This is a genomic window from Aeromonas sp. Y318-3 (assembly GCF_027706185.1).
Lineage (GTDB): Bacteria > Pseudomonadota > Gammaproteobacteria > Enterobacterales > Aeromonadaceae > Aeromonas > Aeromonas veronii.
The window spans coordinates 24,499-139,841 of the sequence record NZ_JAPDCN010000002.1 but is presented as its reverse complement, the minus strand read 5'-3'; the positions used below and the strand labels follow the sequence as shown (position 1 = coordinate 139,841).

Annotated in this window: 97 protein-coding genes and 1 pseudogene (1 of these 98 running past the window's edge); 27 read left to right on the top strand and 71 right to left on the bottom strand. The window is 55.3% G+C overall.

The features are described 5' to 3' along the window. Window positions 1-689: the 5' portion of a C4-dicarboxylate transporter DcuC gene (dcuC, locus tag OKB77_RS03175; RefSeq protein ID WP_201951695.1), read on the bottom strand. Its footprint begins 688 nt before the window's first position; only the first 689 of its 1,377 coding nucleotides appear in the window; its start codon is at window positions 687-689; its stop codon lies off the left edge, out of view. Window positions 690-974: 285 nt separating this feature from the next. On the opposite strand from dcuC, the gene OKB77_RS03170 reads away from it, so the two are divergent. After that, window positions 975-1,289, top strand: a complete 315-nt coding sequence (locus tag OKB77_RS03170; protein WP_005337929.1) for a hypothetical protein — start codon at window positions 975-977, stop codon at window positions 1,287-1,289. A 973-nt stretch (window positions 1,290-2,262) separates the two neighbouring features. On the opposite strand, the gene OKB77_RS03165 is transcribed toward OKB77_RS03170, so the two are convergent. The 5 genes from OKB77_RS03165 to OKB77_RS03145 all read right to left on the bottom strand — a co-directional run bounded on the left by OKB77_RS03165 (window position 2,263) and on the right by OKB77_RS03145 (window position 6,484). Further along, the gene (locus tag OKB77_RS03165) at window positions 2,263-2,565 is read right to left on the bottom strand and encodes a DUF4156 domain-containing protein (RefSeq protein ID WP_270816912.1); all 303 of its coding nucleotides are present in this window, start codon (window positions 2,563-2,565) and stop codon (window positions 2,263-2,265) included. An 82-nt stretch (window positions 2,566-2,647) separates the two neighbouring features. Continuing rightward, window positions 2,648-3,190: a recombinase family protein gene (locus OKB77_RS03160; RefSeq protein WP_010674055.1), complete on the bottom strand. Its 543-nt coding sequence runs from the start codon at window positions 3,188-3,190 to the stop codon at window positions 2,648-2,650. 112 nt (window positions 3,191-3,302) lie between these two features. Next, window positions 3,303-3,440: a hypothetical protein gene (locus OKB77_RS03155; protein WP_010674054.1), complete on the bottom strand. Its 138-nt coding sequence runs from the start codon at window positions 3,438-3,440 to the stop codon at window positions 3,303-3,305. 378 nt (window positions 3,441-3,818) lie between these two features. Then, complete coding sequence (locus OKB77_RS03150; protein ID WP_201951700.1) at window positions 3,819-4,751, bottom strand: hypothetical protein; 933 nt, start codon at window positions 4,749-4,751, stop codon at window positions 3,819-3,821. 26 nt (window positions 4,752-4,777) lie between these two features. Then, window positions 4,778-6,484, bottom strand: a complete 1,707-nt coding sequence (locus tag OKB77_RS03145) for a recombinase family protein (protein WP_201951703.1) — start codon at window positions 6,482-6,484, stop codon at window positions 4,778-4,780. Between the two features lie 240 nt (window positions 6,485-6,724). Between OKB77_RS03145 and OKB77_RS03140 the strand changes: the two genes are divergently transcribed. From OKB77_RS03140 to OKB77_RS03110, 7 genes are all read left to right on the top strand, one after another. Continuing rightward, complete coding sequence (locus OKB77_RS03140) at window positions 6,725-7,099, top strand: ArsC family reductase (protein ID WP_158113204.1); 375 nt, start codon at window positions 6,725-6,727, stop codon at window positions 7,097-7,099. Between the two features lie 19 nt (window positions 7,100-7,118). Then, complete coding sequence (gene dapE, locus OKB77_RS03135) at window positions 7,119-8,246, top strand: succinyl-diaminopimelate desuccinylase (RefSeq protein ID WP_158113203.1); 1,128 nt, start codon at window positions 7,119-7,121, stop codon at window positions 8,244-8,246. Next, the gene (locus OKB77_RS03130) at window positions 8,243-8,932 is read left to right on the top strand and encodes a M15 family metallopeptidase (protein WP_158113202.1); all 690 of its coding nucleotides are present in this window, start codon (window positions 8,243-8,245) and stop codon (window positions 8,930-8,932) included. The genes dapE and OKB77_RS03130 overlap by 4 nt, the downstream gene beginning before the upstream one ends. After that, window positions 8,929-9,075 carry a hypothetical protein gene (locus OKB77_RS03125; RefSeq protein WP_005337933.1) on the top strand — a complete coding sequence of 49 codons (147 nt, stop codon included), beginning with the start codon at window positions 8,929-8,931 and terminating at the stop codon, window positions 9,073-9,075. The genes OKB77_RS03130 and OKB77_RS03125 overlap by 4 nt, the downstream gene beginning before the upstream one ends. Window positions 9,076-9,354: 279 nt before the next feature. Further along, window positions 9,355-11,082, top strand: coding sequence for a potassium/proton antiporter (locus OKB77_RS03120; protein ID WP_201951705.1), 1,728 nt, complete (start codon window positions 9,355-9,357; stop codon window positions 11,080-11,082). Window positions 11,083-11,125: 43 nt separating this feature from the next. After that, window positions 11,126-12,229 carry a beta-N-acetylglucosaminidase domain-containing protein gene (locus tag OKB77_RS03115; protein ID WP_042053967.1) on the top strand — a complete coding sequence of 368 codons (1,104 nt, stop codon included), beginning with the start codon at window positions 11,126-11,128 and terminating at the stop codon, window positions 12,227-12,229. 30 nt (window positions 12,230-12,259) lie between these two features. Next, window positions 12,260-13,468 carry a cation:proton antiporter gene (locus OKB77_RS03110; RefSeq protein ID WP_201951708.1) on the top strand — a complete coding sequence of 403 codons (1,209 nt, stop codon included), beginning with the start codon at window positions 12,260-12,262 and terminating at the stop codon, window positions 13,466-13,468. A 73-nt stretch (window positions 13,469-13,541) separates the two neighbouring features. Here the strand turns inward: OKB77_RS03110 and OKB77_RS03105 are convergent, their stop codons facing one another. After that, window positions 13,542-14,174 carry a LysE family translocator gene (locus tag OKB77_RS03105; protein ID WP_201951711.1) on the bottom strand — a complete coding sequence of 211 codons (633 nt, stop codon included), beginning with the start codon at window positions 14,172-14,174 and terminating at the stop codon, window positions 13,542-13,544. Between the two features lie 232 nt (window positions 14,175-14,406). Between OKB77_RS03105 and OKB77_RS03100 the strand changes: the two genes are divergently transcribed. The 3 genes from OKB77_RS03100 to OKB77_RS03090 all read left to right on the top strand — a co-directional run bounded on the left by OKB77_RS03100 (window position 14,407) and on the right by OKB77_RS03090 (window position 17,028). Then, complete coding sequence (locus tag OKB77_RS03100; RefSeq protein WP_201951713.1) at window positions 14,407-16,029, top strand: methyl-accepting chemotaxis protein; 1,623 nt, start codon at window positions 14,407-14,409, stop codon at window positions 16,027-16,029. A 175-nt stretch (window positions 16,030-16,204) separates the two neighbouring features. Beyond that, entirely contained in the window at window positions 16,205-16,735 is a 531-nt protein-coding gene (locus OKB77_RS03095; RefSeq protein WP_005350438.1) for a DUF1523 family protein, read from the top strand. Beyond that, window positions 16,732-17,028 carry a winged helix-turn-helix domain-containing protein gene (locus OKB77_RS03090; RefSeq protein WP_005344341.1) on the top strand — a complete coding sequence of 99 codons (297 nt, stop codon included), beginning with the start codon at window positions 16,732-16,734 and terminating at the stop codon, window positions 17,026-17,028. The genes OKB77_RS03095 and OKB77_RS03090 overlap by 4 nt, the downstream gene beginning before the upstream one ends. Before the next feature lie 101 nt (window positions 17,029-17,129). Here the strand turns inward: OKB77_RS03090 and OKB77_RS03085 are convergent, their stop codons facing one another. Together OKB77_RS03085 and rihA are read right to left on the bottom strand one after the other, a co-directional pair. Beyond that, entirely contained in the window at window positions 17,130-17,597 is a 468-nt protein-coding gene (locus OKB77_RS03085) for a hypothetical protein (protein ID WP_005337958.1), read from the bottom strand. 33 nt (window positions 17,598-17,630) lie between these two features. Then, on the bottom strand, window positions 17,631-18,566 hold the full coding sequence (gene rihA / locus OKB77_RS03080) for a pyrimidine-specific ribonucleoside hydrolase RihA (RefSeq protein WP_201951716.1): 936 nt from the start codon (window positions 18,564-18,566) through the stop codon (window positions 17,631-17,633). 222 nt (window positions 18,567-18,788) lie between these two features. Between rihA and OKB77_RS03075 the strand changes: the two genes are divergently transcribed. After that, window positions 18,789-19,517 carry an RluA family pseudouridine synthase gene (locus tag OKB77_RS03075; protein ID WP_201951719.1) on the top strand — a complete coding sequence of 243 codons (729 nt, stop codon included), beginning with the start codon at window positions 18,789-18,791 and terminating at the stop codon, window positions 19,515-19,517. A 154-nt stretch (window positions 19,518-19,671) separates the two neighbouring features. Here OKB77_RS03075 and udp read toward each other — a convergent pair whose 3' ends face one another. Continuing rightward, entirely contained in the window at window positions 19,672-20,427 is a 756-nt protein-coding gene (gene udp, locus OKB77_RS03070; RefSeq protein ID WP_005337975.1) for a uridine phosphorylase, read from the bottom strand. 382 nt (window positions 20,428-20,809) lie between these two features. On the opposite strand from udp, the gene yiaY reads away from it, so the two are divergent. Then, window positions 20,810-21,961, top strand: coding sequence for an L-threonine dehydrogenase (yiaY, locus tag OKB77_RS03065; protein ID WP_100654129.1), 1,152 nt, complete (start codon window positions 20,810-20,812; stop codon window positions 21,959-21,961). Window positions 21,962-22,010: 49 nt separating this feature from the next. Here the strand turns inward: yiaY and OKB77_RS03060 are convergent, their stop codons facing one another. From OKB77_RS03060 to OKB77_RS03000, 13 genes are read right to left on the bottom strand one after another with little or no spacing between them, the layout of a single operon-like run. Continuing rightward, the gene (locus OKB77_RS03060) at window positions 22,011-23,393 is read right to left on the bottom strand and encodes a vWA domain-containing protein (protein WP_201951722.1); all 1,383 of its coding nucleotides are present in this window, start codon (window positions 23,391-23,393) and stop codon (window positions 22,011-22,013) included. Then, window positions 23,393-23,884, bottom strand: a complete 492-nt coding sequence (locus OKB77_RS03055) for a pilus assembly protein FlpK (protein ID WP_184232358.1) — start codon at window positions 23,882-23,884, stop codon at window positions 23,393-23,395. Before OKB77_RS03055 ends, OKB77_RS03060 begins: the two co-directional genes overlap by 1 nt. Continuing rightward, the gene (locus OKB77_RS03050; protein WP_216948294.1) at window positions 23,881-24,354 is read right to left on the bottom strand and encodes a TadE/TadG family type IV pilus assembly protein; all 474 of its coding nucleotides are present in this window, start codon (window positions 24,352-24,354) and stop codon (window positions 23,881-23,883) included. The genes OKB77_RS03055 and OKB77_RS03050 overlap by 4 nt, the downstream gene beginning before the upstream one ends. After that, window positions 24,351-25,109, bottom strand: coding sequence for a tetratricopeptide repeat protein (locus OKB77_RS03045; protein WP_201951726.1), 759 nt, complete (start codon window positions 25,107-25,109; stop codon window positions 24,351-24,353). The genes OKB77_RS03050 and OKB77_RS03045 overlap by 4 nt, the downstream gene beginning before the upstream one ends. 19 nt (window positions 25,110-25,128) lie before the next feature. After that, complete coding sequence (locus tag OKB77_RS03040; RefSeq protein ID WP_201951728.1) at window positions 25,129-26,013, bottom strand: type II secretion system F family protein; 885 nt, start codon at window positions 26,011-26,013, stop codon at window positions 25,129-25,131. 3 nt (window positions 26,014-26,016) lie between these two features. Then, on the bottom strand, window positions 26,017-26,901 hold the full coding sequence (locus OKB77_RS03035; protein ID WP_201951737.1) for a type II secretion system F family protein: 885 nt from the start codon (window positions 26,899-26,901) through the stop codon (window positions 26,017-26,019). After that, the gene (locus tag OKB77_RS03030; protein ID WP_201951739.1) at window positions 26,898-28,211 is read right to left on the bottom strand and encodes a CpaF family protein; all 1,314 of its coding nucleotides are present in this window, start codon (window positions 28,209-28,211) and stop codon (window positions 26,898-26,900) included. The genes OKB77_RS03035 and OKB77_RS03030 overlap by 4 nt, the downstream gene beginning before the upstream one ends. Beyond that, a complete protein-coding gene (locus OKB77_RS03025; RefSeq protein WP_201951741.1) occupies window positions 28,211-29,344 on the bottom strand; it encodes an AAA family ATPase in 1,134 nt (377 codons plus the stop codon). Before OKB77_RS03025 ends, OKB77_RS03030 begins: the two co-directional genes overlap by 1 nt. Before the next feature lie 3 nt (window positions 29,345-29,347). Then, window positions 29,348-29,896 carry a pilus assembly protein FlpD gene (locus tag OKB77_RS03020; protein WP_201951744.1) on the bottom strand — a complete coding sequence of 183 codons (549 nt, stop codon included), beginning with the start codon at window positions 29,894-29,896 and terminating at the stop codon, window positions 29,348-29,350. Between the two features lie 11 nt (window positions 29,897-29,907). After that, complete coding sequence (locus OKB77_RS03015) at window positions 29,908-31,305, bottom strand: type II and III secretion system protein family protein (RefSeq protein WP_201952291.1); 1,398 nt, start codon at window positions 31,303-31,305, stop codon at window positions 29,908-29,910. A 19-nt stretch (window positions 31,306-31,324) separates the two neighbouring features. Beyond that, a complete protein-coding gene (gene cpaB, locus OKB77_RS03010; RefSeq protein WP_201951747.1) occupies window positions 31,325-32,215 on the bottom strand; it encodes a Flp pilus assembly protein CpaB in 891 nt (296 codons plus the stop codon). Window positions 32,216-32,224: 9 nt separating this feature from the next. After that, window positions 32,225-32,638, bottom strand: a complete 414-nt coding sequence (locus OKB77_RS03005; RefSeq protein WP_180342881.1) for a prepilin peptidase — start codon at window positions 32,636-32,638, stop codon at window positions 32,225-32,227. Further along, window positions 32,638-32,841 (bottom strand): Flp family type IVb pilin, encoded by a 204-nt coding sequence (locus tag OKB77_RS03000; protein ID WP_139406266.1) that lies wholly within the window; start codon window positions 32,839-32,841, stop codon window positions 32,638-32,640. The genes OKB77_RS03005 and OKB77_RS03000 overlap by 1 nt, the downstream gene beginning before the upstream one ends. A 557-nt stretch (window positions 32,842-33,398) precedes the next feature. On the opposite strand from OKB77_RS03000, the gene OKB77_RS02995 reads away from it, so the two are divergent. From OKB77_RS02995 to OKB77_RS02980, 4 genes are all read left to right on the top strand, one after another. Continuing rightward, window positions 33,399-36,068: a DUF1566 domain-containing protein gene (locus OKB77_RS02995; protein WP_234922454.1), complete on the top strand. Its 2,670-nt coding sequence runs from the start codon at window positions 33,399-33,401 to the stop codon at window positions 36,066-36,068. A gap of 1 nt (window position 36,069) precedes the next feature. Further along, window positions 36,070-36,753 (top strand): DUF1566 domain-containing protein, encoded by a 684-nt coding sequence (locus tag OKB77_RS02990; protein ID WP_201951754.1) that lies wholly within the window; start codon window positions 36,070-36,072, stop codon window positions 36,751-36,753. 125 nt (window positions 36,754-36,878) lie between these two features. Further along, entirely contained in the window at window positions 36,879-37,217 is a 339-nt protein-coding gene (bamE, locus tag OKB77_RS02985; protein WP_005337980.1) for an outer membrane protein assembly factor BamE, read from the top strand. Window positions 37,218-37,388: 171 nt separating this feature from the next. Continuing rightward, complete coding sequence (locus OKB77_RS02980; RefSeq protein WP_201951759.1) at window positions 37,389-38,018, top strand: NAD(P)H-binding protein; 630 nt, start codon at window positions 37,389-37,391, stop codon at window positions 38,016-38,018. A gap of 146 nt (window positions 38,019-38,164) precedes the next feature. Here OKB77_RS02980 and OKB77_RS02975 read toward each other — a convergent pair whose 3' ends face one another. Continuing rightward, window positions 38,165-39,859, bottom strand: a complete 1,695-nt coding sequence (locus tag OKB77_RS02975) for a pyridoxal phosphate-dependent decarboxylase family protein (RefSeq protein ID WP_201951763.1) — start codon at window positions 39,857-39,859, stop codon at window positions 38,165-38,167. Between the two features lie 223 nt (window positions 39,860-40,082). Further along, on the bottom strand, window positions 40,083-41,099 hold the full coding sequence (locus OKB77_RS02970; RefSeq protein ID WP_201951766.1) for a lipoate--protein ligase A: 1,017 nt from the start codon (window positions 41,097-41,099) through the stop codon (window positions 40,083-40,085). Between the two features lie 430 nt (window positions 41,100-41,529). Between OKB77_RS02970 and OKB77_RS02965 the strand changes: the two genes are divergently transcribed. Beyond that, window positions 41,530-43,992, top strand: coding sequence for a diguanylate cyclase domain-containing protein (locus tag OKB77_RS02965; protein ID WP_201951781.1), 2,463 nt, complete (start codon window positions 41,530-41,532; stop codon window positions 43,990-43,992). A gap of 51 nt (window positions 43,993-44,043) precedes the next feature. Here the strand turns inward: OKB77_RS02965 and OKB77_RS02960 are convergent, their stop codons facing one another. From OKB77_RS02960 to OKB77_RS02920, 9 genes are read right to left on the bottom strand one after another with little or no spacing between them, the layout of a single operon-like run. Further along, on the bottom strand, window positions 44,044-45,243 hold the full coding sequence (locus OKB77_RS02960) for an ABC transporter permease (protein WP_201951784.1): 1,200 nt from the start codon (window positions 45,241-45,243) through the stop codon (window positions 44,044-44,046). Beyond that, on the bottom strand, window positions 45,243-46,457 hold the full coding sequence (locus OKB77_RS02955) for an ABC transporter permease (protein WP_069527918.1): 1,215 nt from the start codon (window positions 46,455-46,457) through the stop codon (window positions 45,243-45,245). The genes OKB77_RS02960 and OKB77_RS02955 overlap by 1 nt, the downstream gene beginning before the upstream one ends. Next, on the bottom strand, window positions 46,458-47,147 hold the full coding sequence (locus tag OKB77_RS02950; RefSeq protein ID WP_069554752.1) for an ABC transporter ATP-binding protein: 690 nt from the start codon (window positions 47,145-47,147) through the stop codon (window positions 46,458-46,460). It abuts the gene before it with no gap. Next, on the bottom strand, window positions 47,140-48,279 hold the full coding sequence (locus OKB77_RS02945; protein ID WP_201951787.1) for an efflux RND transporter periplasmic adaptor subunit: 1,140 nt from the start codon (window positions 48,277-48,279) through the stop codon (window positions 47,140-47,142). The genes OKB77_RS02950 and OKB77_RS02945 overlap by 8 nt, the downstream gene beginning before the upstream one ends. A gap of 27 nt (window positions 48,280-48,306) precedes the next feature. Beyond that, window positions 48,307-51,471 (bottom strand): efflux RND transporter permease subunit, encoded by a 3,165-nt coding sequence (locus OKB77_RS02940; RefSeq protein ID WP_201951791.1) that lies wholly within the window; start codon window positions 51,469-51,471, stop codon window positions 48,307-48,309. Continuing rightward, the gene (locus OKB77_RS02935; protein WP_201952293.1) at window positions 51,464-52,504 is read right to left on the bottom strand and encodes an efflux RND transporter periplasmic adaptor subunit; all 1,041 of its coding nucleotides are present in this window, start codon (window positions 52,502-52,504) and stop codon (window positions 51,464-51,466) included. Before OKB77_RS02935 ends, OKB77_RS02940 begins: the two co-directional genes overlap by 8 nt. Before the next feature lie 41 nt (window positions 52,505-52,545). Then, a complete protein-coding gene (locus OKB77_RS02930) occupies window positions 52,546-53,016 on the bottom strand; it encodes a YeeE/YedE family protein (RefSeq protein WP_201951794.1) in 471 nt (156 codons plus the stop codon). A gap of 13 nt (window positions 53,017-53,029) precedes the next feature. Then, window positions 53,030-53,443, bottom strand: a complete 414-nt coding sequence (locus OKB77_RS02925; protein ID WP_201951797.1) for a YeeE/YedE family protein — start codon at window positions 53,441-53,443, stop codon at window positions 53,030-53,032. Next, window positions 53,443-53,757 (bottom strand): ArsR/SmtB family transcription factor, encoded by a 315-nt coding sequence (locus OKB77_RS02920; RefSeq protein ID WP_005338008.1) that lies wholly within the window; start codon window positions 53,755-53,757, stop codon window positions 53,443-53,445. Before OKB77_RS02920 ends, OKB77_RS02925 begins: the two co-directional genes overlap by 1 nt. 88 nt (window positions 53,758-53,845) lie before the next feature. On the opposite strand from OKB77_RS02920, the gene OKB77_RS02915 reads away from it, so the two are divergent. The 3 genes from OKB77_RS02915 (at window position 53,846) to OKB77_RS02905 (ending at window position 55,742) form a co-directional block, all read left to right on the top strand. Next, a complete protein-coding gene (locus OKB77_RS02915) occupies window positions 53,846-54,031 on the top strand; it encodes a YgaP family membrane protein (protein ID WP_033136592.1) in 186 nt (61 codons plus the stop codon). Window positions 54,032-54,391: 360 nt separating this feature from the next. Then, window positions 54,392-54,796 (top strand): hypothetical protein, encoded by a 405-nt coding sequence (locus OKB77_RS02910; RefSeq protein ID WP_005359258.1) that lies wholly within the window; start codon window positions 54,392-54,394, stop codon window positions 54,794-54,796. A gap of 217 nt (window positions 54,797-55,013) precedes the next feature. Next, entirely contained in the window at window positions 55,014-55,742 is a 729-nt protein-coding gene (locus tag OKB77_RS02905; RefSeq protein WP_064338374.1) for an MgtC/SapB family protein, read from the top strand. Window positions 55,743-55,833: 91 nt separating this feature from the next. Here OKB77_RS02905 and OKB77_RS02900 read toward each other — a convergent pair whose 3' ends face one another. From OKB77_RS02900 to grpE, 8 genes are all read right to left on the bottom strand, one after another. Continuing rightward, complete coding sequence (locus OKB77_RS02900) at window positions 55,834-56,844, bottom strand: substrate-binding domain-containing protein (RefSeq protein ID WP_100646367.1); 1,011 nt, start codon at window positions 56,842-56,844, stop codon at window positions 55,834-55,836. A gap of 27 nt (window positions 56,845-56,871) precedes the next feature. Continuing rightward, entirely contained in the window at window positions 56,872-58,287 is a 1,416-nt protein-coding gene (locus OKB77_RS02895; protein ID WP_201951800.1) for a glycoside hydrolase family 32 protein, read from the bottom strand. Next, complete coding sequence (locus tag OKB77_RS02890) at window positions 58,287-59,651, bottom strand: sucrose-specific PTS transporter subunit IIBC (protein WP_201951802.1); 1,365 nt, start codon at window positions 59,649-59,651, stop codon at window positions 58,287-58,289. The genes OKB77_RS02895 and OKB77_RS02890 overlap by 1 nt, the downstream gene beginning before the upstream one ends. An 83-nt stretch (window positions 59,652-59,734) precedes the next feature. Continuing rightward, on the bottom strand, window positions 59,735-60,691 hold the full coding sequence (locus tag OKB77_RS02885; RefSeq protein WP_201951804.1) for an aminoimidazole riboside kinase: 957 nt from the start codon (window positions 60,689-60,691) through the stop codon (window positions 59,735-59,737). 115 nt (window positions 60,692-60,806) lie between these two features. Further along, the gene (locus OKB77_RS02880; RefSeq protein ID WP_270816874.1) at window positions 60,807-62,312 is read right to left on the bottom strand and encodes a carbohydrate porin; all 1,506 of its coding nucleotides are present in this window, start codon (window positions 62,310-62,312) and stop codon (window positions 60,807-60,809) included. Window positions 62,313-62,576: 264 nt separating this feature from the next. Continuing rightward, window positions 62,577-63,719 (bottom strand): molecular chaperone DnaJ, encoded by a 1,143-nt coding sequence (dnaJ, locus tag OKB77_RS02875; protein WP_005338032.1) that lies wholly within the window; start codon window positions 63,717-63,719, stop codon window positions 62,577-62,579. 101 nt (window positions 63,720-63,820) lie between these two features. Further along, window positions 63,821-65,749: a molecular chaperone DnaK gene (gene dnaK / locus OKB77_RS02870; protein WP_042053028.1), complete on the bottom strand. Its 1,929-nt coding sequence runs from the start codon at window positions 65,747-65,749 to the stop codon at window positions 63,821-63,823. 298 nt (window positions 65,750-66,047) lie between these two features. Then, entirely contained in the window at window positions 66,048-66,623 is a 576-nt protein-coding gene (gene grpE / locus OKB77_RS02865) for a nucleotide exchange factor GrpE (RefSeq protein WP_005338036.1), read from the bottom strand. A gap of 291 nt (window positions 66,624-66,914) precedes the next feature. Between grpE and nadK the strand changes: the two genes are divergently transcribed. The 6 genes from nadK (at window position 66,915) to OKB77_RS02835 (ending at window position 75,723) form a co-directional block, all read left to right on the top strand. After that, window positions 66,915-67,799, top strand: a complete 885-nt coding sequence (gene nadK / locus OKB77_RS02860) for an NAD(+) kinase (protein WP_005338038.1) — start codon at window positions 66,915-66,917, stop codon at window positions 67,797-67,799. A gap of 252 nt (window positions 67,800-68,051) precedes the next feature. Beyond that, complete coding sequence (gene recN / locus OKB77_RS02855; protein ID WP_139435974.1) at window positions 68,052-69,716, top strand: DNA repair protein RecN; 1,665 nt, start codon at window positions 68,052-68,054, stop codon at window positions 69,714-69,716. Window positions 69,717-70,051: 335 nt separating this feature from the next. Next, window positions 70,052-70,942, top strand: a complete 891-nt coding sequence (locus tag OKB77_RS02850; RefSeq protein WP_040065992.1) for a manganese-dependent inorganic pyrophosphatase — start codon at window positions 70,052-70,054, stop codon at window positions 70,940-70,942. A 250-nt stretch (window positions 70,943-71,192) separates the two neighbouring features. Then, entirely contained in the window at window positions 71,193-72,356 is a 1,164-nt protein-coding gene (macA, locus tag OKB77_RS02845) for a macrolide transporter subunit MacA (protein ID WP_043818653.1), read from the top strand. Then, entirely contained in the window at window positions 72,353-74,356 is a 2,004-nt protein-coding gene (locus OKB77_RS02840; RefSeq protein ID WP_201951808.1) for a MacB family efflux pump subunit, read from the top strand. The genes macA and OKB77_RS02840 overlap by 4 nt, the downstream gene beginning before the upstream one ends. A 2-nt stretch (window positions 74,357-74,358) precedes the next feature. Continuing rightward, window positions 74,359-75,723 (top strand): efflux transporter outer membrane subunit, encoded by a 1,365-nt coding sequence (locus tag OKB77_RS02835; RefSeq protein ID WP_201951811.1) that lies wholly within the window; start codon window positions 74,359-74,361, stop codon window positions 75,721-75,723. Window positions 75,724-76,257: 534 nt separating this feature from the next. Here the strand turns inward: OKB77_RS02835 and OKB77_RS02830 are convergent. The 29 genes and pseudogenes from OKB77_RS02830 to OKB77_RS02690 form a co-directional block, all read right to left on the bottom strand. Continuing rightward, a complete protein-coding gene (locus OKB77_RS02830; protein WP_005344269.1) occupies window positions 76,258-76,668 on the bottom strand; it encodes an H-NS family histone-like protein in 411 nt (136 codons plus the stop codon). 557 nt (window positions 76,669-77,225) lie between these two features. Next, window positions 77,226-78,881, bottom strand: coding sequence for a PglL family O-oligosaccharyltransferase (locus OKB77_RS02825; protein WP_270804087.1), 1,656 nt, complete (start codon window positions 78,879-78,881; stop codon window positions 77,226-77,228). A 178-nt stretch (window positions 78,882-79,059) separates the two neighbouring features. Next, complete coding sequence (locus OKB77_RS02820; protein ID WP_201951813.1) at window positions 79,060-81,171, bottom strand: YjbH domain-containing protein; 2,112 nt, start codon at window positions 81,169-81,171, stop codon at window positions 79,060-79,062. Next, window positions 81,171-81,917, bottom strand: a complete 747-nt coding sequence (locus OKB77_RS02815; protein ID WP_201951820.1) for a capsule biosynthesis GfcC family protein — start codon at window positions 81,915-81,917, stop codon at window positions 81,171-81,173. The genes OKB77_RS02820 and OKB77_RS02815 overlap by 1 nt, the downstream gene beginning before the upstream one ends. Beyond that, window positions 81,914-82,558, bottom strand: coding sequence for a YjbF family lipoprotein (locus tag OKB77_RS02810; protein WP_201951823.1), 645 nt, complete (start codon window positions 82,556-82,558; stop codon window positions 81,914-81,916). Before OKB77_RS02810 ends, OKB77_RS02815 begins: the two co-directional genes overlap by 4 nt. Window positions 82,559-82,615: 57 nt before the next feature. Continuing rightward, window positions 82,616-82,876 carry a hypothetical protein gene (locus OKB77_RS02805; protein ID WP_201951826.1) on the bottom strand — a complete coding sequence of 87 codons (261 nt, stop codon included), beginning with the start codon at window positions 82,874-82,876 and terminating at the stop codon, window positions 82,616-82,618. Window positions 82,877-83,156: 280 nt separating this feature from the next. After that, a complete protein-coding gene (locus tag OKB77_RS02800) occupies window positions 83,157-85,331 on the bottom strand; it encodes a polysaccharide biosynthesis tyrosine autokinase (RefSeq protein WP_201951829.1) in 2,175 nt (724 codons plus the stop codon). A 62-nt stretch (window positions 85,332-85,393) separates the two neighbouring features. Continuing rightward, a complete protein-coding gene (locus OKB77_RS02795) occupies window positions 85,394-85,822 on the bottom strand; it encodes an arsenate reductase/protein-tyrosine-phosphatase family protein (RefSeq protein ID WP_201951842.1) in 429 nt (142 codons plus the stop codon). Window positions 85,823-86,057: 235 nt separating this feature from the next. Next, window positions 86,058-87,173 carry a polysaccharide export protein gene (locus tag OKB77_RS02790; RefSeq protein WP_270804085.1) on the bottom strand — a complete coding sequence of 372 codons (1,116 nt, stop codon included), beginning with the start codon at window positions 87,171-87,173 and terminating at the stop codon, window positions 86,058-86,060. Window positions 87,174-87,465: 292 nt separating this feature from the next. Then, window positions 87,466-88,197 carry a glycosyltransferase family 2 protein gene (locus OKB77_RS02785; protein WP_201951848.1) on the bottom strand — a complete coding sequence of 244 codons (732 nt, stop codon included), beginning with the start codon at window positions 88,195-88,197 and terminating at the stop codon, window positions 87,466-87,468. A 122-nt stretch (window positions 88,198-88,319) separates the two neighbouring features. Next, entirely contained in the window at window positions 88,320-89,123 is an 804-nt protein-coding gene (locus OKB77_RS02780) for a glycosyltransferase family 2 protein (protein ID WP_108588313.1), read from the bottom strand. 38 nt (window positions 89,124-89,161) lie between these two features. Beyond that, complete coding sequence (locus tag OKB77_RS02775; protein WP_201951851.1) at window positions 89,162-89,887, bottom strand: glycosyltransferase family 2 protein; 726 nt, start codon at window positions 89,885-89,887, stop codon at window positions 89,162-89,164. Between the two features lie 79 nt (window positions 89,888-89,966). Next, window positions 89,967-90,740, bottom strand: coding sequence for a hypothetical protein (locus OKB77_RS02770; protein WP_146181127.1), 774 nt, complete (start codon window positions 90,738-90,740; stop codon window positions 89,967-89,969). 531 nt (window positions 90,741-91,271) lie between these two features. Next, a pseudogene (locus tag OKB77_RS02765) lies at window positions 91,272-92,174 on the bottom strand (IS481 family transposase). A 214-nt stretch (window positions 92,175-92,388) separates the two neighbouring features. Beyond that, window positions 92,389-93,372 (bottom strand): glycosyltransferase family 2 protein, encoded by a 984-nt coding sequence (locus OKB77_RS02760; RefSeq protein WP_201951854.1) that lies wholly within the window; start codon window positions 93,370-93,372, stop codon window positions 92,389-92,391. Window positions 93,373-93,386: 14 nt separating this feature from the next. Continuing rightward, on the bottom strand, window positions 93,387-94,922 hold the full coding sequence (locus tag OKB77_RS02755; protein ID WP_201951857.1) for an MATE family efflux transporter: 1,536 nt from the start codon (window positions 94,920-94,922) through the stop codon (window positions 93,387-93,389). Between the two features lie 213 nt (window positions 94,923-95,135). Then, window positions 95,136-96,263, bottom strand: a complete 1,128-nt coding sequence (locus OKB77_RS02750) for a polysaccharide pyruvyl transferase family protein (RefSeq protein WP_201951860.1) — start codon at window positions 96,261-96,263, stop codon at window positions 95,136-95,138. A gap of 125 nt (window positions 96,264-96,388) precedes the next feature. Continuing rightward, on the bottom strand, window positions 96,389-97,411 hold the full coding sequence (locus OKB77_RS02745; protein ID WP_234922455.1) for an exopolysaccharide biosynthesis polyprenyl glycosylphosphotransferase: 1,023 nt from the start codon (window positions 97,409-97,411) through the stop codon (window positions 96,389-96,391). Between the two features lie 769 nt (window positions 97,412-98,180). After that, window positions 98,181-100,166 carry a nucleoside-diphosphate sugar epimerase/dehydratase gene (locus OKB77_RS02740; protein WP_201951863.1) on the bottom strand — a complete coding sequence of 662 codons (1,986 nt, stop codon included), beginning with the start codon at window positions 100,164-100,166 and terminating at the stop codon, window positions 98,181-98,183. Then, window positions 100,163-101,188 (bottom strand): MraY family glycosyltransferase, encoded by a 1,026-nt coding sequence (locus OKB77_RS02735; RefSeq protein WP_201951865.1) that lies wholly within the window; start codon window positions 101,186-101,188, stop codon window positions 100,163-100,165. The genes OKB77_RS02740 and OKB77_RS02735 overlap by 4 nt, the downstream gene beginning before the upstream one ends. Continuing rightward, complete coding sequence (locus OKB77_RS02730) at window positions 101,188-102,144, bottom strand: UDP-glucose 4-epimerase family protein (RefSeq protein ID WP_201951868.1); 957 nt, start codon at window positions 102,142-102,144, stop codon at window positions 101,188-101,190. The genes OKB77_RS02735 and OKB77_RS02730 overlap by 1 nt, the downstream gene beginning before the upstream one ends. After that, window positions 102,144-102,953: a glycosyltransferase family 2 protein gene (locus OKB77_RS02725; RefSeq protein WP_201951871.1), complete on the bottom strand. Its 810-nt coding sequence runs from the start codon at window positions 102,951-102,953 to the stop codon at window positions 102,144-102,146. Before OKB77_RS02725 ends, OKB77_RS02730 begins: the two co-directional genes overlap by 1 nt. After that, window positions 102,950-103,555 (bottom strand): adenylyl-sulfate kinase, encoded by a 606-nt coding sequence (gene cysC / locus OKB77_RS02720; RefSeq protein ID WP_201951874.1) that lies wholly within the window; start codon window positions 103,553-103,555, stop codon window positions 102,950-102,952. Before cysC ends, OKB77_RS02725 begins: the two co-directional genes overlap by 4 nt. A 12-nt stretch (window positions 103,556-103,567) precedes the next feature. Further along, window positions 103,568-105,304, bottom strand: coding sequence for an SLC13 family permease (locus OKB77_RS02715; protein ID WP_201951877.1), 1,737 nt, complete (start codon window positions 105,302-105,304; stop codon window positions 103,568-103,570). Then, window positions 105,304-106,710, bottom strand: a complete 1,407-nt coding sequence (gene cysN, locus OKB77_RS02710; protein WP_201951880.1) for a sulfate adenylyltransferase subunit CysN — start codon at window positions 106,708-106,710, stop codon at window positions 105,304-105,306. The genes OKB77_RS02715 and cysN overlap by 1 nt, the downstream gene beginning before the upstream one ends. A gap of 1 nt (window position 106,711) precedes the next feature. Next, window positions 106,712-107,605: a sulfate adenylyltransferase subunit CysD gene (gene cysD, locus OKB77_RS02705; protein ID WP_201951884.1), complete on the bottom strand. Its 894-nt coding sequence runs from the start codon at window positions 107,603-107,605 to the stop codon at window positions 106,712-106,714. Window positions 107,606-107,766: 161 nt separating this feature from the next. Beyond that, on the bottom strand, window positions 107,767-108,747 hold the full coding sequence (locus tag OKB77_RS02700; RefSeq protein WP_201951887.1) for an NAD-dependent epimerase/dehydratase family protein: 981 nt from the start codon (window positions 108,745-108,747) through the stop codon (window positions 107,767-107,769). Window positions 108,748-108,770: 23 nt separating this feature from the next. Then, window positions 108,771-110,996, bottom strand: coding sequence for a glycosyltransferase (locus OKB77_RS02695; RefSeq protein WP_201951890.1), 2,226 nt, complete (start codon window positions 110,994-110,996; stop codon window positions 108,771-108,773). 2 nt (window positions 110,997-110,998) lie between these two features. After that, the coding region (locus tag OKB77_RS02690) for a glycosyltransferase (protein ID WP_270816862.1) at window positions 110,999-115,343 on the bottom strand (4,345 nt) is incomplete at its 5' end.

Sequence of the window (115,343 nt, the reverse complement as noted above, 5' to 3'; positions counted from 1 at the left end):
CGATGGAGCGCAGGATCCCAGCCATCCTTGCGATCGCAGTGACGCTGCCAGAAGAAGTGCAGCACCATGGTCACCAGCAGCATGGGGGCCACCAGCCAGATCTGGTAGTCAACGAAATAGCTGGTCGGATCCATGCGGGATTGGCCGGCGGAGAAGATGGCGTTGGTCTGGGTCGGGCCAATTTCAAACGCCTGTGAGGTGGCGATGACACCACAGGCGGAGGCCGGGCTGATGCCGAGGTTGCGCATCACCGGATACATGGTGACCATCAACAGCAGGCCAAGGCCGGTGGCGGAGGTGACGAACAGAGAGACGAATACCGCCACCAGATAACAGATGGAGAGCATCAGGTAGCTGGACTGGATGCCTGCCACCGGTTTGACCGCCACTCGCACCAGCGCCTGGGAGGCCCCGATATGGGACATGTAAGTGGCAAAACCCGCCACCGCCATGATGGTGAGGCCGAGGCCCGCCGCGCGGTAGGAGAAGATCCCCTTGAACACTTCGAACAGGTCGAACAGGGCGAAGCCGGTGCTCTTGTCTGCGGGGAGAATGGGGTGCAGCCCCAGCCAGTAGGCCACTGCAAAAATGGCCATGCCCGCCAGCGCCAACACCGCCTGCGGGTTGTAATCCTTGATAATGCCGTAGACCACGGCGACCAGAACGAGCAAGACGAATAAAAGTTCCAATATTCACTCCTGATAAATTTATCGAAGAGCGAAATCTAGTGATCTGACCACTGTTTGCCTTTGATCCCTATCAATAAAGGTGCCGTCACCGTGATTCATTAGCATAATATGTCGGCCATGTAACAATTTTTCGTTATTTCAACTGCCGAAAAACCTTTATCACCCCATATCCGGGAATTGTGTGACGCGACTCCCCTCTTTTTTGCGTTGGATCAACATCTGACGGCGCCGAACTGGCGAAGATGCGCTTCGACACATAGCGACCATTTCGCGCCGGAGAGAGTTATGACAAGCCAAGCCACCGCAGGTGCTTCGACCTGCGACTACAAGCTGTGGGACATCCTCGTCGAGTCTGCAAAGGAACGCACTACCATTCGTTACTCCAAACTGGCCAAGCAGGCCGGGCTGGAGCAGTGCCAGGATGAACTGCGCACCCTGCTGCAACGCATCCGCATGTACTGCACCGAAAATAACCTGCCGATCCTCTCCGCCATCGTGGTGGACGACGTGGGCAAATACACTGGCCTCTCTTCCAGCCTGCCTGATGCACCCTGGGAACGGGCCCGGGTCTTTGACCATGAGTGGACCACCCTGCACTGATTGAGGTGCTCGATGATGCCGACCAAAACGCGCCCGCTGGCGCGTTTTGGCTATCTGGCGTTTGCCCCCTTCTCTTTTTCTCCTGCAATAGCGGCTCTTCTCCCGCAATAACGGGCCCATCGGGCACGCCCACCGTACTGCTTCTGATCTTGAACTCAAAAGCGCCGTTCAGGTGTGACCAGTTCCGGTAAAACCCGCGAGCCGGACCATCGGCGTTGCCATGGGATTGCCACAATGCCAGAATCGGGCCCTTGCACTGCGTTGATTCGGATTTTCGGGACGCGGCCCACGGCCAGCGCCCACAAGAGAAGGACTCCCCATGGCCATCACCCTCTATGGCATCAAGAACTGCGAGCTGTTTTTATTGAATAGACCACAAAAAAGCCCAAGGAATGCTTGGGCTTCGAACCATCGATGTCATCACCAATTAATAACAAACAGATCTCATTGAGAAGGCATAACTTAACGTTTTGTCAACTGCACCACTAGTTTGTACCGCATGTGATTCAAGCAACTACGCAGGTAGTGCTATCAGGGCACCCTATTTTCAACGTAGCATCAGACTGCTTTTCTATATGATGCTTGCTTAGGGTACTACTCGCACTTGATGCCCATAAGTCTAAAGTCCCAAGTCCATATCTTTGGGTACTCATTCGAGTGAGAAACGTAGTATTGGGTCTTATCATCCAGCTCCCTCACTGCGAAAATCTCTGTCTTTTGGCCTTCCTTAGAACTTTCATTACTCCATGTCGCCATACATTTTTTGCCTTCAGAGAGGGACTTTTGTACAGAACTTCCCTCTTCAGAAATCGCAGCAATAGCATTAGAAGTAAGAAAAACACCACACAGAACACATACAATCCCTGATAACTTCACTGTATGAACACTCCCTTATCGATAGATGGCAATGAAAAGATGCGATCAATCAAGATCACATCTCCTCATATCCGAGGTTGCTAGCACCAATACTGGATCAGTTGCACGAATATGCATTCATCGTAACAGTTGCCGAATTACCATTTGCGGTAACGTCAGTACCTGTAATGACAACAGCATTAGCTCCTAGCTTGATAGCCTCATTTGCAGCATTCTGTCTTGCCAATGCAACGTTCTTATCTACCGTCAAGCTGAAAATCTCAGTTCCTGATACTACATCAATGAGCTTGCAGCTCTCTGCCGCTTTAGCATCAATAACTTTTACTGGCAATGATGCTGATGAACTTGATGAACATGCAGTCATTAATGATACTGAAAATAGAATTGCAATTTTCTTCATTTCAAAATCCATTCTCTGAATCGTGGTTGATATACACCCAGTTAATGAGGGGGTACTCGGTACAAAATCATGCCCAAGCAACTCAAGGTTGACAAGCAATTCTATGGACACTCGACACGCTGATACCCAGCCGCTTTGCCACTGATGCCTTAGCGATGCCCTGCGATAGAAGATGCAGCACCTCATCCCGCTTCTCCATCGCTGTCGGCTTCCGGCCCTTGTAGACCCCTTTGGCCTTAGCCAAGGCGATTCCTTCCGCCTGACGCTCCAGCATGATTTCCCGCTCGAACGTGGCGATGGCCCCGATCATGGTCAGCATTAGCTTACCTGTCGGAGTGGCCGTGTCGATGCCCAGATTCTGGATCTGTAATGTTACCCCTTTGGCGTGTAACTGGTCTGTGATCTCCAGCAAGTGCCGGGTGTTCCGGGCCAGACGATCCAATTTGGTCACTTTTAGCACGTCTCCAGAGCGGGCGAATTCGAGCATTGCCTGTAGTTGCGGCCTATCCGTCTTGCTACCGCTGACCTTCTCCTGAAAAACTTTTTCACACTCCGCCAGAGCTGTCAGTTGCTGCTCCAGCGATTGCCCCGTGGTCGAGACACGGGCATACCCGATGATTGCCATGATGGCCTCCCAATAGGCTCAAGACCCTGCAAGAAAAACGTGTCAAAACTCGAAAACCAACCCGTGTGACAGGGGTTGCCGAGGGGCTTCCGGTCTGTCACACGGGCATGGTCTATTGAGCGTCCGGCTCTTTCGGCGGGGGCGGTGGTGTCTGCATCGAGTTGACGGCCTCTTTGATGAGGACGCCCAAGGCTGCCAGCAGTGCCGCCTCCAACGCTTTCAGTAACGGGTTTCCTTGCTGCTCATTCATACGCCTTCTCCTTGCTGGATGGCTCCCGACAAGGGGCCAGATGTGATGTATTCCATGGGGTTCTCCTATGGTGTAGATCTCCATCTCGCTTATACCGGCGTAGGGTCTGAATGTTGCCTGCTCGCTTTCCTTGTGCTGGTGGGGTTCGGGATTGTTTTTTCAGGGCCGCCAACGGGGCGAGATCGTTGCTATCTTCTTGATTTGTCTCCTTCGGGTGGCTTGTAGGCTCCCCCTCGGTGCAGTAAATAGATAAGAGTCTGAGTAACTAAACGGGTATCTATATCGGGCTGGAACAGCTGGAACACCAGACACATGCCGCCGAAAAGCCCATGAACACGCTGCTGGATGTGTCGATGAGACTCAAATCGACCAGATACATCACCCCGAAATGTGTCGATTGGCAGTCACTCGCGGCGGGGTCAGACGGTAATACGACAACTTGTCGCTATGCCCATCTATCAATCGCCAATCGAGCCGAGCAGCAATCTTCTTCAAATCGCGTTTGGGCTGAGAGGAGTAACGCAGATACCCGGTAGAATCGCAGGTATAAGCACTCTGTGAGGACTCCCGCGTGATATAGATATGCCCCTCCTCCTGTCGCCATTTCATCACTTCCAGCAGTTCTTGCAGGTACTCTTCCACGCTTAGGATGCGTCCCTGAGTACGACAGATGGTGGCCCACAACTCTTGCTCCTCGTGCCGAATTCTGAGCGGTCTGAGGCCCGTCTGCTGCTCAATGTAGGCATCACGCTGTTGGTCTGCTTGGCGGTTCGCTGGCTCCAGATGATAAGCTTCGTCAAACTCCAGCAAGTACGTTTCCTGCCGGATCGGTACGTCAAAATAATTTCCGTCCGGGTCGAACCACTGCAAATCGACTCGGAAATCTATTCGGTAAGGGCCGCAAGAAAACTGCGGGATCACTTCGATTCGCAAACCCGGCTGCTGTTCTTCAAACCAAGCAAGCAGCGAAACTAGGTACTCTGTGTAAAATGCTGCCTCATAGCGGCTCTGACCTTCCTCTCGTGGTAATGATTGTCCGGTCAACCGCTCGATCTCCGCTATCAACGCTGCGTTCAGGTGAGAGCTGGGGCCATAGGTCAACACAGCCAAGGCTTGTAAGGGAGTCCACATTCCCAATCCATTATCCGGTTCGGGAACCTCCGGCAGGTCGAGTCCTTGAACCTGCCGGATGTTGTTGATTGCCCGCCTGACGTACTGACTGTACCGCCCATTGAAACCAGGTATTTGTGACAGCAATGATCTGGGGTCGATAATCCCTCGGGCAGGTTGGCCAATGAAAATTGCTGTCATGTTCAATAGCACCTCATCACAGCTTTTTACTTGGAATATTCCGAGCTCAAATCTTCGAAATCTGGATCTGTACCATCATCATTCTTCTGGAGATTTCGAATGTAATCGTCCATCTCCTGTTGCATAACTGAAGGGTCAACACCATAAGGAGCTTCAGTTTGAGTCTTTCTTACTAGGTAGCTAGACCCGTCATAAATCGAACTCCCCGCCAACTTGTCTTCAAAGATCTGCGTCAATACGCGACCACCATCAATATCCATATACTCAGCCCACAGATAGCCGCCATCAAAGCGGAATCGAATTTCCTTCAACGCTGTTTTCAGCTGGCCGTTGAATCGTTGGCGTTGCTCCGTACTGCGAAGGTCTTCAGGATCTACGAAGTATTTGAGCGTTTTCACTGATAGCTCCCGGCTCATAAGGTCACTTTCAGCTCGTTGAATTTGCTTTTCTAAGGCTTGCGTCTTCTTCTTGCATTGCTCGAACAAGACTCGATAATCCGCATCATTATCGTTATCCAGCACAAGTTGAGCTGCCTTCTTTCTCTTCTGGGTCTCAACCTCTAGCTGAACTCGTAATTCGGCTAGCGTGGTTCTAAGAGCGATTGTTTTATCCTCCCCCTCAACCCGTTGCTTCATTACCCTGTTCAGCAAGAACACTGCTTGCAAAAGTTGTGGTTCAACCTTGCCGTAAAGCATGTTCGGTAATTTGCACCCAGCGGTGTTTTGCTTGGGACAAACCAGATAGTTTCTTGGGCTCCCTGCTCGCCCTTTGTTTTGATAACGTAATGACTCACCACACTGACAGCGAAGTACACCACTGAAGAGATTGTTAAAGGTTCCCTTGCGATAGGAACCACTATGCTTGTTTCTCTTGCTGATAAGGTGTTGCACCTCTTCAAACAAGGCTGGGGAGACTATCGTGGGGTAGTACCCCAAGATTGGCTCATCAGCAGGCACCCGATGGCCGTTCTCAATGACATGTGGCTGGAAAACACCGATCACCGCTTGACTCTTGATGACCGCTTGAATACCTGCCGGACGCCAGTCAGCCTCTTTGCCGAATGTTTTGTAGCCTTTGTCTAGGAATACCTTAGCAATCTGCTCATAGCCACAGCCTGACTTCGCCATTTCAAACATCTCGTTCACAATAGCTACTCGTTCGGAGATAGGGACGATCTGCTCCCCATCCCTAGTGAGCCATGAAGGTAGACGGGAGTTAGCTATCACTTTGTTGTTCTTTCTTGCCTGCTCACGGCCATTTGACCATGCTGCACGGCTCCGACGGCTTTTCATCTCTGACTCATCATTAGCACGAGCCATGTAGACGATTGAGACTATCAGCTTGGTGAAGTCCACCTGACCTCTACGAAAGACCTGCTTATCAGAGAGGGTTACAATGACGATCCCCGCCCTCACAATAGCTAGGAACTGTTCAAGGGCCTCTTCGACTGCTTGTCTGCTCAGACGGTCTACTGACTCAACCAGCAGGTATGACCCCTGTTCAATCTCACCGTGCTTCACAGCATCAACGAAGCGACCTAACGCCCCTTCAGACATGTTGGCACCACGAAATGCACTCGTGCCGAAATCATCAATCGTCTTGTCATCAAGCTGGAGATTGTGCTCAGCACAGTAATCCATAGCCTGCTGAAGCTGGCGGCGATAACTATCTCCTTGCGCCTGCTTGGGGGTACTGAATCGAATATAGGAATAGGCTTTCACGGGGCGACTCATGGCAACTCCTTTGCTATTGGCTCACATTGGAAGCAAGTGAGCACGGCTGAAAATTAAGATGGGATGAGCCTATCAGTTGGTCGGCACTTTACACAATATGCAATCAAAGTTATTTTTACCGAAACCACCACATTGCAGAAGAACAGCCCACCGTCAGACGACCAGCCCAAGGTAGCCACATTTCCCTGCATAGTGATCGCCTGTATGCTATGGCCCATTGAACGGAACACGGTGAACTCCATGGAAAACAAGACCGAATGCAAAGTTGTGCTCTACGGCATTTCCCCCAAAAACTGCGACACCATCAAGAAAGCCCGCAAGTGGCTGGATGAGGCCGGTATCGACTACCGCTTTCACGACCACCGCACCGACGGCCTGAACCCGGACGATCTGGACAGCTGGCTGGCAAAACTCGGCTGGGAAGCCCTGCTCAACAGCCGCGGCACCACCTTCCGCGCCCTGCCGGATGAGGCCAAACAGGGGCTCGACACCACCAAGGCGCGCGCCCTGCTGCTGGAACATCCGGCCATGATCAAGCGCCCGCTGCTCGACCGTGACGGCGAACTGACCCTGGGTTTCAAGGCTGATCACTACCAATCCCTCTTCTCCCGTTAAGGACAACTAAGGACAACTGATGTCGGATGTCATCGCACTGGCCAAGGATCTGATCCGCCGCCCCTCCGTTACCCCCCTCGATGAAGGGTGCCAGACCATGATGGCGGAGCGCCTCGCCAGGATCGGGTTTGTCATCGAGCCCATGGTGTTTGAGGACACCACCAACCTCTGGGCCCGCCGCGGCAGCGAGGGGCCACTGTTCTGCTTCGCCGGCCACACCGACGTGGTGCCCGCCGGGCCGCTGGAGAAATGGCACACCCCGCCGTTCGAGCCGACCATCAAGGATGGCGTGCTCTACGGGCGCGGCGCCGCCGACATGAAAGGCTCGCTGGCTTCCATGGTGGTGGCGGTCGAGCGCTTCGTGGCCGAGCATCCGGATCACACCGGGTCCATCGCCTTTCTCATCACCTCCGATGAAGAGGGGCCCTTTATCAATGGCACCACCCGGGTGATCGACACCCTGGAGGCCCGCAACGAGAAGATCCGCTGGTGCATCGTCGGCGAGCCCTCCTCCACCGACGTGGTGGGGGATGTGGTGAAAAACGGCCGCCGCGGCTCCATCACCGGCGATCTGCTGGTGCGCGGGGTGCAGGGCCATGTCGCCTATCCCCATCTGGCGGACAACCCCATTCACAAAGCCGCGCCAGCGCTGGCGGAACTCGCCGCCACCGTGTGGGATGAGGGCAACGCCTACTTCCCCCCCACCAGCTTCCAGATCGCCAATATCTCGGCCGGCACCGGCGCCTCCAACGTCATTCCGGGTGAGCTGCAGGTCCAGTTCAACTTCCGCTTCAGTACCGAACTGACCGACATGGATATCCGTGAGCGGGTCGAAGCGCTGCTGGATAAACATGGCCTCGATTATCAGCTGAGCTGGACCCTCTCCGGCCAGCCGTTCCTCACCGACACAGGCGCGCTGCTCGATGCGGCTGTGGCGGCCATCGAGGCGGTGAACGGTCAGCGACCGGCCCTGCTCACCACCGGCGGCACCTCCGACGGGCGCTTTATCGCCCCTACCGGCGCCGAGGTGATTGAGCTTGGCCCCGTCAACGCCACTATTCACAAGGTGAACGAGTGCGTGAAGGCGGACGATCTGGATCTGCTGGCCGACATGTACCAAGGGGTGCTCGAGAGATTGCTGGCATGACGCAGGAACAACTGCTGGGGCTCGACGAGAGCCACCTTATTCTGGTGGGGCGCGGCCCTCATCGTCTGACCGCCGCCACCGCGGCGGCCTTCAACGACATGCAGGTGGCGGCCGCCTATGAGGGGTTCAACCTGCAGGCGGCCTCCAGCTGGCGCAGCTTCGAGCGCCAGCTCGCCATCTGGAATGGCAAGTGGCGCGGCGAACGGCCACTGCTCGATGCCAACAGCCAGCCCATCGATGCCCTGCAACTGGGCGAGGTGGAGCGGCTGCACGCCATCCTGCGCTGGAGCGCCCTGCCCGGCACCAGCCGCCACCACTGGGGGACCGATCTCGACATCTACGACCCGGACTGTTTGCCTGCCGATACCAAACTGGCACTGGAGCCGTGGGAGTATGAAGCCGGGGGCTGGTTTGCAGATCTCAGCGAGTGGCTCAGCGACCATATGAGCGACTTCGGCTTCTTCCTCCCTTATGCCAAGCCGGTCGGGGCACAGAGCGGGGTCGCCTACGAGCCCTGGCATATCAGCTTCTCGCTGGAGTCCGATGAGCAGCGGCTCGATCCCGCAGCACTGGCGCTTTGCCTGCAACAGGCGGATATTGAAGGCAAGTCGACCATATTGGCCAATCTTGATGAAATTTTGGCCCGTTATGTCACCACCTGTCCTGACGAAAGGAAAATCCCATGAATCTCTGGCTGTGGATAGGGTTGCCGCTGCTGTTCCTGCTCGGGCTGTTTCTCAATGCCATCAAAGACATGAAACGGCTGGAGAAGCAGTTGCCCAACTACAAGGACAAGATCCGCGAAGTGAAGGATGACGAGGACGACTGAATCCCGCCCCATCCCGTGGGGAGCGCCCTTGTGCTCCCCTCTCCCTCTGCTGTGCCGTTTCGCTTTTCCCCGCCCTCTCCTCCCTGCGCATCCTTAAATCGACGCTCCTTTGACTCCGCTTTCGTTAACCCCGTCACTGTCAGAATATGGCGCGGCCATGCTGAAAAAAGGGATGAAAAATGTAAGAAAGTGCAAATTGATGCACAAATAAGCCACACAAGGGGGGCCTAACTGCATATAATGTGCCTACTTTGCACATTACCAGGAAGGAGTTCGCCCTTGGATGCCGCTACCATCAACAGTTTCTTTTTTGTCGCTGCCCTGTTGGTGGGAGCCAGCGTACTGTTGAGCGCCCTCTCTTCCCGCCTCGGTATTCCCATTCTGGTTATCTTCCTCGCCGTCGGCATGCTGGCGGGTGAGGATGGCCCAGGTGGCATCCACTTCGCTGACTACTCCATCGCCTATCTGGTGGGCAACCTGGCGCTTGCCATCATTCTGCTCGACGGCGGCATGCGCACCCGGGTCTCCTCGTTCCGGGTGGCGCTCTGGCCTGCCTTGTCGCTGGCGACGGTCGGGGTGGCTATCACCACCGGCCTGACGGGGCTCGCCGCTGCCTGGCTGTTTGACCTCAACCTGATGCAGGGGATGCTGATCGGCGCCATCGTCGGCTCCACCGATGCGGCGGCGGTCTTCTCCCTGCTTGGCGGGCGCAGCCTCAACGAGCGGGTGAGCGCGACGCTGGAGATAGAGTCAGGCAGCAACGACCCCATGGCGGTGTTTCTCACCGTCACCCTGATCGAGGTGCTCGCCACCGCCCAGCAAGGGCTGGATGGGGGCTTCCTGCTGCTGCAACTGGTCAAGCAGTTCGGTCTTGGCGCCGGGATCGGCCTTGGCGGCGGCTGGCTGCTGTGGCGCCTCATCAACACAGCCCGTCTGGCGCCGGGGCTCTATCCGCTGCTCACCGTCAGCGGTGGCCTGCTGATCTTCGCCCTCACCACTGCGGTCGGTGGCAGCGGCATTCTCGCCATCTATCTCACCGGTCTGTTGCTCGGCAACCTCGCCCTGCGCAGTCGCAGCACCACATTGTCGGTGCTGGATGGCCTGACCTGGCTCAGCCAGATCGGCATGTTTCTGGTGCTGGGGCTGCTCGCCTCCCCCCACAAGCTGCTGCCCATCGCCCTGCCCGCGCTGGCGCTGGCGATGTGGATGATCCTGTTTGCCCGCCCGGTGTCGGTCTGGATCGGGCTGCTGCCGTTCAAGAACTTCGCCCCCCGCGAGCGCTGGTTTATCTCCTGGGTTGGCCTGCGCGGCGCCGTGCCCATCATTCTGGCGGTCTTCCCCATGATGGCGGGACTGCCCAACGCCCAGCTCTACTTCAACGTCGCCTTCTTCGTGGTGCTGGTTTCGCTGATTTTGCAGGGCAGCTCGCTGCCGCTGGCATCAAAACTGGCGCGGGTGGAGGTACCGGCACCGCCGTCGCCCATCAACCGCTCCGGGCTCGAGATCGATCTCGACAGCCAGTGGGAGACCTTCGTCTACCAGCTGGGGGAGGAGAAGTGGTGCATCGGCTCGCCACTGCGGGATCTGCAGATGCCCGCCGGCACCCGGATCTGCGCCCTGTTTCGTGGCCGCGAGCTGCTCCACCCCTCGGGCAGTACCTGTCTGCAGGCGGACGATATCCTTTGCGTCATCGGTCACGAACGTGACCTCCCCGCCCTCGGCCAGCTGTTCAGTCAAGCGCCGGAGCAAGATCTCGGCCCCCGCTTCTTCGGTGACTTCCTGCTGGAAGCGACGGCACGGCTGGTGGATCTCGCCCCTCTCTATGGGCTGGATGTGAGCGAGATGGCGGATCAGACACTGGGCGATTTTATTGCCAACCAGTTGGGCGATAATCTGGTGGTCGGTGACCACATCGAATGGCAGGGCCTGATCTGGACCGTGGCCGAAATGGACGAGAGCGTACCAAGCAAGATCGGGGTGCGCTTTCAGGAAGAGGACCCGGTCTGACCGACCGTCCCGTATCAAGTCCCCAGCAAGAAGGGAGAGAGTTATGCCATATCAAAGTTTGCTGTCCGGCCCCCTGCCCCCCGCTGCCAATCTGGGGGTCATTGAAGGCTTTTTTGGCAAGGGATGGAGCTGGCAGGCCCGCGCCCGCTACGCCCAGTGGCTGCCACGCCACGGTTACGGTTTCTATATCTATGCACCAAAAGAGGATGGCTATCTCCGCAAGCATTGGGCCCTCCCCTGGCCCGAGCAGCAACTGGCCGATCTCGCCGAGCTGGCGCGCCAGTGCCGCGCCAACGGGCTCGCCTTCGGGGTGGGCTTGAGCCCCATGGGGGCTCATCACGACTACGATCGCAAACGCTCGGCGCTGCTTGAGAAAGTGCGCCTCATCGACGAGATGCTCCAGCCCGATATTCTGGCGGTGCTGTTTGACGATATGAAGGGGGATACCCCGGACCTGGCCCGTCACCAGCTCACCATCGCCCACGATATCGCGGCCCACAGCAAGGCAAGCCGCCTCATCTTCTGCCCCAGCTACTACTCGACCGATCCGGTGCTGGAGAAGGTGTTTGGCGCCATGCCTCCCCGCTATCTGGAGGAGCTTGGCGAGCAGCTCGATCGCCGTTTCGAGATCTTCTGGACCGGCCCCAAGGTCTGCTCCAGCGAATATCCGGCCAGTCACCTCAAGCAGGTGAACGAACTGCTCGGCCGCAAGCCCTTCCTGTGGGACAACTACCCGGTTAACGATGGCAGCAAGGCGAGCAGCTACCTGCACCTGCGCGCCTTCGAGAACCGCCCCGCCGAGCTGGCGGAGCTGGTCTCTGGCCACGCGGTCAACCCGATGAAACAGGCGGCGCTGTCGGCCCTGCCCCTCGCTACCCTGCCGATGAGCTACCGACTCGGCAAGCAGTACGACCCCGACAAGGCGCTGCATGCCGCCCTCAACGCCACCTGCGGCCCGCAGATCTCGGCGATGATCGAGGCCGACCTGCCGCTGTTTCAGGATCTGGGGCTGGCACAGCTCACCTCCGAGCAGATTGCCGCTCTCAAGGCGCGCTATCTGCCGTTTCGCGACCAATCCTGCGTCGACGAAATCGTGCGCTGGCTGGACGGGGAGTATGTGTTCGATCCCGACTGCCTGACCGATTAAACCGCCCCTGCGGGGCAGAAAGGAGGTTGTATGGATGCACACCTGCTTTACCAGAATCTGGCGGTGATCGCCGCCTTCTTGCTGATCTACAGCCTGATCGCGGGGCGCTTCGAGTCAAAACTGGTCAACGGCCCCCTGCTCTTTCTGCTGACCGGCTGGTTGCTGGGGCCGGGAGGGCTTGAGCTGCTCTCCCTCTCTATCGACAGCGCCGGCATCAAGCTGCTGGCCGAGCTGACGCTGGTTATCGTGCTGTTCAACGATGCCGCCAACACCAACTGGCAGGTGCTGCTGGCCAACCGCCAGCTGCCCATCCGCCTGCTGCTGATTGGCCTGCCCCTCACCCTGCTTTGTGGCGCCCTGTTTGGCCACTGGATTTTCCCCGACCTACCACTGCTGGAGATGGCGATCCTCTCCACCATTCTTGCCCCCACCGATGCGGCGCTCGGCAAGGCGGTGGTCAGTAACCCCGCGGTGCCTGCACCGGTGCGTGAAGGGCTCAATCAGGAGAGCGGCCTCAACGACGGCATCTGCGTACCTGTGCTGCTCCTGCTGCTGGCCCTTATCGCCCCCACAGAGCAGCACGCAGGCACCGCCACCCTGGCTATCACCCTGATGCTGGAGGAGATCGGCATTGGCCTGCTGGTCGCCTTCGTGCTGACCAGTCTCACCATCCGGCTGCTGAAGATCTCCTATCTCAATGGCTGGCAACTGCCACTCTGGCGTCAGCTCACCATGCCGGGGCTGGCCCTGCTCTGCTTTGCGCTGGCCCAGACGCTGGGTGGCAGCGGCTTTATCGCCGCCTTTGTCGGTGGCCTCTTTATCGGCCACCGCCTCGGCGAGCACAAGCACGCCTATATGGACAGCTGCGAAGGCTACGGCGACCTGCTCTCCGTGGTGATCTGGATGGTGTTTGGCGCGACCCTTATGCCCATTCTGCCGGAGCTGCTGCACTGGCAATACTGGCTCTATGCCATTGCCAGCCTCACCCTGCTGCGGATAGTGCCGGTTTGGCTGAGCCTCATCGGCACCGGCCTCAAGCCCGAGCTCAAGCTCTTTATCGGCTGGTTCGGGCCGCGGGGCCTTGCCAGCATCGTCTTTGCGGTGATGGTGCTGCAAAACGAGCCCTCCCTGATTGGCCAGCGCCCCATCATCGCCACCGTGCTCTGCACTATCATATTGAGCGTCATCCTGCACGGCCTCACCGCCAACCCCTGGGTCGAGCGTTTCAAGCCTCGCTGAGCCACCCGGCGCCCATAAAAAATGCCACCGATCGGTGGCATTTTTCTTTTGTGGCGAGAGTCACTGACAGCTCTTACCCGAGCGCCAGCCAGACTCCCACCCCCAGCATCAGAGTACCGGCGATGCGGTTCATCAGGGTGATGTTGCCGCTCTTGGCGAGGAAGTGGCGCAGAGTGCGGCCACCGCTGGCGTAGAGCAACAGGCAGGAGAACTCGATGACCAGGATCAGCGCCACCAGCGCGCTGATCTGCGGCGCCATCGGCTTGTCGGCAGAGATAAAGGGGGGCAGTAGAGAGATCATGAAGGCCCACCCCTTGGGGTTGGCGATGGCGGTGACAAAGCCCTGCAGCGCCAGCCCCATGGCACTGGTCTGTTGACCGGCCGAGAGATCCGCCGGAATGGCCATCTTCCCCTTGGCCTGCCACATCTGGATGCCAAGCCACACCAGATAGGCGCCCCCCACATATTTGAAGGCGGCGAAGATCCCCGGGTAGTTGAGCATGATGGCTGCCACCCCGATCACCGACAGCACCGAGACCAGCCCGACCCCGATCAGCTCCCCCCACATCATATGCAGGGTACAGCGCACCCCCAGGCTCATCCCCAGGGTCATCGACAGGGTCATGCACATGCCCGGGGTCACCGAAACAAAGAAAAAGGTCGGGATAAACAGAGCCAGAATGGCCGGATCGATCCAGCTGGACACAACACACCTCCATATGACGAGAGCGGGAAATCACGAAAACGGGACAGGATTGACACAACCCAGCCAGTTGTACCACATATTCAGGGGATAAAGCGCTCAATCATGCCTAAATGGCTCCTTTCTCACAAGAAAAAACGTTTTCCTCAGCATATTTCAGCAATAAAAGCCTGTGACAGCTCCTGACGTGCATGTGTAAGATGTCGGCTCCTCCAATTTCGGATTAGAGCCATTTATGTCATTGAATAATCTATCAATACGTGTCCAGGTCTTGATACCTTTGCTGCTGGCCAGCCTGCTGATGATGGTGATGATCGCCATCAGCAAACAGGGTCTGGATGAAGCCATCAATGACATAGATGAGACGACCCAGAGCGTGGTCCAGCAGAAGGACGATATTGCCAAACTGATCCACGCCACCTACCGGCTGCGCACCAGCGCCATCTATGGCCTCTACGATGCCAAGCTATTTGCTGCACTGCCCGCAAACCTCAACAGCGCCGAGCAGGAGATCAACGCCATCCTCGGCCGTCTGGTGCTCCCCGGTGCCGAGCAGGATAACCGTCAGGTCGCTGCCGCCCTGCAGGCCTACCTCAGCCATACCCGCAGCAACATGCTGCCGCTGCTGGCGCAAAAACATCAGGGTGGCGGCGATCCGGTCGCCTACGAGGCGGCTCGCCTCCATTTCCGCGAGCTGGGTGAACAGCTGATCAAGCAGATCGACAGCATGTCCGCCCACATCAACCAGCTGATCCAGCAAGAGCTGGCCGAAGAGCAGGCCCACTACGACACCACCCTGCTGCGTACCCTGCTGCTCACCGCCGGTACCCTGCTGGCGGCGCTGATCTGCGGCTGGGTCCTCTCCGGGCGCATCGTCAGCCCCATCGGTCAGTTGCAAGAGGTGATGCACGCCGTGGCGCAAGGGCGCTTCAACGTGCGCGCCAAAGCGGAGGGCAACAACGAGCTGACCCGTCTGGCCAAAGATATCAATCTCACTCTGGGGCAACTTGGTAGCACCATCGAGAGCCTGACCGGGATCAGCAACAGCGTCGCCTCCGCCGCCACCGAGCTGGCCGCCGTGATGACCCAGTCCGAGGCCAATGCAAAGCAGCAGCACAGCGAGATCGAACAGGTCGCCTCCGCCGTGACCGAACTCTCCAGTACCGCTGACAACGTCAACCACAACGCCGCCGTCGCCGACGAGCTGGCGCGGGATGCCAATGGCCGGGTCGAGCAGGGGCTCGCCCTCTTTACCGAAAGCATCGCCGCCAACAGCCGGATGGCGGGCAGTCTGGAAGATGCCGCCGCCATCGTGGCCCAGCTCAAATCCCAGTCCGAGCAGATCGGCAAGGTAATTGAAGTGATTCAGGGGATCTCCGAGCAGACCAACCTGCTGGCGCTCAATGCCGCCATCGAAGCGGCCCGTGCCGGTGAAACGGGTCGTGGTTTTGCGGTGGTGGCCGACGAGGTGAGAATGCTGGCGGCCCGTACCCAGGACTCCACCAAGGAGATCCAGGCCATCATCGAGCGGCTGCAGAGCCAGTCCCAATCCGCCAACAACGGCGTGCAGGAGACTCTGGAGATCCTCAGCCATAACCAGCGCTTGTCCGCTCAGGTGCAGGACCTGCTGAGCGGCATTACCGGTGCCGTGCGCCAGATTAACGACGCCAACGCCCAGGTCGCCACCGCCGCCGAGGAGCAGTCCTGCGTCACCGCCGACATCAACCGCAACATCACCAATATTCACGAGATCGTGAGCCAGAGCTCTGCCGGCATCAGCCAGAGCGCCAGTGCCAGCAACGAACTCTCACAGCTCGCCGAGCAGCAACGCAAACAGCTGGCCCAATTCCAGCTGTAAGCGCACAAAGTGAACCAGACAAAAAGGCCCGCAAGGGCCTTTCTTGTTGATGGAGCAATGGCTTTGTCTCTGTTTTAAACGCCATTTTTTGGCTTGTGGCGCCATAAGGGGCTGGGCTGCCCTGTCAAATATCGGTATGGTAGAGGCACGTTACTCCCCCTCACGTGAGCACACCATGAGCCTGAGATTCAAGAAACCCGCTTTTATCGCACTGGGGCTCATCGCCCTCATTTCCGCCGCCTGGCTCGACTACTACCTGCCGGAGCACACCATCGCTACCATCACCGGGGTCGAGGTGAAGCGCACCGACAAGGATGGCCCCATCAGCCAGAAAAACCCGGCTGACGGCCCCACCACAGACGTCTATTACATCTACACCGAGCGCCCCGGCGAGAAGATCCGGGTGTTTCGCAATGAAGATACCGAGTGGGGCTGGCCCTTCTACTTCAAGTTCAACGCCGCCGACGTCCAAGCCAAGGCCAAGTCGATGGAGTTCGAGAAACGCCTGGCCATCATCACCTCCTACGGCTGGCGCGTGAACATGTTCTCCATGTTCCCCAACGTCACCAAGATCGAGAGCACAGAGCCTGACGCCTCCACCTGGAGCTTCTTCCGCTGGTTCTGGTTCGGCCTCTGGGCCCTAGTTATGGGCAAGGCAGCCATTGCGACCTGGCGCTACTTCGATCGTCTTGAGGACGAGCTATGAGCGAGCCGAGCAAGACCCGCACCAGCTTCTACCGGCGGCTCTACGTGGCCTGGCTGATCAGCCAGGGCACGGATACGGTGCCCGCCATCATGGAGGCAACCGGCATGCCGCGCCGCACCGCGCAAGATACCCTGAGCGCGCTGGCCGAACTCGATATCAGCTGCGCCTTCGAGCAGACCGAGGGGGCTCGCCACCTGCAGGGACACTACCGCATCAGCGACTGGGGGCCCATCAATCCGGCGTGGATCAAGGCCCAGCTGCCTCTTATCAAGGAGACGCTGAGCTATCCCTGATCCGAGAACCGCTCTGCAATCACACTCTGCTTTAAATTAAAGAGGGGCCAGCCGACAAGGCTGGCCCCTCTTTTTTCAGGCCAATAGCGTGACAGGTGACCCTACTCGGGCATGGCCGAATCCTCAAGTTCTCCGTCAGACTCGCCGCGGGTGCAGTCGATGATGGATCGCTTGGGGTTGTTGGGATCGCGCAGCAGCAGGGGCGCCAACCCCTCGTCATGCTTCTGCTCGTCGCCAAACTCGCTGCCGTAGGCGTTGTGGGTCAGCCGGCGGGCGTTGGCGATGGGAGTATCGACAAAGAGGGCGTGCACTTCGAAGCTGGAGGCTGGCACGATAAAACCGACCACCGGCAAGCCGTGCAGCTCCTCGTGCACCTTGTACCAGGCAAAGCCGTCGCTCACCTTGTAGGGGGTGTAGTTGGCCAATTGTAGATTGGCGGGCCTGCCCGTCTCATCCACATAGAGATCGGTAAATTCACAGGTCGCCAGCCCCTGCCACATCCGCTCGAATGGCGTCGCACAGCCTGTCAGTTGCAACCCGGCCAGCAGCACCAAGCCTCTCTTCCACATTCCCCGCCCCTTCTTGCAAAAATGAACCGGCGCTCAGTCAAACGCCCGCAGCCGCGTCACCAGCAGATCGATAAAGCCCGGACGATCCAGCCCCAACAATACCAGCGCATTGGCTGGCTTGCCGGTCAGACCATAACGATCCACCACCGTCATCCCCACGGTATGCTCCCCTCTGGTCTCGATATCGACCCGGCACTCGACCCCATGGAACAGCTCCGGAGCCAGCAACCAGGCAATGGTACAGGGGTCGTGGAGCGGTGCACCAGCAAATCCCCACTTGGGATCCCGGTGGTAGATCATGAAAAAGTCGAGCAGCCCGGCCACACACTGGGCCACCGGATTGGTGATGGCGCGTACCCGCTCGATATCCTCGTCCATCACCTGCGCCTCATGGGTCACATCGAGGCCGCACATGGTGATGGGGATGCCCGACTTAAAGACCATATCGGCTGCTTCCGGGTCCACATAAATATTGAATTCCGCCGCCGGCGTCCAGTTGCCGGCCCCTGCGGCGCCCCCCATCAATACGATGCAGGCAATCTTGGATTTGAGCTCGGGGTGAGCTGCCAGCAGCAGGGCGATATTGGTGAGCGGGCCGGTCGGCACCAGAGTCACGGGCTCCGGGCTCTCGCGCAGACATCTGGCCATCAGCTCGATCCCCGTCATCCCCTGCGGCGCAAAGGCGGGATCCGGCAGCTTGGGACCATCGAGGCCCGATTCGCCGTGAACGTTGTCGGCGATGATCAGCTCGCGGGCCAGCGGTTTCGGTGCCCCGGCCGCCACCGGAATATCGTCACGCCCCAGCAGGGTGAGGATGCGCAGGGCATTGTTGAGGGTCTTGTCCGGCGTCTGGTTGCCCGCGCTGGTGGTGACCGCCAGCACGTCAAGTTCAGGGCTGGCCAGCGCCAGAATGAGGGCGATGGCGTCGTCGTGGCCGGGATCACAATCGAGAATAACGGGCAGTGCCATGGGATGAGTCCTTACAACATAACAGGGAGCCATACCTTAACAAGCAAGCCTCGGATGAACTCGGGAGGGGGTCACAAAACGGGGCCTTGTTGCTGACCTGGGCGGTTTGCACAGCACACCGCCCCGCTCAACACGGCTCACTATCAAAAGTTTGCATGGCGTCATGCCGTTCATTTGCCGAGGCAGCGCACCGCCCATTCGCCCGGCCGCGCCGGTTCGGGTATGATCGTCCCCCGTTTCCAGCCCGTGTGCCCTATGTCTGTTATCGTCGACACCTTTATCGCCCCGCCCTGCAGTGCCGCCATCGAGATCCTGTTCGAGGATGAACACCTGCTGCTCATCAACAAGCCGAGCGGCCTACTGAGCCTGTCTGGCAAGAATCCGCAGAACCTCGACTCTGTGCATTATCGACTGGTGCAGGATTACCCCGGCTGCACCCTGGTGCACCGCCTCGATTTTGGTACCTCAGGTCTCATGGTGGTGGCCAGAAACAAGACCATCAATGCCCTGCTCTGCCAGCAGTTCAGCCAGCGGGCGGTGAGCAAGGCCTACAGCGCCCTGCTGTGTGGCCATCTGGTTGACAGCGAAGGGCTTATCGACGCCCCCATCGCCAAGGATCCGTCGATTTTCCCGCTGATGAAGATCTGCGCCGTCAGTGGCAAACCCGCTCGCTCCCGCTATCAGGTGATTGAGCGGCTGGCGCAGCAGATACAGGGGCAGACCGTGCCACTGACCCGGGTACGACTGGTGCCGGAGACCGGCCGCACCCATCAGCTGCGCATCCACAATCAGTTGCTAGGTCATCCCATCCTAGGTTGCGATCTCTATGGTGGCCTGCTTCCCCCCGGCTGCGAACAGGCGCCGCGGCTGATGCTGCACGCCAGCGAGCTGGATTTTGCTCATCCGGTGAGCGGCGAGCCGATGCAGATCCGCTGTGCCGCGCCTTTTTAGGAGCAATCAGTAGAGGCCGTCAGTAGATGGCAATAGACGCGAGTGCGGCGGGAATAGAGAAAGGCGTGACGCGAGAAGAAAAGGGACACACGGCGGATAAAGATAGGGGCCGTGCTTTCGCAACGGCCCCCACCCCCCACTCTTTGTGGTGCTATCAGATCAGCTTGCGGGCAGCGCCCAGTACGATCTTGATGGCATCAGATTCGGTCTTCGCCATGGTCTCGGCGTTCGGGATCTCTTGCTGGGTACGGTTGACGATAACGCCAGCCACCATACCGGCACGCAGGCCCTGGCTGGAGCACATGGTCAGCAGGGTTGCAGATTCCATCTCATAGTTCAGCACGCCCATGGCTTGCCACTCTTTCATGGAACCCTGGAAACGGCTCACTACGCGGCCGGATACGGTGTCGTAACGCTCCTGACCCGGGTAGAAGGTGTCAGAGGAGGCAGTCACACCGATGTGCAGCTTGGAGCCCATCTCTTTGGCGGTGTTCACCAGCGCTGTGGTGCAGTCGAAGTCGGCAACAGCCGGGAACTCCATCGGTGCGAAGTGCAGGCTGGCACCGTCGAGGCGCACGGAACCGGTGGTCACGATCACGTCACCCACATTCAGGTGCGGCTGGATGGCGCCGGTAGTGCCGATACGCAGGAAGGTGCGGATGCCCAGCTGGGCCAGCTCTTCTACCGCGATGGAGGTGGACGGGCCACCGATACCGGTAGAGCAGATGATCACGGCCTTGCCGTCCATCTCGCCGCGCCAGGTAGTGAATTCACGATGGCTGGCCAGGTGCACCGGGTTGTCCAACAGCTCTGCGATACGCTTCACGCGCTCGGGGTCACCGGGGACGATCGCCAGGGTGGCGCCTTGCAGATCCGCTTTCTTCAAACCCAAGTGAAATACATCAGACATAGTGGACTCCTGGTTGCCCCCTGCCAGCATGGTCAGGGCACAAGTTAAGATGATTCTTTATGATACTTTCAAGCCTTTACCCCCCTCTTCGGGGAGGCGCCAACTATGGTCGAAAGCGCTTTCCAATTCCTTGAAGCGCCTCACACTTCCACGCATTGACAGTGACAAACATTGCGCAAAACGTTTGCTAACTCAATGAAATAATTGACAAACGTTTTTCTGCAAATCGAGTCAGATGCGGGAAAGTCAAGTCTGGTTCAACGCTTAATTAACGACTCGTGATCGACCCCGTAAAGTTGTAAACAAGATGCTTTTGTATCCCTTTCTAGATGGTAGCCTAGCGCTCAACTACCACTTAATGGCTAACTATAGGAAGTCCATCATGGCTACATTCAAGTTCTATATTCCCGCTATCAACCTGATGGGTGCCGGCTGTCTGCAAGAGGCTGCCGCCGATATCAAGGGTTACGGCTATCGCAAGGCGCTGATCGTCACCGACAAGATCCTCAACCAGATCGGCGTGGTAACCAAGCTCACCACCCTGTTGGCTGAACATGGCATTGAAAGCGCTGTTTTCGATGAGACCAAACCCAACCCCACTACCAGCAACGTCGAAGCGGGTCTGGCGATGATCAAGGCCAACGGCTGTGATTGCGTCATCTCGCTGGGTGGCGGCTCGCCCCACGACTGCGCCAAGGGCATCGCGCTGGTGGCCGCCAACGGTGGCAGCATCAAGGATTACGAAGGGGTGGATCGCTCCGCCAAGCCACAGTTGCCGCTTATCGCCATCAACACCACCGCCGGTACCGCTTCCGAGATGACCCGCTTCTGCATCATCACCGACGAAGCGCGCCACGTGAAAATGGCCATCATCGACAAGCACGTTACCCCGCTGATGTCGGTCAACGATCCCGAGCTGATGCTGGCCAAGCCAGCCGGTCTCACCGCCGCCACCGGCATGGATGCCCTGACCCACGCCATCGAAGCCTATGTCTCCACCATCGCCACCCCGGTGACCGATGCCAGCGCCGTGATGGCCATCGAGCTGATTGCCAAGCACCTGCGCACCGCCGTTCACCATGGCGATGACCTGCATGCCCGCGAGCAGATGGCCTATGCCCAGTTCCTGGCCGGCATGGCCTTCAACAACGCAAGCCTGGGCTATGTGCACGCCATGGCCCACCAGCTGGGCGGTTTCTATGACCTGCCCCACGGTGTCTGCAACGCCGTGCTGCTGCCCCACGTTCAGGCGTTCAACGCCCAGGTGAGCGCGGCTCGTCTGAAGGATGTCGCCCGCTACATGGGGGTGGATGTGAGCGCCATGAACGACGAGCAGGGCGCCGCCGCTGCCATTGCCGCCATCAAGCAGCTGGCGCTGGATGTGAAGATCCCGGCCGGTCTGGAGCAACTCGGCGTCAAGGCCGATGACTTCGATACCCTGGCCAGCAACGCCCTGAAAGATGCCTGCGGCTTCACCAACCCGAAACAGGCGAGCCACGAAGAGATCGTCGCCATCTTCCGCGCGGCGATGTGACCCTGTTAACACCTTGAATAGCGAGGGGCCGATCAGGCCCCTCTTTGCATTATTTCGTCAACACGACATCGTTGATGGAGCTCGCCAACCGGGTCAGCACAGTACGAATATTGCTTTTGGTTGCTTTGAAGGCCAGGGAGCGATCACTGGCACACTGGGCCACGAAACGGGTATCCCCTTCGAACGCCACCGTATAGATCTGGATCCCCTTGCGTTTCATCTCCCGGCATAACAGCAACTGCTTGCGATCCCGCAATGCCGCTTCGGTCATGTGTTCCCCATCGGAAAACAGCACCATGATCTTGCGGTTATCCTGTAACCCATATCGGCGCGGCAAAGCTGCCGCCCCCTGCCGCCAGCGTCCCTGCCACTCTGGTGAAAGCAGCCGCCAACCCCACATCACCCCCTCTGCCGTGTTGGTATTGAATGCGGCATAGAGGGTATCAAGCGCCTGACGATAGTCGGCACGGGTCGCAAGATGAGGCTGGATCGGACTGACCCCGCAATCCGGATCATCGAAAATACCGAGCTTGTCACGGCGGTTTTCCAGATAGCGATCCAGCGGATTTTCTTTTGGCGCAAAGGCCAGCAAGGGCGTCCCATCGCCATAACGGGCAATGGGGGGAGGCTTGGTGCTGTAAAAAAGATGGGGCCTCAGTTCATCCCGCGGGGCCTGCTCCAGTTTACGGATCCAGCCGGGCGTGACCTCTGCCACCCGATCGATGCCATCAACATGTTCCGGCAATCTGGCACAGAATGCCTTGCGTTGACGCCCAGGCACCTCCCGCGACAACAGATTGAGCCAACCACGCTCCTCTGCAAGCGTCCGTAACCCGAAGGGAATTTCGATGCTTTCGGGATGAAACAGCTCGGGATGATCGCCGATATTGACCAGCCCGGTGGCGGGAATGATGCTGACCACCCGATCCTCATTGCGCCGCTCGCGACCAAACAACACCTCGCCAAACTCGACAAGGCCCTGCTTGATCGCCTTCATGGGTGCACCTGACATGGAATCGGAAATATCCAGCACCAGCGCGACTTCGATCCGGCTTCGTGCACTGCTGGCACGCGCAGCCGCCGCAATCGGCATCCCCTCCTCCTCTTCATCTATCGCCGAGAGATCCATCAGAGCGGGCACTTTTCCCTGCAAGATCACCTGCGCCCCCTGCTCTCCCTGGTTCAGGCGGGGAGTAGCCACCTGCAGGTTACGCCCGCTCAGATTGGCCTGCATCAGCGCCTGGGCATCTTGCAAGGCTGTGTCGCTATCTGCCGCAGAGTAGATGACTGCATCGGCAGCGGCGCTGAGCAGACTCTGGCCGTTGTAACCGCGCACCAGCTCGATGGCGACCCCGGTCAGCGCCAATACCCCGACCAGCATCAATGCGAATGCCGGAGATAAGCCGCCACGCTGTTCAGACAATAGTGGCATCAGTGAACCTCCTGAATAAAGTGGGTGGTCAACGCACGATCGCCCCACAGGCGGCGAAACATGCCCCCCCCGTCCACATCCGGGCGATAGCAGAGGGTCACCCGCATCAAGGTGCCAACCCGCAGCGGCGGCCAATTGCCCTGCCCGGCACAGCCACTTCCCTGCAACAGCGGCAACAGTTCACCACTGGCGCTGTTGTACTGCTCTATGGTCAACGCCGCTTGCCCACCATGCAGAGCCGCCAGTTGCTGCTGCACAAATCCTTGATAAAACGCCAGCTGGGAAACTGCCGCCGCATCCTGCGTGACCCCTTGCTGGGTCACTATCTGCGTCACGTTATAGGCCACATTGTGCAACCGCTGTTCAAGGCGCAGCAGTTGCAATGCCTCGTTGCCAAAACTGAGCAGGGCCAACAGCGCGGGGATAAACAACATCGCCTCGATGCTGATGCTCCCTCTGTTTTGTGCGGGTCGAGAGATGGTTCTGCTCATCCTGCACCACCTGCCGGCAACCGGTCAGTCAGCAACAACAAGGTGCTCTGATAACCCAGCTGGCGATCGGCCACCAGCCAGCTCGGGGTCAGCAGCAAACGGGGGCGAAGTCTGGCAGTCACCTCCAGCACGGGATCGGCAGGCGCACGGATGTCACTGCCCGGATCCAGCCCTCCCTCTTGTTGTCCCAACATGGCTGCAAGTGACACATGATGCCTGACAGTCACCTCCACCCCGGCCAATTCACCGTGCCCTTGCTTGAGTAACCGCTCCCGAATAGCGCCAGCCAAGGGGATCCGCCCGGCGGCCGACTCGGCCTGCAGCTCCCGCAATGCAGCGCGCAGGCCATACTCCAGGGTGCTGTATTGCAGCTGTATCCGCAGCACATCCACCACCAGCAACAACAACGCCAGCAGCAGTGGCAAGATGATCACCAGTTCGATGCTGGCCACGCCACGCTGATGATTCACACAGACTGCCCTTTGAGTTGCGCCTTGAGCAGCCGGATATCGTGTTCCAGCTGGCTGGCACTGAGAAAGCGCGACAGGATGAGGCGAGCCTGAGGTTCATTGCCCTCGGCCAGCAGCAGCAGGGCGTAGTTCATCTCCACCTGGGGTGGCAGGCTCTGATAATGCAGCAGCGGCTCGAAGGCCTGACGAGCTGCGACCCGGTTACCCTCCATCAACCAGCCCAATGCCAGATTGCCGCGATAGTCAGGCTCATCCGGAGCAGCGGCGACCGCCGCCTCAAACAGCGCTCGCCCTTTGGCGAACGCCCCCTGCCGCAGACTGGCTACCCCCAGCCCGTTGCTGAGCCGGGCCCGTGCCAACGGTGTCAGCTCCGGCAAAGCGAGTCCTTGACGATAAGCGGTTGCGGCCTCCTCCGTGCGCCCATCATCGAGCAGGAACTTGCCCAGATAATTGGCCGCCTCCGGTGCCTGCTTGCCAGCGCGGTCGAGCAGCTGTTGCAGGCCATCGCGTGCGGCCTGCTTTTTATCTTGCTGATAACGGGTTCGCGCCAGCATCAGCTGCGCCTCTTCCAGCGAGGCATCACTGCTCAAGAGCGCCAGATAGAGGCGTTCAGCCTTCTCATACTGGGCAGAATCAAAAGCGGCCTTGGCCACCGCCATGCCATTGCTCTGACTCTGCGCCGATGCATCACCATGGCTGCTGCATCCCGCCAGCAGAAGCAGCGAGATAAAAATGAGGTAATAGCTTGATTTCATATCCGATTCCATCACCTGCTCAACGCAGGCTGTTGATCAACAAATTGAGGGTGGGGGCAATGATCAGCACCAGCATGGGCAACATGATGAGCGCCATCTGGATGAGGGTGATCTTGCCCGGCAGGGAGCCTGCCTGCTCCTCCAGTGCCAGTCGTCGCATCTGGCGCGCCTCCTGACTGATGGTGCGCATGGTCTCGGCCAATGGCGACCCGTACTGCTGAGCCATTTGCAAGGTGTTGGCGAGACGATCCAGCTCGGGCAAGCCGGTCCGCCAGGCAAGCCGTGCCAGACAGCTGGCCTGATCGCCGCGCATCTGGATCTCGGCATGGGTACGCAAGAATTGCCGGGCAAGCCCCGGCTCCAGCGCCTCCAGATAGTGGCCCACTCGCAGCAACGCCCGATCCAGCGCAAGCCCCGCCTCGACACTGATCACCAGCAGGTCGATGGCATCAGGCACCACCTTCTGCTGAGCCGCCTTGACCTTGCGGGCCCGCCATTGCAGCCAGCGCTCCGGCAAACCGGCCCCTACTACATAGGCCATCAGTACCCACATCAGGGTGAATCCATCGGCCGGGGCAACCAGCAGGCGCCATGTCAGCACCATGATGGCCAACCCCAGCCCCCCCAGCAGCTTGGCCCCCCGTAACCGGTCAAAACCCTGGCTGGCAAAGACCCCGGCTTGCGCCAGTAACTGCTGCAAACGTGCCTGCTCGCGGCCGCCCACCGGATAACCGCGGCCGCACCACGCCAGCCACTCACGCCCCGGCACCTTTGCCGCGGCAAGAGTGGCATAACGGCGACACTGTTGTTGCCACTGTTGCTGTTGCCGGTAACCGTACCAGCCCGTCACTGCGGCAAGCGCAAGCGATAGCAGTGCCAATGCGAATAGTTGGGTAACAGCCATGACCTACCCCTGCAGACGCGTGAGCCGGCGGATAAGCCAGAGCCCCACCGCCACGCTGAATGAGACATACCCCATCACCCACTGGCCGCTGGCCGTGGTCATCAGATAGGTAAAGTGCTCCCGCCCGGTACTGAACAGCACCAGCAGGATGATGACAGGCAGAGCGGCCAATACCTTGGCAGAGTTGCGACTCTCGGCGGTGATGGTCTGGATGCTGGCCGCCAGGGTCTGACGGGCACGCAGGGTTTCGACCAGTTGTGCCAGCACGTCGGAGAGGCGACCACCGGTCTCTTGCTGCAGGCTGAGCACTATGGTCAGAAACTGGAACTCGGCCACCGTGACCCTGCTTGCCGCCTGTCGCATCACTTGCGCCACCGGTTGCCCCACCTGCAACTCGTCGTGCATCTGGGCAAACAGCCGTGAAATCAAGCCGCGCTGCTGCCGTGCCACTTGCAGGAAAATATCGGCCAGCGGCGCCCCCACCCGCAGCGCCCGGATCATCCCGTCAATCACCTCGGGCAGGCCGGTGCGAAACTGCTCCAGCGCCCGCTGTTGCAGCTGTTGATAGAGCAGCAGACCAAGCAGCAGTGCCCCGCCAACCGCCAGCAACAACGCCAGCCAAAGCGGCATGCCATTGGCGACCAGCAAGATGCAGGCAAGTGCGGCGCCTGCCGGCCCCTGCCAGCACCAGCGAGTCAGTTGTTCCTGACCCACCATGGTCACCATCTGCTGATACCACTGGGGCAAGGGACGCGCCGCCTCCCGGGACTCCGGTTGCCCGCCATAACGCTGGCTCTGTTGCAGCCAGGCGTCACGCCGACTCTGCCACTGCCAGAGCAGCAGACAGGCCGCCCCCCAGCCAAGGCAGACGGATAACAGCACACTCATGCGCCCTCCTCCCCATCTTCATCCATACACGCCAGCAACTCGGCTAGCAGGCCCGCCTGACGGGCCTTTTCTTGTACCCCGGCCGAGAGCGGATGGGCCATGAAGCGCCCCTGCAACTTGCCATGCAGCTCGGACTCCAGCACGAAACGAAACAACGGTTGCATCCTGATCTGGCCTCCCTCCAGCGCCGTGATTTCACTGATGGCAGTGATGCGGCGTTGACCATCGCGCATTCGCTCCAGTTGCACCACCAGATCCACCGCGCTGGCGATCTGGGCCTGAATGATCTGCTCGGAGAGGCGCTCAGCCCCCATCTGCAACATGTTGGTCAGGCGCAGCAGCGCATCTTCCGGGGTGTTGGCGTGCAGGGTGCAGAGTGAACCGTCATGGCCGGTGTTCATCGCCTGCAGCATGTCGAACGCCTCGGCGCCGCGCACTTCCCCCAAGATGATCCGGTCCGGTCGCATCCGCAGCGCATTTCGCACCAGCGCCCGCACGCTCACCTCCCCCTTGCCTTCGGCACTCTCGTTGCGCGTTTCCAGCGGTACCCAGTGCGGCTGCTCAAGAGAGAGCTCGGCGGCATCTTCAATGGTGATGATCCGCTCGTCGTCGTGGATGTGCTTGCTCAGGGCGTTGAGCAGGGTGGTCTTGCCCGACCCCGTCCCCCCCGAGATCAACACGTTGAAACGACTGCGAGCAGCCAGACCGAGAAAGCGGGCCATGGCGTCCGACAAGGCCCCTTTCTCCACCAGATGAGCCAACGTCAGGCGGCTACTCGGGAATTTGCGAATGGAGATGGAGGTACCGCACAGGGCAATAGGCGGTGCAATGACGTTGACCCGGCTGCCATCGGCCAGACGGGCATCCACCATGGGGGTAGACTCATCCACCCGCCGTCCCACCGCATTGACGATCCGCTGCGCCACATTGAACACATGCTGACGGTCGCGAAAGCGCACCCCCGATAACACCAGCTTGCCGTGCCGCTCCACATAGACCTTGTCCGGACCATTGACCAGAATGTCCGACACCTCGGGATCATCGAGCAGGGGTTGCAGCGGCCCGACCCCAACCATCTCGTCCACCAGTTGCCGCCCCAGCAGGAGCAACTCCTGACGGTTGTAAGGGAGCATGCGGCGGCTCGAGAGCTGATCGAGGGCATTGGCGACCCGCTCCAACAATGCATCACGGGGCAAGGTGGCTGCCACCGAGGGCTCCACCAGCTCGTAAAACGCCTCGCGCGCCGCCTCAGACATGGTCAGCAGCGCCCCTTGTACCGACGGCTGCCGATTGCTGGCTTGTCCAAACATCAGCGCAATCCTCCCCGGCGGCGTCCCGCAGGTTGAGTGCCAACCAGCTCGGCTGCCAGCCACTTGATTGCTCGGGCCAGTTTGCTTTTTTGCTTGATAAGCGCCATACCGGCCCGCTCGGCTCGCACAAAGGCGCCGTGGTCATAAGGCAATACGGCTGCATGAGGTTGACCACAGACCCGCTCCAGCTCTGCGGCGGGCACTCGCCCCTCCTTGCCGCGGCAATGGTTGCCTACCAGCAGGTGACGTTGAGCCTGCCCCCCTTTGGGCAAGTTCCCCAGCAGTCGCAATGCCCCCAGACTGAAATCGTGCAACCAGATCACCACATCTGCCTCTTGCAGCAAGGCGCGTAACCCATGGCTGCGCAGGTCCGGCACATCGATAATGAGGGTGCTGTAGTGCTCCGCCATCACATTGACCGCGGCCACCAGCTGCTCGGCGCCGAGCACCAGCTCAGCGCCCTCGTCATAGAAAAGGAACAACCGTGACCCGAGTTGATGAGCGGTGTGGGCCAGCAGGGTGCCATCTAACCGATCGGTCGCCTGCCACCACTGCTCGCCGGGCGGGGCATAGTCGCTGCCCAGCAAAATGGGGTGACGGCTGTGATAAAGATTGAGATCCAGCAGGGCCACCTGACGGTGATGCTGCTCTGCCAGCTCCAGTGCCAGATTGGTGCAGACGGTACTGGTGCCCACGCCACCCGCGGCCCCCACGACACAGATCACTCTCCCTTTACGCAAGGAGGTCACTAGCGGCACCCCCAGCAGACGCAGCAGACCTGCACGAAGTGCATCAGGATCCAGCGGCGCCGGGTAGTAATCATCCACCCCCACCGAGATCAACCAGCGAAACAGGGCAACATCCCCCCGCTCCCCCAGCAGCACCAGCCGCATCTGGGGTGGACAACATTCGGCAAGCGCCGCCAGATCGGCCGCCAGCGTCTGCTGATTTTCCACCTCCACCAGCAGGATATCGGGCGCACCGTGAGCCAGACAGTGCGCTCTGGCCTCCGCCAGAGAACCCATCAGTTGCAGGTGCTCCACATCGCTCAATCCGGCCATCACCCGCTCGACCCCGGCACTCAAGGCAGGCTGGCGCGTCACGGCCACCAGCCGTTTGGCTTGTTCACTCATGACTTACTCCCCGGTCGTCTGCTGTTTCTTGGCCGACTTGGCCTTGCCCTGATAGAGGCGCTGGACCGCGCCGGCATCGAGGCCGCTACCACTGCCGTCATAACGGGCACCACGAGCCCAGTGCTCGCCATGGCTTTGGGCACGATATTGATTGCGCAGCACCAGACAGGCGCTGGCAGGGGCTGACGCCCCGCCTCTGGCATAACGGCAGCTATCCGGCTGCAAGGTGGCATGGAGTTGCACCTGATAGTCACCTTGCCCGGTCGGGGTGAAGATGAGCCGGGTATCGAGCGCCAGCCACTGAGCCAGCTGCTGGCGCAGCGCCTCCGGCGTTGGCGCATGGCTTGCTGGCTGCGGCCCGCTGATCTGCAGCGTGACGGTGCCCGCCTCCAGCCGATTGGCCAAGGGGGCCAGTTGCCATTGCAACTGCTGTTGCAACTGCGACGGGGCAACCCGGAATTGCAACTGATCCTTGAGAGGGGAAGCCGGAGGTGGAGTGGTACAAGCCAGTAGCGGCAACGTCATGGCCAGTAACAGCGTCTCTTTCAACATGGTCATCCTCCTCAGTAGCTGTAGCCATAGTTGCCGAACAGGCGGGTTGTCTGCGCCGCCGGCGATTGGGTTGACCCCATGTCGGTGAAGAACAGTCGCTCGAAGCGACTCGGAGCCCGATAGTGATCCAGCGGCGTCGACAAGGAGAGGGGATCGCTGGTGGGCTGCACCAGACGGGCGGTGGCGATGATCACCAGCTCGCTCTCCTGATTTTTGAAGCTGTTGCTGCCAAAGAAGGGGGCCAACCCGGGGATCTCTCCCAGGAAGGGCAGCGCTTCGTTATTCTGGTTGCGATGGCTGCGCACCAAACCTGCCAGCGCAAAGCTCTGGCCGTCAGCCAGCTCGATGGTGGTGGTGGTACGACGCGTCTCGATGCCCGGTACCACGACCCCGGCAATGGTGACGCTGTTCTCCCGGCTCAGGGTCGATACTTCCGGGGAGACCGTCAGGCTGATGCGATTGTTGTCCAGCAGGGTCGGCGTCAGCTCCAGCGAGATGCCGAACTTCTTGAACTCAATCTCGGGCCCGTTATCCCCGTTGCCAACCGGAAAGGGGAACTCACCGCCGGACATAAAGGTCGCAGCCTCTCCCGATTTGGCCGTCAGGTTGGGCTCGGCCAGTACATTGACCAGGCTGTTTTCCACCAGCGCATCGATGATGGCGTTGATGTAGACCACATCTTTCTTGCCGGTCCAGCTGCCTCGCTCCAGCGGCTTAGGGAAACGGTTACCCGGCGAGACACCCAACTGCAGATACTCACCCATCGCGCTCCAGCGCAGCCCCAGCTGTTCACTGGTAGTACGCTGCATCTCGACGATGCGCACCGATATGTTGATTTGATCCGATCCGGCCAGTCGCAGCTGGTTGATGACATTGGCGTACTGACCGCTGCCCCCACCGGCGACAGCGGCACCTTCATCTTGGTTACCCGCCGGAGGCGAAGGGGCCATCACTGTACTCTGGGCGACGGATTGCGGTTGCAGTCCCTTGGCAAAGCCTTCCACCATGCTGAGGATTTCGTGCGCCTGCAGCGGGCTGGTCACCTCTCCTGCCACTACGATGGCACCGCCCGACTCGCTAAAGGTGAGTCGACTCTGGGGGAAATGCTGACGGGCCAGCTGTTCAAGCGGTGCGAGATCAGCGGCTACGGTTACCCGATAGTGACCCAGGGTTCGGCCATCGAGGGCGGTCACCACCAGATCGGTGTTGCCCACCTTGCGGCCATAGATCAGCAACTGCTGATCAGAGGGACTGTGCACTCTGACCAGCTCCGAATTGGCCACAAAGGCATCCAGCACAGGTTCATCAAAATTGAGCAGGGTGGATTGCTCGGGAGTGAGCGTCAGGCTCTCGGCGGCTGCGGCCCAGAGCGGCAGCATGGCGAGCAATATGGCAAATGTTCGCAACATCATTTCCTTTCTGTGTTGATTAGGGTTGACGGGTTCGGTCGTTACCGTCGCCATAACTGATCTTGACCCCATGACCTGGAATGGCTCTCGGGTTCTGGCCGCGAGCGACCTGTTCAGCCCATATCAGACTCCCCTCCGGCAGCGCCATCGCAGGGCTGCCCGCCGGTGCGCTCTGTGCCGAACGCAGTACCAGAGCCAGCTCTCCCAAGCGATGTGCCAGCAACAAGCGTGCTGCCGCCCGAGGGGGCAACTCGAAGGTCACGGCGACCTGGTCGAAGTTATCCTGTGCCGCAGGATTGCCGTTGAGCGCGGCGATATCGGTCACCTGGGCATCGATGGCCAGCAGTTTGATATCGGTCAGAATGATCTCGGCCGACTGATTGCTGGTTACCTCTGCCCCTTGGGCATTGTGCTGACGCGCATGCTTGCTGGTGAGGATCACATCCACCCGGTTACCGGGCCGGACCAGGCCGTGGCTGGCCGCCTCCCTCCCCAACGCCAGGGTCACCGCTCGCATGCCCGGCGCCATCATGGCGGAGAGATAGTGACTCTGCTCGGGACGAACCAAATCATCGGCAGAGACTATCTGGCCCGCCTCCAGCGTGCGGGTCACCAGACTCCCCTTAAGGGCCTTGGTATCGGTAAAACCAAACAGAAAGAGACCCGGCAGGTTCCTCTCTTCGGCTTCGGGAAGGGCTTGCCAGCCCAGATCTTCGGGATGGATGAAAGAACCGGCCTGTACCCGATGGGCGGCAACCAGCACTTGGGCCACCCGATCCGGCGTCAACGATTCTGCTGGCGCATCCCGTGGGGATGCAGCGCTCTGCGGCGCAGGTTCAGCTGGCCACAAGGTAGCCAGCATCGCCGCCAGCACCAGCAGTGCAGCGATAAGCAAAAAGAGTTTCTTCATAAGGTGTGACTACATAAATAGAGGTGTGGTCAGAGCTGTCGCCCAGAGGATGACAACCCCATAAGGCACAGTAGTTGGATTGGGTGAAGGGCGCAGGCGGCTATGGATCAAACACACCAGGCTGAGCAGACCACCGGAGAACGCCATCAACAGCAATAATTCGGGCCATTGCTCGCCAGCCCCATAGAGGCAGACCGCCAGCAACTTACTGTCCCCGGCGCCACACCAGCCTCGGTGATAGGCAACCAGCCCCAACAGCAAGGTCAGTATGGCCAACACCAGTGACAGCGGATTGAACGGCAACAACCAGCCAACCCAGAGGGCCAGTACCAGCACCGCAAGATTGGGGATCCGCCGTTCGAACAGATCACTGACCAGACACCAGCAGACCATCAGTATGGCGAGCCATTGCCCCCACGCCATCACTTGCCAGCCGCGCCCATATTCAACCCGGCAACGATAGCGGTGAACTTCTCTTTCAACGCCGTGATGAAGATCCCGTCCGAGCCAAATATGGCCAGGATCCCGGCCGCCAACCCGGCAGCCAGGATGCCGTACTCAATGGCCGTGGCACCGCTTTCATCCTTCAGGTAGTCACGAAGGTAATCCCAAACTCGCATCGTCATTTTTTGTCCCTGTTTTTTTATGCCTGAAATTAAACAACGACAGGATGATATTGAGATCACAAACGAGAATCAATATCATTATCACCAAATGAAATAATTCGCAGAGTGAATTTGCAAATTTAACGAAGTTAACAGCAAAAGCATCTGCAATGAGTTTCATATGCGAGCTAAAAACCGGACTTGGCAGATTAATAATCTAAACAACAATAACGGAGTCGAACGTGTTCAGGACAACGAAACCACTGCTATTGCTCCTTTGCTGCGCCACATTACTGGCATGCAAGGCAGAGCTGGGCAGCCCCGAGCAGGCGGGAAATAACGCAAGCAACAGCGGAGGAAGCGGTAGCAACCAGCAACCCACCACACCGGATAGCGGAAGTGGCAACAACCCGGGCACAGCTGGAGGTACTGCCAGCGGAGGAAGCACCAGCAGTAGCAGCGGAGGGAGCTCAGGTAGCGGCTCGGGAACAACGTCACCAGACCAATCGGGCCAACCAACAACGGGGACAACACAGCCCGCCCCACCCACCTCGCTGGATCTGGCCGGCGCACTGCCGTTGACTCACGACCAGGGTGGGCAATTTGATATTCAGCTCTGTGCTGACAAGGTCTGCGTCACCCAGAGCGCTCAGGCTGATGGCAGTTTCGGCTTCAAACTGAAATTGAGCCAATGGCCACAAGACAAGGCGCTGCACCTTGTCGCCAGCCACCGTCAGAACAGCGCGCTATCCCTCAGCAGTGAATTGCCTACGCTGACACAACTGCTCAAACAGGATCAAAACGGGGATGGCATCATCACCGAGCAAGAGAGTCCTCGTCTGCACCTTTCCCCCATGCCGCTGGCATATCAGAGCATCATGGCGGCGCTGCAAAAGCAGGAGGGAAAACAGGATGTCTCTGGCCAGCTCTTCAGTGACCCTCATCTCAATCACCGTTTTGCCCGAGATCTCACCGCCTTGCTGCAGTTAACCATGAACGGCGATATGCCGAACCCGGCCCGGCAGCTCGGTGAGTTGGCAACTGCACTGGTCAACCAGCAACAGTCCAACCCGACATCCACCCTGTTTGAACACCTGACGACAGTGGCCACCAGCCAAGGCACAACATTACCTGACGACGCCGAAGCCCGGCTGAACGATGCCCTCACTGCCATGGAGAAACTGGATACCCGCACAGCGACCTACCAGCTGCTCACCACCTTCTACCCACAGCGCAAACTGACCTTGCTGGGACAATTCCCCTCTCGTCTGAGCGAAGCATCGGTATCGGTAGAGATCGGTGCCAAACCCAACCACGATGGGCTCAATGCCCACTATTTCAAACCCGAACGCCCCATTCGGCCACAACGGCTTGCGGTAATGGCCCAGAGTGGTCAGATGCAAGAGTCTCTTCCCATCAAGCAGGGCAACCAGTACAGCATCACTCTCACGCTCGCTGACCTCAACAACAGCTTCGCCAGTTGCAAACCGGGCAGCAGCGAGACCAGTGATGACCTGATGGAAGACACCCTTACCCTGGTGGTACAGGATGCCAAGAGTGAGGTGGAACTGCGCTCGGTGCTTGGCTCTTTCTGCGAGCTGGTCAAGCGCGATGAAAATCGCGATAGCATGCTCGGTGCCAACGAATATCCGCGCCTCAATGTGGGCTATACCACCACGGCGCAGTGGGCTCTGCTGCTCAAAACCACACTCAGTGCCGGCATGGGCTCTTTCCTGGACTGGCAAGCCTGGACCCTGGCTGAGCTGGATCAAAAACTCAAGGCACTACCGAGGCATCAGGTTGAGCTACTGGCAGCCATGGTTGCCCTGCAGGCCGAGGGGGAGCTCTGGCAGCAACCTGTCAACCTGATCGAGGGCACTGATTTTCGCCAGCAACTGCTGAGCTGGCTGGAGATCAACATGGCCAATGAATATTCAACCGTGTCCCGCAACAATCAGATACCGGACCTGTTCAAACTGGAAACCACCATCGCCGAAAATAGCGGGCTGGGCCCCCTGTTGAATGCCAATCCAGACAAGAACATCTCCCATATCATCAAGGCGGCGGCCGGTCTGATCCGCAACTCGGAAAGCGATGCTCTTCTCTATCCCGGAACCAGCACAGCGGGTAGCTGGCTCACCCCCTACCCCAACAGCCCCATATCCCCCGCCTGTCAGCGCGAGGTGTTGTCAGATCAAGTGATCGGCCTGGCTATTCTGGGTCAGGGCCGTGATCAGGATGGCAGCCACTGGGTCACCCTCGGCTGGCAACCCCAGGAGGGAGTGAGTCAGTATCGAATTGGCTGGGGGAAAACCCCGTTTGAACATATTGAAAACGCCGAACAGCAAAACATCAGCCAGCAGACTCGCATCACCCTCAAGGGTCTCCCTCACTATCAGGACTACCAGATAAGAGTGATGAGCGAGGGTGGCACCATCAGTGCCCCACTGACCTACCGAGCCGGGCAGTTGCATGTGGCCGATACCCGTATCACCCACAGCATGGGGCTAGATGATGGCAAGCGTGGCCGGGACCTGGATAGCCGCTGCGATCCCTTGAGTGGACAAGCGGTCAACAGCAATCTGGATGGAGTGCTCGGCGCTCGCTACATCAAGCTGGACAACCGGGGAGAACCGCTGCCACGCCAGGATCTCTCCTACAAACAGATGCCGTTTGCCTGCGTGGCCGACGCCCTGAGTGGGCTGGTGTGGGAGACCAAGGTACAACACAAGGATGGCGAATCTTCCCTGCACGATGACAAAAGCCTGTTTGCCTATGACGATATCCAGAGCAACAACGCCTTCAACGGCAGCTGCTATGACCCGCAAAGTGGTGCTCTGGCCAGTGACCGCAGCCGCTGCAACCTGAAACGCCAGATAAGCCAGGTCAACCAGAGCAAGCTATGCGGCCTCTCCAACTGGCGCGCCCCCAGCCAGCAGGAGTTCTACGGCATCATGACCCTGACCCGGGATAACCCCATTGCCCTCGACACCCGCTACTTCCCGCTCTATTCAGGTTTGCAATACACCTATGGCAAATGGCAGGAGCTGGAGGGGATCTTCTACGGCTTCTGGACCTCGGATGTGATGCCGGTCAGTCGCCCCATCGGCACCTGGGACAAAGATGACGGGGGGCCAGATGCTTACAAGGTTCGCCCGGATAAATATCTACGCGGCGGCATTGCCCGCCAGTATCAACCCCACTACGTCATGCTGGTGAGCGATGGCTTCAAGGTCACAGGAGAATAAAATGCACCACTCTCTCTTCCCCTTATTGCTTGCTGCCGTCCTGTTGCCGGCAGCAAGCCAGGCCCGTGAATGCCTGCCTGGCTATCAGGACGATGGTACCCGTTTCGTTAGCGAACTGATCGACACGGCCGAAGGCAAGCTGCAGGTGGTCAACGACAGAGCCACCGGTCTGCAGTGGCTCTACTGCCCCTACGGTCAACAAGTCAGTGGTAATGGCTCTGGCTGCGAGGGCATGCCTGAGGTGATCAACAGCAGAGCAAGCCAGAACGACAACCCATTGATGACCATCATCATGCAGGCCAACGACCGGCTTGGCTCCCCTGCACACCCTTGGCGGGCCCCAGACATCAAGGAACTGTTTACCCTCTACAACCCTCAGTGCCAACCTGCTACCTACAGCGCAGTGGGCTTTCCAGACCCTCAGCTGGCCGCAGACACTGAAGCTCTCAAACAGCGTGCGTGCGAAGCCAGATTTGATGCGCTGACCGAAGAGCAAACACAGGCTTGCAACAAGCTAGCCGAGCAAAGCAATACCTTAACCATGCTCAAGTTTATTTCTGACAGTTCCTCCGGGGATGGATACAACTACCTTGAGTTCGCACCATCACATGAAGTGTTTAATGACGGCCGTTATGGTGCACCTATGCTTAGGCTCGTCAGGCCAATCCCTAGCCACAGTGAATGATGCAGTGCAGGCCAAAGGGAGGTAACTCCCTTTGGCTATTTTTGCCTTGGCTTTTTACTTCCGCCAAGGGAGTAGGTATGATTCGGCCAGCGTAAAAAGACTTGAATGGATGATCTGAACTCGATATGCGGATGAAACACCTGATTGCCGCGGCTTTGACCGCCCTCACCCTCTCCGGTTGCAGCTTGGTCTATCGTATCGATATTCCCCAGGGCAACTATGTGGAACAAAAACAGGTCGACAAACTGCGCCAGGGGATGACCCGCGAGCAGGTCAGCTATGTACTGGGAACCCCCATGTTGCGTGACGGCTTTGACCCCAACACCTGGTACTACCTCTATGAATTCCAGCCGGGCCACGGCGACAAGGAGCGCAAAGAGCTCACCGTCACCTTCGCCAACGACAGGCTGACCACAGTGACGGGTGACTTCCCGCTGCCAGCAGCTTTCAATACCCCGCTCTGATATCCCGCAAAACCGGCCTCGCGCCGGTTTTGTTTTATCCAGCCCCGCGTAATTCATCCAACCCGACAACACTGAGTCATTTCTCCCCATTGCAGCTGCTCGCAAATTGCCTGATGCTGATGAACAGCCACCATGGCATCAACACCATCGAATGACACAGGGAGAATCCCCATGAGCCGGATCCTGATTGCCGGAGCCAGCGGCCTGATCGGTCGCGAACTGGTGCAGCAACTGCCTGCCGAACATGAACTGACCCTGCTCTGTCGCAAGCCGGGCAAGGAGGCGCACCACTGGCTGCCGGTCAATTTTGATGATCTGGCCAGCGTCACCCTCTCCCGCCCGGTCGATATCGCCTTCTGTGCCCTCGGCACCACCCGCAAGGAGGCGGGCTCTGCCGAGGCGTTTCGCCGGGTCGATCTCGACTATGTGGTCGCCTTTGCCGATCTGGCCCGCCGCCACAGTTGTCAACGGCTCATCGTGGTCTCGAGCATGGGGGCCAGTGCATCGTCCCCGGCTCTCTATCCGCGAACCAAGGGGGAGATGGAGCAGGCCCTGCTGGCCCAATCCTGGCCACGGCTCGCCATCGTACGGCCCGCTATGCTGCTCGGGGATCGCCAGCCACCGCGCCTCTCCGAGCAGATCTTTCAGACCATCTACCCGCTGTTTCGGCCACTGCTGGTGGGCAAGCTCGCCCGCTGGCGCGCCATCGAGGCCCGTCAGGTGGCCCGCGCCATGATCGCCCTCTCGAAACTGCCCGCCGGGTGCGAGATTGTCGAGAACGAGCAACTGCTGGCCCTCTGAACTAGGCCTTCCCTACTACTTACGCACAGTGCTGCAAAAACAGAGCCGCAAAAACAGCAGGGCAAGCCAACCGGCTTGCCCTTTGTTTATCTGTTGGCGAGGTTCCTAACCACCCTGGCCACTATCGGTGGTCAGGAAGAGTGCCATCAACCGCGAATATGGTCGATAAAGGCGTCGATCTGCGCGCGAGTGCAGGCAGGGTTCATAAATACCGCCTTCTCCCCGGCGATGTAGGAGTACTTGCCGCGGGCGTCATAGTCGGAGTGGGCCACCGCCTCCACCCAGTTGGTGTAGAGCCCCACCTTGCCGCGCCCCTTGAACAGGCCGCGGTGGTAATCGGTGTTGCGCTGCAAGCGCGCCTTGTAGGCAGGGTCGCTGGAGCGGGCCAGCTCGAAGGCGAACTCGGCCTCCGGATCGCTCACCCACTCGGGGTTGTAGATCTTGAAGCCGACGCTCGGCCCCTGATTCTCCTGCGCCACCAGCTTGACGTTGCCCAGCTGGCTTAACCGGAAGCGGAAGTAGTTGGCATTTTGCAGGCAGTGGGCCAACACGGTGCGATACCCCTCCACCCCCATATAGTTGAGCGCCGCATAGGCACCGAACAGACCACTCGCGCCACGAGAGCACTCGATGGTGGATTGCAGGTGGGTCTGGCCCTGAATGTCCCGCTCGAAGTAGGAGAAGTTCTCCGGGTCATTCTCCATCGCCTTGAGGTCATCCTGCTCCTTGATCATCACCAGACTGGAGGTGTAGGGCACATAGCCCCACTTCTGGAAGTCGACGGTGAAGGAGTCGGCATATTTCAGCTCGGCAAAGCGTGCCACGTTGCGCTCGATCCCCGCCAGAGTGGCGCTGTTGATGGCGAGCGGGTTGGCGGCAAAGTCGTAACCCAGGAAAAAGATCATCGACCAGCCGATGGCGGCATCGACGTGGATATGGGGCTTGACTGTCACCTCGAACTGCTCGCAGAGGCGATTGCGCAGCTCGAACACGGGTTTCACCTGATCCACCCCGAAGGTGTCGGTGGTGCCCATGGTGAGCATGATGGTCGGCACCACGTGTTTCAGGGCAAAACAGGCGGTCAGGGTGCGCTCGAGGTGGTCGAGATCGATGTCGTTGTTCTCGCCGACCTGAATGCGGATGGTCTTGTTCTCGATGTCGACCCCGAGCAGGGAGAGGTTGGTGATGTTGGAGTAATGCCCCCCCTGAGAGTTGATGATGCGGTAATCCTGATAGTGACCGAGCCCCTTGTGCTTGGCCTCCGGCAAAGTTTTGCGAATGCCGAGCAGGTAGCCGTAGAGGTTACAGAAGGTCCCCCCCTGGGTGAAGATGCCGGTGGCGCGCTCGGGATCATAGCCTGCCAGCAGCGCAATCTGGCGCACCACCTTCTTCTCCAGCTCCTCGGCCACTCCGGCATATTCGGAGTAGACCAGATTGGGGTTGGCCAAAATGCCCAGCTGGGCGCCATAGATAGCGGGATCCGCCGACATGGTGATGACATTCTCGACGCTGGAGGGGTTCTCCCAATCCTTCGACAGCGCGGCGGCAAACAGCAACTCGGCCATCGGCTCGTCCGGGGTGCGCATGGTGGCGGGCACCGGCATGGTCTCGCAGAGATCGGCCAGGCGGGCACGGCCATCAGGCCAGGCATTCAGGCGGGCATCGGGGGCCAGGCCACGGGCCCGAAATTCGTTGAGGGTGGCAAATCCGGGTTCGCGAAAAACCGGCCAGAGATCGGGATTGCGCGAGAAAAAGTTGGCTTTGACGGTGGCGATACGGGCGGAGAAATCGGGATGGACGGCATTGACGCTTTCGTCTTGCAAATAAACTAAGTCACTCATTTTTATACCATTAGTACAGCAAATGTGCGGCCGTTATACCCCTGTACCAGCGGGGCCGACAGTGACAATATCTAATGGCCTACCCTACTTTTTGTCATGTATCAGCCATCACAAGGGCTGGCAAAAAGGCGCCTTTGAGGCGCCTCTTTATATTTCGTGATCTTGCTCCCATACTGGCTGACAGAGTCCTTACTACCAGACCACCATCAGCGCAGCGTCCCCCTCAACGCAGGGATGCCAACAGCCACTCGGAAAACTCCGCCAGCTCACTCTGCTGTTGCGGAAAGGCCGCCAGCCAGGGCTGCAGGCGCGCGGAAACCGCCTCCGGTCGATAGCCGCAACCCGCCAGTTCGGCCGCCAGCAGATCAAACGGGGCCGGCTCCAGAGTATCGCTAAAGAGCTGCGCCCGGGTGATGCCCCCCTTCTCCACATCAAAGTGCAACTCCACCCCGCCCCAACTGAACCGCTCCTCCAGCAGATGGCTGAACGCCGGGGCATGGCCATAGTTCCACTCCCAGCTGCGCTGACGGGCGAAGGTCTCGGCAAAACCGGGCAGATCCGGCATCTGCACCGGGGAGATATACTCGGGCTCAACTCGCGCACCGTAATGGTGGAAGAAGGCCTCCTGCAGCGCCTTGCTCACCTGTTGATGGTTGATCCCCGGTAGCAGTTCGCACAGATTGGCCACCCGACCGCGCACCGAGGTGATCCCCTTGGCTGCCAGCTTCTTGGGGTCGGGGTTGAGGTAGTTGGCGAGCCGACCGAGATCGGCGTCCAGCAGCAGGGTGCCGTGGTGGAATCCGCGATCCAGAGTCTCCCGATAGGCCGACCCCGATACCTTGCGCTCCCCGTCCGGGGTCGCCACCAGCAGATCGTTGCGACCGGAGGCAAGCGCCTCGATCCCCAATCGCTTGAGCCCGTCCAGCACGATGGCGGTGGAGACGCTCTTGTCATACTCCGGCTTGCCCGCCATGAAGGTGAAGCAGCTGTTGCCAAGATCGTGGAACACGGCGCCACCGCCACTGCTGCGGCGCGCCAGGGTCACCCCATCCTCCTCCATGCGGCGGGTGTTGCACTCCTTCCACGGGTTCTGGGCTCGGCCAATCACCACGGTATTGGCGTTTCGCCAAAGGAACAGCACCCGTTGACGGGGATCCATCTGGCGGAAGATGCACTCCTCAACGGCCAGATTGAACAGGGGATCGTGAGAGTCGGAGACAAGCAGACGCAAGCGGGACATAAAAAGACCTTATCCGGAACTGGGGGCAGCATGATAACACTGACGGGGTACCATCACTGAGTCGTCGCACATTAACCGGTGCGCAGCAGCCGCGACACATTTGCGTCACACCTGACCGTCCCATAAAAGTATCTATTGATATAACGACACAGCTTGACGTGCAACCACGGAAAAAATGCAGTCAAGCCACAATGACAACGATAAAAACGGGAAAAAGTGGCTAGAATGCGACCACTTAGATAGGCCATATGACTCTCTTATTGGTCACATAACTTGCAAAAAAGCGGCATGTATCCATCCCGTGTGATGAACGACACAAAAATGACTTTCCAACCCCCCTATACCCCATTGCAAACGCCTTTTCTCCCCTTGCAGGTGACACAAAATTGCTTGAATCTAGCCTAGACATCGCTCCCGAGAGAAACGTTGTATGACGGAGAACGCAGCCCCCCGCCAGCCCCTCAGCTGGTTTATGCCAATGCTGGTCGGTATGGTCATCGCGACCCTGGCCTCTCCCCCCGTGCGAGCCGGCGAGCAGGTCATCGTCCAGTTGCCGTGGCAACACCAGTTCCAGTTTGCCGGTTACTACGCAGCCATCGCCAAAGGGTTTTATCGGGAGGCCGGTCTGCATGTCACCCTGCGCGAAGCGGACTCCCGCACCGATGTGGTCAGCGAGGTGATCTCGGGAAAGGCCCATTTTGGCATCAGCGGCAGTGATCTGCTGCTGGATCGGGCTGCCGGTCGTCCGGTGGTGGTGCTCGCCGCCCTGCTGCAGCACTCGCCGCTGATCCTGCTCACGCTGGATCGGCCAGATATTCGCAACCCGGCCGATCTGGCCAACAAGCGACTGATGCTGGAGCCTGGCTCCAACGAGCTGCTGACCTACCTTTCTCACCAGACCCGCAGCCGCAACTGGGTCACCCTCCCCTACAAACAGGGGATACAGGCACTGCTGGCGGGCAAGGTGGATGCCATCAGCGCCTACAGCACTACCGAGCCCTTCTATCTGCAGCAAAGAGGCATCCCCTATCGGGTCTTCAGCCCGCGCACCATCGACTTTGACTTCTACGGCGACAACCTCTTTACCTCCGAGCGGGAGCTGATCACCCGACAGGATCGGGTCTACGCCTTCCAGCAGGCCAGCCTCAAGGGGTGGCGCTATGCGATGGACCACCCTGAAGAGATGATCAACCTCATCATGGAGCAGTACCCGACCGGGGCTGGCCGTGAACAGCTGGAGTTCGAAGCTCGCGAAACCAGAGAGCTGATGCAGCCAGATCTGATCGAACCCGGCTACATGCAGCAGGAGCGCTGGCTGCAGATCGCCAAAACCTATCTGGAAGCGGGCATGCTCACGGTATTGCCCAACCTCGACCGCTTTATCTACGACCCGGCGCAGGAGAGGCTGCGCCAGCAACGGCTGCTGCTCGACAAGAGCGTGGCGGTTGCCATGCTCATCACCTTTACCCTGATGACCCTGCTCGGCATCTTCTTGCACCTCTATCTGCGGCTACGTGAGGAGGCGCGGGATCGCCAGCGGCTGACCCGTGAACTGGCCCAGAGCGAGCAACACTATCGCTTCGTGGCGGAGAACAGCGCCGATGTGATCTGGACCATGGATGCCGCCAGCTTGCGCTTTCGCTACGTCAGCCCGGCCATCACTCCTCTGAGCGGCTACGAGGCCCCCGAGCTGTTTGCCCTGCCCCTCAAACAGCTGCTGCCGGATGCCTCAAGGCAACTGCTGCGCGAGGAGATCTCTGCCACTCTGGAGGCCTGGCAGCGGGGAGAACATGACCAGACCCGCCGGGTCATTCGCACCCAGCTGCGCCACAAGGATGGCCATCTGGTGGCGACCGAGACCATCACCACCCTCCATGGCAACCACAATGCCCAGCCGGAGGCGATCCTCGGGGTCACCCGGGATATCACCGAGCGGGCAGCACGGGAGGAGATGATGCTCCGCCTCGCCTTCTACGACCCCCTCACCGGGCTGCCCAATCGCCGCTTGCTGCAGCAACGGCTCAAGGAGCTGATGGAGCAGGAGACGCCCCGTCCGCTGGCATTGATGTTTATCGATCTCGATCACTTCAAGCCGATCAACGACACCTTCGGCCATGAGACCGGGGATATTCTGCTCAATATGGTGGCCAAGCGGATGAGCCACTGCGTGCGCAAACAGGATCTGGTGGCACGGCTGGGGGGCGACGAGTTCGTTATCTTGCTGCCGGAGAGTGGCGACGAAGTGCTGGCGGTGGCCGACAAGCTGCACCAGCAGCTGCGCCATCCGTTCCAGCTGGAGGGGCAGGAGCTGCTCATCTCCAGCAGTATCGGGCTGGCGCTCTATCCCGAGCACGGGGAGGATGCCAAAACCCTGATGCACCACGCCGATCAGGCCATGTATCAGGCGAAGAATCGCGGCCGCGGCCGGGTCTGCCTCTTTACCGAAGGCCTTGATCCCGAGCAGGGCGCCCTGCTGTGGCAACCCGGCCACGAGTGCGGTCACCCGCGCATCGATGCCGAGCATCGCCAGCTCTTCGTATTGACCAACCGGCTGCTGGAGCGGATGAAAGATCAGCACGAGGATCCGGCCCCGTTTCTGGAGAGTCTGGAGAGCCTGTTCGACATGGCCCGCCACCACTTCGCCTTTGAAGAGCAGATGCTGGCGGAGATCGACTATCGGGAACTCGTCAGCCATCGTCAGGATCACCAGCGCCTGCTCAACAAGGCAGGCCAGCTGCTGCACACAGCCAAAGCGGGGACGCTGGGCAACGACGAGCTGCTCAACTTCATCATTCAGGAGCTGGTGGTCGGCCACATGAGTCAGGCGGATCGCCGCTACTTCCCCCTGTTCAGATCTGAGCGCAGCCTGTCGGTTGCAGAGGTGGTCACCTAGTCCCCCTCTGCTCAGACCCCAGCGTAACGCGCCTCTTGCGAAAGGGGCGGCCTAGTCACCGCGCAGGGCTACCACGGGGTCGAGACGCACTGCCCGCAGCGCAGGAGCGACCCCGGCCAGCAGACCAACCAGAGCGCTGCAACCGAGCGCCAGCAGCAGATAGAGAGGATGGAGGGTGAGCGGCAAGCCGGTCGCCAGCAGGGTGAGCAGCAGCTTGAGCCCGCCGAGCAGGGCCAGTCCCATGGCTCCGCCCAGCAGCGCCAGCACCACGGCTTCGAGCAGGAACAGCAATAGAATGCGCCGCCGCGGACAGCCCAGCGCCATCAGCAAACCCACCTCGGGGATCCGCTCCTGCTGGGCGATGCTCATGATGCTGAAGATGCCGACTGCCCCAATCAGCAGCGAGATGATGCCGAGCCCGCCGACCGCCAGCTTGATGATAGAGAGGATCTTGTCGAGGCTGGTCAGCATGTCCTGCTGGGAGGTGAGGGTGAAGTCCTCGGCGCCGTGGCGGGCGATCAGCACCCGCCGGATCTGGGCGGTGATATCGGCTTCCGTCTGTCCGGCGCGATAGATGACGTCGATCTCCTGCAGCCCCTCCTTGTTGAACAGCGCCTGGGCGTGAGCGGCGGGCAGATAGATCATGTCATCCAGATCAAAGCCGAGAAATTGCCCCTTGGGCGCCAGCACCCCGGCCACCCGAAAACGGCGATCACCCGCGCGCAATAGACTCCCAGGCGCATCGCCACCGGGAAACAGCTCAGCCGCCACCTTGGCCCCCAGCACCGCATAGGCACGGGGCATTGCACTGTCGTCCGCGGGCAGAAAACGCCCCTGCACCAGGGTGAGTCGCCAGCCGGAGAGCGCCGCCGAACCGGTGCCCAGAATGGCAGTGCTGCGGGTCAATCCGCGGCTGCGCACCTCCCCTTGCCCCTGCACCACAGGGAGCGCCGCCTCTACCCCGGCCAACCTGGCGAGGGCATCGGCATCCTCCAGCAGCAGGGGACGGCTGCTGGAGAGGATGCCGGGCGGGCCGCCGGCGGTCTCTGTCTTGCCCGGGGTCACGGCGATCAGCCGGGTGCCAAATTGGGAGAAGCTGTCGAGCAGATAGAGCCTGAGCCCCTCGCCGATGCCGGTGAGCAGGGTCACCGAGGCGATCCCGATTGCAATGCCGAGCGCAGACAGCAGGCTGCGGCTGCGCCCCGCCAACAAGGCGCGCCAGAGCCAGAACATCAGATCAGCTGCGCGCATCAGCCACCGCTCCATTGCCCGCTGCGCAGGCTGCTGACCGGATCTTGCCTTGCGGCCCGGGAGGCGGGCAGCCAGCTAAAAAACAGTCCAGTCAGCAGGGCCGCCGGTATGGTGCAGAAAGTAGCGAGCAGAGGGACTGCCGCCGGAAATCCGGGCCAAATCACTCCGGCGAGGCCAACCAGGGCATAGCCCAACACAGTGCCAAACAGCGCGCCACTGCCGCTCAGCAGCAGCGCCTCCCACAAAAACAGCTGGCGGATCTGGCGACTATCGGCACCCAGCGCCTTGAGCAGGCCGATCTCGCCGGTGCGCTGGCGGGTGCTGATCAGCGCCAGATTCATCATCATGATGCCGGAGACCAGCAGGCTGATGGCGCCGATGCCGGCAACTGCCAGGGTGAGGGTCGAGAGAATGGTGGAGAAGGTGGCCAGCATGGCGTCACGGCGCACCACAGTCACATCGAGCACCCCGTGGCGCGCCTGCATCAGCTGCTCCAGTCGCTTGACCAGCGGGGGCACTGCTTGTCCCGCCAGCGGCTGGATCAGCAGCCGAAACAGCCCCTCGGTGTTGAACAGCCGCATGGCGCTACCCACCGGGATCAGCGCCGCCTCGGCCATATCCATCCCCAGATTGCTGCTCTGGCTGGTGAAGACCCCCACCACCCGAAAGCGGCGATTGTCAAAACGCAGCCACTGACCGACCGGATCGGCCTGACCGAACAGCTCACGGGCCACCTTGGCCCCGAGCAGGACGGCCGGTCGATCCTCTGCGGCATCCCCTGGCAGCCAGCGGCCGGAGAGCAGTTCCAGCCCGTGGGTATCGCGTAGCCCGTTGCTGCTGCCAAGCAGCATAGTCTGGCGCAGCCGCGCCCCCTGCTTGGCCTCGGCAAAGCCCATCACCAGCGGCACCAGCCGCACGTTTGGCTGATGCTGGCCAAGGTAGTGCATGTCATCGAGTGTGATCTGCCGCAGACTGTTGCCGGTGACCGGCGGCAGCCCGCCGGTGGTCTCCTTGCGACCCGGGAACATCACCAGCAGATCCTTGCCAAGGGAGCTGAACTGGTCGGCCACATAGCGTCTCGCCCCCTCCCCCAGCGCGGTGAGCAGCAGCACCGAGGTGACGCTCAGACTCACCGCCAGGATCAAGACCAGCGCCCGTGAACGCTGGCGCAGCAGGGCCACGGCGGCAAAGCGGATCACATCGGGGCGCCGCATTCAGCCACCGCCGCTATCAATGTTGATGCGGCCATCGTTCATCAGGATCCGCCTGCCCGCCCGATCACCGAGGCGCGGGTCGTGGGTTACCACCACCAGCGTGATCCCCTGCTCCCGGTTGAGCTCCTCCAGCAGGGTAATCACCTCCTCCCCGGAGCGGGAGTCGAGATTGCCGGTGGGCTCGTCGGCCAGGATCAGCCGCGGCGCCATTGCCATGGCCCGAGCGATGGCCACCCGCTGACGCTGACCGCCGGAAAGCTCGGCAGGGCGGTGTCCGGCCCGGTTTTCCAACCCCAGCTCCCCCAGCAACTGCTGGCTGCGGCGATGGCGCTCGGCGGGGGCGATCCCGCACAGCATCAGCGGCAGCTCGACGTTTTCACGGGCGGTGAGGCGGGAGATAAGGTGAAACGACTGGAACACAAAGCCGATGCGATGGCCGCGCAGCTGGGCCAGCGCAGGTTCTGACAGGGTGGCGGTGTCCTCTCCCCCCAGCCAGTAGCGCCCCTCGTCGGGCCGATCCAGCAGCCCCAGCACATTGAGCAGAGTCGATTTGCCGGAGCCCGAGGGGCCCATCACCGCCAGATACTCCCCCTCGGCAACCCGCAGGGATACGCGATCGAGGGCGGCCACTTCGCTCCCCCCCAGAGTGAAACGACGGCTGACGGCATCAAGGCGAATGAGATCACTCATCCGTCTGCTCCGTGGCGGCGCTGAAAGGGCCCTCCCCGACAATCTGTCCGGGCTGGGCTGCCAGCCGATCACCGGCGGCGAGCCCCTCGGCCACCTCAATCCAGTTCCAGTTCTCCACGCCCCAACGGGGCACCACCCGCACCAGCTTATCCCCTTCCAGCCGCAGCACGCTGCCATCGTCGGCCCGGCTGCTGGCCGCTACCCGCAGCACATCGGTGGCGCGGGTCACCTCGACCTCAAGGTCAGCGCTGTAGCCAATAAGCAGGGGCACATCGGTGGGCAGGGCAGTGAGCGCCGCCTCCACCTCCACGGTGCGGGCCTGCTTCTCCAGCTCCTTCACATAGGGGGCGATGCGGGTCACAGTGGCGGCAAAATCGCGCCCGGGCATGGCATCGAGCAGTACCCGGGCAGACTGGCCCACCTTGAGGCGGGCGGCATCCACCTCATCGATGGGGGCAGAGACATACAGACAGCGATCGTCGATAAGATCGATAACCGGAGGCATGGCCACTCCGGGCGGTGAGGGAGTCATGTATTCGCCCAACTTGCTGTTGACCTCTGCCACCACACCGGCAAACGGCGCCAGCAGGCGGCGCTCGCTCAAGCGAGCCTCCACCTGGGCGACCTGCGCCTCGTCGACCCGCTCCTGCTGACGGGATGCGCGGCAGACATAGCGGCGGGTATCGGCCAGATTCTGGGCCTGCTCGGCGAGGGTGCGGGAGGTGAGGTTTTTGGCCAGCAAGGTGGCCAGCCGGTTAGCCTCCCGCTCGTAGTAGGCCGCCTCGCTGCAACGCTCCTCGCGCTGGGTCTTGCCAAGGGCCTGCTGGGCGCGGGCCCGGGCGAGATCGGCGTGAATATCGTCGCTCCAGAGGGTCAGCAGCAGATCTCCCCGGGCTACCCGCTCCCCGGCCTTGACGGCGATCTGCTCCACCACGCCGCCACCGGGCAGACTGAGCCCGGCCCGCTGACACGACTTGATGGTGCCAGCCCGAGTGTTGACCACGGTGACCAGCACATCCCCCCGCCCGACCTCAGCCAGCCTGATCGGCGTCGGCTGCGGTCGCCACCACCATGCTGCCGCAGCCACCGCTACCACAGCGCCACTTCCCCACCACAACCAACCTCTCTTCATCGCGCATCCTTTCGCTAGTGACTCCCGTCATGTGCGTCGGGAGAGCAGGGCATAATAGAGCAAGGGTATCACCACCAGGGTGAGCAAAGTGGAGACCAGGATCCCGAAAATCAGGCTGATAGCCAGTCCGTTGAAGATGGGATCATCGAGGATAAACAGAGCCCCGATCATCGCCGCCAGCGCCGTCAGCATGATGGGTTTGGCCCGCACCTGCGCCGCTTCGATCACCGCCTGCTCGAACGCCACCCCGGCGCTGCGCTGCTGCTCGATAAAGTCCACCAGCAGGATGCTGTTGCGTACGATGATCCCGGCCAGGGCGATCATCCCGATCATCGAGGTAGCGGTAAACTGGGCCCCCAGCAGGGCGTGGCCCGGCATCACCCCTATGATGGTGAGCGGAATGGGAGCCATGATGATGAGTGGTACCAGATAGGAGCGGAACTGGGCCACCACCAGCAGATAGATGAGGATCATCCCCACCCCGTAGGCTAGCCCCATGTCGCGGAAGGTCTCGTAGGTGATCTTCCACTCACCGTCCCACAACAGCGCCACCTCCCCCAGCTTGTCGGGCTGCTGCACGTAATACTGGGGCAGATCGATGTCGGCACCGGCGGCAAACATGCCGTAGAGCGGGCTGTCGGTATGGCCACCCATGTCGGCCACCACCATCACCATGGGCTGCATGTTCTTGTGCATGATATAGCTGGGGGCCACCTCATCACGGCGACTCACCAGCTCGGAGACCCGCACCAACTGGCCGCTCTGGCTGCGCACCTTGAGGGCCAGTACGCCCGCCAGATCCCGTTTGTCACCGGGAGCCAGTTCGATGCGGATCGGCACCGGATACTTGGCGCCGTGACCCTGCAGCCAGCTGGCATCCTGATAACCCACCCCGCCATTGAGGGTGTTAACCAGATCCCCGAGATCGACCCCGAGCAGGGCCGCCTTGCTGCGATCCACCACCAGCCGCCACTTGGGCTGCGGGTCGGTCAGATAGATATCCACATCCACCAGATCCGCCGTAGCCACAAAACGGGCCTGTACGGCGCGAGCGGCCGCTTCGCGGGCGGCCTGAGTCGGGCCATAGATCTCGGCAACGATGGGAGACCAGACCGGCGGGCCGGGCGGCACCTCAACGACTTTCAGGTTGCCCCCTGCCGCACTGGCGATGGCCTGCAGCGGCTCCCGAACCGACTGGGCAATCTGGTGGCTACTGCGATCCCGCTCATGCTTGTCCACCAGATTGACCTGAATATCCCCCACGTTGGCGCCGCTGCGGATAAAGTAGTGGCGCACCAGCCCGTTGAAATTGATGGGGGCGGCGGTGCCGGCGTAGATCTGGTAATCCTTCACCTCAGGCACTTTGGCAAGCTCTCGTCCGACCGCCAGCAGGGTGCGCTCGGTCTGCTCCAGGGTCGCCCCCTCCGGCATATCGAGCACCAGCTGAAATTCCGACTTGTTGTCAAAGGGAAGCATCTTGAGCACCACCCACTGCACCACCGGCATTGCGGTGGCGGCCCCGACCAGCAGCAACACCACCAGCCAGAGTTTGCGTCTGGCGCGCTTGGCGCCATCACCAATCAGGAAAGGAGTCATCAGCCGGTGAAAAAGACCAGCCTTGGCCTCGCCGTGGGCACCGTGCACCTCACCCTTGAGCAAATGGCTCGCCAGCCAGGGGGAGAAGACAAAGGCCACCAGCAGGGAGATGAGCATCCCCATGCTGGCATTGATGGGGATGGGGCTCATGTAGGGACCCATCAGGCCACTGACAAAGGCCATCGGCAGCAGGGCCGCGATAACGGTCAGGGTCGCCAGTATGGTCGGCCCTCCCACCTCATCCACCGCCCCCGGTATCAGATCCTTGAGCGCCCCCTTGCCCAAACCGCGATGGCGGTGGATGTTCTCCACCACCACGATAGCGTCATCCACCAGAATGCCGATGGAGAAGATCAGCGCAAACAGCGACACCCGGTTGAGGGTAAAGCCCCAGGCCCAGCTGGCAAACAGGGTCAGTGCCAGGGTGATAACGATGGCAACGCCCACCACCAGCGCCTCTCGCCAACCCATGCTCACCAGCACCAGCAGCACCACCGCCGTGGTGGCAAAAATCAGCTTGCCGATCAAGGTGTTGGATTTGGTCTCGGCGGTGACGCCGTAGTCCCGGGTCACCGTCACCTCGACCCCGGCAGGGATCAGTCGGTTCTGCAAACTTTCGACCCGCGCCTCCACCCGCTTGGCCACATCGACCGCATTCTGGCCCGGCTGCTTGCCGATGGCCAGGGTCACCGCCGGATAACTGGCCTGTCCCAGCCCCATCCAGCTGCGCTTGGTCGGGGTCTCCTGACCCAGAGAGACCTTGGCCACCTCCCCCAGATAGACCGGCTTGCCGTCGTGCAGCCCCACCACCAGCTCTCTAGCCTCCTGCTCGCTTTGCAGGAACTGCCCCACCTGTACCTTGATCTCACTGTTGTCCTGCCAGGTGGCCTGTGTCGGGCCCACCTGATTGGCGGCCGAAAGGCGCTGACTCAGCTCGCCCCAGCTGATGCCGTGGGCGCTGAGGGCCGCCGGATCCGGCATCACCCGCAACACGGCACTCTGGCTGCCCAGCGTGTAAATATCGCGGGTACCGGGAATGCGCTTGAGTTCGGTCTCCAGCTCATGGGCGACCCGGGTCAGTTCGGGGGCCCCCAGTTGCTTGCTCCCCTCTTTGCTCCATAAGGTCAGACTGACGATGGGGACATCATCGATCCCCCGGGGTTTCACCAGCGGCTGACCGACTCCGATCCCCTGTGGCAGCCAGTCACGGTGGGAGTCGAGTTGGTTGTTGAGATCGACGATGGCCTGTTCGCGGCTCACCCCCACCTTGAACACCACCACCAGCAGGGCGCCATCGGGTTGGGAGAAAGAGTAGAGGGTATCAATTCCCTTTATCTGGGAGACCACCTGCTCGGCAGGGGTGGTGACGAGAGAGGCCACTTCAGTCGGGCTGGCTCCCGGGAAGGGAATGTAGACATCGGCGAAGGTGACATCGATCTGCGGCTCCTCCTCCTTGGGGGTCACCAGCACCGCAAACAGGCCGAGCAACAGCCCCAACAGCGCCAGCAGCGGCGTGATGGCCGAGCCCTGAAACAGCGCAGCCAGCCGACCGGCAGGCCCCAGCCTCTCCTTGTTGCCGTTCAGCTCGCTACTCATGGGCCACCTCCTGCTGCTGCGCCCAGGCATCGGGAGCCAGCTTGTCACCGGCTTGCAGCCCGGCCAGGATCTCGCACTGTCCCTCGACGCAATGGCCGACCCGCACCGGCGTCAGGGCCCAACCAGCGGGCTGCAGCAGATAGACGCCATTGAACTCCCCTTGCCGCAGCAGGGCGCGATCCGGCACCTGCAACACCTGACGTTCACCCTGCTTGAGCTGCACCTTGAGCCACATGCCGGGCAATACCCCGGCGGTTTGCGGCGGCAAGTCGAGGCGCAACCTGAAGGCGTGGCTCTGGCTGTCGGCATAATTGAAGCGGGTCAGTTTGACCGGGGTAACAAGCTTGCCATCCGGCAGCAGCACCTGCACATCCGCAGGCTCACGAACGAGCGTCAGGGCGGATTGGGGCAACTCCACCTCCACCCGCAGTGTGTCGAGAGAGAAGCCGGAGAGCAGTGGGGTACCGTGGGCGACAGTCTCCCCCAGCTCTACCAGCCGTTTGGTCACCACCCCGGCGTAGGGAGCCAGAATGCGGGTATAACCGTAGGCCTCGCGGGCCTGAGTGAGAGCCGCATCGGCAGCATTCACCTCGGCGCGGGCGGCGCGATCCGTCGCCTGGGCATTGTCGAGCTGGGCGCGGGTGATCACCCCCTTGGCAATCAGCGCCTGAAAACGGGCAAGCTGGCGCTCGGCTTCCACTTGCTGAGCCTGCGCCCGCGCCAGCCGCGCCTCGGCCCCCGTGACGGCGGCAAACTGCTCTTTGCCGCTGATCTCCAGCAGCGGCTGCCCCGCCTGCACCTGATCGTTCACATCCACCAGCATGCGGGAGACCCGGCCGCTGGTCTGGGCCGCCACCGTCCCCTGATTGATGGCACTGACGGTACCATCCAGCGTCAGCCAGTCAGTCACCGCCTGCGGCGCCACTGTCAACAGGGGCTTTGGCTCCCCGTCTGCGGCAAAGGCCCGGGGGGATGTCATGGCCTGCGATGTCATCACCAATAAGGTGATCCCCAGCAACCGGATCTTTTCCATCATTACTCTCCTTCCCTGGCGTAATCTGTCACTTCACGGGATCAGGTGGTATGGGACTGGCGCACCTTATCCACTCCCCGAGCTGGCGCCTTGGTCAGCACCCTGGCCAGTCCTTTGTCAAACAGCAAGATCCCGGCCACCATGGCCGCTATAAACAACATTATCATGGGCTGCCCGCTGGAAATGAGACTCATAGCAGGCCCCGGGCAGATACCCACCAATCCCCAGCCGATGCCAAACAGCGCAGCCCCGCCGATCAGCCTGCGCTCGAGCCGAGGAGCTGGTACGGCGGCGATGGGCTCGCCCAGCACGCTCTGACGACGGGGTTTCACCAGCAAGAAGTAACCCGGCATAAAGACCAGCAGGGCCCCCCCCATCACGAAGGCGAGGCTGGGATCCCAGGCGCCAGCCAGATCGAGAAAACCGGTGACCCGGGCGGGATCCACCATGCCGGAGATGGCCATCCCCAGTCCAAACAGCAGGCCCGCGAACAAACTTGTCAGCAATTTCATGGCAATCAGCCCCTTACAGCAGATGATGAGTGATGAAGACGGTGATAAAGCCAGCCGCCATAAAGGTCAGGGTGGCGACAATGGAGCGCAGGGAGAGCCGCCCCATGCCGCAGATGCCGTGGCCGCTGGTGCAGCCATTGCCAAGACGGGTACCGATGCCAACCAGCAAACCGGCCAGCAGCACAACAGGCCAACCGGGCAAGGTGGTGAATGCGGGCATGCTGGCCCAGCCCAAGCTCAGTGCCAGCCAGGCGCCCGCCCCGAGCCCCAGCAGAAACAGTACCCGCCACGGCGCCCGGTGTTGCAACGCACCGGCCAGAATGCCGCTGATCCCGGCCACCCGGCCGTTGAACAACATCAGGATCAGGGCCGACAGCCCTGCCAGCATGCCGCCGCCCAAAGAGAGCAGCCATTGGCTTTCCATCATCAAGATTCCTTATTTTCCGAGTGACAAAAATGGGTTTGCAGCGCCCCCAGCACATCGGCAGCTGCCTCGCTCACCAGCGAGTAGTAGATCTGCTGGGAGACCTTGCGCGAACGGATAAGGCCGTAGCGCTTCAATACCGACAGTTGCTGGGAGAAGGCCGACTGGCCCAGCTGGCTGTGGGCCAGCAATTCCCCGACTCCCTTCTCCCCCTCCACCAGCTGGCAGAGCACCATCAGGCGTTCGGGATGAGCCAACGCCTTGAGCAGGGAGGCTGCGGCTGTCGCATGTCTGTTCATCTCGTCGAATTGGCTCATAAGAGTAAATTAGCAATTGCTGATATTTGTTCTATTGTATAAAACAACACTAAATTAGCAATATCTAAAGTAGATAAGGAGAAAGACCATGACAGTAGATAACGGAGTCAGAATCGTCGCGGGTTGCATGTTGCTGCTCTCGCTGATCCTTACCACCTGGGTTCATCCGGGCTTTGTCTGGTTGAGTGCCTTTGTCGGGGTCAACCTGATCCAGAGCGCGTTCACCGGTTTCTGTCCGGCCGCGATGATCCTCAAACGGATGGGATTGAAATAACCGGGTCAGCTTTTAGCGGCTTGATGCGGCAAAACGGGGCTTTCGATTATGTTTCAAGATGTTGCTGCGGGCAGCGCGGGGTTTACCCTGCCTGCCGCCTCGGCTATCATTCGAGCCTCTTATCAATAGCGGAGACCATCAGTGGGCAACTCATCAAGTGACAGTTGTAGACCGACCCTCATCGTCGGTACCAAGGTCGCGAGCTAGCCGCAGGTCTTTCTCTGCCGCATGCTCGCAACCCGCGAGAAGCGGAAATCCACTCCCCTCTTCTCCCTTTTTACACTTGACGTCTGGCAACCAGAGGCCAACCGCCACGGTCGCCATGCCTGCATAGTTTCTGCTTCCCACAAGGAGGCTGCTATGCGTTTTATCTCAATCAAACCGGCTGCGGATCGCGCGGTCGCAACAGGTTCTGTTGCTACCCGGGCTCACCCCCTGTTGAGCCGGCTCGGCCGTGGCATGCTGCCACGCTGGCTGGGCGGCAAACAGCGTCAGCACCACTACCGGCTGCAGATCCGCTGTGAGGATCGCGCCGATATGGAGCAGGTGCTGGATATGGTGAACCACACCCTGCAACCGGCGGGGCTGCAACCGATGCAATCGATGAAGCCGGGTCGCGGCGGTGGGCGAGAGCTGGTGCTCAACCTGCAGTGCACCCCGCCCCAGCGCCGCTATCTGGTGCAGTTTGTTCATCAGGTCGGGGTGGCACATCCGGTGCGCTGGCAACTACGCCCGCGCATCGACTGCGATCCCGAGCTCAACTGACCGCACACCTGCGTTAACCACAGTGAAAGGGGCCAGCCACGCTGGCCCCGCTTGTTGCGTCCTCTCCGAGCGTCAGGGCATCCGATGATGCTCGCGCCCCGGGACGCAGCGTTTTGTTTTTCTGCTGGCCATCCGCGCAATCATCCCCTGATCCATCCGCCACCCGGCGTTTCATCATGGATTGCGCCAAGCCAGCGCTCATCAGAAGGAGTAAGCCATGAAGATGTGGCAACAAATTGACATGCTCTCCCTGCTCGACACTCTGGCCAGCCTGCTGCTCGCCTTTGTGCTTGGCAGTCTGGTCGGGCTGGAGCGCCAGTACCGCCAGCGTACCGCGGGTCTTCGCACCAACGTGCTGGTCGCCGTAGGGGCCGCTCTGTTCGTCAGTCTGGCCCAGCGCATCTATGACCTGCACGGCGGCAACTACAACGTGGTCCATGTGGTGGCCTATATCGTCTCCGGCATCGGCTTTCTCGGCGCCGGCGTCATCATGCGCGAATCGGGCAATATCCGCGGCATCAACACCGCCGCCACCCTCTGGGGTGTCGCTGCTGTCGGCGCCGCCTGTGGCGCCGGGCTCGCCATGGAGGCAATTCTGGGTGCCCTGTTCGTGCTGGCCGCCAACACCCTGCTGAGACCGCTGGTCAATCAGATCAACCGTCGCCCGGTGGACAATACCGACACCGAAGTGACCTACAAGGTGACGGCCCTGACCCAGCGCGAACATCAAAAAGAGGTGCTGCACTGGCTCGAGGAGATGCTGGAGCAGGCCAACTACCCCCTGAGCGAACTCGATATCGAGCCGTTTGGCGAGGGGGATCTGGAGATCTCTGCGGTGCTGCTGGCTACCTCCATCGATGGCGACGAGCTGGATGCCCTGATGGTGAAACTCGGCATCCACCCCCATATCAAGCAGGTGTTCTGGCGCACCAGTACCACCGATTGAGCCGTTGGTCAGAGGAACGAACCATCCGCCCGCAGCAAAAAGCCCCGCCAGCAATGGCGGGGCTTTCTCATATGGGATGGGCGAAGAGTGGCTAGCGGCGACTGCGCCAGCGCACCCTGGGGGTGATCACCTGGGCAGTCTGCGCTGGGGGATTACCTGCAATCAATTGCTGCATCAGCTCGAAAGCGGCGAGGGCCAGCGCCGGACAATCCTGTGCCACCGAGTCGATGCGCATGGGAATGCAGTCGAGCAGGTCGTGATCGTCGAAGGTGCACAGGCGCATGCCCGTCTCCATCAGTCCCGCTTCGTTGAGGTAGCGCAGCACCCCTTCCAGCAAAGTAAAGGAGGCGGTAAAGAGCCCCCTGGGAGGCGCTCCCAGCTCGGCCACCAGCTCGGCCATCAGCTGATAACCGGAGCTCGGCTGATAGTCGCGATGACGGACCCGGGCTGCATCGGCTTCAAAACCGGCGCGATGTAGCCCCAGCTCATAGCCCGCCAGCCGGTGACGACTAGGGGAGAGATCCAGCAGGCCACCGAAGTAGTAGATCTCCTCGCCGCACTCGCTGGCCATGTCCCGCACCAGCTCGGCGGTGGCCTTGCAGGCATCGGAGATCACCATGGGCAGGCGCGACTCGCCAATATGGCGGTCGAGCTGCACCACCGGCAGGCGGTCGTGGATGCGGGCATAGATGTCATCGCTGTGGCCGCTGGAGGCGACAATCAGCCCGTCCACCTGACGGCTGATGAGGTTGTCCACCACCCGCTGCTCGAGAGCGGGATCATCCTCGGAGCAGGCGATCAGCAGCTGGATGCCCGCCTCCCGGCAGTGCGCCTCGAGGGCGCGGGCGATACGGGCGAAACCGAAGTTGGTGAGATCGGGGATCACCAGCCCCCAGGTGTAGCTGCGGGTCTCGCGCAGGGAGCGGGCATGAAAGCTCGGCAGGTAGTGACACTCCTCCGCCACCGCCTGAATGCGCTTGCGGGTATCGTCGGCAATCCGGTACTCCGCACTCTTCCCGTTGAGCACCAGACTGGCGGTCGCCTTGGACACCCCCGCCAGTTCGGCGATCTGGGCAATCGTGATCCGTTTCTTCTTCTCCACCTGGCCTCCCGGCTGACTAGAACCGGGCTATTGTACTAGGCACGCCGACAGCGGCCAGTGATTGAGGCAAATTTTGCAGCCATCATCGCCGTTACCTGATGAAAGTTGCGGCTTTTCCCCGGGGAAGTAGCGCGCCGACAGGCTGTGACGCCCCTCATCGATGAAACACTCCAGACTGGAGCGATCACACAGGACGGTGATCCGCCCGCCAGCCCATGGGCTGCTGCGGGTCTCCCATACTCCGCTCTGCCAGTTCTGGCGCCGCAAGGTGATGCGCCCCGGCTGCCAGCACAGCTCGGCCACGGCACCGAACCAGAGGCTCCCCTCACCACACAGATCCAGATCGAGCCAGGCCGAGTCGATGGCCAGCCCCGGAAATTCGCCGAGCGTCCCCGCGAAGCGGGTCAGCTCTCCCTTCAATGCCGCAAGCTCCGCCACAGGCCGCTGGCAGAGCCACTCATCCTGCCAGAACAGCTCCCGCGGGCAGCTCATCTGGTGGATCCAGCCGTGAGCGACCGTAGGTTGGCTCATCTCGTTCTCCTCCGGCAGCCCCAGCCAACCGAACAGGAGGCGGCGACCCAGACTGTCTCGGGTGGTTTGCGGCGCATAGAACTCGAAGCCCCGATCCAGCTCGTGGAAAGCCCCGTGCGCGAAGTGCTCGCCGTCGAAATCCCCCGCCAGCCAGCCGCACTGGTAGAGGTTGCGATAATCCTCGCCTGCCGGAGCAATCCCCTGCGGACAGCTGATCAGCACATGACTCTCCCCCAGCGGGAAGAGATCCGGGCACTCCCACATATAGCCAAACTCACCCAGCCCCCCTCGCCCGCTACCGGCGATGGGGCCCACCCGCTGCCAGCTTTGCAGGGTGTCGCCGCGATAGAGCAGCACTTCCCCCTTGTCATCCAGGGTGCGCGCGCCCAGCACCATCAGCCACTGTTTGCCGTCGTGCCACACCTTGGGATCGCGTACATGGCCGCTGTAGCCTTCGGGCAGATCCAGCACAGGTCCCAGCTTCTCGAAGCCCCCCTCACTGTCGGCGCGGGCCAGACACTGATAGGCGGTACGACTGCCATCCGGGTATTTGACATTGCCGGTGTAGATGAGGGTCAAACGCCCCTGCTCATCGCTCACCGCCGAGCCCGAGTAGCAGCCGTGGCTCTCATAGGCTTCGGTGGGTAAGAGCGCCACCGGCTCGTGCTGCCAATGCAGCAGATCGGTGGAGGTGACATGGCCCCAGCCCTTGTTGCGGTGCTCGCAGCCAAGCGGGTTCCACTGGTAGAAAAGGTGGTAGCGCCCGTCGTGCTCGATAAAGCCGTTGGGATCGTTGAGCAGCCCCACCGGGGCTGCCAGATGCCAGCGGGGCCGATGGGGATCGGCCGCCGCCTTGAGCTGTCCGGCCAGCAGCGACCGGACAATCTGGTTGAGAAGATCGCTTTCCTTCATCACTCCACCTTGTACTTGAGCAGGTAGGATGCGGCGAAGGCGGCGCCAAAGGCGATCACCAACCCGATGATGTAATGAATAAGGCTCATCGGCTGGACGATGGCCATGCCGGGAATACCGGTCAGCCCCACCGCCGTCATCCCCACCTTGGCCGCCACCACGTAGGCGCCGCCGCAGGCCCCGCCAAACAGACCGGCGAGGAAGGGTTTGATGTAGCGCAGGTTGACGCCAAAGATCGCCGCTTCCGTGATACCCAGCAGGCAGGACATGGCCGCCGGCACGGTAATGGCCTTGATCTTCACGTCGCGAGTCTTGAAGTAGACCGCGAGGCAAGCCCCGCCCTGTGCCACGTTGGCCATGGCCCAGATGGGCAGCAGGAAGTTGACGCCAATTTGCGGATTGGCCAGCAGCCCCGCCTCGATGGCGTGGAAGCTGTGGTGGATGCCGGTGATGACGATCAGCGAATAGGTGCCGCCAAACACCAGCCCCGCCAGCCAGCCTGCCTGCTCATAGAGGGCGCTTAGGCCGAACGAGATGCCATCCCCCAGCACCCGACCCGCCGGGCCGATAAAGAGCAGCGCCACGAAACCGGTGATGATGACGGTGAGAAACGGCGTGAGGATCAGATCCAGCGCGTCCGGAATGCGCTTGCGCAGCTGTTTCTCCAGATGGGACATAAACCAGACCGCCAGCAGCACCGGGAAGACGGTGCCCTGATAGCCGATCATGGCGACATCGAGCCCGAAGAAATCCATGGTCTTGAAACCACCGGCCACGCCCCAGGCGTTGGTCAACGCCGGGTGGGTGAGAATACCGCCGAGGGTCGCCCCGAGATAGGGGTTGCCGCCAAACTCACGTGCTGCAGTAAAGCCGATGAGGATCGGCAGTATGATAAATGCCGCCGAGCTGAACATGTCGAGCATCACAAACAGGGCGCTGTCGGCATTGACCCAACCGTAGGTGCGCACCATGCCGAGCAGCCCCATCAGCAGACCCGAGGCGACGATGGCCGGAATGATCGGCACGAAGATGTTGGAGAGGGTTCGCGCCAACCGCTGGGCCACGTTGAGCTTGGCCGTCGCCATGTCGGTCAGTTCCGCCTTGCTGGCGGTGCCGGTACCGGTCAGCGTCACAAACTCCGCATAGACCTTGTTGACCAGACCGGTGCCGAAGATAACCTGAATTTGGCCCGCGTTGCTAAAGCACCCCTTGACCCCCTCCAGCTTGTCGATGGCGGCCTTGTTTACCTTGCTGTCATCGGCCAGCACCAACCGCAGCCGGGTGGCGCAGTGGGCAGCGCTGACGATATTCTCCTTGCCCCCGAGCAGGGGCACCAGATCCTTGGCTATCGCACTGATATTCATATTCTTCCTCTTATGACCCGCCACGCTGGCGGGCCCTTGTCACATGAGAGTTGGGGCTGTCGAGCCGGGCTTCTAGCCTCAGCTCAACAGCCGCTTGCGCCTGATCGCAAAAAGGCATTCAGTTCGGAGCGGGTCGGCAGCGCCGTCATCGCCCCCTTGGCGGTGGTGGCGAGCGCCCCGCAGCCGTGAGCCTGAGCAAGAATGGCGGGCAACTCGGCCAGAGTCGGCAGCGACGAGCGCCCGGCCAGCGCCGCCAGCAGACCGGCGACGAAGGCATCCCCCGCCCCCGTGGTGTCGATGGGCGTCACTTTCTGCCCCACCCACTCCAGCAACTCGCCATCAAGGCGAGCCACCACACCGGCCGCCCCTCTGGTCACCAGCACCAGCGCCGGGCCAGAGAGAGTGGCGAGCCCGGCGACCAGTTCATCCTCGCCACTCAGCAGTTGCAGCTCCTCAATGGAGAGCTTGACCACATCCGCCTGCGCGATGGCTTCGCGTACCAGCGGCAGCATCTCGGCGGGGTTGCCCCACACCTCGGGGCGCAGGTTGGGGTCGAAGCAGACCCGCCCGCCTGCCGCCTTGATGGCTGCCATGGCCTGCAGGCAGCTGGTGCGCACCGGCTCGTTGGCGAGCGCGATGGAGCAGGTGAGCAGCCACTGACCGGCCTTGAAGCGGGGCAACTCATTTGGGGTGAGGAACTGGTCGGCGCTGGGACGCACCATAAAGGTGAAGCTGCGCTCCCCCTCGTCATCCAGTTCTACCAGCACGGTAGAGGTGCGATGGTCTGGATCGAACCGCAGCGCACCGATATCCACCCCCTCCCCGCTCAGGGTCTCGGCCATAAAGCGGCCGAACGGATCGGCTCCGACCCGGCCGATAAAGGCCGCATCGCCACCCAGCCGTGCCACGCCAACCGCCACATTGGCGGGAGCGCCACCCGGACACTTGAGGTAGTGCAACGCCCCTTCCGGGATCAAGTCCACCACCGCATCCCCCATTACCCACACACGATTCGTCACCTTGCTACTCCACTGCTGCATCGGATCCACGGTCCAACCCGAACTCTGTTCTGTTGGCTGGCATTATCAGCTAAACCGTTTTAGCCAACCAACAGATCTCGGCACCGGCTGCCATTTTTGTGATCGGGATAACGAACTAGAACCAGGTTTCCATCTGTACGCCAAAGTTCCACTCGCCACCGGCGGTGAAGTTGCTCTGGCCCATGGCATCGTCGCTGGCGTAGTTGTCGAGCTCGGAGGACCAGTCCATCCAGCTTGCGAACACCCGCAGTTCGGGCCGCTCGAAGAAACCGGCGGTCTGCGCCTTGAAGGTGGGGGCGAAGGTGAGTTTGGTGAAGTTGCCGTTCACCGCCTGGCGTCCCTTGTAGCCCTTGGGATCAAGGTCCATGTACTGCCAGGCCGCCTCGTAGACCAGCTCGACGTTCTGGCTCAGCACCTGCGCCACCCGGGTATTGAAGGTAAGCCAGCGGTACTCGTCCCCTTTCACGTAGCGATCCTGACTCTGCTCGGCCAGCAGAGCCGGGGCAAAACGCCAGCGCGGATTAAGATCGGTAGCGCCAAACACGGCGACCCGCACTGCATCGGCGTCCGGCAGCAGTTCGCTGTCAGAGCCCAGCCCCTTGACCTCGGCCCCCAACCCATGACCGTACAGCACCGCTGCCTTGGCAAACCCTGGGTTGAGGCCAAAGAAGCTCTCGCCGTGGTAGGCCAGCAGGGTGTGTGCCCCCTTGTCCGCCGCCTCGCTGCCCGTCCCCTTGTCATTGATGCGGGCGTCATTGTCCTTGGCCGAGAGACCGTTCACCATCCACTGCCAGTTACCGACGCGGTTGTTCATGGTGAGGATGTAGCTCTCGATATCGGAGAGACCGCTGGCGCTGATGTCGCCGTAATCCCGGCCATAGAGAGAGAAGTTGGCCTTCCAGCTGTCGGCCAGCTGTACGTCATAGACGCCGCCGCCGGTACCGGCCAGGAACACCACGTCGGAATCGAGCCAGTGGATGTCAAAGTTGTCGCGGTCAAAGCGCTTGCCCGCCCAGAGCACCGCATTCTTGAAGGGGCCGTCGAAGCTCGCCAGATTGCCGATCTCGGCAAACACCTGACGGGTATTGAGGCTCGAATCGCTGGCGGTCCAGTCGTTGCTGGTCTCTACCCCATCCGCCAGCATCAGCTTGTAGCGGGCCCAGCTGCCATCCTCGAAGGTCTGGGTTTTCAGCAGGTTGGCCTCCATGTAGGTGTCATCCTCGTTGCCAAGGCGACCGACGGCCCCACCCACCGAACCGGCTGGCGTGATGTAGGGGCCGCCGCGCCCACCGTTGCCATTGCTGTTGACCAACAGGCCCGAGCGGGCATAGCCGTGAAACTCGAAGCCCTGGGCACCGGCGGTCTTCTCATCCACCTTCTGGCTGCGGTTGTTGGCCACCTGCGCCTGCTCGCTGGCCGCACTCGCCTTCACTTCCGCCTGACTGGCACGGCTCTCTGCTGCCTCGGCTCTCGCTTCAGCCGCCTGTACCCGCGCCTCCAGCGCCGCCAGTCTGGCCTCGACACTCTCACCTGCAACACTCGCCTGCGCCGCCCACAGCGGGTTGCTCATCCCCAATCCCAGCGCTACCGCCAGCGCCAACTTGCTCTTGAACATCATCATCTTCCTCACCTGTCATCTGTGGCCCGGACGGGCGCTGTTGTTATCGACAGACTGAGCATAGCTAAACCGCTTTAGCCAACTCAATACAGCAACTAAACCGTTTCAGAAACAGTGTGAGCGGGATAACATTTGTACAGCATGAATTGGCGGGAGTTGTGAGGAGGATCCCTCATCAGGATCCACTCAATAGGGCGGATCCTGGCTAAACGGCGGGCAAAAAAAGAGCCGGCACAAGGCCGGCTCTGTTTATTCGGGTCGCTGAAATCAGCTGGTCAGATCGTCGAAGAAGCGTTTCACCCCTTCGAAGAAGCCTTCCGATTTCGGCTTGTGGGTCTTGGCAGCGGCACCGCTGAACGACTCGTCCAGCTGGCGCAACAGCTCTTTCTGCTGCTCGGTGAGGTTGACCGGCGTCTCGATCACCACCTTGCACATCAGATCCCCTACCTGACCGGAGCGCACGGACTTGACGCCCTTGCCGCGCATGCGGAACATCTTGCCGGTCTGGGTCTCCGGAGTGACCTTGAGCTTGACGCGGCCATCCAGGGTCGGCACTTCAATCTCGCCACCCAGCGCAGCTGCGGTGAAGCTGATGGGCACTTCGCAGTAGAGGTTGTTGCCGTCACGCACGAAAATTTCGTGCTCTTTGACGTGCACCTGTACGTAGAGATCCCCTGCCGGAGCTCCTGCTTCCCCCGCTTCCCCTTCGCCGGAGAGACGGATGCGATCGCCGGTATCGACGCCCGCCGGAATTTTCACCGACAGGGTCTTGGTGCGCTGGTAGCGACCTTCACCGTGACACTTGCGGCACGGATCCTTGATGATCTTGCCGCGGCCGTGACAGTGCGGACATGCCTGCTGCACCGCGAAGAAGCCTTGACGCATCTGCACCTGGCCGGAGCCGTGGCAGGTCGGGCAGGTCTGGGCACTGCTGCCGGTGTGGGCACCGGAGCCGTTACAGACTTCGCAGTGAACCAGAGTCGGCACCTTGATCTCCTTGGAGACCCCGCGTACCGCCTCTTCCAGCGTCAGCTCCATGGTGTAACGCAGGTCGGAGCCACGGGCCGGGCCACGACGGGCACCACCACGGCCACCGCCGAAGATGTCACCGAATACGTCACCAAACATGTCGGCGAAGTCGGCACCGCCGCCAAAGCCACCGTGGCCACCGCCACCCTGGCTCGGGTCGACACCGGCATGGCCGTACTGGTCGTAACGGGCACGCAGGTTGGCATCGGTCAGGACCTCGTAGGCTTCCTTGACCTCTTTGAACTTCTCTTCGGATGCGGCATCACCCTGGTTACGATCCGGGTGATACTTCATGGCCAGGCGCTTGTACGCCTTCTTGATCTCGCGATCGTCGGCATCTTTCGCCACACCCAGTACTTCGTAGAAATCGCGCTTCGACATACTCATCCTGTGGTTACGCAGACGGGCGTTGGTTACCCAACGCCCGTGAATTCATTGACCAAGCCGATGGGCGAAGCGGACTCCGCCCATCTGGGTAGGGCTTACTTCTTGTCGTCTTTCACTTCTTCGAACTCGGCGTCGACTACGTCGTCGTCAGCCTTGGCAGAAGAGGAGGACTGACCGGCATCAGCACCGGCTGCACCCTGGGCCTGAGCCTGCTGCTGGGCAATTTCCATCAGCTTCTGGGACGCTTCCAGCAGAGCCTGCTGTTTGGCTTCGATAGCAGCCTTGTCGTCACCCTTGATGGCAACTTCCAGCTCGCTCAGAGCAGCTTCGATCTTGGTCTTGTCGTCGGCAGGCAGGGCTTCACCGGCTTCGGTGATCTGCTTGCGTACGGAGTGGACCAGACCATCAGCCTGGTTGCGAGCCTGTACCAGCTCTTCAAACTTCTTGTCCTCGGCCGCGTTGGCTTCGGCTTCGCGTACCATGCGCTCGATCTCGTCATCAGACAGACCAGAGGAGGCCTGGATGGTGATCTTCTGCTCTTTGTTGGTCTCTTTGTCTTTCGCAGAGACGTGCAGGATACCGTTGGCATCAATGTCGAAGGTCACTTCGATCTGTGGCAGACCACGCGGTGCCGGACGGATGCCTTCCAGGTTGAACTGGCCCAGAGACTTGTTGTCGCTGGCGCGCTTGCGCTCACCCTGCAGCACGTGAATGGTCACGGCAGACTGGTTGTCTTCGGCAGTGGAGAACACCTGGGACTTCTTGGTCGGAATGGTGGTGTTCTTCTCAATCAGCGCAGTCATCACGCTACCCATGGTTTCGATACCCAGGGAGAGCGGGGTAACGTCCAGCAGCAGTACGTCGGTCTTGTCACCGGACAGTACGGCGCCCTGGATGGCAGCACCCATGGCCACGGCTTCGTCCGGGTTGACGTCTTTACGCGGCTCTTTGCCAAAGAACTCGGCAACGGTCTTCTGAACCAGCGGCATACGGGTCTGACCACCAACCAGAATCACGTCGTCGATCTCGCCAACTGCCAGACCGGAGTCTTTCAGGGCGACACGAACCGGCTCCAGAGAGTCCTTCACCATGTCTTCTACCAGGGATTCCAGCTTGGCGCGGGTCACCTTGATGTTCATGTGCTTCGGACCGGTGGCATCTGCAGTGATGTACGGCAGGTTGACGTCGGTCTGCTGGGCAGAAGAGAGCTCGATTTTGGCTTTCTCGGCAGCATCTTTCAGACGCTGCAGAGCCAGCTGGTCGTTGCGCAGGTCGATGCCCTGCTCACGCTTGAACTCGTCTACCAGATAGTTGATGACGCGGTTGTCGAAGTCTTCACCACCCAGGTGGGTGTTACCGTTGGTCGCCAGAACTTCGAAGGTGGTTTCGCCTTCCACTTCATCGATCTCGATGATGGAGATATCGAAAGTACCGCCACCCAAGTCATATACGGCAACCTTGCGCTCGCCCTTGACCTTGTTCACGCCGTAAGCGAATGCAGCAGCAGTCGGTTCGTTGATGATGCGTTTTACATCCAGACCGGCGATGCGACCGGCATCCTTGGTAGCCTGACGCTGGGCGTCGTTGAAGTAGGCCGGAACAGTGATAACGGCTTCGGTTACCGGCTCGCCCAGGTAGTCTTCGGCGGTCTTCTTCATCTTCTTCAGCACTTCGGCAGAGATCTGCGGCGGTGCCATTTTCTTGCCCTTCACTTCAACCCAGGCGTCGCCGTTGTCAGCTTTGGCGATGGCGTACGGCATGATTTTCAGGTCACGCTGCACTTCTTCATCTTCAAAACGACGACCGATCAGACGCTTGATGGCGAACAGGGTGTTTTTCGGGTTGGTGATGGCCTGACGCTTGGCCGGCTGACCAACCAGGATCTCGCCATCATCGGCATAGGCAATGATGGACGGAGTAGTACGATCGCCTTCTGCGTTCTCGATCACGCGAGCAGTGTCGCCATCCAGAATAGCGACGCAGGAGTTGGTAGTACCCAGGTCAATACCGATGATTTTACCCATTTGACGAATCTCCAAATACTTTGAATAAACTGGCGAGGAACTCGCCTTAATGCGTTAACGGCTAGGTGGGGGCTGCCAATCTGGCTTTCAAGCTCCCGGCATCAAATTTTTTGTGCCGCCGCGGCCTTGCTACCTATATGGGGTCGCCAGACGCAGCTTCAAGCCCCACCCCTAAAAAACCACACCCTTTGTCATGGTTGCGCGGTCACGTTGAGCCGTAAAACCGGGCAAGATGAGCAGGGGGTGCACTGCGAAACAAAAAGCCCGCCACAGGGCGGGCTCGGGCACCCACAGCCAATCAGTCGACCGCTTTGGCGATCATCACCATGGCCGGACGGATCACCCGACCGTTGAGGTCATAGCCCTTCTGCATTACGGCGATGACAGTGTTCGGGGCCACATCGGCACTCGGCACCATGCTCATCGCCTGATGAGCATTGGGGTCAAACGGCTGGTTGATCGGGTCGAGCGCCACCAGACCAAACTTGGCCACGCCGCTCTGCATGGATTTCAGGGTCAGCTCGACACCTTCGATCATCGGCTTGAGGGCTTCGTTCTCCTTGTCGGCCAGTTCGATGGCTCGCTCAAGGTTGTCCAGCACCGGCAGCAGTTCATTGGCGAACTTCTCCAGAGCGAATTTGTGCGCCTTCTCCACATCCAGCTCGGTGCGACGACGCAGGTTCTCCATCTCGGCGGCGGTACGCAGGGCGCGTTCACGCTCTTCCGCTGCTTTTTGGATGGCGGTTTCCAGCTGCGCTTCCAGTTCGGCAATGCGGGCCTGTTCGGCTGTCACTTCACTGTCTACATCGGTCGGCTCGACTGGCTGGGCTTCCACTTGCTCCATCGCTTCAACCTTTTGCTCTTCGTGGTTCATGACATCTCCAATTCCGGGGTTACTTATGAGGGCCCTGACGTCTGGTTGAGCGACCGGACGACAACAGACCGACTATGTTGGCGCTATTATGGGGATGCATCCCCGGCTTTCAAGGGGTAAAGGGCAATCTGGGTTGCTGAATAGCCGCAACCGTCGGTTTATCCGGGTTACCGCTCACCGTTTAACCAGTAGCCTCAAGGGGATAGCCAGCCCCGTCACACGGGAGAGCGTCACAAGCGGAGCAAAGCACTGTATACTGGCCCGCAATACCCATCCCAGATCTGACTGACTATGGATTCTCCGTTCAAAACCATCGCCCTGATTGGCAAACCCCACCATGAGGGGGCCAACCAGACGCTGACCGGCCTGCATCAATACCTGACCGCCCGCGGCTTTCGAGTTCTGGTGGAGAGCCGGGTCGCCCAGACCCTGAGCATCCTCGATGAAAACGTGATGGATCTGGTGCAACTGGGCCAGCAGGCCGATCTCGCCATCGTGGTCGGCGGTGACGGCAACATGCTGGGGGCGGCGCGAGTGCTGTCGCGCTTCGATGTGGCGGTGATCGGGGTCAACCGGGGCAACCTCGGCTTTCTGACCGATCTCTCGCCACAAGATTACCTGCTGCCGCTGGAGCAGGTGCTCTCCGGTCACTACAAGAGCGAACACCGCTTCCTGCTGGAAGCCTCGGTCTATCGCCACGGCGAGCGCAAGTCGAGCAATCTGGCGGTCAACGAGGCGGTACTGCACCCGGGCAAGATCGCCCACATGATCGAGTTCGAGGTCTATATCGATGGCAGCTTTATGTATAGCCAGCGTTCGGACGGCATCATAGTCGCCACTCCGACCGGCTCCACCGCCTACTCCCTGTCGGCAGGTGGCGCCATCCTCACCCCCAAGCTCAACGCTATAACGCTGGTGCCCATGTTCCCGCATACCCTCAGCAGTCGCCCCATCGTGCTCGATGCCGACAGCGAAGTACGGCTGCTGGTATCACCGGACAATCAGGACGATGCCATGCAGGTCAGCTGTGACGGTCAGGTGACCCTGGCGGTCCACCCGGGGGACGAGATCCTCATCAAGAAGAGCCACCACCAGCTTCATCTGGTGCATCCCCTCGACTACAGCTACTTCCACGTGCTGCGCAACAAGCTCGGCTGGGGCAGCAAGCTGTTCTAATCAGCTTTGACCGACAACGGCATTGCCAGAGAAGGGCGCCTGAATTGGCGCCCTTCTCTTTTTTGTCGTGGCAACGTCCCCTGCATTCTCATATCCGTACCGCGTCCCAATAGTCAGTACCGCATTTTCATAGCCATACCACACTGGCTCCCCCCTTCCTGTGTTAAAAATGGCGGCGCCCTCTTTACTGTATATAAGACCAGTATATACTGGATACATACACAGTAATGTTGACCTATACAGGATGAGACCATGCTGACCCAGCTGACCGTCAACAACTTCGCCATCGTCAAGTTTCTCGAACTCGATCTGCAACCGGGGATGACCTGCATCACAGGTGAGACCGGTGCCGGTAAATCCATCGCCATCGACGCTCTCGGTCTCTGCCTCGGAGAGCGTGCAGAAGCCGGCATGGTGCGACCCGATAGCGACAAAAGCGAGGTCAGCGCCCGCTTCCTGCTGGACAACAACCCGGCCGCCCGCGCCTGGCTCGCCACCAACGAGCTGGAAAACGAAGGTGAGTGTATCGTGCGGCGAGTCATCTCAGCCGAGGGGCGTTCACGCAGCTATATCAACGGCGTGCCCGTCCCCCTCACCCAGCTCAAGAATCTGGGCCAGCTGCTGGTCAACGTACACGGTCAGCATGCCCACCAGATGCTGCTCAAACCCGACTACCAGCTCGCTCTGCTCGACGGTTATGCCGGTCACCATCTGCTGCTCGACGAGGTGCGCCAGCACTATCAGCAGTGGCGCCAACTGCAAAACGAGCTGAACCGGCTCAAGGCCGAGCAGCAGCAGCGGGAAGCCCGCCGCCAGCTGATCGAGTACCAGGTGCAGGAGCTGGACGAATTTGCCCTGCAACCAGGGGAGTTCGAAGAGATAGAGGAGGAGCACCAGCGTCTCGCCAACGGCACAGAGCTGATGCAAGAGTGCGGCGCTTGCCTCGATTTGCTCTATGACAACGAAGAGACCACTATCGCAGGGCTGCTGCAATCAGCCGTCGATCGGGCCGAGGGGCTGGTCAGCATGGACAGCCGCCTCACTCCGGTACTGGAGATGCTGAACGAAGCGCTGATCGGCGTGCAGGAGAGCCACAGCGAACTGCGTAGCTACCTCGATCGGCTGGAACTGGATCCCGAACGTTTCAACGAGCTGGAGGCCCGCCTCTCCAAGGCGATCAATCTGGCCCGCAAGCACCATGTCAAACCGGCAGATCTGGCTCAGTACCATCAGGAGCTGGCCTCTGATCTCGCCCGCCTCAACTCCGACGAGGAACGTCTAGAGGGGATGGAAGATGAGCTGGCTGAGGCCCGTCAGGCGTTTGTCCAGGCCGCCGAAGCCCTGAGCCAGAGCCGCCAGCGTTACGCCCAGGAGCTTGGCGCCAAGGTGACCAGCAGCATGCATGAACTGGCGATGCCCGATGGCCGCTTTGCCATCGAGGTGCGCCCCGATGCCCAGAGCAGCCTCTCTCCGCTGGGTATAGATCGGGTCGAATTTATGGTCACCACCAACCCGGGCCAACCGATCCAGCCGCTTGGCAAGGTGGCCTCCGGCGGTGAGCTGTCGCGCATCAGCCTCGCCATCGTGGTGATCAGCGCCCGCAAGGTCTCCACCCCGACCCTGATTTTCGACGAAGTGGATGTGGGGATCAGCGGCCCGACTGCCGCCGTGGTGGGTCGCCTGCTGCGCCAGCTCGGCGAGTCCACTCAGGTGATGGTGGTCACTCACTTGCCTCAGGTGGCAGGCAACGGCCACCAGCATATGGTGGTGAGCAAGCATACCGATGGCAAAACCACCGAAACCCAAATGAGTGCCCTTGATGAGACCGCCCGTCTCAACGAGCTGGCACGCCTGCTCGGTGGCGACCAGATCACCGACAACACCTTGGCCAATGCCCGCGAGCTGCTGCGTCGATGAATCAGGTGATAAAGCCAATTTGCAGCGATGGCGACTGATAGCGCTGACCGAACATGCTGACTGCGCAGGCACAGGCGAGAGCTATGGCCTGCGCAGCCAGTAATAGCCAATAGCCAATAGCCAATAGCCAATAGCCAATAGCCAATAGCCAATAGCCAATAGCCAATAGCCAACTGTGAGAACCGAACTCGCGTCAGGATTACCGACCCAGATCAATAAAATGGCGAGTTAGGCGAAGCTGGCAGCAACATGGGCGTGGATCCGGTTGCCTTCATGTGGCGGATTTCGCATAGTGTTGCCCCCCTTTATGGGTATCCAATTGTGAGGCTTTGTCTATGATCCACGTTTTTGGTCACAAGAATCCTGATAGCGACAGTATCTGCAGTGCGCTGGTTATCACCGACTGGCTCAATGGCCAGGGCCGTCAGGCCACCCCATGGCGTCTGGGTGACCTGCGCACTGAAACCCGTTTTATTCTGGAGCAGGCTGGCGTCAGCGAACCCGAGTTGCTGACCAAAGATCTGACCGGTGAAGATGTCTGGCTGGTGGATTTCAGTGATCTGGAACAGGGCCCCGCCACACTGGCACAAGCCAATGTACTGGGTCTGGTGGATCACCACCGTCTCGGCACTCTGGTCACTCAGTCCCCGCTGGATGCCTGGATCCGGGCCGTCGGCTGTACCTGCACCATCGCCTTCGATCTGCTGAGCCAGCAAGGTACCGTGACCCGCAGCCAGGCTCGCCTGATGCTGGGTGCCATCATGAGCGACACCCTCTGTCTCACCTCACCGACCACCACCGAGCAGGACAAGATCGCTTGTGAGCGTCTGGCACCGCTGGCAGAAGTATCGCTGGCCGAGTTCGGTCAACAGCTGCTGATGGCAAAAACCGACCTGAGCGGCCTCACTCCTGCGCAGTTGCTGCAGCAGGATGAGAAAGCATTCCAGGCCGAAGGTCTGAACTTCATCATGAGCCAGATCGAAGTGGGCAGCGAACAGCAGCTGGCCGAGCACCTGCCAGCCCTGCAGCAGGAGATGGCCCAGCGCGTGGCGAGCGAAGGGCTCGACTTCTTCGTGTTGATGGTGACTGACCTGACTGCGGCTGCCAGCCGAATCTACTTTACCGAACACGCCAAAGTACCGGCAGAGTCCAGCTACCACCCGGGCTTTGTCAGCCGCAAGAAGCAGGGTCTGCCCTGGGTGATGGATCTGCTGGCCAAGGCCTGATCCTCCCTCGCCATTACCTATTCCAAAGCCCTGCCTCTGCGCAGGGCTTTTTCATCGCCAGCGCCAGCCGTACTCCCTATCCTCTTGCTGACCATCTTGCTCACCACTGCGGTCTCTCGCTTACTCCTTTCATGGCTTATTGACAGTTAACGCCATAACTTTGCTTACATATTTGCGGCTGTTCTTTATCAGGGCTTTGCTGCAGGATAATCGCCGCGCACAACCTTTTCCGTTTCCATTCAGGTGATCGATGAACATAACCCCCAAGCAGAGAACCCTGGCCATCACCATGCTGATCGCCGTGGTGCTCCTCGGCTGGCTGCTCTGGCCCAGTCAACCACCCAAGGCGATGCTGACCGCTCAGGTGACCCGCGAGGATATTGCCCAGACCGTGCTGGCCAGTGGTGTGCTACAGGCCGTAGAGCAGGTGGATGTGGGGGCCCAGGTCTCCGGTCAAGTCACCAAGCTGGCCGTCGAGGCCGGTGATCAGGTCAAGCAGGGAGACCTGCTGGCCGAGATCGATCCCCTGATTGCCCAGAACAACCTCAAGACGGCCGAGGCGGAGCTTGCCAGCAACCGCGCCCAGCTCAAGATCAAGCAGGCACAACTCAAACAGAACGAGCTCGCCTGGCGGCGCCAGCAGCAGATGTTCAAGCAGGAGGCGAGCTCACGGGCCGATCTGGAAAGTGCCGAGGCACTGCTGGCAGTCACCCGCGCCGAACTGCAAAACAGCCAGGCCAATATCGACAACGCCCTGATCAAGGTTGATAGGGCCAAGACCGAGCTGGGCTACACCAAGATCCTGGCGCCGATGGATGGCACCGTCATCAGCATTGTGACCCGTCAGGGCCAGACCCTGGCTGCCAGCCAGACGGTGCCGACCGTGCTCAAGCTGGCCAACCTCGAGACCATGACGGTCAAGGCGCAGATCTCCGAAGCCGATGTCACCAAGGTCAAAGCCGGCATGCCGGTCTACTTCACCCTGATCGGCGATCCGGATACCCGCTATCAGGGTACCCTTCGCGCCGTAGAGTTAGCGCCTACCAACATCAACGATCAGGCCACCACAGGTACCACCACCAGCAATGCGGCAGTCTACTACTACGCCCTGTTCGATGTACCCAATCCCGACCATACCCTGCGGGTCGCAATGACCACCCAGGTGACCATTGTGCTCGGCGAGCGCAAGCAGGTGCTCACTGTGCCGCAAACCGCCCTCGGCAAGTCGTTGGGTGACAACGAGTATGAAGTCACCGTGATCAAGGACGATGAGACAACCGAAACCCGTCATATCAAGACCGGTATGAAGGACGAGATCCGCATTGAGGTGATCAGCGGGCTGAGTGAGAAGGAGGAGGTGCAGCTCAATCACGGAGCCCCCGCCGACAATGATGAGATGGCGGTGATGCTATGAGTGAGCCCCTGAACCAGCTGCCGTTGATCCAGCTGAAAGGGGTCGAGCGACGCTACCAGAGCGGCGACAGCGAAGTCACCGTGCTCCACCCTCTTGATCTCACCATCTCGGCAGGAGAGATGATCGCCATTGTCGGCGCGTCCGGCTCCGGCAAGTCGACCCTGATGAATCTGCTGGGTTGTCTCGATAGCCCGAGCAGCGGCCAGTATCTGTTTCGCGGTCAGGACACCGCCACCATGGATGCGTTGGCGCTGGCCCGCCTGCGCTGCCACCACTTCGGCTTTATCTTTCAGCGCTACCACCTGCTGCCCCATCTCGATGCCGCCGCCAACGTGGAGATCCCCGCCGTCTATGCCGGCACCAGCCGCCCGGATCGCCAGGCGCGCGCACGTCAGCTACTGAACAGACTGGGGCTGGCCGATCGCAGCCACCATACCCCGGGTCAGCTCTCCGGCGGTCAGCAGCAGCGGGTCAGTATCGCCCGGGCGCTGGCTAATGGCGGCGAAGTGATCCTCGCCGATGAACCGACCGGCGCACTGGATAGCCAGAGCGGCAAGGAGGTGATGGCGATCCTCAAGGAGCTGCACGCTCAGGGCCACACCATCATTCTGGTCACCCACGATATGAACGTGGCCAGCCATGCTGACCGGATCATCACTCTCAAGGATGGTCGGATTGAACAAGATAGCGGCCCCTGCCAAACGGCCGTGTTGGCTCCAGCCACAACCACAACCACAACCACAACCACAACCACAACCACTGCCCCTCAAAAAATAGTGCCCACTACAGGCGCCATGGGTCACGACTGGGATCGTTATCGGGAAGCGGGACGGATGGCGATGCATGCCATGCTCGCCCACCGGATGCGCACCTTCCTCACCATGCTCGGCATCATCATCGGTATCGCCGCCGTGGTGAGTGTGGTGGCGCTGGGGCAAGGGGCGCGCGCCAAGGTGATCGACCAGATCAATGCGATGGGCACCAACACCATAGAAATCTTCCCGGGTAAAGGATGGGGCGATGAGAAGATGGCCAGCATCCAGACCCTCAACAAGGGGGATCTCGATGCCCTGTTGGGGCAACCCTATCTTGCGGGCGCCAGCCCCGAGATAGGCAGCTCAGGCCAGTTGCGCTATCGCAACAAGACCAACAGCGGCAACGTGACCGGTGTCGGCAACGACTATTTCAAGGTAAAGGGGATGACGCTGGTCAGTGGTCGCTTACTGGAGTGGCAAGATATCCAGCAGCGTGCCGCTGTTGCCGTGGTGGACAAGAAGAGCATCACCAGCCTGCTTGGCAAGGAGGATCCGGTCGGCAAGGTGGTACTGGTCGGCACCTTGCCGGTGCGGATTGTCGGTGTGGTTTCGCAGGAGACCGGCTTCGGCCCCACCAGCCAGTCGGTCAATATCTGGCTGCCCTACAGCGCGGTGATGAGTCGCCTCATCTCGCAGCACCACTTCAGCCAGATCACCATCCGGGTCAAAGACGGGGTACAACCGGCACTGGCCGAGCAGGCGGTGATCGAGCTGATCACCAAGCGCCACGGGGTGAAGGATTTCTTCACCTTCAGCAGCGACAGCATCATCAAATCGGTGGAAAAAACCACCGCCACCATGACCCTGATGGTCTCGGCCATCGCGGTGATCTCGCTGATCGTCGGCGGGGTGGGCGTGATGAACATCATGCTGGTGTCGGTGGTCGAGCGCACCCGCGAGATCGGCATTCGCATGGCCGTGGGCGCCCGCCAGTCGGATATTCTGCAGCAATTCCTGATTGAGGCTGTGATGGTGAGCCTGCTGGGGGGGATCTTCGGCGTCGGCCTCTCGCTAGGCATTGGTGCGCTCTTTTCACTGTTGGTGGACTCCATCAAGATGCAGTTCTCGCTCTTCTCCATCCTGATGGCCTTTGGCTGCTCGTCACTCATCGGGATCCTGTTTGGTTACCTGCCGGCACGCAATGCGGCGCGGCTCGACCCTGTTGTCGCACTGGCGAGGGAATAACGATGCACAAACTCTCCTGGCTGGCTCTCTCTATGGCCCTCAGCGGCTGCAGTCAGCACAGCACCTATCAAAGACCCGAACTGGCGATCGCCCCCACATGGCAACAAGCAGAGGGCGCCCAACTGGCTGCGCAGGCAGGCCAATGGTGGCAGGAATTTCATGATCCCCAACTCGACAAATTGGTCGAGGCGGTTCTAGCCGCCAACCCGGACATGCATGTGGCGGCCCTCAAGCTCAAAAGCGCCAGACTGGGCGCCGAGCAGGCCGATACCAACCTCACCCCCTCGGTCAATGGCACTATCGCAGCCAGTGGCAACAAGGATCTGAAAACCGGCAAAGGCACCAACAGTCTGGGCCCCTCGCTGAGCCTCAGTTACGAAGTAGATTTGTGGGGCAAGCTTGCCTCGGTACGAGATCAGGCAAGCTGGGAGGCGGCGGCAAGCGAGCAGGATCTCGCCAGCACCCGACTACTGCTGATCGGCAATACCCTGGAGCAGTATTGGCAGCTCGGCTATCTCGGCTCTGCCATCACCCTTGGGGAACAGCAGCTGGCCAATCTGATCCGTACCGAGCAGCTGACCCAGACCAAATACCAGGCAGGCGCCATCACCCGGCTCGATCTGGCGCAGGCACGCCAACAGTTGGCCGGAAAACAGGCTGAGCTGGCCTCCCTCAAGGCGCAGCAGGAGCAGGCTCGCAATGCCCTGCGTCTGTTGCTGGGCCGCAGCAGCGGGCCGCTGGAGTATGCACCCGCTTCACTTGCAAAACAGACCATTCCTGAACTTGCGGTGGGTATTCCGGCCGATGTGCTGGCACGCCGCCCCGATGTCAAAGCGGCCGAATTGCGGCTGCGCAAGACGCTGGCTAAAGGTGATGAGATCCGCACCAGCTTCTACCCCAGCCTGACCCTGACCGGCAGTGCCAGCACCGCATCCGATAGATTGGCGCAGGTGCTGCAAAATCCGGTCGGTACGCTGGGAGCCAGCCTCGCCCTCCCCTTTCTTGAATACAACCGCACCCAGCTCGCCATCGAAAGCTCAGAGCTGGATTACCAGATTGCTGAAACCGAGTTTCGCAAACAGCTCTACACCGCACTGGTGGAGGTGGAAGACAATCTGGCCGCACGCCACTATGGCCAGCAGCGACTCGATTATCTGCAGGAGCAGCTGAGTTATGCCCGGGAGGCCGAACGCCTTGCCAAGGCTCGCTTCCAGGCGGGTGCGACCGGCGTGCAAGCCTGGCTCGATGAGCAGAACCGACTGTGGGATACCCAGCAGAGCCTGTTGGCCCAGCAAAAAGAGCAGCTCACCACCACTGCCAAAATCTATCGCGCCCTGGGTGGCAGCGATAGCGTGGCGCCCCGATAACGCCTCCCCCCAATATTCCCCACTCTGCCTGTAGAGTGGGGAATACCATCGCCATCGACCGCACCGAATTCCCTCGCCCACACGGCAGACGAACGCCATTGCTCATCATCAGGGGCAGTTACGGCAGCCGATCCAATTACATGCATCGGCGACCCAGAATATCCCGGCCATACCTTGAGACCACCTCTATACCTCACGCACCCTGTGGAGATAACGATTACCGGATATTCCATCAGCAGAGAGCTCGACTCTCGCCGAGCGGCGCCCCGTGAATCGTGAGAGACATATCCGAAGCGCATATCTGCACGACGCATACAAAAAGCGATATCACGCAGTTAATTCTGCACGACAAAATTAATCGTAAACAATGAGTGATATTGAGCAAAGTAACAGTGAAGTGAAACGACGGTAAAAAGGATACAAGCGAGGATGTAGATAACAATGGGGCGAAGGGGCAGATTGGATAACCACGAGTAAAACGGCAAAAATAATGCCGCTCAAAGGCGGCATTATTCAATCTCTGAACCTGAAGAATTAGATCAGGAAATCGTTCAGGTCTTTACCCAGTGCTACTTGAGCAGCAATGGCTTTCGGCATACGGCCTTGACCGGTCCAGGTTTTTTCCTGGCCATCTTCTTCGTACTTGTATTTAGCCGGACGCGGAGCACGCTTGCTCTTGGCAGCGCCAGTCGCAGCAGCCGGAGCTGCGGCAGTCGCCAACAGCTCACGAGGATCAATACCCGCCTGCTGCAGCATTTCGGTGAATTCATTCAGCTTGCGCTGACGCTCTTCCTGTTCAGCACGCTCCTGTTCAACAGAATCGGCGCGCTCTTGGTAAACCAGGTCAAACTTCTCTTTAGCTTCCAGCAGTTGCTCAAACGGCAGCTCACGAATAGCCGCACGCAAACTGCGAATGTTCAGCAGAACTTTCAGAAACTCGTTCATTATTTCCTCACAAAAAAGTCGGTTACAGGGATAACTGTTTCAGAATAGCATGGACAATTCATAACTACATGCAATTTTTACTATCAGGGCATACTTGGAAAGAATATGAAAATAAACTTGCCAACAAACTCACGCTTTCACCCATTAAACCTATCTCGCCTAGACATCTCTTTTGATATCACCACCAAATCGAACATACACATCTGAAACTATTAATATGAGGTTCAGGGTAATTGCCATCAACATTTTTCAGAAAATGCAACTAGTGCGTCAAACGATTCCTGAGCAGTACCTGCATAAAAAAATAGAACGATGCCTGCTCGCATCATGAGCAGATTAAGACCATGCGTCATATCACCCAATCGATCGCGCCAGGGATTAAAATCATTTAAAAACAACAAGTTAAAAACAACCCAATGAACATAAAAAAGGCGCGCGACTAAAGATGCATTCTCCCTCCAACTTACCTTTTACACGGAAACCACAGGTTCATTCTTACAGCTATAACGGGATAGAGACAAGCCGCTATGATTGTCTCATATCCCATTTTCCAAGCCTTAGTTGGCAGCTCCAGTAGGTAACGTATCCACACCACTGACCATTGGTTTAGAGGTTGCCTCAATCAGCAATGGTTCTTTTGGATACCAACGGAGCGCTTCGGCTCTTAAATTACGAGCCTCGTCAGGGCGCCCCAACGCATTCAATGCAACAACCATGTTCGCGTAGATATTTGCTCTGGGTGTATGGCGAACAAAATCTTGCCCCCATGCCAGGTAAGCTTCCAGTTCGGTCTTATTCTGAGTCTGTAAACCCACCATCAATCGTACCGCATTTACATCAAACTCAACCCGCGTCAACCAAGCCATTGGATTAATAATATCCAGCAACAATGCTGGCTCCTTATACCCCCCCCGTTCGTATTTGGTGACGACCCAGGCAGTATGAAGCGCAGTCAACATGAATGGTACGATAAACAAGGGGATGGAAACCGCCAGAAAGCGTAACAACAACTTATGGGGGTAACGGTATACGGCTATCCCTCTGGCCGCGTCTGCCCCACAGGTTTCATCGATATACCAGACCAACATCAATAAAAAAATCCAGTGAGCAATGGAGTGATAGAGGGGATATTCGACCTGGGTATGAAGTGTAATGGGTACGACTAATGCCAATAAGGCCAATCCATGCGACCAGGATTGACCCACTACACGCCATATCACAGCGGCGCCCATCACCAAGAGCCCGATGACTGGCAAGATACCCCCTTCAACAGCCCAATAAAGCAACTCATTATGAGGATGATCAAGATTGTACTCAATCTGTGGCATTGCCGGATTCAATAACTTGTCTGCCATATAGTTATGCAGGAATACAGATTCGAAAGAACCATATCCCCATCCGGTAAAAGGATGTTGTGACAGCAGGTGCAATGCATACGACCAATAAATCGTACGATATCCCCCCGACTGATAGACAGAAAGACCCCGCTTGACCCCTTCCACACCATACAGAGATGCGAGTCCGAACAGCACGCCCAATAAGATACATGAAAGAGTCACCTTCAAAGCGTGGTTTCTCTTCAACCAGGGAAGCATCATCAGCAAAGCCAATATTCCACCCAGTTGCCCAACTCTGGATTGAAGAACAATCAGCAATACCACTGAACCAACGATCACATACCCCTGAAGTGCCTTCAGCCATCGATGTTGGTTGAGGGTATTTAGCCAAGCAGCCAGAGACAAACCGGTGGCCATAAAACTGGCCATCACGTTGGGTTGCTGAAAAATGCCATAGGGACGATTTGCTTTGGTGTCATAGCCAAGCCAATTGCCCGGTGTTAGCAGGTAATACTGCACCAGACCCAAGGTCATTTCGATAGCTATCGCGACCAGCATAAGCGTCAATAACTGTTGACGCGCCTTCGGTGCAAGACGGAACTGATAGAGCGAGAAGAGAAATAATCCGCCGCCGACAAGACCACCGAGGCGAGGAAGTGCGTAATCACGCAAGGTGGCGTCAGACCACGCCATGGGTAGCAGCATCAATACAATCGCCCCCCCCCAAACTTGCAAGAGCCTGCTGGATACCAATTCGCCTTTCGACGTGATATGCCACAACCCCAGACAGATCATCAAAGAAGCAAATATCCATCCCCATGCGTTGAAAGGAAGATAGAGACCTGCCCCACCCGGGTTATGCATGAAAAAATGCATTCCAAGTCCCAACCAAAGTATGCTTATCCCCCAGAAGAAAAAAAATACTCGCTTTTCCCGATGGGCTGATAGCACTGATGACCCGGTGGACGGAAATGTAGCCATAAAAAAAGCGCTCTGAAAAAATGGTGTTTCATACAACCATATTCAGAGCGCTTTACTCAAGCTATAGCATTAATTAGTCAGGGAATGATGCGTTGCTACTCAAACTGTAAAGACTGTATTTTCTGGCCAACATCTGGCCCCCATCTCTGGTCAATGGCATCCAGCCAATCGAGCCTTTGCTGGTTGTCGGGCGAAGCAGCATCAAGTCGAAGGGAATCGTCACATAGATACCTTTAGTGAAACTCCCCTCTCCATACTCATCAGCAGACACATCAGTCAGCGTTGCAAACACCCCTGCCACAACGCCGGATGAGAAGCGTTTGGACAGATCCAGTGTCGCCCCGACATCCCCTGCCAGATAACGGCCAATAGAGAGCTGGGCAGTCACATCATCAACATAGGGCAGTTGCCAATAACCGGTCACATGGCCTGTTGCCACATCGTAATCGGCCATCCGCAAGGTATTGTTCCAATCCCGTTGCTTGACCCAGTTCACATCAGCCGCAATCGCCCATGAACGACCAAAAGGACGATACAGCAGTTCGGCACCACCACCGGCGTACATCATCTCCAGATAACCGGCATAAGCCTGACCATACCACTCAGGTGAGAACTGCTCGAAATGGGTCGCTTGCAGGTTGTTAAGCAATACATCGGAGGAGCTGACATACTCCCGGATCCAGGTTCTCACCCTGGGCAAAGCATCCCCGTCCAGCGGTGGATTCTTGTAATTGAACTTGTCGTAGTTATTGGCCAGGTTCACAAATACTGTGCCCCCCAGCCAGTTCTTCTCGGTCACCCGCCAATCACCATTGAAGTTGAGACCAAGCTGATACATGTAGAAAGACTCCGGCCCCCCAACAGACTGGTTCAACACAGGATCCACACTGTAACTCAGCGCCGAGCTGCGACTTTCATGGCGAACAGGTGCCGACGGTGCATTGGCTGCGATGACATCCGACTTATAAGTAGTCTCTTGTCCCAATGGGAGGTCACTGTTTGCCAACCGTACAGAGTCCATGTCCACTACAGTCTCACGGATATCGAGCCCTTTCTTCTGCTCAACGATATGCAGAGAGTGAACCGAAGCGGGCAACGCATTCGCGGCCAATAATGACATTCGATCTTCGGCTTCATCTGGCTTGCGATACTTCAGCTGCTCACCGCTGACAAAAACACGATCGTCCGTGCCATACCAGACCAGATCACGATATCCGGCATTGCTTTTCGTCTGCCCACTGAGTGCAGCCCAATCGACATCATCCAGTTGGGCCGGACTCTTTTCCGGTTGATACTCAGGCCGGGGCTCATCCAGATGGGCCTGCTGCAACTCATTAAAGTTGGTCCGCATAGTAATACCCCACATCAGGGTATTGCCACGCTGATAGCTGAGATGAGTATCCATATTATCGAAAATACGATACACGGCACCTATGTTGACTGGTGAGCTATGCGGCAAGGCTCCATAGCCGCCTTTGCTGTTACGGGCTGCATACTCACGGCTGTAATCATTACCGTCATATTCCAGTTTCAGACGCAAAGGGCGCCATGGCGTCTGATACTCGATACCGCCAAACAAGGCCGCCGGGCCGTGGAACAGACTATCGACCTCAAATTTGCCGCCATTGCCCGCATAACCATCATTACGCTGGCACCAACTCTCTTTGTATTCACAGAAGGGGTTCTTGATATTGCCGCTCTCGGCCATATTCCCCCAGCCCATTCCAAGGGTGAAATCAAACGGGCCATAACGTTTACTGGCAACAACGTACTCGCTATCGAACAGGCCTGTCCCCATCAAGTCTCTGAAGCCCAATGATACTTGGGGTAAGTAATCAGACTCTTGCCAAAGTCGGAATTTAAAATCCATCGACTTGTCTTTATAAGTCTGATCCCCGCTGAACTGCTCGTAAGGGCTATACAGGCGAGTTCTGACATCGGTATAACGCAGCGTGGCCTCAAACCAGTCAAAGGGCTGCATGGAGATCGACCAGCGTCGATACTCTTCGTTATCCATGTAGTTGAAACTGAACTCGCCTTCTGCGGCCATTCTGGCACTGGGCATCTGCAGCAGACCTGCCCCACCGAAATCACTTTGCGATGGGCCATAGGGATCATTCGCCCCGGGTGCAGCAACACAAACGGTCGAGACGGCCAGGGCTATATATGAAAGTTTTGGAATCATTAATGAGGCACCCTGTTTGCAATTATCTCGGCGATCCGCTGATTTATTCCGGCAAATGAAGAGGGCAACAGGTCAGGATCAAACCCGACCAGCAGTGCAGCCCCCGCCATGGGTTCACGATGAAGCTTGTTCCAGACGGCAACGGGGACCATATCAATATCACCGGTTGGCTGGATCAACAGCAGATGAGCAGAGTCGGCCCCCTCCAGCAGCGCATCACGCTTCCAATATTCATCAACACCTGCACCGGGAACCAGAGGCAACGTGGGGAGCGCTTCCATCAGGCCAAACATGGCAACCTGAGGCTGGCGGGCAGCAACAAACAGTCGGTAGTTGCCTTCCAGGCGAGGGTTATCCTGCGGGGAGCGCTGGGCATTGTCAGGATCAACTATCACAGGCAAGCGGCCGGTAACGGTGATGCCTTCGAGTTGATGTGCAAGACGAGCCGCAGAAGAGGCTCGTTGAGCCTCACCTTCGCTACGCCATATGCTCGCCAGACTCTCCAACTCACGGATCACCGCCGCCTGCTTGAGCTCAAACTCATGTTGACGGGCCGGCGTCGTAATCTGGGCAGAGCGCCAATAGATGGGTGATGGCAGCAGCTTGTTTCTCAGCAAGGCATCAAGGCGTGTCCCTTCACTCAAGGTGATGGGATCTTGAAGACGCCCCTGATAGTAAATGCTGACACTGGTATCCGCGAAGCAAGCTCCGGACAGCAATAAAAGAGATAGGGTCAGTTTTTTCATGACGAGAATGGCTTCAAAATGGTGAGTTCAATGACCGGCAGATCAGGGCCGAGATGTTGCTGGGTTTTTACTACCTGTCCATTAACCGGATCTCGCCAGAAAACGTTGGTCCAGGATTTCCCCCCCGGGAACATTGAAACCGTCTCTTCAAAACGCGTAGCTGAAACTCGGCGCGTCACCAGATCCAGCTCATCCTGTCCGGCACGGACCATCTTCCCTTCAAGACGGTAGCCGCTGAGATAGCGCTGTTCCCACTCTGACAAGGTACTCCAGTTGGCAGATGAGGTGGCAGCCATCGACAGTGGGTCGGCAGAACCACTCTCGCTCATGACCAGGTCATTTTCCATACCGACAGTTTTAATGACCCGACCGTGGCGGGTAATAATCATGACCCGGTCGGCTGTCAGCCAAGAGAGTTCATCTCCATTGACATAAGCCAATACCACGAAGATCCGCGGGTTATCACCGATTTTCAGATAAGCGCTTGCATAAGGCAGTTTATTGACATGCTCGGCACTGACGGTCACATCATCAGCCCCCAACACGGCATATTTGATAGTTTCGCTCGTCACAGAAGCAGTATTTGAACAACCGGTGAGAGATAACAAACCAAGAAAAACAAGATTGCGCGATAAAGACATAGAGTGACCACAGTGACATATAAAAAAATAAGGCTGCCAAAGCAGCCCTATATCATATTAACGAGTACTGGTTGTGGTTCCGGTACCACGGCCGGCATCATCGTTGGAGTTGGCATTTGCAATGGCAACACCAGCAATAACCGCAGCACCTACACCAACGGCAACAATGGTGCCAGTCCCGATGGCAGCAGTACTGGCAGCACCAGCACCTGCGGCGCCGGCAGAACCGGTGGATGCAGTAGAAGCAGTTTCTTCAGCAGCCATCACACCATGAGAGAATGCCATGGCAGCAGCCAGAATCAGGGCGGTTTTTTTCATTTCATCTTTCCTTGTTTATTGTCTACTTGTGGCTCGGAGAAAATATGGCATGACAACAATGCTATTACCATATATCCCTTTACCAACGCATTGCCATGTTCACATAAAGTTAAGTAACTCATTGTAAACATAGATAATTGCAAATATAGCATACCATCGGGACGCTATTATTGCACTGAAATACAGGTTGCATTCGAAAACTATTTTATGGTGGTCATAAAAAAGGTGCGCCATGAAGACGCACCCTGCATTCACCTATTGCGGTTATCCAAACAGAATGTCAGGCTTTTTCCTTGCTGCCATAACTGTATTGATAATATCCGTAGTTACCGTAATAACTGCTCGCCTTCTTCTCGACCGCGTTGAGCAAGATCCCCTTGATAGCGACCCCGTTTTGCTCGAAGCGGCGAATGGCCACCTCCACCTCTTTGACCGCAGTCTTGGCGAAGCGGGCAACCAGCAAGGATGCCCCCACATGCTGACCAACGATGGCCGCATCGGTGACCGCCAGGATGGGAGGGGAGTCAACGATGACAAAATCGTAGTGCTCGCTCGCCCAATCCAGCAGCGCTTTGAAACGAGGGTGCATCAACAGCTCGGAAGGGTTGGGTGGCACAGCCCCACGACAGACAAAATCAAGGCCATCAAACCCGGTCTGGCTCACAACGTGTGCCAGCTCTGTTTGACCCGCCAGATAGGCACTCAGACCAGCGCCCATCTCCTGCCCCATAACCTTCTGCATATAGCCTTTGCGCAAGTCGGCATCGATAACCAGCACCTTCTTGCCGCCCAGAGCCAACGTGGCAGCAAAGTTGGTCGACACGAAGGTTTTGCCAAGACCCGGGCCTGGGCCAGAGATCATCACTATGTTGTTTTTGGCTTCCATCATGGCGAAATGGAGGCTGGTTCGCAGACTACGCAGTGACTCCATCGCCAGATCGGCCGGATTTCGCGCAGCCAGCAAGGCCTCGTTGAGAGGCATTGCCTGTCGCCGCTTCTTCTGCTGCTGCTCGATGGTGGCCTGCTCAGAGGAGTAGGGGATAGTGGCATAGACCGACAGCCCCATCTCTTCCAACTGTTCCGGGCTTTCCACACCACGGTGGAAAGCAGCGCGCACCAGGATCAACCCCACCGACAGCATGCCACCCAGCAGGGTCGCCAGTACCACGATCAACGGTTTCTTCGGCTTGACCGCTTTCGTCTCAACAACGGCATCATCGATGATCCGCACATTGCCGATGGTGCCCGCCTTCATGATATTGAGCTCCTGCTGCTTGTTGAGCAGCTGGACGAAGATCTCCTGACCAACCTGCACATCACGGGTCAGACGCAAAATCTCCTGCTGGGTTTTTGGCAGACGCTTGATCGACTTGTTGATCGCATTTTTGGTATTCATCAAGGTCTGGCGCTTTTCCATCAGGGCGATGTAAGCGGGGTGCTGGCGGGTATAGAGTTGCTGCAACTCCGCTTCCCGGAAGGTCAGCTCATTGAGCTGCTTCTCGAGGCCCACCATGGTATCCAGTGCGGCTTTCGCTTCCAGCGACAGATCGACCGACTCATTCTGCTGGCGATAAACATTCAACTGCTCTTCAGAACGATTCAGCTCCTCTTTGACCTGAGGCAGATGCGTCTGCAAGAAATCCAGGCTCTTCTGGGCCTCTTCGGTCTTGCGTACCACATTCTGCTGCAGATAGTTCTGGCTGATATTGTCGAGCACTGCACGAATGCGGCCCTTGTCATCCCCTTCCAGCGCCAGCGAGATGATCCCGGTATTTTTGCCCTTTTCACTGACCTGAAGATCGCGCTGCAACTCGGCAATCACATCCAGAGCAGGTTGTTTGACCAGCGTGAAGACCTGCCCTTCAGCGGCTGCCACATCAGACAACAGCAGGGTGACATCCTCTTTCTCAAGCAGCTTGCCTACCTGACCTTCCAGCACCCGCCCCTCAACCTCAAGGGTAAAGTGTTTGTCTGCGTCAACCGTCAGCGTCAACGGCGTCCCCAGCAATTCAGGCGCAACTTCAAAACGGCTTACCGCCATCTTGGGATAGGGGTGCCCCATCAGCCGTGACAGACCACGGCCAACCAGCGGGAAGAAATTGGGTGTCACTACGGTATCGAGGTGAAGCTCTTGTACCGTACGGCCAAGCACCATACGAGAAGTCAGCAGCTCAATCTCGGCGGCGGCATCGGGCTGTTCACCGCCCAATACATCAGCCATATCCCCGAGCAGCGCGGCACCACTGGCTTTTTTCTCCACCTGCAGCAAGGCGTTTGCCTTGAAGACCGGGGTCGCCAACAGGGCGTATGCAACGCCAAGAACCATAAACAGAGTGGTGATCGTCACAATCCACCAACGGCCATCGATCAGGTAACCCAGCAGGCGCCCCAGATCGATCTCGTCATTCTCCACCGCGGCACTGCTCTGCCGGGACGAAACAGAAGAAGTCGTCATTAAACACAATCCATTTTTATTGTCAGATACAACCCAAACACCACCAGACGCTGCGGATGTCGTTACAGTTTTTTCGCCCACCCATCGGCGCTACGTACCAACAGCTGGTAAACATGTTCGTAAGCTTCCCGGCTCAGACGATAGGGATCGGGCACTTCACTCTCCCCCTGCCAGTGGCCAAACAGCATGGTTTTGCCACGGGCCCCCGGATCGATAGCCGTGACGGCAGAGATATGCCCTTTCTCCATCACCAGGATCAGATCGGCATCCTGACAGAGCTCGCGGGTCAGTTGGCGCGCCGCGTGTCCCTCAAGGGAAAGACCATGCTGCTCTGCCACCTCGCTCGCGACCTTGTCGGCCGGCTTGTCAACCAGGGCACTGACCCCGGCAGAACTGACCTGACGGCCGGGCAAACGCTCGCGAAGCAGTCGTTCACCGGTTGGGGAGCGGCAAATATTGCCCACACACACCACAAGAATTTTTTCAAACATATCGCTGTCGCTCTCTAAAAATAAAATCTGCAGCCACCGCCCCTCACTACGTGCATCTTCCTGAAGGAAGGCGGATAGAGGGCATACTGCCCTGCCCTATCCTCCCCGTTTGTCTCCGTATCAAGGCAACAAACAACCGGAGATAAGGGAGGCATCAGCCCCCCTCAATGCCGTCTCCCTGAGGGAGTACAGCTACACGTCAACCCAGCGGGAGAGGTTAAGCAACATCACTGCCTTACCAGTTGCGAACCCGCAGCATGCCTTCGGTCAGCTCGTTAAAGCCGTTGATGGAGGGCACCAGCTGACTCAATACGCGATTCCAGCGCGTCACCGGCGCCGTGGTGACATAGACCACGTCGTAAGGTTGCAAAGCAAACTCGGTACCCATCACCAGCGCAGTGGCATCACTCAGGTCGAGCTGATAAATGGCGGCTTTCTCTTGGGCTTTCGCGGCAGGACGCAATACGAAGATGCCGGTCGCATTGGCAGCATTCTGGTTAAGGCCCTCGGCACTGCTCAGCGCTTCGGTCAGGCTCATCCCCTCACGACCAATGGTCAAGGTCGATGCCTTGTTGACCTCTCCCATCACAAAGACTTTCTGGGCATCGTTGCGCGGTACATAGAGCATGTCGCCGTCACGCATCAACTGATTGTGAGAGAGATCCCCATACTGCAGCAAATCCTGCATGGAGAGCGGGAACTCCTTGCCCTGGCGGGTCAACACCACATGGTGCCAATCCGCGGTCGGGGTCAACCCGCCAGCCAGATTGAAGGCATCAAGCAGGGTCATCGGCACATTGGTGATAGGCTGGGCGCCCGGCTTGGTTACCTCACCGGAGATATAAACCTTCTGGGAGCGGAACGCCGCAATGCTCACATCCACCTGCGGGCTCTCGATATACTGGGCCAGACGCTTGGCGATATCGGTACGGATCTGTGCGACAGTTTTACCCACCACGTCCACCTTGCCGATATAGGGGTAGAAGATGGTGCCATCGGCATGGACCCAGTTGCCCGCTTCGCTGGCACTGCGGTAAGAGCCGGCCGGGATGGTCAACTCGGGGTGATCCCACACGGTGACATTGAGGATGTCGCCCACACCAATCCGGTACTCGTAACGGCTGATCTCGCTATTGAGCTCAGGGTTGGCCTTACCCACCACCGGCGCCTTGCGCAGCTGGCTGATCAACGCCGGTGTGACCGGATAGACATCTGCCAGCTGATCAACATCAACGGAACCTGTAGCCACCTCGGTTTTGCCACTGGTGGAAAGATTGGTACCGGGCACCACAGTACATGCACTGAGCAGGGCCACGGCCGACAACAGAGGAATGAGCTGAATCCTTTTCACTACCACACCTTATTAAGCTTGCCATCAAGAACTGAACGGAAAAATCGCCGTATGATAGCGGAAATTTCGGATAAATATGAGAGGAATTTATAAAAAATCACCAAATAAAAGTAAGCATGGCTCTGGAAGATAACATCTATAAAAATATGATTATCATGCAACCAAGTTATATCGTTGATGATTGGATTACTCTAATCACTCAGGCCCAAACTGACAACCAGCCAAATTATAAACATAACTGTGACAAATTGAGCCGCAATAATAACGCCAAATTCTCATATGCTATAGAAAACTAACGCACCAATGCATTCAATACATAACAATGCCAATAGTAAGCACTTTTAAAAACACCAAGACCTAAATGTTTTCTATATATATCCCATTGCCACAAACTGGCTTTAAACTTGTTTCCAGAGAGTGATTTCTCTGACACTCTATAATACGCCAAATTGTCTTGCACACAGAAACATTTCGATGTGCGGCTCATCACATCAAGCCACATAATATAGTCTTCATGTCCAACTTGACGCTGAAAAACCTTACCTATACGTTCCTGATTGTACACACCAGTAAGGTTCCCAATTTTATTTCCGGTTAGCATATCAGAATAAGTAAACTCACTAGGGAAAGTTCTTGTGGATATCGTGGAGTCTATCGAATTACTAAATGTTGAATAGTTGCTACAGACGACGTCATAGCCATTTTCCAACATAAATAATTGGCTCTTTAGTTTGTTTTTAGTCCATTGGTCATCACTATCGAGAAATGCAATATAACGTCCCTGAGCAGCAGAGATCCCAACATTTCTCGCTATTGATACTCCTTGGTTACTGACTTGCCGAATATAACAAATCCTTGGATCATTAAAAGATAAAACCAAGCTTTCAGTATTGTCTATCGATGCATCATCAATAACATACAATTTCCAGTCTTCATAAGTCTGAGCTAACACAGAATTAATACTGGATACTATGAATGCTTCCGCATTGTAAGCAGGCATAATAATTGATACTGTTTCAATCATGGCTAAAAGCCTTTCCTATATTAAACACCACGCATTCATAAAATCATAGTCATAACATATCGCCCAGTATATAAGCGCTCTGAATTATGACTTTACTATCAAATAAAACCGAATTAAAAATGCTAACGTTTAAATGGGCGAATTAACTTTGAAGCACACCAAAGAATTATCATCCTATGATGCCGTAAAAATTTATTCCCATTGATAAACTTATAATAATTGTGAGCAACGATCTGTTTTTTTAGAGCCCGTAACACTGGCATATTAATGGAGTCATTCCCACCATGGATTAAACGGCAAACGTGCTCGTCTATATATGCCACTTCATCAGAGTTTAGTAAACATGCAAGCATGTTAATACGAGAATCTAACCATACATCATCAAAGCCGTCTTTGAAGATGAACGCCTTATATTTTTCTAAAAAAAATCCTGAAACAATAATCGATGATGTAACAGATATCGTGGGGAATATTGAACTGTTAAAGCAAACTTTTCTTTTTATATTTTCATAATATATATCATTTTCAGAAACATTTTTCACTTGAGTAAAGTTTACTACAGATGACTCGATTTTTCGTTTGAATTCAGCGCTTATGATTGAGAAGTCGAAGTAATCATCTGCATCCATAAGCCAATAATAGTCTGATGATGAAAAATAATCACTTGCCATGACTTTCCCTAAACTTTCAATTTGCCCCATGTATGGCATTTTTCTTCCGTAGTTAAGCTCACTCCTTTCAAAAACAACAATGTTATTAATCCCCTTGGAAACATATTCATGTATGATCTTAAGGCTATCATCTGTGGAACCATCATCGCAAATCAGTATCCTGAAGTATGCGTCATTATAAATTGGCTCCATCTTTGTCAGTAGTTTTGTCAAAAAATCAGAATAATTCCAATTAAACACAACAACATTAATCACTTACGCACTCTCCAAAATAAACAATCTACATGCCAAAGTTATCTATATAACTTTTCAACTAAATTTTCTTGCCCTATCATATTTATATAACGAATTCTCTTAAAATGAATAAAGCATGGTGTAAATATTGTAGAACGATATTGTTCAAGCTTAGAAAGCTTATAATCAAACTTCAATTCCTCGTAATATTCGCCATCAACAAAATTAAATGAACCATCATTTTTAAAAACATATCTTTCAAAGGATAACTTCATTCCATATACTTCAACGCCTCTAAATATTATTACCCTCTTATTTTTTCTCATTAGATTTTGAATTTTAATAAGCGCTGATGGAGTATACAACAAATGAGCATCTGCTTTCATGACGTAATCAGAAGTGGCTTTTGAGAAAGCAAAGTTATAATATGCTGCTAATGAGTTCTCCTTTGTTAGATTGCGAGAATAACTCTCTCCAGCAATAGCCAGCTTATGATTATAACAATAGATTTTAATTATACACAGATGAGATAGTTGATCTTTCAATCTGTAAGCAATTTCAAGAGTCGCATCAGATGAATTATTATCAACAATAATGATTTCTCTACAAATAAGAGCTAGCGAGCTTATAGATACCTCTAAGTATGTTTCTGCATTTTTTACTCTGAAGACTGCAGACAATGTGGGTGAACTGGCTCTTTTTTTATATATATCATCTTGTATCGAACCGACACTCTTATCAAACTCCAACCTCTTTAACGTATTTTTTAAACCAATGTCAAACATTCTTCCCGTTAGCATTTACACCTCGCACCACACATATCAATAATTGATTAGAGTTTACGACAAGTCGGTTAAAAATTTACTACCCCCCCTCATTCCCCAATACAGCATTTCTATTTCTTGGAATCATCGACACTATAAATATAAGCATCCAAAAAACAGGCTGTAGATAGTCAAACTTTCCATTCAAAATAATAAAAAATAATATAAAATGCATATTATCTTTCAGTTTAATTCTCGACCAAACGACAAATGCTATCGTGCCAAAAATGCCAAATGAGTAGTATAAGTTAAGAAGGAAACCACTATCTCGAATTGTGTAATCATATATATAATACCCTTTGTTATATACTGGCGTGGATATCACATTAATCCCATTACCAAAAATGTGAAACAGTGAATCTTGATTTAAGACCATATCAACTAAAACGCTTCTCGTCGCAAGCATATCATATTCTGATACATTATTTAGACGCTCATAGCTAAACATTAAAAATAATGCTATTAACGTAAAACTAATGACAGGAATTAAACCATACTTCAATAGTATATTTTTAATGCCTGATCTATTAAATATAAAGATAACAGATATTGATATTGAGCAAATTAGAATCCCCGCTGTCGACAAAGTCATCATAGATGATATGAACCCTAGGAATACATAACCATCAACTTTTTTCAAAAGTATTAAGTAGCAAAATGTTACTATTGATATGACAGCGCTAGCATTGGATGGCTCAGTAAAAAATGAAGTAGGTCGAATGATTTCAAACTCTTGAAGCGTTTTACTTAGATATCTAGATTCTGAATAACCAAATGAAAATAGGCTATTAAAGTCAACATAATATCCTCCCACCCAATAAACCATTATTTGGACCAATAAAGAACAACATAAGATTACGATTAAAAACCTGAAGATCTTTACACCTAAACAAATATTATAACTAAGTAATAGTGAAACAGAAAAATAGGAGAAAAACATATAGAGAAGAGCAACAATATATATATTTACGCTTGAGTTATATTTATTTACAGAAATCGAAAAGATACAATAAAATACAAATATAAACACAAGCCAGTAATCTCCGTTTAACAATCGAATATTACCAATCTTATTGTAATTAATGAGCAGACAGAATATTAACCACACAATAGCCATGCCTAACATGTATAGGCCTGAACTCATTAACGAAAGAAAACAAAACAATATAGCCAGACTTATTTCACGCATATAAAATCTCATGATATTTATCTTTTCATCAAAAACAAAAGTGATTCACTAAGTGATATTTCTAGGAGTTAAATTCTCATCAACATGAAGTCAACAATGCTATGTACAGACCTAGTTATCACCTGACACCGGCCTCAAACCGGGGTCTTGTTTACGCTACTTTATACGCACTTCCTTCGTTATCAATTTCAGACCCGTCTTGAACATGTTGTAGGGGGTCTGCCCCTCTATTATCCAGCCCTGATGTGGCCGCTGGTTATTGTCGTGTTACAGGTAGCTTTCCAGATCTGTCTACATCTGCTCTACAGGCTCATACCAGGTTATCCACCCCTTGACACGGCAGTGTTCATCAACCAGGGGGCTTATAGTCACTCGATCAAGCCGCAGCTCTGTGGCCCACGCACCTTGGTTGTCAGCCGCCCACAGAACTCGCGCCCATTGTACGGCAGCATGATAGACCAGCGCCTAATGGGCTTCGAAAAATGGCAGCACTGTTTCGTTGGAGTGAGATCACCGGCAGCTTGCTGGTGTAGAGCAGTCTCTAGGCGTGGAGACTGTAACAGTCAAGCACGGTTTGCAAATACACCTTGCCGACACCCTTGAACACACCAACGAAGAAGGTGTCGACAGCCTAGTGAATCTCAATGGCGTTCGCGGCACTCGGGACTAAAGTCCTCTAACTGGCGAATTTTCTCGTCTTTGAGCTCAATGACCTGTTCCTGGTGGGTTTTCTCGAGGCGCAGCAAGCGGTCGTGTTTGAAGAGCAGGTCGTGACGTTGTACACGCCACGCACTCCGCAGCTCTGACGTTGATACCCTACAAAGCGAGTTCCTGCGCCCGCGCACTGGCCATGGGTAGGTTTCGAGGATGGCCTGCTCAATCTAGGGTTGGGGGCATTCGGTTGGGATTAGCCCCCTTAACAATTGTGCAATTTGTAGAGCAAGCCCTCAGCACTATCGACCTAGTAATTCCGGCGAATTTCGTAGAACTGCTGACGGCGGTAGGTGATGAGCTCGCAAACTTTCTGACGTTATTGAGCTCTTTGGCAAGCTCTAGCAGAGCTGAGTTTGCAACGAGCTTTTCTCGTTGGTGATCATACGGTGACTACAGAGATAACGCGCCGGGGTACCATTTGGGTATACGATTTGAAGCCGTATGACCACTCCCTGATTATGGATAACAATCAGGTGAATACATATGAACACACCTCTAGACAAACTCACTTGCATAGCGTAATGCATAATCAAACACATGATAAAATTTCGTACCAATTTTATCGAATAATAGCTTTGACTGTTTTTAATGTCTCGCAAGCTAATTTAGGATCTACAGCAAACATAACTGCTTTCATTTTCACAGATGTCGCAAACTCACCGTTCAAGAATTCATATAGATACTTTCTCAAGTATCTTTTATAACATTCCACCTCATCACTATAATCATCAGCATTATCGGTAATGTATATTGTATGAAGCGCAATATACATCGTCATATACTTATGATACATAACAGCCAGATCAAGAATGTCAGACTTTAAGATAATCCCGTTACTTATATCATCAATAGCAGCCAATGCATTTATATATTTTGGAATATTTACAACTGTAGTAGCACTTTGTTGGTTATCCTTCCTATAATTATAAACAGACCGTTCTCCAACACATACAAATCGTGCTTTTTGTGCAGCACTTACGATAAAATGAAGCCCCTCCCCCATATAGTATTTATTTGGAAATATAATTTTGTTTTTTTCAATAAACTCTCTTGAAAAAAGCTTATTCCAACAACCAATTTCAATTTTCCCAGGATAAAGTAATTCTGCTGATGCTTTGGCTGGTGACCAGTATTCAACTGAGTCAAGCTTAACATTATTATTAATGTAACCAGGGAACAAGTTGCAATTCTTTGACATTACAAACTCAGCTCCACTTTGCATGGCCAACCCCATCATGTATTCAACAAAGTCCGGCTCTAGACAATCATCACCATCAACAAAAACCAAATAATCACCAGAAGATGTACTAATACCTAAATTTCGCGCCTGACTTACGCCTTTATTCTCTGTATGTATTACTTTAATTCTATGATCTACATAAGATAGTCTATCTGCTATACAACCAGAGCCATCAGGGGAACCATCATCAATAAGTAAAACTTCTAAGTTTTGATATGTCTGATTGATTATCGAGTTAACACAACTCTCTATATACTTCTCTACGTTATACATAGGAACTATAACTGATACTAATTTTGTCATATTAATTCTCACTACTAACTTTTGAATTTCGTTATTAAATTACGCATGATTTTATTTAATACAATTTTTTCATTCATTTCGAGACTATATATATAAGAAAAAGATAAATACAGCATCACGCTTATTACAGCAATCAACAGCTCGCTGCCATAAAAAACCACATATGAAGAAAAAATTAAAGCAACAGCATTAGTTATGATAAATGGAAGCGCCATTTGTAAGATTACTTTATTTAAATACCATTTAATTCCTATGTCAAAAAACTCACTAAATATGTAAACCTTTAAATAACCAGTTACAAATTCAATCAACAACAACAAACACATTACATAATATATTGGAGCGTTAAAATAAAGCATTAAATATGAAATTGGTAAAACCAATAACGCAGTTGAACCAATCCATAATTGAAATTTTTTAATGTTACCTATTGCCTGAATAGCAGGAGTAACCCCAACTGTAAGTTGATTGACTAGATTTGAGAACAAGAAAAAAAAAGAAAACATAACAACATAATCAGGTATGACACCTAACCACAATTCTATAACATCAGGTAATATATATAACAGTGGCGTTGTTATCAATGCAACCAAAAAAAAACCCACTTTACTGGCCACTATAGATACATTGACGGTTCTATCTCTATTATCCTTCCCCTCACTTTTCATAATTTGTGGGTTCATCGCTGATAACAATGTTTGGGATAAGTTCTTAACTTGACCATTAATTTGAAATGCAATCCCATACGCCGCATTCATTTTGGCATCGAAAAACTTATTAATTATTACATTAATACCTTGTGTGTTTAGGACATAGCAAATATTTGAATATAAGCTCCATAAAGCAAAAGCTGACATCTCAATAAAAACACCTCTTACAAGTGGTGTTTTAAAAGTACATTCAATATAATAAACCTTACAGTACAAAAAATAAGCAAGAAAAGTGATGGTACTTATAGCTGCAATTGCAATTCCTAAAAATGCTAATCGAGCATGTTCACCAATAGCATTCATATATAATGATGTTAACAACATCATTAGCGATTTAAATATTAATATTAGTGCATCTACTCTGAAATTCTCACGAGAAATAACTAAGGCATTCAATGGAACAGTTATTATAGAAACTATTATTGATGCAACCACACCTAAATATAGATAACGAGTCTCATCAACGAGTGCATTATCTATATTTATAAAATCTTCTAATATTGTGTTCATCAGCAACAGCAATATCACCGCAAGAAGCGTCCCTACAATCAAATGCAGAATGCAGCTTGTTTTAAAAACAACCCCCAACTGTTCTTTATTACCAGTCCCCTGATAGAATGACAAATACCTCTGAGTGGACACCGTCATAGCCGAATTTAAAAAGGTCAATATAATTATCACACCGGTAATTAGGGCATAAACCCCATACCTCTCAACCCCCAGCGAACCAATAAGATATCTTACCGTTAGCAATGAACAGACGGTTGTGCATATAATTCTCAAGTATGAGATGACAGTGTTTTTTACTATTGTGATATTTTCATTTTTATTTTTCGTCATTTAATACACCTAATGGTATTAATGCATAACCATAATTTACATGTGGCTGAGAAGATTAAACTCCACCCCTATTTAATATAAACAGCCTTTTTATTTATCGAAAAGGATGGTGAGATAAATAAATAAGTCTTTATTAGAAATTCTAGTTACATAAAAACAATAAAATGTCGTGATTTTAAAATTACACCTAAAATCACGACATGTAATTTTACACTAGCGCAATGCTTCACGAATGAAATGCATTGACTCAGCTCTTAATTCATCAAGTTTTTTCTGCTCTAACTCAACATTGTAAGTAGGGGAAATAGCATCGAATGGAGTATTTATCGGAACTAAGCAATTTTCAATACCAAGCTTTGTTAAAAGCGATGCCTGTCTATCGTCAGAATTATTTATATTATTTACTACAGAATAAAGTGGAATGCCAAAATTTACAGCGAATGCTGTGCCATGGAATGAGGATGTCACTACGTATGATGATTTTTCAAATAGTTCAATAAAATTCTCAGCGCCAATATCACTACAAAGCTCATAGCTGATATTAAAATCTTCAGGTATTGGGCAAAATGAGAACACTTTCAAACCAGTTTTATTTTGCAACGATTTGAGAATGTTATATATATATGGGGTCACATCAAATGAATGGGTTATGAGATAGAATATAATATATCCATCATCAGGATATATTGATTTCTCATTTTTTGAAAAAACACCCCACTGTTCTTTATTCATCATTAACGTTGGATCTAACGTCACGTCAACTTCATGGCCAATAAGTTGCCGAACTACATGATTTCCACCAGAATCTCTAATCGATACGCTGTTATATTTTTTTAATCCAGTAGTATATGAAGACTTGTATTCATCACTAATACTATTCCCAGCAATACTCGCAGAAAAAGACACTTTTTTTGCCTTTTCTGGTGCAAACGATAGTAAAAATGTTGGATCACCCTTGGTATGCTTTGGATTCCAAGTTTGATCGCTACCGGTTAGATATACGTCATAACATGGAGGATTTTTACTTATCTCATCTGGGCTCGAATAAGGCTTTGATAATTTTAGATATTTATTCACAGCTTTTTCAAGCTTTAACTTTTTACGATGACCAGCCTTGATCCCTAATTTATAGATAATATCAGAAATTTTTTTCTTGAGAAAACTTTGCCCCTCAATACCTCTTGCATAATGCCATTCATTAGGAAACATATAATCTATTATTTCGCATTTACACCCACAATTTTCTATAACGTTCTGTGTTGCATAAGCTTGTAAAAATGAGCCATAGTTAACAACTCTATGCATTGTTACAACACCAACATTAAGAACTTTTCCAGACATATAAATCCTACTTTATTTAAAATAAATGCATCAAAAACAAAAAAGAGTTATCAACAAACTCAGTCAAATGTTATCGACTTAATAAGGCATCATAGGTAGTTGGACATAGCCGGAGCACACTATAATTACCGCCCCATGCCAAACAGTACAGTCTTAACAGTCAATATCAGGATCTTGATATCCAACATCAGGCTTTGATGCTTGATATAGAAGATATCGTATTTATGCTTCCAAACGGCATCTTCAATAGATGCCCCGTAGGGGTATTTGACCTGGGCCAGGCCGGTAATGCCGGGCTTGACCGCATGACGGAAGCGATAGTACGGGATAACAGCTTCCAGCTCTTTTATAAATACTTCCCGCTCGGGTCTTGGGCCAACCAGAGACATTTCGCCTTTAAAGACGTTGATCAGTTGCGGTAGTTCATCAATACGGGTCTTGCGAATGAAACGTCCAACACGAGTGACTCGGGCGTCGTTCTTGCTTGCCCATTGAGCACCATTTTTTTCGGCATCGTTTCGCATAGAGCGGAATTTGATTACGTCGAATTCCTGGTTGAACAGGCCAACCCGGGCTTGACGATAAAAGATGGGACCAGGTGATTCCAGTTTGATGGCCAGCGCAGCAAGCAAGCCAATGGGAATGGCAACCAGACTGAGCGCAATGGCAGAGACCAGATCCAGCGCACGCTTGACAATGCGATTGGATGGACGGGAGAGGATGGAGAAAGATTTCATGTGCAGGAAGTAGCCGCTGTGCAGCAACTCCACTTCAGTGCGGCCGAAACGACGATCCAGATAACTGACCAGCGGTTCAACGTAGGCGCCATATTTGGTGGCCAACACCAGCATTGCGGCCAGTTCATCGGGAAGGTCACCACTCTTGTAATGCACAAGGGTTTTGCCTTTCAGGGCCGAGAGGTCTGTCACATTGAAGTTCAATGTGAACGGATAATCAGCAAGCACCCGTTCGATAAGCTTTTTGTCATTGTCACTGCAGTAAACATAAAGCTCATCACTTTTCATGTGAACCCGCTTAAGCTCATACACCAGATTACCAATATCCAGTGAATGGCTCTCGGCCGTCAACTGTTCATTCGCAGCAATCCCGAAGGCTGCACTACTGTCTATTTTATTATGCATTCCCATAAGCTCTCTTCATGTCTATACCCAGAGAAACAACCATCGAGGTTTGTCTCATCGGCATTCGACTGCCACGTCACGTAGATTTTGTGTTTCCCTCCGGCAGCTTGTCGAAACGAGCCACAGCGAGAAACGAACAAAGAAAAGAGATTGATTTTTATTTGAAAGCGAAGGGCTGGACAGGAGGAGCTCGGCAAACTCGTCGAGTTGACGAGTCCGGCAGTAAAAACATTTCAATTACAATCGATTGCCAACCAGTGACAGACACCCGAATGATCACACTCCGGCGTTGTCACACTCTCTATCCCGTGCCATGTATCTGGGGACTACTGACGGTCCCTCTTGTATCGATATCATCGCTATCGCTAAAGTGCCGAATTGACTACAAAGAAGTCAGTTGCTGGCTAAAAAACAATCCAATCTATAAAAAAAATAATGGCTACCGCCCCTGAGTTACAGCTCCCAGTGTGCATGCAGTCTTTTTATATTGTTAAAAGAGTTAGTAAATGGCGTTGTGATTTACAATCATCAGCCTCTGGCAAGAGGGGCGACAAAACCAGTCGCCACGCCAGCTATTCGCCATAGCCCCTACACTGTGCACCAATATTTCATGCCAAAATGTAGGATAATTCCGAAATAGCGGGGGGGGATTGTACCTATGGTTCATCGAAATGAGTAGCCAATCTAGTCCGCGACTGGCTCGATCGATTAAAAAACAAACAAATTAGTGGGGAAGCAAAAAAAAGCGCCCAATAACGGGCGTACATATAAAAGTTCAGTGACTGGCAAGCAAAAAATCTATGTTATGTGAGGGCAATTTAACAACATTATCACTTGGTGGTAGCTGCTGTTTGGCCAGCCACACCAGATCACAAATACCATCTGTCGGTTCGAATGCAGCAGGAGCATGCATCAGGATGTCGCGCACTTGCTGTTGATCAAAACGGTGACAAGCATCATCCAATGAGGCCAGCAAGGGGCGCAGTCGCGACCAGGGCAGCCAGCTCTCCTGTGCCACCATGATCCGGGGATGCTCGGTTCCTCTGGCATCATCACCAATCAGTAACTCTTCGTAGAGCTTTTCACCCGGCCGCAAACCCGTCACCTCGATGGCGATATCCCCATCTGGCCGCTGCTCATCACGCAGTGTCAGGCCGCTGAGGCGTATCATGCGTTTGGCCAGCTCCATGATCCGTACCGGTTGCCCCATATCGAGCACAAAAACGTCGCCCCCCTCCCCCATGGCGCCAGCCTGGATCACCAGCTGGGCAGCCTCAGGTATCGTCATAAAGTAACGGATGATATCGGGGTGAGTCAGAGTGATGGGCCCCCCCTTATCGATCTGCTGCCTGAATAACGGTACCACTGAGCCGGAAGATCCAAGAACATTGCCAAAACGCACCATACAAAAACGGGTGCTGTGCTTCTCGCGGGTCAAGGCTTGCAAGATCAACTCGGCCAGACGCTTGCTGGCCCCCATGGTGTTGGTTGGCCGCACGGCTTTATCGGTAGAGATCAGCACGAATGTTTCAACCCCTGCCTCAATGGCCGCCTGTGCCGCATAAAGAGTGCCGAATACGTTGTTACGTACCCCTTCAATGATGTTGAACTCAACCAGCGGGACATGTTTGTAAGCAGCCGTATGGTAGACGGTCTGGATCCTGAAGCTCTGCATCACCGTCTTGAGACGATGCTGGCGCTGCACTGACCCCAGTAACGGCACCAGATCCGTTTCGATTTCTTCACGCTGACACTGCTCCCGCAGGTTCTTGTGCAGGACATAGAGGGCGTACTCGGATAGTTCGAACAGTACCAGAGTGGATGGACGGCACCGCAAGATTTGGCGACAGAGCTCAGAACCAATAGAGCCACCGGCACCTGTCACCATGACCGCTTTGCCTGTGATATTGGCTTCCATCAAGGTGGCCACAGGCTCTACCGGATCTCTGCCCAATAGATCGTCGATGGAGACCTCATTGAGCTGGTCTATGCGGGCAGAGCCATTGACTAGATCGGCCATCCCCGGGATAGAGAGCACTTCGCAAGAGAGGGGCTCAAGTGCATTGATCACCTCCTGACGGCGAGCCCGGGTGCTGCTCGGCATGGCCAGCAAGATCTTCTGCACCCCATGGTGGTCAATCAGGGTTAGCAGCTGAGCACTGTGATAAACGGTACAGCCCTGGATCACGCATCCCTGTTTGGCGGGATCGTCATCAATAAAGGCGACGGGATAAAACTCATTGCCTTGCAACAAGGCCATTTGCAGTTGTCGACCCGAAGAGCCCGCGCCATAGATCAATACCTGGGTACGAGCCAAACGGGTGGTATTAAGGAGCGCCCGGAAAAACAGCCGCACACCACCAACCAGTAACACCAAAAAGGAGAGATAGATAACCGAGACCGTTCTCGGCAGAAAGATATCGAAATAAAACGCAGAGAGAACAAAGAAGCAGGTTGAAAGAAATGCCCCTAGCAAGATTGTCCATAGCACCCGAAAGCTGACATATCGGAGCACTGCGCGATAAAGCCCAAGCCTTACAAACAGACCGATGCTGACAATGATAATTGCGCCAAGCAGTGCCCAGTGATGCGGGCTATCGATTGGCCAGTTGTGTTCAAGCCGGATCCAGTACGCTCCCCAATAGGTCATGGTGATCAGGATCATATCAACGGTGACAGAGATGGCACGCTTGCTGGCTCGTGACAGGGAGCCCAGGCAAGTCAGTAGCCAGCTCCCACCGGGTAAAAGCTCATTTCTCATTCTGGTACTCCTGCATTCAGGTGATACGCAAGAAAAGCTAACGGCAAGTAGGCAATGACCAGACCGCTCACACCATCGAGCTGGCCCAATACAATCATGACAGCGATTGGAGCAAGCCAAAGGCTATTTATAAGAAGCACAGCCAAGGTCACGTTTCGATGACTTTGCCAACGTCTCGCCAGATATTGATAGCCATGAGTACGATGAGCCTCGCTCAGACGACATTTCAGACGAAAGCGATTCAGCAAAGTCCAGGTCGCATCAACCACAAAGACTCCGAGCATGACAAGCCATGCCCATAGGAATTGAGGTGCAGAAGCAGCATCCAGCAGCATCAGGGAAGCCAGCATCAAGCCAAGAAATCCGCTGCCACCATCTCCCATAAAGATCCTGGCGGGTGGAAAATTCCAGCACAAGAAGCCCGCCGCCGAAATCCCCAGTAGAAGGATCAAACTGGCAGACGACCACTCCCCCCCAACCAGATAGTGAAATAACGTCATGAACAGACAGACGACAACGGCTTCACCTGCCGCCAAGCCATCGATGCCATCCATAAAGTTGTACAGGTTGATAAACCAGATCACCCCCAGCCAGGCCAGCAGGTAACCAAACCAGGCCAGATCAAGCTGCCAGCCAAAGAAGGGCAGCGCAGGCAAACCATTAACCGCAGATACCACCAAAGCTGCCGCCATGCTCTGCACAATCAGGCGGGTTCGGGGCTTGAGAGAGATGTGGTCATCGATAAAACCAACCAAGGCAATCCCCAGCGCCGCAGCCCATATCAATGCGAAGCTGCTCTGGGATATGCCGGAGGGAAGTGGGATCAGGGTAACAAACAACGGGGCTGCCAGCAGAAAGGTCGCCACGATAGCCATGCCACCGCCTCTCGGGGTGGGCACCTGATGCGAACTGCGATGATTGGGTTGGTCAAGCAAGCGGGTCTGTGCGTAGCGCCTGAGCAGGCCGGTCATGGTGATTGAAAGAAAAAGACAAAACATCGACAACAAAACAAATGCCAGCATCAAGACGACTCACTATGGATTGACGCCATCAGAGATAGGGTCTGAGAGAGCGAATAGGGTGCCGACCATTGTAATCGGCTCTGAGCCTTGCGGGTATCCATTTCCAGAGAGCCATAAATCCGTTGTAGCTTGGCATCAATCCCCAAACAGCGTCCAAGCACTCTTATTACTCCTGGTGGGAGATAAAAGAGCCGACAGCTAACGCCTTCTGCTTCTGCAATCGCCGCCAACAACTGAGACGTCGACACTGCGACAGGATCTGCGACTAAAAAGACCTGATTCACTGCAGCAGGGTGCTCCATCGCATGGGCAACAAAGTCACACAGATTAGGTAACGCCAACAGGCTACGCGCATTGGTCAAACGGGCAAAGGGTAGCGGGATCCCTTTGCGCACCCACGTCATCATGCTGGCAAAGTTAGCCTTCACCCCTTCCCCGTAAATAAGAGGAGGACGAATGATGGTTACAGCCATACCACACTCTTTCGCGAGTGCCATCAGCCCCTGTTCCGCCTCATACTTCGAGCGTCCATAGGGATCTTCTGGCGGACTTTGCACATTCTCATCAAATGGCTTGCCTGGCTCGGTCTGCTCGCCATTCACTTTAATCGAACTGATAAAGATGAAGCGCTTCACCCCTGCCTCAGCAGCCTGCCGGGCAAGAGCGAGGGTGCCCTCTGTATTCACCGCTCGAAATGCGACTAGGGGATCTGTCGCGGTATCCGACATTACATGCACCCTGGCTGCACAGTGAACAACCACATCCACCTGTTGCAATTGGGCTGTCCAGTTGGCATCCGCAGTCAAAGAGGGAGCCTGAACCTGGTACGAAGCGAGCGGGCTACTGCGTACTGCACCTTTCACATTCGCCCCCAGCGCCAGCAAGTGTTCACAGACCGCCTTGCCTACAAACCCATTGGCTCCTGTGACCAAGACTGTACTTTTGATATCTACCATTACCACCAACGCCAACCGTGAATATTGAAGAAAGTCACCATGGAGTGCCCAAACATCCAGATATGGCGCCAGCCTTTGCTGGATGCATGCCCACCGTGATGAACGACCTTCACCTGAGGGACATAAGCAATCCGGCTGATCTTTCCAGCCCGCAAACTGATGTCAAAATCTTCAAAATAGAGGAAGAAGCGAGGGTCAAACCCTCCGAGCTGCTGCAGAACATCTGTGCGAAACAGCATAAAACAACCACTGACAATGGGTGGATCCCACAGTACATCCTGATCGTTGAGCTGATCAGCCATCTCATATTTCGCCAAGCGAATCTGGAATAATTTTTTCACGAACCCAGGAGCAAAACCACGCAGCAATAAATCAAATACGGTTGGATAGCGTTTGCAAAGCCGCTGTACCTCACCATCTTCCCATGTAGCGAAAGGCGTCAATAATCCGCAATCCGGATTTTGTGCCATGAATTCCAATCCACACACCAAACCATCCGCTGCGATGCCCAAATCGGGATTAAGAATCAGATGATAGTCAGACGTCTCTGTTTGCAATGCCAGATTGTGCCCACAACCAAAACCTGGGTTATCGCCATGCTGAATCAATTCAAAGGAATGATGCCAGATGCCAGCCAACCATTGTCGATCAATATTCAGCCGTGCCAACGGCGTATGATCTACCAGTGTTAGCCGCACACTTACACCAGCATCAATAACAGCCTTAGACATCGCCAATAGTGTTGACGCTAATAACGCCTTATCCGGCTCATAGGTTATAAGACTTATCGAAACTGAAACCGAGGTCATTTATTACCATCCTTGAGTAACCATCCACCTTGGTTCAGATAATCCAAGACCTTGCTGGCGCACTCTTCTGCGGACAGTTCACCCGCATCCAATACGAGTTCCGGATTTAACGGAACCTCATAAGGTGAATCGATACCGGTAAAATGCTGGATGCTGCCTGTTCTTGCTTTCCGATATAACCCTTTGGGATCCCGTTGCTCACAGACTGAAAGAGGGGTGCTGACATGAATTTCAATCAACCTGGCTCCCAATCGTTCTCTGACTAAAGCCCGATCATTGGCGAAAGGAGAAATAAACGCAGTCGAAACAATCAGACCGGCATCAGCCATGAGAACAGCGACTTCAGCAATCCGCCGGATATTTTCCACCCGCTCGGCATCACTGAATCCCAGGTCACCATTCAGCCCATGGCGAATATTATCCCCATCCAGCACGAATCCGTGATAACCCATAGCATAGAGTTTTTCATCAACCAGATTGGCAATGGTCGATTTTCCCGATCCGCTTAATCCGGTAAACCAGAGCACTGCGGGTAACTGATGCTTTTGTTGTGCTCGTTGTGCTGGCAATACCTGATGATCATGCCATGTCAGATCATTCATAAGAAACTAGCCTCATCCGGGAAAAAATGGGAAAAAGAGAGGAACACATGCTGCAACCACAGCAAGATAGAGCAAAGCCAAAGGCAGTCCCAATCGTAAAAAATCAACTAGACGATATTCACCCGCATTCAGTGCCATCAGATTGGTCTGATAGGCATAAGGATTGACAAAACTGCAACTGGCACCAAATGCTACCGCCATCGCAAACGGGAGTGGCGACACGCCCAACCCCTGCGCCAACGCGAGGGCAAGAGGTATCATCATGGCCGCAGTCGCATTGTTGGTCACCATCTCCGTCACCAACCATGTCGCAACCAACATACCAACCAATGCCCAATGAGGTGAAGCACCTTCCAGATGAACCTTGACCAAATCGGTCACGGCCCCCATCAAGCCACTGGTTTCCATCGCTTTTGCCAACGCCAGAGCCGACATCACAATCAACCAAAGCCCCAAAGGAAAACGTCGCCGCAGTTCATTCAAGGTCAACGTACCTGACAAAAGTAAAATGCTCAGGTAACAAACCATGGATTTAAACAGAGATACCCACCCCAACGCGGACAGGGTAATCGCCAGTAAAAACCCGCCAATCATCAACCATTCGGTCAATGGTTTGATCGTCGCAGCCGGCTTGGCACCTCGTATAATCAGAAAATTTTTGGTCAGGTTGGCACGCCCCAAAAAATCTTTCCCGGTTGCCAGCACCAAGAAATCGCCACCACACAATATCTGCTCGCCGATGGCACCGCTCAGCGCCTCTCCGTTACGACGGATCGCCACCACGGCAGCATCAAATTTGGCCCGAAAGTCGGAATCTTTCAGACGCACACCACAGAGGGAAGAATCTGGCAAAATCAATACTTCCGTCAATTCGCCGGCATTCAATCCCTGCCGTTGCGCATAACTGGCTAACCCTTTAAAACGGGCCAACAAGCCAATCGAAGCCGGGTCTCCCGAAAAGAGCAACCGATCATCGGCTTCGAGTTGGGCATATGGTGGCACTGGGCAGATTTTTTCACCGGACCTGACAATTTCGACCAGAAACAGACGCTGCAGATGACGTAACCCAGCTTGAGCAATCGTCTTGCCAATCAGTGGCGAATCCGGTTCGATACGGCCTTCCACCAGATAGTGTTCCACCGACTCCGCATTCAATGGTGCGGCCGGAAGTTGGTCACGACGCCACCACAACCAGATAATACCCACAATGGCCACGGCCACGCCGACCGGAAAAAAATCCGTCAGATGAAAACCGGGTAACCCCGCCTCAATCATCATTGAATTAACAATCAGGTTGGTCGAAGTACCAACCAGTGTCAGCATTCCCCCCATCGACACGGCATAGGTCATCGGTAGGATTAATCGACGAGCGGGATGATGAGTGACGGAACGCAGAGGGCCGAGCAGAATTGATACAATCGCGGTATTGTTCAACAAGGCTGAGCTGGCAATGCTGCTCAGCATCACTCGCCACCAACAACGTTCAAAGTTCAGTGTCAACATCCAGGCGGCAGCACGTTGTAACAGCAGCGTTTTTTCCAGTACAAATGCTGTGCAAATCAACAACACCAAGGTGATCAGGCCATTGTTCGCGGCACTGGCCAGTAATGCCTCACTGCTGATGGCACCTGGCAAATAGAGCAGCATCAACACCAGACCGAAAATACGATCAGCCTTGTCCTGCCAACGGGCAAGAGCCATCAGTGCGCCAACAAAAACCAGCAACACCCACCATGCCATCATTGTCATCAGATCAAATCCTTCAGATTTTTTGCCTCCCAATGGGGGAAGTGCTTGCAAATTAATGCATTAAGCTCAATTTCAAATTCACTGAAGGGATGTCTCGACTGAGGTTCTTCACTGTGCGCCTGCACGATCATGGCGGCCCCCATGGTGGCATTTGTCAGACGGTCAACCAAAATCAACGCTCCCGTTTCGTGACATCTGGCATAGGAATCGACCGGTATCGGCATGGTGAACCGGATCTGGCAGTGCGCTATTTCGTTAAGCTGCAAATGCACCGCTGGATGATGGGAAAAATCTTCGATATCAACCCGATAATCAATGCTCTCCACAAATCCGGTAAGAGTACGAGTACCAATTCTTATCTCATATTGACGATGGGGCTGCAGCGGTGTTTCATGTAACCACACCAACATGCAACTGACCTTCTCCGCAGAACACCAATGTTCATCGGCTGGAGCCAGAATATCCCCCCGGCTGATATCAATTTCATCATCTAGCGTCAGCGTCACCGCCTCGCCCATGATGGCGCTCCTCTTATCGCCATCAAAAGTGACAATACGAGCGACCCGACTCGCTTTGCCGGACGGCCATACCCGCACAGGATCACCGACACCGATTTGTCCCCGAGCCACCGTGCCGCAGTAGCCCCTAAAATCCGCATCAGGACGGTTCACATACTGTACCGGAAAGCGAAACGATCCCATGTCGAGCGGGGCGATGTGCACCGTTTCGAGCCAAGAGAGCAGACAAGGCCCCTGATACCAGGGCATCTTGTTACCGGGTTCGACGACATTGTCGCCACGCAAGGCTGAAAGTGGAATAAAAGTGATATTCACAAATCCCAGCTCCGTGGAAAAAGCTAAAAAATCATCGCGAATCTGGTTAAAACGGGTCTCGTCATATGCCACCAGATCCATCTTGTTGATGGCGACCACAATATGCCGAATACCCAACAGCGAACAAATAAAGCTGTGACGACGGGTCTGCGCTTTTACACCACTGCTGGCATCCACCAGAATGACAGCCAGATCGCAGTGAGAAGCCCCGGTCGCCATGTTTCGGGTGTACTGCTCATGGCCCGGTGTATCGGCAATGATAAATTTGCGACGATCGGTCGAGAAATAACGATAGGCCACATCGATGGTGATGCCCTGCTCGCGCTCGGCCTGCAGCCCGTCAACTAGCAACGCCAGATCCACTTCTTGGTCGGTGGTATTAAACTTACGCGAATCGCGTTTTATTGCCGCCAACTGATCATCATAAATCAACTTCGAGTCATGCAAGAGACGACCAATCAGGCTACTCTTGCCATCGTCCACACTCCCACACGTCAAAAAGCGCAATAGCGATTTATGTTCGTTAGCGGCCAGATAGGCCTCAAACTCATTCACGACATCATTCTCAGCCATGTTAAAAATATCCTTCCATTTTTTTCTTTTCCATCGAGGCTGACTGATCCGAATCGATGAGTCGCCCCTGCCGCTCGGAGGTTCTGGCCTGCATCATTTCGGCAATAATGGTCGGTAAGGTATCCGCTTCAGACTCGATTGCCCCGGTCAGGGGATAACAGCCCAAGGTGCGAAAACGTACTGTTTTCAACGTGGGTGTTTCGCCCGGCATCAGACGCATCCGGTCATCATCGACCATGATGAGGGTGCCGCCACGTTCAACCACAGGACGGGGGGCCGCATAATAGAGCGGCACAATTTCAATTTTCTCACGGTAGATATATTGCCAGATATCCTGTTCGGTCCAGTTAGAGAGCGGAAAGACCCGGATACTCTCGCCTGAATTGACACGGGTATTGTAAAGATTCCACAGCTCAGGCCGCTGATTTTTAGGATCCCAACGGTGCTGCGCATCACGAAATGAAAAGACCCGCTCTTTGGCTCGACTCTTCTCCTCGTCCCGTCGGGCTCCTCCGAATGCGGCATCGAACTTGTATTGATTGAGAGCCTGCTTTAACCCTTCCGTTTTCATGATATCGGTATAAGAAGAACCGTGGTCAAAAGGGTTAATCCCCTGTGCCCGTCCCTCTTCGTTGGTATGTACCAACAACTGAAAACCATGCTCGGCTGCCATACGGTCTCGAAACTCGATCATTTCACGAAATTTCCAGCCTGTATCCACATGTAACAAAGGAAAAGGAATCTTGCCCGGGTAAAATGCTTTACGAGCTAAATGCAATAACACAGAAGAGTCCTTGCCAATGGAGTACAGCATCACCGGATTTTCAAATTGAGCAACAACCTCCCTAAAGATAGCTATTGATTCAGACTCAAGAGCATCAATGTTTAATTTCATTTTTTAACCATAATTTTTAGAGTCATAGACTGAGACTGAGGTCGTACACCGATAAAACTATTTCTATTAAGATATAAACTTACAAAGTACACGTGGTCAATTCATGTATGAAATATATCTAAACACGAATAAAGTATGCCTACCAGAATAAAACTTAAAAATCACTTATTAAGCCAAGAGTCATCAATACTTAGCCATTTATAAAAACGTTCTATTCCAGTAACAAGATTAATTTTTGGATGCCATCCTGATAAAGCTTGAGCTTTATTTATATCCAATATATTTACTGGTATATCGAACACCCTTGAATCCAAATAATTTACAATAGCATGGCTATGAGTGACATCTTCGATTGTTGAAATGATCTCATTTAAACTATGGCCCGTACCAGAACCGATATTAAATAAATGTTTACCATTTGAAGGCTCCAATGATAAAAGAAGAGCGTCAACTACATCCGAAACGTGAATGTAATCTCGAACAACAGATCCATCCCCCCATATTTCAATAGTTTCACCACGTAGAATTTTACCGAGAAAAACTGCAATTGCACCTTGTTGTGAAAGTGTCCGCTGCCCCTCTCCATAAGGATTGGCAAGGCGTAATACTGTATAGTCTAATCCATGAAGATGATGAAAAAGAGCAAAATATTTTTCAATCGCGAGTTTAGTTATACCATAGGAACAAGTAGGATCAGTAAGGTGATTTTCCGGTATAGGTAGTTCCATTGGTGTACCATACACAGTACCGCCGGATGAGATAAAGATGACTTTCTGCACTCCATTATCTACTGCATGCTGTAGAAGGCGGATTGTGCCAATCAAATTACTCTCAACATCGAAAACTGGATCTAAATTAGATGATTTAGGAAGTGTCGTTGACACTAGGTGATAACAAAAATCACAATTTTTGATCGCCTCTGCCACATCAGCTTCGCTCGAGAAATCCCCTTCAAACAACTCAAACTCAGGATGCTTAAAGAAATCTGCCATCACCGAATTAGTATGCGGACGTTCAAAACAGCGGACCTTAAAACCCAAATCAAGCAGGGCCTTTACCAGGTGAGTGCCAATAAAGCCAAGCCCCCCTAAAACCAAGCAGCGCTTTCTCATACCTTGAATATTCTTAATGCTTGATATCATAACACTCTCGTTAGTTGTAGATATTAGTTGTTGGTGAGACATGAACGATAAACCATTTCATAGCTATTGGTCATCGAATCAATCGAATACTTACTGGATGCAGATGCTACATGTGAGCAAATTTCTTGATATTTATCTGATTGATTCGCCAACGCTACAATGCATTCACCCATTTCTTTCGGATTGAGCTCCCATTTATCCAACTCCAATAATTGACCAGCGATGCCCTCTGGAGAGCTTATCATATTTGCAATTTCACCAATATCACTGGCAAGTATCGGCTTACCGACCAGTAAGCAATCAATGACAACGAGTGGAGCGCTTTCCCCCTTAAATTTTGAAGGCAATAATCCTAAATGTGACGATGAAAAGTAGTCCCGAATATTTTGGCGAAAACCAAGGAAATGAATTGTATCGGAGCTCATTGATTGACACAATCTATCGTGCTCTGGACCATCACCGATCAGCAAAAGATGTATTTTTCTAACCGAACACATATTTGCCAAATTAACAGCATGAATTGCCTCTTCCCACCCTTTCTCAGGGATAGCTCTTGCGACCATACAAACAACAAAATCGTCTTTGTGTATCTGTAGAGAAGATAGGTCTACAGGTTCAACTTTCGTCACTGGCAAGGCATTGTTAATTCTGGTTAACGATTTTGTACTCTGAATGGATTCAGGTAATCCTTGGAGATTTTTCTCTGCCGTGTAGACAAAATGATTGATACGGGACATAAGTAAAGGCGTCACCGCTTCACGCTGGGCAGACGACATCATCTCATACATTCCATGCATGGAAATCACATGCTTTATATCTTGATTACCACTCAATAAACTGGCTAAGGTTAGATCAACCCATGCGTGATGAGAATGTATTATCTCAATACCCATATCTTCAAACGCAGCTCGAACCATAGTCATGTTAGAGAGCTCCAATACAGGAATGCCAGGTTCTAACATATTTAACACGCCAGGCTCAGTTACACGCTCTTTACAGTTAAACACGGTTACCGCATAACCATTTTTCTTCAGTTGATTTGCCAAAATGATAGGAAACGTCTCGCCACCACCGGACACTAAGGCATAAACAGCCATAACAATATTAGGCTTTCGCTCACAGGTGAGCTGCCATATACGCTCGAAATCGTAAAGCTTGTGAAATTGAGGCTGTAAATTACTTCCCCTCAAACTACACCAATGATTATAAAGTACATCATACTGTTTGCTTAAAAGACTTTTATCTACTTTAAAGTATTGGACGAGATATGATGCCACAATCTCATGTTCTAGATAATAAACATCTTGTTTCTGTGCTGTTTGTGACGTACTAGCACTATGTTGTCGATAATAGTTGGTTGCAACAGGTGTATAAGAGACCAAACCACCTCTGATGAGTGACAGATAAAAGACCCAGTCACCACACATACGTAAACTCTGCCAACGCTCATCATCAAGCAAAGAAAAATCATGAGGTTTTCTGAAGACAGCGCCACTAACGTTTGGTACCAGATTTTTAATTCCCCAACCTGAAGAGACCAGAGAGTGTGCGGATCTAATAAATGGCTTACTCCAATCATGCATAGCCAACTCGGAAAGATATGAAGCCAATGACCAAACTGGCTCGCAAGACTCACCGGAGACAAACTCTACGTTACAGAAAGAAAGCATGACAGCGGGATTATTAAATGCCTTCACCTGCTCAGCCAGAAAATCATCCGAACAAAAATCATCACTTTCTGCTATCCAGACAAGCTCACCACTAGCGATACCAAGACCTTTTTTCCATTGTCGAAACACACCTCCAGAGTTGACATCATTAAAACTACAAATAGTTCGATTAGGAAAGCGTGATGAAAAATCTGTTAATATCTCTATGCTATTATCACTAGAACAATCATCAAGTAATATCACTTCAATGTTTTCATATGTCTGTCGGTATATAGACTCTAATCGCTGCTGAAGATAAGGAGCATGGTTATAGTTCGGAACAATGACCGATACCTTAGGATTGAATTTTGTGCTTTCAGCAGATTCTATCACATAAATATTGTCTCCATCCTTATTAAGGGGGGAGGCCCTAAGCCCCCCCACCAAAATATTTGCCCGACGTTGCACCCCCAGAATTCCCTCTCGTCGCCAAATACGGAATACCCGCTTTACTGCAAGGATTGGAGATCCTTGGTAAAACCGGACGGCTTGCCTAATGGCGCGACCAATGGAAGTAAATTTAATAAGCCACTTATGCATGCTTACTCATTTCCTCTTGATTTTTCAAATAGTGATGCATATTGCTCGACAACTACATCAATCCTGTATCTATTGGCAGCCTTTTCAACCATGGCCTCGGCTAAATGCAGTGCTTCTGAATCAGTAGCATAAGTAGCGATGACTTGAGCGACTTGACTGACTGGCACTTCCCAATCATCCAGTTCTATGACCTGCCCTGCCATACCCTCATCGGTAGTCAGCATATTTTTGATTTCCCCAACGCCAGTAGCGATATATGGCTTACCCGCAAAGAGACAATCAACAATCGTTAAAGGAAAACTTTCAGACTTGAACTTTGTCAACATTATACCCATATCAGCAGTCGCGTAATATCCGACAGAGTTCTCACTAAAGCCCGCAAGATAAACAAAATCGGGTACACCAGAATGACAATATTCGTCATAAACAGGTCCATTGCCGACAAGAATCAATCGAATATCTTTACCGGATATGTCCCGAGCTAAAGACACTGCTGAAATAGCCTCTAACCATCCTTTATCTGGGATTGCTCGACTAACGCAACACAATACAAATGCATCATCAGGAATTCCAAGATTACTGCGTGATACAGCTTCGATCACTGGGGGTTCCATACCATTTGGAAGCTTGACAAAACTGGACAAATTATTTTCATAGAGACCATGTTCTATAAAAGGGCCTAAGTTTTTATCCGCAGTATAAATCCACGTGGTAACATTATCATTTGCTATTTTTAGTTGCTCGGGGGTCACGCCAAATGCATCACCATATTCAATCATGCCATGTAATGATGCAAGATGTGATTTAAGTTCACTAAAAACATCAGAAACATATATTGGATATTTTTGCACATGCCACTGATGAGAATTCAAAACCTCTATTCCAAAATCATGAATCAGCTCTTTTGTTAATTCGACACTAGATGTTTCAATTATCGGAATGTCTTTTCTTAGTAGCCTACGAACACCATCCTCACGCTGACCGTGACCTGCACTTAAAAGAATGACAGAATGACCTTGTCTTTTAAATTCATTTGCCATTCTAATTGGTAAAATCTCAGCCCCACCCGGATAAAAACCCATCGTAGATACAGCTATATTAGGTGTTCTTTCTTCCCGAGAAGCTAGTATTTCATCAATATTACACCACTCATTGAACTCATGATCACTATGGCCAACATGATAATCATAACTCTCTTTTACGCTTCTGCGGAAATCTTCAACAACACTATATGGTGTATTATAAAGAGATTGAACTGTTTTTGCCGCGACTGTAAGTTCACGGTAAAATATTTCTTTTTGATATGTTTTCTCTGCCGTACTACCTATATATCGTCTAAAGTAACTATTGGTCTCTGTAGAAAATGCTATTTTCCCTCCACGCAACAAATGTAAATAAAAGACCCAATCGCCAGCAACTTGCATAGATAGCCATTTTTCATCTTCAAGCAATGGCATTTTTAATGGATTCCTGAAAATGGCCCCACTAGCGTTAGGTATCGTGTTTAACACACCTAGTGAATCGGAGACTTCTTTATGTGCGGTATTAACATAGGATTTTTTCCATTTATTTCTACAATCCAAATTTTTGACATGATGCCAAAAGCCATCCGCCATTGTAGTTTCATTAGCTTGGACAAACTCAGTATTTGCATATGCAAGTAATACAGCCTCATCATCAAAGCAGAGAACTAACTTTTCAAGGAAATTTTGATCACAATAATCATCACTTTCTGCAATCCAAATAATGTCGCCTGCTGCAGCTTTAATACCCTTAGCCCATTGACGGAATACACCGCCTGAATTTACTTCATTAATTAAGACTGTAGTTATCTCAGGGTATTTACTTGCAAACTCTTTAAATATGTCTCGACTACCATCAGTCGAGCAGTCATCCAACAAAAACACTTCTATATTTGAATAGGTTTGATTATAAATACTTTCGAGACGACGACGTAGGTATTTCTCATGATTATAATTTGGTACGATAACAGATACTTTTGGCATATCAAGACCAAATGGAAGATCTAATAATGCTCGGCTAGTTTCGTTCAATTTGCTGTAACCTGTCGATTCATCAGGTTCAAGCACAGCACCTCTATTCCAATCATTCCACGCATTGATAAATAGAATGCGCCGATTAGCGGCATGATGTTCTCTTGTCGTATGTATTGCCGCATCAAGCCATCGGCGATATTCTTTTTGATGATATCTAGTGTACCGAAGTGGAACTTTTGGTTTAAGTGAAGAGTCATCGTAGCCAAGTGTAACTATATGATGACATGATATGCTTGCACTCTTATTTCTATGCATTCTTTCGATTGCTTGAGACACAACTACGCTATATGGTACCGAATCCATGCCATTTTTTCGTAGCGGAGTGAAGTCACCGATTTCCCCTTCCATAGGAGTTATAGGATAATCCAATACGGCATCAAATTGACATCTGAATGAACTGCCAAAGTTTTCAGATTTAAACATCGAGCCCTTACTTCGAAAAATCAGATAAAGCGATGGCAACTTATCAAGCAAAGCATCTAGAGCGCCTAGATTTTCTCGACTTATCTCACTAGATGCAAGAACCAATACTGGTCTTTCATCCACACGCATATAACGTTCATCGGATAATAGTTTAATTAAATTATCAATTTGTGACTCATTATATGATGATTCAGAAATATTCACCTCAAGAATAAAACCTATCAAAATGTCTGGATTTGAAATAAATTCATATAATGGACTACCAATCAAAGGCATATTGGCCAGATCAAAATGAAAACACCAAGCGAGTATACCATGCTTACGGGCCATATCAGCTTGTTTTATCATGACCTCTGATGAAAATGAATTATATAGCCCTAACGCTTCATTGGGAATTATCTGCTGACCAATCCCTTTCATTGCTATTCGAGTATCTTCAAATGAGGACCAATCAGGATTGTGATAATAAGCAACGAGCTTAATGTCACTTGTTACAGAACCAAAATAGATGTCATCCTCATACCGATTGTTAGAGTCTGGCGTGGCTTGTCTAGACTCGGAGCGACCAGCAATAACATAATGCCAAAATGGATTGATATCGGCATTTTTTATATCATTATAAACATCAAGATACCCCCTCGTATCAAAATCATCCGAAGGATTACGCCCCTCACGCCATCCCTTTTCACAGTAATGACGAATCGGATCAGAGGGTTTTGGTTGGATATCAGGGTACATCCCATAGTAATAAGCTGAGTCGAATAATCCAGATAGCTTAATATCCTCTATCTCCAAAGCTATCTTATTGCAATCATTTTCTTCATAAATATTTTTTTTCAACGGGTTTGAAAGTCTAGATTCAGAACGACCAGCAACAACATAATGCCAAAATGGATTAAGCCCTGCATTTTTTATATCACAGTAGGCCTCAAGATAAGTATTTGTATCGAAATCATCTGATGGATTTAAGCCCTGATGCCAACCAATTTCACAATAATGACGTATGCAATCCTCTGATACCAATTTAATATCAGGATACATTGACATATAATACTCTACATCGAATAGACCAGAATTTATAATATCTTTTATTTCTATCTCGATGCGCTGATTGGTTATTTCATTGTCATCAATATAATCATCCCTCACCTCAATTACATGAGGCATATCATGACATTCCTGAACAGAGAGGTCTTTGTCAATATCATTAATAATCAGTGTAGCTTCCACATTATTAGCTACTGTATTTTCGTGTGTTATCTGTAACAGTGAATTCTGTCTACCCTCGACTATTCCATATTTTATGTAATGAAATAAGGGGTTAATGCCTGCAGAAGCAACGTCCGGGTTGAGTTCCAAATAACGATGGGTACTGAATGATGATGATGGATCTCGATGTTCCTTCCACCCGAAAAGACAATAGTGCCTAGCTGGATCAATCTTCGATGCACGTACGTCTGGATAGCAATCTCTATAAAAATTCGCATCGAACAACGAACTATGCCGTATCAATCTAACTTCACGATTGAAAGCAGTCTGTAACATCTCTCCAAGTTTCAATGGACGAGAAAGAAATCTTAATGGCTTTGTTATCCGCCATGAATTTGAATTTAACAATTTATTAATGGTTGTGTTTTTCTCATCTAACTGTAAATCCCTCTCAACAAGAGCATGCTTTAGCCCAGCAATCTCTCCATCACGCTCTGCGATGGCTTGATTTAGCCCAGTAATCTCTCCATCACGCTCTACGATGGCTTGATTTAGCCCAGCAATCTCTCCATCGCGCTCTACGATGGCTTGATTTAGCCCAGTAATCTCTCCATCACGCTCTACGATGGCTTGATTTAGCCCAGCAATCTCTCCATCG

Excerpts from the sequence above, each read along its gene's own strand:
- OKB77_RS02840 (WP_201951808.1), top strand. The coding sequence starts at position 72,353 with ATGAGTGAGCCCCTGAACCAGCTGCCGTTGATCCAGCTGAAAGGGGTC.
- OKB77_RS02800 (WP_201951829.1), bottom strand. The coding sequence starts at position 85,331 with ATGACGACTTCTTCTGTTTCGTCCCGGCAGAGCAGTGCCGCGGTGGAG.
- udp (WP_005337975.1), bottom strand. The coding sequence starts at position 20,427 with ATGTCTGATGTATTTCACTTGGGTTTGAAGAAAGCGGATCTGCAAGGC.
- dapE (WP_158113203.1), top strand. The coding sequence starts at position 7,119 with ATGTCGGATGTCATCGCACTGGCCAAGGATCTGATCCGCCGCCCCTCC.
- cysN (WP_201951880.1), bottom strand. The coding sequence starts at position 106,710 with ATGGCTGAGAATGATGTCGTGAATGAGTTTGAGGCCTATCTGGCCGCT.
- OKB77_RS03060 (WP_201951722.1), bottom strand. The coding sequence starts at position 23,393 with ATGCCACTATTGTCTGAACAGCGTGGCGGCTTATCTCCGGCATTCGCA.
- OKB77_RS02745 (WP_234922455.1), bottom strand. The coding sequence starts at position 97,411 with ATGGGAATGCATAATAAAATAGACAGTAGTGCAGCCTTCGGGATTGCT.
- OKB77_RS03040 (WP_201951728.1), bottom strand. The coding sequence starts at position 26,013 with ATGGCTGTTACCCAACTATTCGCATTGGCACTGCTATCGCTTGCGCTT.
- OKB77_RS03110 (WP_201951708.1), top strand. The coding sequence starts at position 12,260 with ATGGATGCACACCTGCTTTACCAGAATCTGGCGGTGATCGCCGCCTTC.
- OKB77_RS03170 (WP_005337929.1), top strand. The coding sequence starts at position 975 with ATGACAAGCCAAGCCACCGCAGGTGCTTCGACCTGCGACTACAAGCTG.
- OKB77_RS02920 (WP_005338008.1), bottom strand. The coding sequence starts at position 53,757 with ATGAGCCAATTCGACGAGATGAACAGACATGCGACAGCCGCAGCCTCC.
- OKB77_RS02890 (WP_201951802.1), bottom strand. The coding sequence starts at position 59,651 with ATGAATATCAGTGCGATAGCCAAGGATCTGGTGCCCCTGCTCGGGGGC.
- cpaB (WP_201951747.1), bottom strand. The coding sequence starts at position 32,215 with ATGAAGAAACTCTTTTTGCTTATCGCTGCACTGCTGGTGCTGGCGGCG.
- OKB77_RS03015 (WP_201952291.1), bottom strand. The coding sequence starts at position 31,305 with ATGTTGCGAACATTTGCCATATTGCTCGCCATGCTGCCGCTCTGGGCC.
- OKB77_RS02795 (WP_201951842.1), bottom strand. The coding sequence starts at position 85,822 with ATGTTTGAAAAAATTCTTGTGGTGTGTGTGGGCAATATTTGCCGCTCC.
- OKB77_RS03145 (WP_201951703.1), bottom strand. The coding sequence starts at position 6,484 with ATGAGTCGCCCCGTGAAAGCCTATTCCTATATTCGATTCAGTACCCCC.
- OKB77_RS03030 (WP_201951739.1), bottom strand. The coding sequence starts at position 28,211 with ATGTTTGGACAAGCCAGCAATCGGCAGCCGTCGGTACAAGGGGCGCTG.
- OKB77_RS03100 (WP_201951713.1), top strand. The coding sequence starts at position 14,407 with ATGTCATTGAATAATCTATCAATACGTGTCCAGGTCTTGATACCTTTG.
- OKB77_RS02810 (WP_201951823.1), bottom strand. The coding sequence starts at position 82,558 with ATGTCTTTATCGCGCAATCTTGTTTTTCTTGGTTTGTTATCTCTCACC.
- OKB77_RS02730 (WP_201951868.1), bottom strand. The coding sequence starts at position 102,144 with ATGGTAGATATCAAAAGTACAGTCTTGGTCACAGGAGCCAATGGGTTT.
- OKB77_RS02935 (WP_201952293.1), bottom strand. The coding sequence starts at position 52,504 with ATGGAAAAGATCCGGTTGCTGGGGATCACCTTATTGGTGATGACATCG.
- OKB77_RS02785 (WP_201951848.1), bottom strand. The coding sequence starts at position 88,197 with ATGATTGAAACAGTATCAATTATTATGCCTGCTTACAATGCGGAAGCA.
- OKB77_RS02760 (WP_201951854.1), bottom strand. The coding sequence starts at position 93,372 with ATGACAAAATTAGTATCAGTTATAGTTCCTATGTATAACGTAGAGAAG.
- OKB77_RS02975 (WP_201951763.1), bottom strand. The coding sequence starts at position 39,859 with ATGAGTGACTTAGTTTATTTGCAAGACGAAAGCGTCAATGCCGTCCAT.
- OKB77_RS03035 (WP_201951737.1), bottom strand. The coding sequence starts at position 26,901 with ATGAGTGTGCTGTTATCCGTCTGCCTTGGCTGGGGGGCGGCCTGTCTG.
- OKB77_RS02960 (WP_201951784.1), bottom strand. The coding sequence starts at position 45,243 with ATGCGCGCAGCTGATCTGATGTTCTGGCTCTGGCGCGCCTTGTTGGCG.
- OKB77_RS02905 (WP_064338374.1), top strand. The coding sequence starts at position 55,014 with ATGAAGATGTGGCAACAAATTGACATGCTCTCCCTGCTCGACACTCTG.
- OKB77_RS02695 (WP_201951890.1), bottom strand. The coding sequence starts at position 110,996 with ATGCATAAGTGGCTTATTAAATTTACTTCCATTGGTCGCGCCATTAGG.
- OKB77_RS02725 (WP_201951871.1), bottom strand. The coding sequence starts at position 102,953 with ATGACCTCGGTTTCAGTTTCGATAAGTCTTATAACCTATGAGCCGGAT.
- OKB77_RS03125 (WP_005337933.1), top strand. The coding sequence starts at position 8,929 with ATGAATCTCTGGCTGTGGATAGGGTTGCCGCTGCTGTTCCTGCTCGGG.
- dnaK (WP_042053028.1), bottom strand. The coding sequence starts at position 65,749 with ATGGGTAAAATCATCGGTATTGACCTGGGTACTACCAACTCCTGCGTC.
- OKB77_RS02910 (WP_005359258.1), top strand. The coding sequence starts at position 54,392 with ATGCGTTTTATCTCAATCAAACCGGCTGCGGATCGCGCGGTCGCAACA.
- dnaJ (WP_005338032.1), bottom strand. The coding sequence starts at position 63,719 with ATGTCGAAGCGCGATTTCTACGAAGTACTGGGTGTGGCGAAAGATGCC.
- OKB77_RS02950 (WP_069554752.1), bottom strand. The coding sequence starts at position 47,147 with ATGAGTGATCTCATTCGCCTTGATGCCGTCAGCCGTCGTTTCACTCTG.
- OKB77_RS02915 (WP_033136592.1), top strand. The coding sequence starts at position 53,846 with ATGACAGTAGATAACGGAGTCAGAATCGTCGCGGGTTGCATGTTGCTG.
- OKB77_RS02885 (WP_201951804.1), bottom strand. The coding sequence starts at position 60,691 with ATGCAGCAGTGGAGTAGCAAGGTGACGAATCGTGTGTGGGTAATGGGG.
- OKB77_RS02735 (WP_201951865.1), bottom strand. The coding sequence starts at position 101,188 with ATGCTGGCATTTGTTTTGTTGTCGATGTTTTGTCTTTTTCTTTCAATC.
- OKB77_RS03000 (WP_139406266.1), bottom strand. The coding sequence starts at position 32,841 with ATGACGATGCGAGTTTGGGATTACCTTCGTGACTACCTGAAGGATGAA.
- OKB77_RS03085 (WP_005337958.1), bottom strand. The coding sequence starts at position 17,597 with ATGTGGAAGAGAGGCTTGGTGCTGCTGGCCGGGTTGCAACTGACAGGC.
- OKB77_RS02965 (WP_201951781.1), top strand. The coding sequence starts at position 41,530 with ATGACGGAGAACGCAGCCCCCCGCCAGCCCCTCAGCTGGTTTATGCCA.
- bamE (WP_005337980.1), top strand. The coding sequence starts at position 36,879 with ATGCGGATGAAACACCTGATTGCCGCGGCTTTGACCGCCCTCACCCTC.
- rihA (WP_201951716.1), bottom strand. The coding sequence starts at position 18,566 with ATGGCACTGCCCGTTATTCTCGATTGTGATCCCGGCCACGACGACGCC.
- OKB77_RS02880 (WP_270816874.1), bottom strand. The coding sequence starts at position 62,312 with ATGATGATGTTCAAGAGCAAGTTGGCGCTGGCGGTAGCGCTGGGATTG.
- OKB77_RS03020 (WP_201951744.1), bottom strand. The coding sequence starts at position 29,896 with ATGTTGAAAGAGACGCTGTTACTGGCCATGACGTTGCCGCTACTGGCT.
- OKB77_RS03160 (WP_010674055.1), bottom strand. The coding sequence starts at position 3,190 with ATGGCAATCATCGGGTATGCCCGTGTCTCGACCACGGGGCAATCGCTG.
- OKB77_RS02850 (WP_040065992.1), top strand. The coding sequence starts at position 70,052 with ATGATCCACGTTTTTGGTCACAAGAATCCTGATAGCGACAGTATCTGC.
- recN (WP_139435974.1), top strand. The coding sequence starts at position 68,052 with ATGCTGACCCAGCTGACCGTCAACAACTTCGCCATCGTCAAGTTTCTC.
- cysD (WP_201951884.1), bottom strand. The coding sequence starts at position 107,605 with ATGAAATTAAACATTGATGCTCTTGAGTCTGAATCAATAGCTATCTTT.
- OKB77_RS02820 (WP_201951813.1), bottom strand. The coding sequence starts at position 81,171 with ATGATTCCAAAACTTTCATATATAGCCCTGGCCGTCTCGACCGTTTGT.
- OKB77_RS02750 (WP_201951860.1), bottom strand. The coding sequence starts at position 96,263 with ATGTCTGGAAAAGTTCTTAATGTTGGTGTTGTAACAATGCATAGAGTT.
- OKB77_RS02775 (WP_201951851.1), bottom strand. The coding sequence starts at position 89,887 with ATGTTTGACATTGGTTTAAAAAATACGTTAAAGAGGTTGGAGTTTGAT.
- OKB77_RS03140 (WP_158113204.1), top strand. The coding sequence starts at position 6,725 with ATGGAAAACAAGACCGAATGCAAAGTTGTGCTCTACGGCATTTCCCCC.
- OKB77_RS02825 (WP_270804087.1), bottom strand. The coding sequence starts at position 78,881 with ATGCATTTTTTCATGCATAACCCGGGTGGGGCAGGTCTCTATCTTCCT.
- OKB77_RS03155 (WP_010674054.1), bottom strand. The coding sequence starts at position 3,440 with ATGAATGAGCAGCAAGGAAACCCGTTACTGAAAGCGTTGGAGGCGGCA.
- OKB77_RS03075 (WP_201951719.1), top strand. The coding sequence starts at position 18,789 with ATGATCGTCCCCCGTTTCCAGCCCGTGTGCCCTATGTCTGTTATCGTC.
- cysC (WP_201951874.1), bottom strand. The coding sequence starts at position 103,555 with ATGAATGATCTGACATGGCATGATCATCAGGTATTGCCAGCACAACGA.
- OKB77_RS03130 (WP_158113202.1), top strand. The coding sequence starts at position 8,243 with ATGACGCAGGAACAACTGCTGGGGCTCGACGAGAGCCACCTTATTCTG.
- OKB77_RS03090 (WP_005344341.1), top strand. The coding sequence starts at position 16,732 with ATGAGCGAGCCGAGCAAGACCCGCACCAGCTTCTACCGGCGGCTCTAC.
- OKB77_RS02830 (WP_005344269.1), bottom strand. The coding sequence starts at position 76,668 with ATGAACGAGTTTCTGAAAGTTCTGCTGAACATTCGCAGTTTGCGTGCG.
- OKB77_RS02815 (WP_201951820.1), bottom strand. The coding sequence starts at position 81,917 with ATGAAAAAACTGACCCTATCTCTTTTATTGCTGTCCGGAGCTTGCTTC.
- OKB77_RS02715 (WP_201951877.1), bottom strand. The coding sequence starts at position 105,304 with ATGACAATGATGGCATGGTGGGTGTTGCTGGTTTTTGTTGGCGCACTG.
- OKB77_RS03095 (WP_005350438.1), top strand. The coding sequence starts at position 16,205 with ATGAGCCTGAGATTCAAGAAACCCGCTTTTATCGCACTGGGGCTCATC.
- macA (WP_043818653.1), top strand. The coding sequence starts at position 71,193 with ATGAACATAACCCCCAAGCAGAGAACCCTGGCCATCACCATGCTGATC.
- OKB77_RS02755 (WP_201951857.1), bottom strand. The coding sequence starts at position 94,922 with ATGACGAAAAATAAAAATGAAAATATCACAATAGTAAAAAACACTGTC.
- OKB77_RS02940 (WP_201951791.1), bottom strand. The coding sequence starts at position 51,471 with ATGAGTAGCGAGCTGAACGGCAACAAGGAGAGGCTGGGGCCTGCCGGT.
- OKB77_RS02930 (WP_201951794.1), bottom strand. The coding sequence starts at position 53,016 with ATGAAATTGCTGACAAGTTTGTTCGCGGGCCTGCTGTTTGGACTGGGG.
- OKB77_RS03005 (WP_180342881.1), bottom strand. The coding sequence starts at position 32,638 with ATGGCGTGGGGGCAATGGCTCGCCATACTGATGGTCTGCTGGTGTCTG.
- OKB77_RS02980 (WP_201951759.1), top strand. The coding sequence starts at position 37,389 with ATGAGCCGGATCCTGATTGCCGGAGCCAGCGGCCTGATCGGTCGCGAA.
- OKB77_RS03025 (WP_201951741.1), bottom strand. The coding sequence starts at position 29,344 with ATGAGTGAACAAGCCAAACGGCTGGTGGCCGTGACGCGCCAGCCTGCC.
- OKB77_RS03115 (WP_042053967.1), top strand. The coding sequence starts at position 11,126 with ATGCCATATCAAAGTTTGCTGTCCGGCCCCCTGCCCCCCGCTGCCAAT.
- OKB77_RS03150 (WP_201951700.1), bottom strand. The coding sequence starts at position 4,751 with ATGACAGCAATTTTCATTGGCCAACCTGCCCGAGGGATTATCGACCCC.
- nadK (WP_005338038.1), top strand. The coding sequence starts at position 66,915 with ATGGATTCTCCGTTCAAAACCATCGCCCTGATTGGCAAACCCCACCAT.
- OKB77_RS03165 (WP_270816912.1), bottom strand. The coding sequence starts at position 2,565 with ATGAAGAAAATTGCAATTCTATTTTCAGTATCATTAATGACTGCATGT.
- OKB77_RS02925 (WP_201951797.1), bottom strand. The coding sequence starts at position 53,443 with ATGATGGAAAGCCAATGGCTGCTCTCTTTGGGCGGCGGCATGCTGGCA.
- OKB77_RS02970 (WP_201951766.1), bottom strand. The coding sequence starts at position 41,099 with ATGTCCCGCTTGCGTCTGCTTGTCTCCGACTCTCACGATCCCCTGTTC.
- grpE (WP_005338036.1), bottom strand. The coding sequence starts at position 66,623 with ATGAACCACGAAGAGCAAAAGGTTGAAGCGATGGAGCAAGTGGAAGCC.
- OKB77_RS02895 (WP_201951800.1), bottom strand. The coding sequence starts at position 58,287 with ATGAAGGAAAGCGATCTTCTCAACCAGATTGTCCGGTCGCTGCTGGCC.
- OKB77_RS03045 (WP_201951726.1), bottom strand. The coding sequence starts at position 25,109 with ATGAAATCAAGCTATTACCTCATTTTTATCTCGCTGCTTCTGCTGGCG.
- OKB77_RS03055 (WP_184232358.1), bottom strand. The coding sequence starts at position 23,884 with ATGAGCAGAACCATCTCTCGACCCGCACAAAACAGAGGGAGCATCAGC.
- OKB77_RS02835 (WP_201951811.1), top strand. The coding sequence starts at position 74,359 with ATGCACAAACTCTCCTGGCTGGCTCTCTCTATGGCCCTCAGCGGCTGC.
- OKB77_RS02805 (WP_201951826.1), bottom strand. The coding sequence starts at position 82,876 with ATGAAAAAAACCGCCCTGATTCTGGCTGCTGCCATGGCATTCTCTCAT.
- yiaY (WP_100654129.1), top strand. The coding sequence starts at position 20,810 with ATGGCTACATTCAAGTTCTATATTCCCGCTATCAACCTGATGGGTGCC.
- OKB77_RS02955 (WP_069527918.1), bottom strand. The coding sequence starts at position 46,457 with ATGCGGCGCCCCGATGTGATCCGCTTTGCCGCCGTGGCCCTGCTGCGC.
- OKB77_RS02700 (WP_201951887.1), bottom strand. The coding sequence starts at position 108,747 with ATGATATCAAGCATTAAGAATATTCAAGGTATGAGAAAGCGCTGCTTG.
- OKB77_RS02945 (WP_201951787.1), bottom strand. The coding sequence starts at position 48,279 with ATGAAGAGAGGTTGGTTGTGGTGGGGAAGTGGCGCTGTGGTAGCGGTG.
- OKB77_RS02740 (WP_201951863.1), bottom strand. The coding sequence starts at position 100,166 with ATGAGAAATGAGCTTTTACCCGGTGGGAGCTGGCTACTGACTTGCCTG.
- OKB77_RS02990 (WP_201951754.1), top strand. The coding sequence starts at position 36,070 with ATGCACCACTCTCTCTTCCCCTTATTGCTTGCTGCCGTCCTGTTGCCG.